Annotated in this window: 111 protein-coding genes and 1 other annotated feature (1 of these 112 running past the window's edge); of the genes, 87 read left to right on the forward strand and 24 right to left on the reverse strand. The window is 38.2% G+C overall.

Annotated elements, in window-relative coordinates:
- From F0527_RS03345 to F0527_RS03365, 5 genes are all read left to right on the forward strand, one after another.
- A protein-coding gene (locus tag F0527_RS03345; protein WP_147194412.1) for a hypothetical protein crosses the window boundary here: on the forward strand, positions 1 to 75 show its 3' end. The gene continues 171 nt to the left of window position 1, outside the view; the window shows 75 of its 246 coding nt (coding positions 172-246); its start codon lies off the left edge, out of view; its stop codon occupies positions 73 to 75.
- A gap of 133 nt (positions 76 to 208) precedes the next feature.
- The gene (gene cbpB, locus F0527_RS03350) at positions 209 to 652 is read left to right on the forward strand and encodes a cyclic-di-AMP-binding protein CbpB (protein ID WP_147194410.1); all 444 of its coding nucleotides are present in this window, start codon (positions 209 to 211) and stop codon (positions 650 to 652) included.
- Positions 653 to 738: 86 nt separating this feature from the next.
- Positions 739 to 1,632: a transcriptional regulator CcpC gene (locus F0527_RS03355; RefSeq protein WP_066791831.1), complete on the forward strand. Its 894-nt coding sequence runs from the start codon at positions 739 to 741 to the stop codon at positions 1,630 to 1,632.
- A 51-nt stretch (positions 1,633 to 1,683) separates the two neighbouring features.
- Complete coding sequence (gene dapD / locus F0527_RS03360) at positions 1,684 to 2,397, forward strand: 2,3,4,5-tetrahydropyridine-2,6-dicarboxylate N-acetyltransferase (RefSeq protein WP_150283819.1); 714 nt, start codon at positions 1,684 to 1,686, stop codon at positions 2,395 to 2,397.
- 14 nt (positions 2,398 to 2,411) lie between these two features.
- Entirely contained in the window at positions 2,412 to 3,539 is a 1,128-nt protein-coding gene (locus F0527_RS03365; RefSeq protein WP_150283820.1) for an N-acetyldiaminopimelate deacetylase, read from the forward strand.
- Between the two features lie 92 nt (positions 3,540 to 3,631).
- Here the strand turns inward: F0527_RS03365 and F0527_RS03370 are convergent, their stop codons facing one another.
- The 6 genes from F0527_RS03370 to F0527_RS03395 form a co-directional block, all read right to left on the reverse strand.
- A complete protein-coding gene (locus tag F0527_RS03370; RefSeq protein ID WP_066784979.1) occupies positions 3,632 to 4,804 on the reverse strand; it encodes an MFS transporter in 1,173 nt (390 codons plus the stop codon).
- Between the two features lie 445 nt (positions 4,805 to 5,249).
- Positions 5,250 to 6,323 carry an ABC transporter substrate-binding protein gene (locus F0527_RS03375; RefSeq protein WP_150283821.1) on the reverse strand — a complete coding sequence of 358 codons (1,074 nt, stop codon included), beginning with the start codon at positions 6,321 to 6,323 and terminating at the stop codon, positions 5,250 to 5,252.
- Positions 6,320 to 7,114 carry an ABC transporter permease gene (locus F0527_RS03380; RefSeq protein WP_066784988.1) on the reverse strand — a complete coding sequence of 265 codons (795 nt, stop codon included), beginning with the start codon at positions 7,112 to 7,114 and terminating at the stop codon, positions 6,320 to 6,322. Before F0527_RS03380 ends, F0527_RS03375 begins: the two co-directional genes overlap by 4 nt.
- Positions 7,098 to 7,919 (reverse strand): ABC transporter permease, encoded by an 822-nt coding sequence (locus F0527_RS03385; protein ID WP_066784991.1) that lies wholly within the window; start codon positions 7,917 to 7,919, stop codon positions 7,098 to 7,100. Before F0527_RS03385 ends, F0527_RS03380 begins: the two co-directional genes overlap by 17 nt.
- The gene (locus F0527_RS03390; protein ID WP_066784993.1) at positions 7,912 to 9,015 is read right to left on the reverse strand and encodes an ABC transporter ATP-binding protein; all 1,104 of its coding nucleotides are present in this window, start codon (positions 9,013 to 9,015) and stop codon (positions 7,912 to 7,914) included. The genes F0527_RS03385 and F0527_RS03390 overlap by 8 nt, the downstream gene beginning before the upstream one ends.
- A gap of 16 nt (positions 9,016 to 9,031) precedes the next feature.
- Positions 9,032 to 9,574: a helix-turn-helix domain-containing protein gene (locus tag F0527_RS03395; protein ID WP_066784997.1), complete on the reverse strand. Its 543-nt coding sequence runs from the start codon at positions 9,572 to 9,574 to the stop codon at positions 9,032 to 9,034.
- Positions 9,575 to 10,046: 472 nt separating this feature from the next.
- Here F0527_RS03395 and F0527_RS03400 point away from each other — a divergent pair, with 472 nt between their 5' ends.
- Positions 10,047 to 12,188 (forward strand): M28 family peptidase, encoded by a 2,142-nt coding sequence (locus F0527_RS03400; RefSeq protein ID WP_150283822.1) that lies wholly within the window; start codon positions 10,047 to 10,049, stop codon positions 12,186 to 12,188.
- 52 nt (positions 12,189 to 12,240) lie between these two features.
- Here the strand turns inward: F0527_RS03400 and F0527_RS03405 are convergent, their stop codons facing one another.
- Positions 12,241 to 12,912 (reverse strand): LytTR family DNA-binding domain-containing protein, encoded by a 672-nt coding sequence (locus F0527_RS03405; RefSeq protein WP_223823516.1) that lies wholly within the window; start codon positions 12,910 to 12,912, stop codon positions 12,241 to 12,243.
- Positions 12,913 to 13,078: 166 nt separating this feature from the next.
- Between F0527_RS03405 and aceA the strand changes: the two genes are divergently transcribed.
- From aceA to F0527_RS03430, 6 genes are all read left to right on the forward strand, one after another.
- Positions 13,079 to 14,368, forward strand: a complete 1,290-nt coding sequence (aceA, locus tag F0527_RS03410; protein ID WP_150283823.1) for an isocitrate lyase — start codon at positions 13,079 to 13,081, stop codon at positions 14,366 to 14,368.
- Positions 14,369 to 14,560: 192 nt separating this feature from the next.
- Positions 14,561 to 16,162 (forward strand): malate synthase A, encoded by a 1,602-nt coding sequence (aceB, locus tag F0527_RS03415; RefSeq protein ID WP_150283824.1) that lies wholly within the window; start codon positions 14,561 to 14,563, stop codon positions 16,160 to 16,162.
- Positions 16,163 to 16,196: 34 nt separating this feature from the next.
- Positions 16,197 to 16,319 carry a YhfH family protein gene (locus tag F0527_RS16950; RefSeq protein ID WP_190323377.1) on the forward strand — a complete coding sequence of 41 codons (123 nt, stop codon included), beginning with the start codon at positions 16,197 to 16,199 and terminating at the stop codon, positions 16,317 to 16,319.
- A 339-nt stretch (positions 16,320 to 16,658) separates the two neighbouring features.
- Positions 16,659 to 17,207, forward strand: coding sequence for a peroxiredoxin (locus tag F0527_RS03420; RefSeq protein ID WP_066785011.1), 549 nt, complete (start codon positions 16,659 to 16,661; stop codon positions 17,205 to 17,207).
- 79 nt (positions 17,208 to 17,286) lie between these two features.
- Entirely contained in the window at positions 17,287 to 17,742 is a 456-nt protein-coding gene (locus F0527_RS03425) for a TlpA disulfide reductase family protein (RefSeq protein WP_066785014.1), read from the forward strand.
- Positions 17,743 to 17,938: 196 nt separating this feature from the next.
- Complete coding sequence (locus F0527_RS03430) at positions 17,939 to 18,598, forward strand: potassium channel family protein (RefSeq protein WP_066785017.1); 660 nt, start codon at positions 17,939 to 17,941, stop codon at positions 18,596 to 18,598.
- A gap of 48 nt (positions 18,599 to 18,646) precedes the next feature.
- Here F0527_RS03430 and rnjA read toward each other — a convergent pair whose 3' ends face one another.
- Together rnjA and F0527_RS03440 are read right to left on the reverse strand one after the other, a co-directional pair.
- Positions 18,647 to 20,314, reverse strand: coding sequence for a ribonuclease J1 (gene rnjA / locus F0527_RS03435; RefSeq protein WP_066785020.1), 1,668 nt, complete (start codon positions 20,312 to 20,314; stop codon positions 18,647 to 18,649).
- 3 nt (positions 20,315 to 20,317) lie between these two features.
- Entirely contained in the window at positions 20,318 to 20,527 is a 210-nt protein-coding gene (locus tag F0527_RS03440) for a DNA-dependent RNA polymerase subunit epsilon (RefSeq protein WP_066785028.1), read from the reverse strand.
- Positions 20,528 to 20,796: 269 nt separating this feature from the next.
- Between F0527_RS03440 and F0527_RS03445 the strand changes: the two genes are divergently transcribed.
- A complete protein-coding gene (locus F0527_RS03445) occupies positions 20,797 to 21,570 on the forward strand; it encodes a Cof-type HAD-IIB family hydrolase (protein WP_150283825.1) in 774 nt (257 codons plus the stop codon).
- Positions 21,571 to 21,611: 41 nt separating this feature from the next.
- Here F0527_RS03445 and def read toward each other — a convergent pair whose 3' ends face one another.
- Positions 21,612 to 22,166 carry a peptide deformylase gene (def, locus tag F0527_RS03450; RefSeq protein WP_066785034.1) on the reverse strand — a complete coding sequence of 185 codons (555 nt, stop codon included), beginning with the start codon at positions 22,164 to 22,166 and terminating at the stop codon, positions 21,612 to 21,614.
- Positions 22,167 to 22,522: 356 nt separating this feature from the next.
- Here def and pdhA point away from each other — a divergent pair, with 356 nt between their 5' ends.
- The 9 genes from pdhA to qoxD all read left to right on the forward strand — a co-directional run bounded on the left by pdhA (position 22,523) and on the right by qoxD (position 32,698).
- A complete protein-coding gene (gene pdhA / locus F0527_RS03455) occupies positions 22,523 to 23,635 on the forward strand; it encodes a pyruvate dehydrogenase (acetyl-transferring) E1 component subunit alpha (RefSeq protein ID WP_147194368.1) in 1,113 nt (370 codons plus the stop codon).
- Between the two features lie 3 nt (positions 23,636 to 23,638).
- Positions 23,639 to 24,616 (forward strand): alpha-ketoacid dehydrogenase subunit beta, encoded by a 978-nt coding sequence (locus F0527_RS03460; RefSeq protein WP_066785040.1) that lies wholly within the window; start codon positions 23,639 to 23,641, stop codon positions 24,614 to 24,616.
- 19 nt (positions 24,617 to 24,635) lie between these two features.
- Complete coding sequence (locus tag F0527_RS03465; protein ID WP_150283826.1) at positions 24,636 to 25,988, forward strand: dihydrolipoamide acetyltransferase family protein; 1,353 nt, start codon at positions 24,636 to 24,638, stop codon at positions 25,986 to 25,988.
- A gap of 3 nt (positions 25,989 to 25,991) precedes the next feature.
- The gene (gene lpdA, locus F0527_RS03470) at positions 25,992 to 27,407 is read left to right on the forward strand and encodes a dihydrolipoyl dehydrogenase (RefSeq protein ID WP_066785047.1); all 1,416 of its coding nucleotides are present in this window, start codon (positions 25,992 to 25,994) and stop codon (positions 27,405 to 27,407) included.
- 254 nt (positions 27,408 to 27,661) lie between these two features.
- Positions 27,662 to 28,444, forward strand: coding sequence for an SDR family NAD(P)-dependent oxidoreductase (locus F0527_RS03475; RefSeq protein ID WP_150283827.1), 783 nt, complete (start codon positions 27,662 to 27,664; stop codon positions 28,442 to 28,444).
- A 491-nt stretch (positions 28,445 to 28,935) separates the two neighbouring features.
- Entirely contained in the window at positions 28,936 to 29,835 is a 900-nt protein-coding gene (gene qoxA / locus F0527_RS03480) for a cytochrome aa3 quinol oxidase subunit II (protein ID WP_147194359.1), read from the forward strand.
- A gap of 34 nt (positions 29,836 to 29,869) precedes the next feature.
- On the forward strand, positions 29,870 to 31,813 hold the full coding sequence (gene qoxB, locus F0527_RS03485; RefSeq protein ID WP_150283828.1) for a cytochrome aa3 quinol oxidase subunit I: 1,944 nt from the start codon (positions 29,870 to 29,872) through the stop codon (positions 31,811 to 31,813).
- Positions 31,813 to 32,412 carry a cytochrome aa3 quinol oxidase subunit III gene (qoxC, locus tag F0527_RS03490; protein ID WP_066785060.1) on the forward strand — a complete coding sequence of 200 codons (600 nt, stop codon included), beginning with the start codon at positions 31,813 to 31,815 and terminating at the stop codon, positions 32,410 to 32,412. Before qoxB ends, qoxC begins: the two co-directional genes overlap by 1 nt.
- Before the next feature lies 1 nt (position 32,413).
- Positions 32,414 to 32,698 (forward strand): cytochrome aa3 quinol oxidase subunit IV, encoded by a 285-nt coding sequence (gene qoxD, locus F0527_RS03495; protein WP_147194357.1) that lies wholly within the window; start codon positions 32,414 to 32,416, stop codon positions 32,696 to 32,698.
- Positions 32,699 to 32,728: 30 nt separating this feature from the next.
- Here qoxD and F0527_RS03500 read toward each other — a convergent pair whose 3' ends face one another.
- Positions 32,729 to 33,586 (reverse strand): TetR/AcrR family transcriptional regulator, encoded by an 858-nt coding sequence (locus tag F0527_RS03500; RefSeq protein ID WP_147194354.1) that lies wholly within the window; start codon positions 33,584 to 33,586, stop codon positions 32,729 to 32,731.
- A 107-nt stretch (positions 33,587 to 33,693) separates the two neighbouring features.
- Here F0527_RS03500 and F0527_RS03505 point away from each other — a divergent pair, with 107 nt between their 5' ends.
- Both F0527_RS03505 and F0527_RS03510 read left to right on the forward strand, forming a co-directional pair.
- The gene (locus F0527_RS03505) at positions 33,694 to 36,849 is read left to right on the forward strand and encodes an efflux RND transporter permease subunit (protein WP_150283829.1); all 3,156 of its coding nucleotides are present in this window, start codon (positions 33,694 to 33,696) and stop codon (positions 36,847 to 36,849) included.
- A 228-nt stretch (positions 36,850 to 37,077) separates the two neighbouring features.
- Positions 37,078 to 37,362 carry a UPF0223 family protein gene (locus F0527_RS03510; protein WP_150283830.1) on the forward strand — a complete coding sequence of 95 codons (285 nt, stop codon included), beginning with the start codon at positions 37,078 to 37,080 and terminating at the stop codon, positions 37,360 to 37,362.
- Between the two features lie 84 nt (positions 37,363 to 37,446).
- Here F0527_RS03510 and F0527_RS03515 read toward each other — a convergent pair whose 3' ends face one another.
- The gene (locus tag F0527_RS03515; RefSeq protein ID WP_150283831.1) at positions 37,447 to 38,082 is read right to left on the reverse strand and encodes a YktB family protein; all 636 of its coding nucleotides are present in this window, start codon (positions 38,080 to 38,082) and stop codon (positions 37,447 to 37,449) included.
- A 141-nt stretch (positions 38,083 to 38,223) separates the two neighbouring features.
- Between F0527_RS03515 and F0527_RS03520 the strand changes: the two genes are divergently transcribed.
- Both F0527_RS03520 and F0527_RS03525 read left to right on the forward strand, forming a co-directional pair.
- Positions 38,224 to 38,421 (forward strand): hypothetical protein, encoded by a 198-nt coding sequence (locus F0527_RS03520; protein WP_066785078.1) that lies wholly within the window; start codon positions 38,224 to 38,226, stop codon positions 38,419 to 38,421.
- A gap of 114 nt (positions 38,422 to 38,535) precedes the next feature.
- The gene (locus F0527_RS03525) at positions 38,536 to 39,327 is read left to right on the forward strand and encodes an inositol monophosphatase family protein (protein ID WP_150283832.1); all 792 of its coding nucleotides are present in this window, start codon (positions 38,536 to 38,538) and stop codon (positions 39,325 to 39,327) included.
- 148 nt (positions 39,328 to 39,475) lie between these two features.
- On the opposite strand, the gene F0527_RS03530 is transcribed toward F0527_RS03525, so the two are convergent.
- Complete coding sequence (locus tag F0527_RS03530) at positions 39,476 to 39,658, reverse strand: DUF5325 family protein (RefSeq protein WP_066785085.1); 183 nt, start codon at positions 39,656 to 39,658, stop codon at positions 39,476 to 39,478.
- Between the two features lie 167 nt (positions 39,659 to 39,825).
- Here F0527_RS03530 and typA point away from each other — a divergent pair, with 167 nt between their 5' ends.
- Both typA and F0527_RS03540 read left to right on the forward strand, forming a co-directional pair.
- Positions 39,826 to 41,667, forward strand: a complete 1,842-nt coding sequence (gene typA / locus F0527_RS03535) for a translational GTPase TypA (protein ID WP_066785087.1) — start codon at positions 39,826 to 39,828, stop codon at positions 41,665 to 41,667.
- Between the two features lie 23 nt (positions 41,668 to 41,690).
- A complete protein-coding gene (locus F0527_RS03540) occupies positions 41,691 to 42,095 on the forward strand; it encodes a YlaH-like family protein (protein ID WP_150283833.1) in 405 nt (134 codons plus the stop codon).
- A gap of 300 nt (positions 42,096 to 42,395) precedes the next feature.
- On the opposite strand, the gene F0527_RS03545 is transcribed toward F0527_RS03540, so the two are convergent.
- Entirely contained in the window at positions 42,396 to 42,599 is a 204-nt protein-coding gene (locus F0527_RS03545; RefSeq protein WP_066785092.1) for a YlaI family protein, read from the reverse strand.
- 11 nt (positions 42,600 to 42,610) lie between these two features.
- A complete protein-coding gene (locus tag F0527_RS03550; protein WP_150283834.1) occupies positions 42,611 to 43,111 on the reverse strand; it encodes a peptidyl-prolyl cis-trans isomerase in 501 nt (166 codons plus the stop codon).
- Between the two features lie 175 nt (positions 43,112 to 43,286).
- Between F0527_RS03550 and F0527_RS03555 the strand changes: the two genes are divergently transcribed.
- From F0527_RS03555 to pyc, 3 genes are all read left to right on the forward strand, one after another.
- Positions 43,287 to 43,568: an Fpa/YlaN family protein gene (locus F0527_RS03555; RefSeq protein ID WP_066785098.1), complete on the forward strand. Its 282-nt coding sequence runs from the start codon at positions 43,287 to 43,289 to the stop codon at positions 43,566 to 43,568.
- A 57-nt stretch (positions 43,569 to 43,625) separates the two neighbouring features.
- The gene (locus tag F0527_RS03560) at positions 43,626 to 44,807 is read left to right on the forward strand and encodes an FtsW/RodA/SpoVE family cell cycle protein (RefSeq protein WP_066785101.1); all 1,182 of its coding nucleotides are present in this window, start codon (positions 43,626 to 43,628) and stop codon (positions 44,805 to 44,807) included.
- A 219-nt stretch (positions 44,808 to 45,026) separates the two neighbouring features.
- A complete protein-coding gene (gene pyc, locus F0527_RS03565; protein WP_150283835.1) occupies positions 45,027 to 48,461 on the forward strand; it encodes a pyruvate carboxylase in 3,435 nt (1,144 codons plus the stop codon).
- A gap of 133 nt (positions 48,462 to 48,594) precedes the next feature.
- Here pyc and F0527_RS03570 read toward each other — a convergent pair whose 3' ends face one another.
- On the reverse strand, positions 48,595 to 49,512 hold the full coding sequence (locus F0527_RS03570) for a COX15/CtaA family protein (protein WP_147194319.1): 918 nt from the start codon (positions 49,510 to 49,512) through the stop codon (positions 48,595 to 48,597).
- 952 nt (positions 49,513 to 50,464) lie between these two features.
- On the opposite strand from F0527_RS03570, the gene coxB reads away from it, so the two are divergent.
- The 6 genes from coxB (at position 50,465) to F0527_RS03600 (ending at position 55,997) form a co-directional block, all read left to right on the forward strand.
- A complete protein-coding gene (coxB, locus tag F0527_RS03575; RefSeq protein ID WP_066785111.1) occupies positions 50,465 to 51,550 on the forward strand; it encodes a cytochrome c oxidase subunit II in 1,086 nt (361 codons plus the stop codon).
- A 48-nt stretch (positions 51,551 to 51,598) separates the two neighbouring features.
- Positions 51,599 to 53,470, forward strand: a complete 1,872-nt coding sequence (ctaD, locus tag F0527_RS03580; protein ID WP_150283836.1) for a cytochrome c oxidase subunit I — start codon at positions 51,599 to 51,601, stop codon at positions 53,468 to 53,470.
- Positions 53,470 to 54,096 (forward strand): cytochrome (ubi)quinol oxidase subunit III, encoded by a 627-nt coding sequence (locus F0527_RS03585; RefSeq protein ID WP_066785116.1) that lies wholly within the window; start codon positions 53,470 to 53,472, stop codon positions 54,094 to 54,096. Before ctaD ends, F0527_RS03585 begins: the two co-directional genes overlap by 1 nt.
- Positions 54,096 to 54,428 (forward strand): cytochrome C oxidase subunit IV family protein, encoded by a 333-nt coding sequence (locus F0527_RS03590; RefSeq protein WP_066785118.1) that lies wholly within the window; start codon positions 54,096 to 54,098, stop codon positions 54,426 to 54,428. Before F0527_RS03585 ends, F0527_RS03590 begins: the two co-directional genes overlap by 1 nt.
- A 154-nt stretch (positions 54,429 to 54,582) precedes the next feature.
- Positions 54,583 to 55,500: a cytochrome c oxidase assembly factor CtaG gene (gene ctaG / locus F0527_RS03595; protein ID WP_150283837.1), complete on the forward strand. Its 918-nt coding sequence runs from the start codon at positions 54,583 to 54,585 to the stop codon at positions 55,498 to 55,500.
- 32 nt (positions 55,501 to 55,532) lie between these two features.
- Positions 55,533 to 55,997, forward strand: coding sequence for a DUF420 domain-containing protein (locus F0527_RS03600; RefSeq protein WP_150283838.1), 465 nt, complete (start codon positions 55,533 to 55,535; stop codon positions 55,995 to 55,997).
- Between the two features lie 52 nt (positions 55,998 to 56,049).
- Here F0527_RS03600 and ytvI read toward each other — a convergent pair whose 3' ends face one another.
- Together ytvI and F0527_RS03610 are read right to left on the reverse strand one after the other, a co-directional pair.
- Complete coding sequence (gene ytvI, locus F0527_RS03605) at positions 56,050 to 57,132, reverse strand: sporulation integral membrane protein YtvI (protein WP_150283839.1); 1,083 nt, start codon at positions 57,130 to 57,132, stop codon at positions 56,050 to 56,052.
- Between the two features lie 122 nt (positions 57,133 to 57,254).
- On the reverse strand, positions 57,255 to 57,608 hold the full coding sequence (locus F0527_RS03610) for a YugN family protein (RefSeq protein ID WP_066785125.1): 354 nt from the start codon (positions 57,606 to 57,608) through the stop codon (positions 57,255 to 57,257).
- 142 nt (positions 57,609 to 57,750) lie between these two features.
- On the opposite strand from F0527_RS03610, the gene F0527_RS03615 reads away from it, so the two are divergent.
- Positions 57,751 to 58,806, forward strand: coding sequence for a CAP domain-containing protein (locus F0527_RS03615; RefSeq protein WP_150283840.1), 1,056 nt, complete (start codon positions 57,751 to 57,753; stop codon positions 58,804 to 58,806).
- Positions 58,807 to 58,824: 18 nt separating this feature from the next.
- Here F0527_RS03615 and F0527_RS03620 read toward each other — a convergent pair whose 3' ends face one another.
- Positions 58,825 to 59,562, reverse strand: coding sequence for an amino acid kinase family protein (locus F0527_RS03620; protein WP_150283841.1), 738 nt, complete (start codon positions 59,560 to 59,562; stop codon positions 58,825 to 58,827).
- Between the two features lie 116 nt (positions 59,563 to 59,678).
- Between F0527_RS03620 and F0527_RS03625 the strand changes: the two genes are divergently transcribed.
- Together F0527_RS03625 and F0527_RS03630 are read left to right on the forward strand one after the other, a co-directional pair.
- Positions 59,679 to 61,142: a UDP-N-acetylmuramoyl-L-alanyl-D-glutamate--2,6-diaminopimelate ligase gene (locus F0527_RS03625; RefSeq protein ID WP_150283842.1), complete on the forward strand. Its 1,464-nt coding sequence runs from the start codon at positions 59,679 to 59,681 to the stop codon at positions 61,140 to 61,142.
- A 150-nt stretch (positions 61,143 to 61,292) separates the two neighbouring features.
- A complete protein-coding gene (locus F0527_RS03630) occupies positions 61,293 to 61,739 on the forward strand; it encodes a YlbF/YmcA family competence regulator (RefSeq protein WP_066785135.1) in 447 nt (148 codons plus the stop codon).
- A 55-nt stretch (positions 61,740 to 61,794) separates the two neighbouring features.
- Here the strand turns inward: F0527_RS03630 and F0527_RS03635 are convergent, their stop codons facing one another.
- Positions 61,795 to 62,694, reverse strand: coding sequence for a glycerophosphodiester phosphodiesterase family protein (locus tag F0527_RS03635; protein ID WP_066785138.1), 900 nt, complete (start codon positions 62,692 to 62,694; stop codon positions 61,795 to 61,797).
- Positions 62,695 to 63,009: 315 nt separating this feature from the next.
- Between F0527_RS03635 and F0527_RS03640 the strand changes: the two genes are divergently transcribed.
- A complete protein-coding gene (locus tag F0527_RS03640; protein ID WP_066785141.1) occupies positions 63,010 to 63,282 on the forward strand; it encodes a YlbG family protein in 273 nt (90 codons plus the stop codon).
- A gap of 90 nt (positions 63,283 to 63,372) precedes the next feature.
- Here F0527_RS03640 and F0527_RS03645 read toward each other — a convergent pair whose 3' ends face one another.
- Positions 63,373 to 63,762, reverse strand: a complete 390-nt coding sequence (locus F0527_RS03645) for a DUF7147 family protein (RefSeq protein ID WP_066785143.1) — start codon at positions 63,760 to 63,762, stop codon at positions 63,373 to 63,375.
- A gap of 51 nt (positions 63,763 to 63,813) precedes the next feature.
- Here F0527_RS03645 and F0527_RS03650 point away from each other — a divergent pair, with 51 nt between their 5' ends.
- Genes F0527_RS03650 through coaD form a run of 3 tightly spaced genes read left to right on the forward strand, consistent with a single transcriptional unit; the run spans position 63,814 to position 66,305 of the window.
- A complete protein-coding gene (locus F0527_RS03650; protein WP_150283843.1) occupies positions 63,814 to 65,226 on the forward strand; it encodes a hypothetical protein in 1,413 nt (470 codons plus the stop codon).
- 25 nt (positions 65,227 to 65,251) lie between these two features.
- Entirely contained in the window at positions 65,252 to 65,827 is a 576-nt protein-coding gene (rsmD, locus tag F0527_RS03655; RefSeq protein WP_150283844.1) for a 16S rRNA (guanine(966)-N(2))-methyltransferase RsmD, read from the forward strand.
- Positions 65,817 to 66,305 carry a pantetheine-phosphate adenylyltransferase gene (gene coaD / locus F0527_RS03660; protein ID WP_147194288.1) on the forward strand — a complete coding sequence of 163 codons (489 nt, stop codon included), beginning with the start codon at positions 65,817 to 65,819 and terminating at the stop codon, positions 66,303 to 66,305. The genes rsmD and coaD overlap by 11 nt, the downstream gene beginning before the upstream one ends.
- Positions 66,306 to 66,351: 46 nt before the next feature.
- Here coaD and F0527_RS03665 read toward each other — a convergent pair whose 3' ends face one another.
- The gene (locus F0527_RS03665) at positions 66,352 to 67,092 is read right to left on the reverse strand and encodes a hypothetical protein (protein WP_150283845.1); all 741 of its coding nucleotides are present in this window, start codon (positions 67,090 to 67,092) and stop codon (positions 66,352 to 66,354) included.
- A gap of 253 nt (positions 67,093 to 67,345) precedes the next feature.
- Between F0527_RS03665 and F0527_RS03670 the strand changes: the two genes are divergently transcribed.
- Positions 67,346 to 68,395 carry a SepM family pheromone-processing serine protease gene (locus tag F0527_RS03670; RefSeq protein WP_223823518.1) on the forward strand — a complete coding sequence of 350 codons (1,050 nt, stop codon included), beginning with the start codon at positions 67,346 to 67,348 and terminating at the stop codon, positions 68,393 to 68,395.
- Here F0527_RS03670 and F0527_RS03675 read toward each other — a convergent pair whose 3' ends face one another.
- Positions 68,396 to 69,595 (reverse strand): nucleotidyltransferase, encoded by a 1,200-nt coding sequence (locus F0527_RS03675; protein WP_150283846.1) that lies wholly within the window; start codon positions 69,593 to 69,595, stop codon positions 68,396 to 68,398.
- A 125-nt stretch (positions 69,596 to 69,720) separates the two neighbouring features.
- Here F0527_RS03675 and F0527_RS03680 point away from each other — a divergent pair, with 125 nt between their 5' ends.
- The 41 genes from F0527_RS03680 to F0527_RS03880 all read left to right on the forward strand — a co-directional run bounded on the left by F0527_RS03680 (position 69,721) and on the right by F0527_RS03880 (position 112,290).
- A complete protein-coding gene (locus tag F0527_RS03680; protein ID WP_066785163.1) occupies positions 69,721 to 70,254 on the forward strand; it encodes a YceD family protein in 534 nt (177 codons plus the stop codon).
- A gap of 24 nt (positions 70,255 to 70,278) precedes the next feature.
- Positions 70,279 to 70,452, forward strand: a complete 174-nt coding sequence (gene rpmF / locus F0527_RS03685; RefSeq protein WP_066785166.1) for a 50S ribosomal protein L32 — start codon at positions 70,279 to 70,281, stop codon at positions 70,450 to 70,452.
- A gap of 180 nt (positions 70,453 to 70,632) precedes the next feature.
- Complete coding sequence (locus F0527_RS03690; RefSeq protein ID WP_150283847.1) at positions 70,633 to 71,394, forward strand: enoyl-CoA hydratase/isomerase family protein; 762 nt, start codon at positions 70,633 to 70,635, stop codon at positions 71,392 to 71,394.
- Positions 71,395 to 71,447: 53 nt separating this feature from the next.
- Positions 71,448 to 71,834 (forward strand): transcriptional regulator, encoded by a 387-nt coding sequence (locus F0527_RS03695; protein ID WP_066785173.1) that lies wholly within the window; start codon positions 71,448 to 71,450, stop codon positions 71,832 to 71,834.
- 82 nt (positions 71,835 to 71,916) lie between these two features.
- Positions 71,917 to 72,816 carry a ketopantoate reductase family protein gene (locus F0527_RS03700; RefSeq protein WP_150283848.1) on the forward strand — a complete coding sequence of 300 codons (900 nt, stop codon included), beginning with the start codon at positions 71,917 to 71,919 and terminating at the stop codon, positions 72,814 to 72,816.
- Positions 72,817 to 72,819: 3 nt separating this feature from the next.
- Positions 72,820 to 73,203, forward strand: coding sequence for a DUF3397 family protein (locus F0527_RS03705; RefSeq protein WP_150283849.1), 384 nt, complete (start codon positions 72,820 to 72,822; stop codon positions 73,201 to 73,203).
- Between the two features lie 268 nt (positions 73,204 to 73,471).
- Positions 73,472 to 75,088, forward strand: coding sequence for a bacillithiol biosynthesis cysteine-adding enzyme BshC (gene bshC / locus F0527_RS03710; RefSeq protein ID WP_150283850.1), 1,617 nt, complete (start codon positions 73,472 to 73,474; stop codon positions 75,086 to 75,088).
- A gap of 311 nt (positions 75,089 to 75,399) precedes the next feature.
- On the forward strand, positions 75,400 to 75,831 hold the full coding sequence (gene mraZ / locus F0527_RS03715) for a division/cell wall cluster transcriptional repressor MraZ (RefSeq protein ID WP_066785184.1): 432 nt from the start codon (positions 75,400 to 75,402) through the stop codon (positions 75,829 to 75,831).
- 21 nt (positions 75,832 to 75,852) lie between these two features.
- Complete coding sequence (rsmH, locus tag F0527_RS03720; RefSeq protein WP_150283851.1) at positions 75,853 to 76,791, forward strand: 16S rRNA (cytosine(1402)-N(4))-methyltransferase RsmH; 939 nt, start codon at positions 75,853 to 75,855, stop codon at positions 76,789 to 76,791.
- Positions 76,792 to 76,804: 13 nt separating this feature from the next.
- On the forward strand, positions 76,805 to 77,176 hold the full coding sequence (ftsL, locus tag F0527_RS03725; protein WP_066785194.1) for a cell division protein FtsL: 372 nt from the start codon (positions 76,805 to 76,807) through the stop codon (positions 77,174 to 77,176).
- 32 nt (positions 77,177 to 77,208) lie between these two features.
- Entirely contained in the window at positions 77,209 to 79,332 is a 2,124-nt protein-coding gene (locus tag F0527_RS03730) for a penicillin-binding transpeptidase domain-containing protein (protein WP_304621407.1), read from the forward strand.
- Between the two features lie 215 nt (positions 79,333 to 79,547).
- Positions 79,548 to 81,440: a stage V sporulation protein D gene (locus F0527_RS03735; RefSeq protein WP_190323450.1), complete on the forward strand. Its 1,893-nt coding sequence runs from the start codon at positions 79,548 to 79,550 to the stop codon at positions 81,438 to 81,440.
- Positions 81,441 to 81,516: 76 nt separating this feature from the next.
- Positions 81,517 to 82,488: a phospho-N-acetylmuramoyl-pentapeptide-transferase gene (gene mraY, locus F0527_RS03740; protein WP_066785199.1), complete on the forward strand. Its 972-nt coding sequence runs from the start codon at positions 81,517 to 81,519 to the stop codon at positions 82,486 to 82,488.
- A complete protein-coding gene (gene murD / locus F0527_RS03745; RefSeq protein ID WP_150283854.1) occupies positions 82,488 to 83,852 on the forward strand; it encodes a UDP-N-acetylmuramoyl-L-alanine--D-glutamate ligase in 1,365 nt (454 codons plus the stop codon). Before mraY ends, murD begins: the two co-directional genes overlap by 1 nt.
- 11 nt (positions 83,853 to 83,863) lie before the next feature.
- On the forward strand, positions 83,864 to 84,949 hold the full coding sequence (gene ftsW, locus F0527_RS03750; RefSeq protein WP_150283855.1) for a putative lipid II flippase FtsW: 1,086 nt from the start codon (positions 83,864 to 83,866) through the stop codon (positions 84,947 to 84,949).
- Positions 84,950 to 84,971: 22 nt separating this feature from the next.
- Positions 84,972 to 85,727, forward strand: a complete 756-nt coding sequence (locus F0527_RS03755; protein ID WP_066785207.1) for a cell division protein FtsQ/DivIB — start codon at positions 84,972 to 84,974, stop codon at positions 85,725 to 85,727.
- A 389-nt stretch (positions 85,728 to 86,116) separates the two neighbouring features.
- Complete coding sequence (gene ftsA, locus F0527_RS03760; RefSeq protein WP_066785209.1) at positions 86,117 to 87,400, forward strand: cell division protein FtsA; 1,284 nt, start codon at positions 86,117 to 86,119, stop codon at positions 87,398 to 87,400.
- 51 nt (positions 87,401 to 87,451) lie between these two features.
- The gene (gene ftsZ / locus F0527_RS03765) at positions 87,452 to 88,633 is read left to right on the forward strand and encodes a cell division protein FtsZ (RefSeq protein ID WP_066785212.1); all 1,182 of its coding nucleotides are present in this window, start codon (positions 87,452 to 87,454) and stop codon (positions 88,631 to 88,633) included.
- A 185-nt stretch (positions 88,634 to 88,818) separates the two neighbouring features.
- On the forward strand, positions 88,819 to 89,661 hold the full coding sequence (locus F0527_RS03770; protein ID WP_066785216.1) for a sigma-E processing peptidase SpoIIGA: 843 nt from the start codon (positions 88,819 to 88,821) through the stop codon (positions 89,659 to 89,661).
- 114 nt (positions 89,662 to 89,775) lie between these two features.
- A complete protein-coding gene (gene sigE / locus F0527_RS03775) occupies positions 89,776 to 90,483 on the forward strand; it encodes an RNA polymerase sporulation sigma factor SigE (RefSeq protein WP_066785219.1) in 708 nt (235 codons plus the stop codon).
- 93 nt (positions 90,484 to 90,576) lie between these two features.
- Positions 90,577 to 91,359 carry an RNA polymerase sporulation sigma factor SigG gene (gene sigG, locus F0527_RS03780; RefSeq protein WP_066785222.1) on the forward strand — a complete coding sequence of 261 codons (783 nt, stop codon included), beginning with the start codon at positions 90,577 to 90,579 and terminating at the stop codon, positions 91,357 to 91,359.
- Between the two features lie 301 nt (positions 91,360 to 91,660).
- Positions 91,661 to 91,897: a PRC-barrel domain-containing protein gene (locus F0527_RS03785; protein WP_147194253.1), complete on the forward strand. Its 237-nt coding sequence runs from the start codon at positions 91,661 to 91,663 to the stop codon at positions 91,895 to 91,897.
- Between the two features lie 227 nt (positions 91,898 to 92,124).
- Positions 92,125 to 92,829 carry a YggS family pyridoxal phosphate-dependent enzyme gene (locus tag F0527_RS03790; protein ID WP_150283856.1) on the forward strand — a complete coding sequence of 235 codons (705 nt, stop codon included), beginning with the start codon at positions 92,125 to 92,127 and terminating at the stop codon, positions 92,827 to 92,829.
- Complete coding sequence (locus F0527_RS03795; RefSeq protein ID WP_066785231.1) at positions 92,813 to 93,325, forward strand: cell division protein SepF; 513 nt, start codon at positions 92,813 to 92,815, stop codon at positions 93,323 to 93,325. Before F0527_RS03790 ends, F0527_RS03795 begins: the two co-directional genes overlap by 17 nt.
- A gap of 16 nt (positions 93,326 to 93,341) precedes the next feature.
- Entirely contained in the window at positions 93,342 to 93,605 is a 264-nt protein-coding gene (locus F0527_RS03800; RefSeq protein WP_066785234.1) for a YggT family protein, read from the forward strand.
- A gap of 95 nt (positions 93,606 to 93,700) precedes the next feature.
- Entirely contained in the window at positions 93,701 to 94,489 is a 789-nt protein-coding gene (locus F0527_RS03805) for a YlmH family RNA-binding protein (protein WP_150283857.1), read from the forward strand.
- A gap of 89 nt (positions 94,490 to 94,578) precedes the next feature.
- A complete protein-coding gene (locus F0527_RS03810; RefSeq protein ID WP_066785239.1) occupies positions 94,579 to 95,088 on the forward strand; it encodes a DivIVA domain-containing protein in 510 nt (169 codons plus the stop codon).
- A 43-nt stretch (positions 95,089 to 95,131) separates the two neighbouring features.
- Positions 95,132 to 95,349, forward strand: a binding site (T-box leader).
- Between the two features lie 59 nt (positions 95,350 to 95,408).
- Positions 95,409 to 98,180 carry an isoleucine--tRNA ligase gene (gene ileS, locus F0527_RS03815; RefSeq protein ID WP_150283858.1) on the forward strand — a complete coding sequence of 924 codons (2,772 nt, stop codon included), beginning with the start codon at positions 95,409 to 95,411 and terminating at the stop codon, positions 98,178 to 98,180.
- Positions 98,181 to 98,349: 169 nt separating this feature from the next.
- Positions 98,350 to 98,826: a signal peptidase II gene (gene lspA / locus F0527_RS03820; protein ID WP_066785246.1), complete on the forward strand. Its 477-nt coding sequence runs from the start codon at positions 98,350 to 98,352 to the stop codon at positions 98,824 to 98,826.
- Positions 98,826 to 99,737, forward strand: coding sequence for an RluA family pseudouridine synthase (locus F0527_RS03825; protein WP_150283859.1), 912 nt, complete (start codon positions 98,826 to 98,828; stop codon positions 99,735 to 99,737). Before lspA ends, F0527_RS03825 begins: the two co-directional genes overlap by 1 nt.
- A 211-nt stretch (positions 99,738 to 99,948) precedes the next feature.
- Complete coding sequence (pyrR, locus tag F0527_RS03830) at positions 99,949 to 100,488, forward strand: bifunctional pyr operon transcriptional regulator/uracil phosphoribosyltransferase PyrR (protein WP_066785252.1); 540 nt, start codon at positions 99,949 to 99,951, stop codon at positions 100,486 to 100,488.
- A gap of 33 nt (positions 100,489 to 100,521) precedes the next feature.
- Positions 100,522 to 101,862 (forward strand): uracil-xanthine permease family protein, encoded by a 1,341-nt coding sequence (locus F0527_RS03835; protein WP_150283860.1) that lies wholly within the window; start codon positions 100,522 to 100,524, stop codon positions 101,860 to 101,862.
- A gap of 163 nt (positions 101,863 to 102,025) precedes the next feature.
- Positions 102,026 to 102,946: an aspartate carbamoyltransferase catalytic subunit gene (locus F0527_RS03840; protein ID WP_066785255.1), complete on the forward strand. Its 921-nt coding sequence runs from the start codon at positions 102,026 to 102,028 to the stop codon at positions 102,944 to 102,946.
- On the forward strand, positions 102,909 to 104,189 hold the full coding sequence (locus F0527_RS03845; protein ID WP_150283861.1) for a dihydroorotase: 1,281 nt from the start codon (positions 102,909 to 102,911) through the stop codon (positions 104,187 to 104,189). The genes F0527_RS03840 and F0527_RS03845 overlap by 38 nt, the downstream gene beginning before the upstream one ends.
- Positions 104,183 to 105,286, forward strand: coding sequence for a carbamoyl phosphate synthase small subunit (locus tag F0527_RS03850; RefSeq protein WP_150283862.1), 1,104 nt, complete (start codon positions 104,183 to 104,185; stop codon positions 105,284 to 105,286). The genes F0527_RS03845 and F0527_RS03850 overlap by 7 nt, the downstream gene beginning before the upstream one ends.
- Positions 105,279 to 108,482 carry a carbamoyl-phosphate synthase large subunit gene (carB, locus tag F0527_RS03855; protein ID WP_150283863.1) on the forward strand — a complete coding sequence of 1,068 codons (3,204 nt, stop codon included), beginning with the start codon at positions 105,279 to 105,281 and terminating at the stop codon, positions 108,480 to 108,482. The genes F0527_RS03850 and carB overlap by 8 nt, the downstream gene beginning before the upstream one ends.
- On the forward strand, positions 108,479 to 109,255 hold the full coding sequence (locus tag F0527_RS03860) for a dihydroorotate dehydrogenase electron transfer subunit (RefSeq protein WP_150283864.1): 777 nt from the start codon (positions 108,479 to 108,481) through the stop codon (positions 109,253 to 109,255). Before carB ends, F0527_RS03860 begins: the two co-directional genes overlap by 4 nt.
- Positions 109,252 to 110,163: a dihydroorotate dehydrogenase gene (locus F0527_RS03865; protein WP_066785265.1), complete on the forward strand. Its 912-nt coding sequence runs from the start codon at positions 109,252 to 109,254 to the stop codon at positions 110,161 to 110,163. The genes F0527_RS03860 and F0527_RS03865 overlap by 4 nt, the downstream gene beginning before the upstream one ends.
- The gene (gene pyrF, locus F0527_RS03870; protein ID WP_150283865.1) at positions 110,164 to 110,871 is read left to right on the forward strand and encodes an orotidine-5'-phosphate decarboxylase; all 708 of its coding nucleotides are present in this window, start codon (positions 110,164 to 110,166) and stop codon (positions 110,869 to 110,871) included.
- Between the two features lie 7 nt (positions 110,872 to 110,878).
- Positions 110,879 to 111,508, forward strand: a complete 630-nt coding sequence (gene pyrE / locus F0527_RS03875; protein WP_066791833.1) for an orotate phosphoribosyltransferase — start codon at positions 110,879 to 110,881, stop codon at positions 111,506 to 111,508.
- 200 nt (positions 111,509 to 111,708) lie between these two features.
- Positions 111,709 to 112,290, forward strand: coding sequence for a DUF6944 family repetitive protein (locus F0527_RS03880; RefSeq protein WP_150283866.1), 582 nt, complete (start codon positions 111,709 to 111,711; stop codon positions 112,288 to 112,290).
- Positions 112,291 to 112,415: 125 nt separating this feature from the next.
- On the opposite strand, the gene F0527_RS03885 is transcribed toward F0527_RS03880, so the two are convergent.
- Complete coding sequence (locus F0527_RS03885; protein ID WP_150283867.1) at positions 112,416 to 114,110, reverse strand: Rqc2 family fibronectin-binding protein; 1,695 nt, start codon at positions 114,108 to 114,110, stop codon at positions 112,416 to 112,418.
- Between the two features lie 198 nt (positions 114,111 to 114,308).
- Here F0527_RS03885 and F0527_RS03890 point away from each other — a divergent pair, with 198 nt between their 5' ends.
- Positions 114,309 to 115,091, forward strand: coding sequence for a class I SAM-dependent methyltransferase (locus tag F0527_RS03890; RefSeq protein WP_150283868.1), 783 nt, complete (start codon positions 114,309 to 114,311; stop codon positions 115,089 to 115,091).
- Positions 115,092 to 115,343: the final 252 nt, after the last annotated feature.

Consider the following 115,343-nt stretch of genomic DNA (forward strand, 5'->3'; position numbering starts at 1 on the left):
ATTATTTGGTGCTATTTGATAGCGGGGATATTTATTACCTTTGTTGTCTTTTATAATATCTTGGCATATCGTTAAATTAGGGGCAGGGTAACTTTTGAAAAATGTATGCGCTTTTTCGGTCATTAATGGAAATCTTTGAATAATATATGGTAAGATGAAATTGTAGTTTTAATTGTTCACTTTATGAACAAGTAAGGAGTAGAATACTATGATTTCGACAAGTAGCAGAGAATTCCTTGAAGCGCCGATTGCAGATTTAATTATACCTTCTGATAAAGTTGCCCATGTCCAATTAGGCAATAGCGCAGAGCATGCTTTACTCGTGTTGACAAAGACAGGATATTCTTCTATCCCAGTACTGGATATGGATTATCGTTTACAGGGGTTGCTTAGTATGCGCATGATTACTGAATCTATTTTAGGTCTCGATCACATTGAATTTGAAAAATTAGATACAATAAAAGTAAATGACATCATGGATGCTGATGTTGCCATGTTAAATATTAATGATAAATTTCAAAAAGCATTAGATTTAGTCATTAACCATGCTTTTTTATGTGTTGTAGATGATGACTCAACATTTGTTGGTATTATGACAAGACGTGTTATTTTAAAACAATTAAAAAAACATATCTATCAACCGAATAGCTAGAGTAATAGAAAGGCTCATTTCATGGGCCTTTTTTTTATCCACAACTATTAAGACGAATTTTAAAAGGAGTAGTGGTATTTATGACTATGACCAATGATGCCCAAATTATTAAGGTATTAGCAGAGGAGCGCAACATGCGCAAAGCCGCAGAGCGATTATTCTTATCACAGCCAGCCCTTTCACAACGGCTGCAATCGATTGAGAAAGATTGGGGTACCCAGCTTTTTATTCGGTCACAAAAAGGACTGACAGCCACTGCATCAGGCGAGCTAGTTATTCAATATGCGGAAGAGATGATTACAAAGAGAGAAGAAATTTTTGAATCTATTCAAGCCTTAAATTCTAAAGTCCATGGCACATTAAAAATTGCTTGTGCCTCCATCGTTGGGCATACCTGGCTCCCAAAAGTATTAAAGGATTTTGTGACAGAATATCCTGACGCCAAGATTTCCTTAATGACTGGCTGGAGCTCGGAGATTGTTAAAGCACTGTATGATGGAGAGGCACATGTCGGCATTGTCAGAGGCCAAACAGACTGGAAAGGAGAGAAGCAGCATCTATTTCGAGACACTCTTTATTTAGTCGATACAGAAATCAAAACGCTTGATGATGTATTTAAGACCACTCGGCCATTCATACAATTTAAAAGTGATTCGAATTATTATCAAGAAATACAGCAATGGTGGCAGCGGCATTTTTCATCTAATCCAAAGCATGAGATTATTGTCGACCAAATCGAAACATGCAAGCAAATGGCATTAAACGGTATCGGATATGCCATACTTCCATCCATTACACTCACGGGACAAGAGGATGTTAACAGGATTCCTCTCACAAATCAGGAAGAAGCATTCAATATTACAAGAGATACTTGGCTGATCGGATATGATTCTGCTTTCGAATTGCGCCAAGTTGCCGCTTTTGTGGAGGTAGCGAAGAAACAAGCGGAATGTTTGTATGATTATTCAAAAAATAAATGAAATTATCCTATTTATCATGTACAATAGTAGAAATTGATAGGGGGGTTTCTAATGGAAAAGTTGAATGCAGAACAAATTATCTCTTATTTAGCCAATGCCAAAAAAGCTACACCTGTAAAAGTATATGTGAAGGGTAAAGATATCTCTTCCATTCCTTTCGGAGAAAACAGCAAAGTCTTTGGTGAAAAAGATGCTGCGGTTGTTTTCGGTGAATGGCAAGATATCAAAAAAGCCTTAGAAGAGAATAAAGAGATGATTGAAGATTATGTGGTAGAGCATGACAGAAGAAATTCAGCTGTACCAACACTAGAGTTGTTAGATATCCATGCACGAATCGAACCAGGAGCAATCATCAGAGATCAAGTGACAATTGGCCAAAATGTCGTTATTATGATGGGCAGTGTCATTAATATTGGTGCTGAAATCGGCGACCGTACGATGATTGATATGAATGCCGTATTAGGTGGTCGTGCGACTGTTGGAAAGGACTGCCACATAGGAGCTGGAGCGGTGCTTGCAGGGGTTATTGAACCGCCTAGCGCAGATCCGGTAGTTGTCGAAGACAATGTATTAATAGGTGCGAACGCTGTTGTTTTAGAGGGATGCCGAATCGGCGAAGGCGCTGTAGTAGCAGCAGGTGCTATCGTGACAAAAGACGTGCCGCCGTATACAGTAGTGGTTGGTGCACCGGCTCGCGTCATCAAAGAAATCGATGAAAAAACGAAATCAAAATCTGAAATCATGCAGGATCTTCGACAAATATAAGAGGTGCCATTTCGATGAAGTCTTTAGTGGAGATAAGAAGGGATTTACATAGAATTCCTGAAATTGGATTTCAAGAAGACAAAACGCAAAAATACTTATTAGCTATTATAGAAGACTTAAAAAAGAGTTATTTTCAAGTAGACCTATGGAAGACTGGTATTATTCTCACAATCCAGGGTTCAAAGCCTTCGTTCAAAATAGGTTGGCGAGCAGATATAGATGGTTTACCAATCGAAGAGAATACAGGCTTGCCATATGAATCAACACACCATGGTTATATGCATGCATGCGGTCATGATTTTCATATGGCCATTGCTATAGGGCTTGTAAAAGCTTTTTCAGAGCAACAGCCTATAAATACGACCATTATCTATTTCCAGCCTGCAGAGGAAGGACCGGGTGGCGCTAAACCGATGCTTGAATGGATGCAAAGGGAGCGTAAGGATTTATTACCTGACTATCTATTTGCGCTTCATATCGCACCTGAATATCCTGTAGGGACAATTGCGACAAGATCAGGCTTGTTATTTGCTAATACATCGGAACTGTTTATTGATTTGCATGGTGTAGGAGGGCATGCAGCTTTTCCACAGCATACAAAGGATATGACTGTTGCAGCAGCTAATTTAATCATGCAGCTGCAAACAATCGTAAGCCGAAATTTAAATCCATTAGATAGCGGTGTTATTACGATCGGTAAAATGGTTTCAGGATATGTCCAAAATAGTATCGCAGAAGATGCTCGATTAGAGGGAACAATTCGTACCATGTCTGCCGAATCGATGCTTTTGATGAAAGAGCGTATTGAAGCACTCTGCAAATCAATTGAAATAGCGTATGGTTGCGAAGTAAGCATAGATTATGGGTCGTCATACTATCAAGTATACAATGAGGATTATTGTGCAAAGATGTTGCTAGAGACAGCAGAAAAAGTTGCAGGCACCGCACCGTATGAATGTCCGCCTGCCATGACTGGAGAGGATTTCGGCTTCTTTTTAAAGGAGATTCCTGGAGCCATGTTTTGGACTGGCGCAAATTCACCATATGGTCTGCACCATGCCTCATTGCAGCCGGATGAAACGTTATTAGACATCAATGTACGTTTTGTAGAACAATTTTTAAGAGATTTTAAAAAGAGATAGATATTTTATAGGATGTAAACGAAATGCATGGAATAGATTCACAGCCTTTAAATTAGAAAACGGCACGTAGTGAGTGAACTGCGTGCCGTTTTTTACATCATAGTGGAGAACTTTTTACGATTCCATGTGAAGGTAATGATATAACAAATACTTAGAATAATTGCGCCTAAAATAAATGGCGTATTCAAATGGATGTCCAATAAAGTACCAGCGAGGGCTGGACCAATCATGTTTCCAAGACTCATATACGCATTGTTCATGCCTGCCGCATAGCCTTGTTCATTACCCGCTACCTTCGAAATCATTGTATTAACAGAAGGTCTGATTAAGGTTGTTGCGGTTTGGAAAAGTGTCGCTACGAGCAAGATAGAGAAATAGAAACTCACAAAGACCATTCCGAGCATAGCAAGAGCAGCTACAATTAAGCTCACTAATATGATCTTCATTTCGCCGAAGCGTTTAAATAGTTTGTTAATCAGAACGCCTTGAACAATTACTCCTACAAAACCACCGACAGTCATAATGATGGCGATATCATTAGGAGTGAAAGAAAATTTATATGTCAAAAACATCGATAATGTAGCTTGGAAATTAGCAATACCAAATGAGAAGACAAATACAACAAGCAATAATATGAAGTATGGCTTTTTAAAGGAATTTGCCATCTCTTTTAAAATATTATTTCCGCTTCGTTGTGTCTCAACAGCAGGTGTCGTTTTAGGTAATAAAATGATAGAAAGTATTCCTGCGATAAGAGCTGCGATACCAGCTATAAAGAATGGGAAGTGTAAGCTTACATTTGAAAGAGCGCCGCCAATCCCTGGTCCGACCATAAAGCCGAAAGATATAGCAGCTCCGATAAGACCCATTGCCTTTCCGCGTTCTTCCAGTGTAGTAATATCCGCAGCATAAGCCATGATAGGCGGTGTGATAAAGGCGGATCCAACACCGATTAGAAAACGCAAAACAAATAGTTCCCATAAGTGATTAGAAAGGCCAAATAAGATCTGGCATGTCCCATTTAATAATAGGCCGAAGATGATTAGCTTCTTCCTGCCAAGCCTGTCTGATAAACTGCCGGCAATAGGAGAGAAGATAAATTGTGCAAAAGCTATAGTAGAAATCAAAAAGCCGAGTACTGCTCCCTTTGCGCCGAACTCCTTCAAGTAGTTGGGCATTATAGGTATAATTAAACCAATTGCACTCATAGTGACAAACATATTAACCATTAAAAGAATTAAAGCTATTCTATTTTTTTTATTCATCTAGTTTCTCCTTAATTATTTCGTGATGCTAAATATAAAACAATACTAATCAAAATTATACCTTTTGTCTATAGGGTGTTCAAGAAAGCTGTTTTATAACAGAGTAATCTATAGAAAAAGTAGAGGGATGGAAAATTTTAGGAAGACTACTTTTTATCTGACTTAACCAATGCCATCTAAGAAACAATAAGAGGGAAAATTAATAACTCCTTATAAAGCCAATCTATTTCAGGGACATAAATTTAGAGCAGTAGTGAGTTGGATGGCGACTCCTGTGAATCTTAGTTGAACGTAGTGATGAGGAGATTAAAGGTAAGTCTGCAGCAAGGAACACATTACGAAATTTCACAAAAGAAGAACCGAACACACGTGAAATTAAATTTCACAGGTGTTCGGTCTTTTCATTAGCTAAAACTTTTTTGATTCAGCTTCTTTCTTCAATACATTAACGTATAGACATTTTGAAGCGTAGGAAAAGTTCATTATATTCGCCGATCTTTTCTTTTCCTAGGTTTTTATAAACTTCTAATTTTTCACGAACGTCTTTTGACACGTAATAGCGTGTATCATTGACGATTTCAGGATCCATCAATTTTAATGCGGCTTTATTAGGAGTTGTATAGCCTACATACTCAGAGTTTTGAGCAGCTACTTTTGGATCTAGCATAAAGTTGATGAATTTATGGGCACCCTCTATATTTTTCGATGTTTTAGGAATGACCATATTATCAAACCATAGATTGGAGCCTTCTTTTGGCACGCTGTATGTCAAATCATCATTTTCAGACATCATATCAGCCGCTTGACCAGACCATGTGAGGGCTACTTCCGCGTCCCCATTGATCATTAATTGAGTTACTTCATCACCGATGACCGCTTTCACGTTTGGCGCCATGCGAATAAGTTTATTTGTGGCTTTCTGCAAAACAGTAGAGTCTGTTGTATTCAGTGATTGACCGATACTATTTAGACCAACACCAATTACTTCTCTGGCGCTATCTACTAAAATAACCTTGCCTTTTAGTGATGGATCCCAAAGGTCATCCCAGCTATCAAATTTCTTGTCTTTTAAAAGTTTCTTATTATAAACAACCCCTACAGTACCCCAAAAATAGGGAATCGAATATTGATTCTTTTTATCAAAAGCCAGATGTAGAAAATCTGGTTCAATATATTTTAAATTAGGGATTTGCTTGTGATCAATTTTTTTAAGCAAGTGGCGTTCTCTCATTTGTTCAACCGTATATTCAGAAGGAACGGCTATATCATAATTAGTTCCGCCTTGTTCAATTTTCGTCATCATGGCTTCATTTGAATCAAACGTTTCATAAATGACATTGATGCCTGTTTGCTTTTCAAATTTTTTAATTAAAGCAGGGTCAATATATTCTCCCCAGTTGTAGATAGTTAAAATATCTTTCCCGGATTTTCCGGAAGTAGCATCCATTGCATGTGAAGTATACATTAATATTCCGCATACAAGTAAAATGCCAATCGATGCTCGTATCAAAGATTTCATTTATGAGCCCCCGATCTTGTTTGGCGTTTTGTAATAAAGTAATAACCTAATACAAGGAGCAATGTGACAAAGAATACTAAACCTGAGAGTGCGTTGACAGTTAACGAGACGCCTGCACGAGCCATTGAATAAATCTCAACAGAGAGTGTGCTGAAGCCATTTCCTGTAACAAAGAATGTGACAGCAAAATCATCTAAGGAATAGGTTAAAGCCATAAAGAATCCAGCAAAGATACCCGGCTTAACATAAGGCAATATAACACGGGTTAAAATATCACGACGGCTTGCACCTAAATCAAGCGCTGCATCAATTAAAGATGAACTCATTTCATGCAATTTTGGTAATACCATTAGCACAACAATCGGGATACTAAATGCTGCATGAGATAATAAAACGGACATAAAGCCAAGTTTAATCCCAGCCATTGTAAAGAGGATCAAGAATGAAGCACCAATAATAACATCAGGGCTCACGATCAGGATATTATTCAATGAAAGAACAGTATTGCGCATTTTTCTATTTTTAATAGAAACAATGCCAATAGAGCCGAGCGTTCCAATGATCGTAGCAATTAATGCAGATAACAAAGCAATAACTACTGTATTGATTAAAATAACGATTAACCTAGAATCTTGGAAAACTTCTTTGTAATGGGCAAAGGTGAATGATTTAAAGTTGGTCATTGAATCGCCGCTATTGAACGAATAGAAGACAAGAAAAAGGATAGGCGCATATAGAATGACAAAGACAAGCGCCAAATACAATTTTGATCGTTTATTTAGCTTTTCCATTGCGCGCCACTCCTTTCTTCCTTTCGCCTGTCAGCAACATAATAATAAACATAAAGAGTATCAAGAATACAGAGATGGTTGAACCCATACCCCAGTTTTGTGTTGTTAAGAATTGCTCTTCGATTGCTGTACCAAGCGTAATCACACGGTTACCAGCAATCAGTCTTGTAATCATGAACAATGAAAGTGCCGGTATAAAGACAGCCTGTACACCTGCTTTAACGCCGTTCATGGTCAACGGAATGATGACTCTTCTGAAAGTAGTGATTTTCGAAGCGCCTAAATCTCGTGATGCGTCAATTAATGCAGGATTTAACTTATCTAATGCATTAAAGATTGGCAGAATCATAAACGGTATAAAAATATACACAGATACAAAAACAAAGGCAAAATCAGTAAAAAGAATTTGCTGATTTGGAAGTCCGATTGCTTTAGCAAAAGCATTGATTGGACCTTTGTTGCCAAAGATGCCAATAAAGGCATAGGTTTTTAAAAGAAGATTAATCCAAGAAGGAATAATAATCAGGATAAGCCATAACTGCTTATATTTTAATTTTGTAATTAAATAAGCAGCTGGATAAGAAATAATTAAGGAGAAAAGCGTAATGAGAAACGCATACCAGAACGAACTCAAGGTCATTTTCAAATAAACGCTAGTTAAGAAATTTCGATAGTTATTAATGGTGAAATGTCCATGTAAATCAAGAAGCGAATAATAAACAATTAAAAGGATCGGTGCAATAACAAAAAATAGAATCCAAATATAGTAGGGGATTAGTGATAATAAATTCCCTTTTCTACGCATTATTTTCTTCTCCGTAAGATTCAAGTCTTTTATCGAAGTCTTCTTCTGATTCATTTAAACGCATAACGTGAATAGCTTCTGGGTCGAAATCTAAGCCGATTTTTGCACCAACATCAGCTTTTTTCAATGAATGTACAAGCCACTCATTCCCATCTTGGTCATAGGTAGAGAGCTCATAATGAACACCACGGAATAATTGGGTATCAACTGTTACAACAAGCTTTCCGCGCTCTACATCTGTGATCTCTAAATCTTCAGGACGAATGACAATATCTACATTTTCGTTGGCGTTCAAGCCTTGGTCTACACATTCAAAAGTCTTACCTGCAAACGTAACCTCAAAATCTCGAATCATAGTACCTGGCACAATGTTTGATTCGCCGACGAAATCAGCGACAAAACGATTGATTGGTTCATCGTAGATATCCACAGGTGATCCACTTTGCTCGATTTGGCCTTCATGTAAGACAAAGATTTCGTCTGACATGGCTAGTGCTTCTTCTTGGTCATGAGTGACAAATACAAAGGTCTTACCTAAACGCTGTTGTAATTCGCGCAACTCATATTGCATTTCTGTGCGTAGTTTTAAGTCTAGCGCAGATAAAGGCTCATCTAATAAAATGATTTCGGGATCATTGACAATGGCGCGTGCTATGGCAACACGTTGTCTTTGTCCGCCAGACATTTCGTAGATCTCACGCTGGCTATAGCCCGCTAAATTGACAAACCTTAGTGCTTCTTCTACTCTTCTAGTGATTTCTTCATTTTTTACTTTCTTAATACGCAAACCAAACGCCACATTTTCAAACACATTGAGGTGAGGGAATAGTGCGTAGTCTTGGAAAACGGTATTGACTTGGCGTTCATTGGCTGGCACATTATTAATCGTTTTGCCATTGAAATAGATTGAACCATTGGTAGGTTCCATAAAACCTGCGATGAGACGGAGAATTGTTGTTTTCCCACAGCCAGACGGCCCTAAGAGTGTATAGAACTTGCCTCGTTCCATTTCAAAGCTTATATCTTTTAGCACTACAGTGCCATCACTGAATGATTTTGAAACATTTTCAAAGCGGATAATTGCATTTTCCGACATCTGGGGTCCCCCTAAGCTATAAATAAGATTCTGTTGCAACGAGTAAAATTTCCGTTTTACCTGCAAAGTCGTTGAACAACTGATGATGGTTAGAAGCATCAAAGTAAATAGAGCTGCCTTGTGAAGCAACGAATTCTTGTTTGCCTAAAACCAGTTTTACCCGACCAGATAGTACATAGATAAATGTTTCAGACAAGGAGGGCTCAAACTTTTTGAATTCGCCATTCTCTTCAAAAACAATCATCACTGGCTCAATTTCTTTTTCATTTGAAGTGGGGATTAACCATTTTAAATAATACCCCTTCTTGTCATCTGTAAAAGTCGTATGCTCTTCGTCTGTATAGACAACATTTTGGTCTTCAATTTCATCATCAAAAAATTCTTTTGGGGTAGAACCCAATACTTCTAGTAAGTCAAATAGTGTTTCAATAGAGGGGGAGTTTAAATCCCTTTCTACCTGGGATATATAGCCCTTGCTCAAATCGGTTCTTTCGCCTAGTTCTTCTTGCGTCAAACCTTTTTTCAATCGCAGGCGTTTGATTTTTTTACCTATCTGCATCAAATGCATTCCTCCTCTATTTTTAGTGTTTTCTTTAGTAAGAGTTATATTTTCATTTATTGGAAGTTTACTTATGGTGAACTTTAAGTAACACAAGTTTACTAAGACAAAACTTTTAGTTTAGTGAAACGTATTCTATTATACAAAATAGGACATATTTTTCAACCTTTTTTTCTAAAATAATATTCTTTATCAATTTATTTAATTCAATGACACTATTCCTTTACCCTCAAGCATTTAACACTAACATTTTTTTACTGTATCAAATTTTGCATTTACATAAGAAATAAAAGGAAAGAATAAAAGTTTTTGATAAAAAAAGTAATTGCTATTTGTTGAAAGTTATCATTTAATAATTTTTGTGAAAAAAATTGATTTCGCTAGAATAGCAAAAGTATGATTGAATTTTCTCGCAATTAGGGAATAAAGATTCCTAGTAACAAAGTAATTTTAGTGGAAAGGAATGTGGTTGATGAAAAGATTTTTAGGTGGTGCATTGGCGATTTCGCTGATCGCAACTACATTGGTGGCATGTACGCCGGAGAAAAATAGTACAGAGGAAAAACAAAAGAAAGCAGTGGAAACAACAGATTCGAAGAGCTATCTAAAGCTAGCAGATGCAAATTATTCTTATGAGTTTGCGAAAAGTTTAGAGCAATTTAAAACAAATGAGAAGCTAGGCTATCGAACAGCTGGATCAACTGCTGAATTGCAAACAGGTAAGAAAATAGCAAATGAAATGAAAAAAATCGGGCTTACGGATGTTTCGAAAGATGAGATTACAGTCGATAGCTGGACCTTTAAAAAAGCAGATCTGAAGTTTACAGATGCCAAAGGAAAAACACATTTGGCTGTTCTTGGCGGATATCAAACGAACTTTGATACGAAAGGACCTAAAACTTTTGATGTTGTATATGCCAACAGAGGGACAGCGGCTGATTTAGAGAATCTTGATGTTAAAGGTAAGCTAGTTCTTATAGATATTAATCAGCGTGAGGATTGGTGGATTAATTATCCAACATATCAAGCACACTTAAAAGGAGCTGCTGCTGTCATTGCAGTACAGAGCAAGGGATATGCAGAAGTAGATGGAAATGCCTTAAATGCACAGGATATTTGTGGGCCTGATGATGCTCCTGCATTTTCTATGTCGCAAAATGACGCTGAATTATTAAAAGCAGCATTAAAAAAACAACATAATAAATTACAGGTTGATTTTGATGCCAAATCCACAGTGAAAAAAGATCAGAAAACATATAATTACTACGGGAAAATTGAAGGGAAAGACCCGGATTCATATGTAATTTTATCAGGACACTATGATTCCTATTTTGATGGATTCCAAGATGATAATGCGTCCATAGGATTATTGATGGGAATTGCAAAAGGATTAGTAGATAGTGGCTATAAACCCCAAAAAACTATCATTTTTAATGCATTAGCAGCGGAAGAATGGGGAGTAAGCAATACAAGATACGACTGGTCTACAGGTGCCTACAATCAAATCTTCCGTGTTCATCCTGAATGGGTAGGCAAGGCAATTGCCAATTTGAATTTTGAGTTACCTGCATATGAACATACGAAGACAAATGAAATCCGAGCAGTATATGAATACAAAGACTTCCTTACGAAATTTGCCAAAACTGTACCGACAGTCAAAGGTGTATATAAAAAAGGGATTTCTGTAGTAGCGCCACTCCGTACGTGGTCTGATGATTTTTCATTCTCGTTAGCTGGTGTTCCAGCATTGCGTAATGATTTTCAGGATAGTGAATTTATGCATACACATTACCACTCACAATTCGATAATGAAAAAACAAATAATATTAAAGCACTGCAATTTAATATGAATTTATATGGATTATTGGCTATGCAATATGATCAAACAGCAGTATCGCCGCTAAACTTCACAACACGTTTAGAAGAAATGAAGAAGACATTGAAGCAGGATGTATTAAAAGACTCGAATGTTTCAAGCGACACACTCATTAGTACGATTGATGAAGCTATTAGCACTGCAAAACAGGCAAATAAAAAGGTAAATGATATCAATAGTGCGTATGCAAAAGCACTACAAGCAGGCGAAGATAAAAAAGCTGCGAAATTATATAAAGAAAGCCGTGATGTAAACAGTAAGTTACTTCACACATTTAAATTGGCGCAAGATCAATTTGTTCGTCTAACATGGGAGGATGAACCTATTTTCCCTCACGAACATGCGCAAAATAATATTGAAAACTTATCCGCTGCTATTAAAGCACTAGAGAAGGGGAAAGCTCAAAAAGCCCTTGATGACTACTTGTTTGCCGTTGATAATAACTGGTATGCCTATGACTTTGATAAAGAAACATATCAGTACTTTACTGATTATGTAATGAACCAGCCTGCAGACCGTTTAATGTGGGGAGCAGGCAGAGTGATGGGTCATGAAGACTTATATGATGTCATTTCAGCACTTCAAGAAAAAAGCAAGAAGCCAAAAGCTAATTTAGATGCAGAAACAATAGAATTAGAAAAAGCATTAGAAAATGAAGTTTCATTGCTGAAAAAGACAGTAAAAGAAGAAAATAATGATGTACAGCAATTGAATGCTGAGTTGGAAAAAATCAAATAATGAACACAAGACCCCGCAAAAGCAGAAACTACTTTTGCGGGGTTTTTATGAGTTATATATCCAGTAAGCGTTTTACTTCATTTAAGTAGGTTTGGCTAACTGGAAGTCCAGTTCCATCTTCCATATGGATCATTAAATTGGAGGAAAAATCTCGGGTGATACGATCGATAGCGTGGATATTGATTATATAAGATCTGTGGATTCTAAGAAAATCTTTCGGCAGCTTTTTCTGAAGGTTCTTCAATGTTGTGTTTACTGTATACTGCTTATCATCTGTGTAACACCAATTCTTTTTATTTAAGCTTTCAAAATACGTAATTTTTTCAAGTGGAACTAATACCCATTCATCTTGTTGTTTGCCTGTTACAAAACGGATTGGATCATTTTTTATTTCTTGATAAAGGGGAGATAAAATTACCAATAACACAGCAGCTTCACCCATCAAAGTAATTGGGTAACCAATCCCATAAAAAGGTTTTTCTAAAAAAGCTTCGTTCATTAACTCCTCGATTTTTCTTCCTTCTTTAATGACGCGTTCTACTATACTTCCAGCCTCTACTTTTTTGCCATTAAATAATTGAAGTTTTTGGCAGCCATTAAAATAAACGTACGTATCGCCTACTGCTATTGCTACTGAAGATTCCTCAGGCAACCAATCACTCATCAGATTATAATACTGTTCCGCTAAATTCTTTGTCAAAAACATGATGTCATTATCTCTCACATTCAAAGCCCCCTTGTTTGTCATGCAAAAACAATGTTTCATCGATAAATAGTTGTATTTTATCCAAAAAATAATACAAAAAAGCATTACTGTTATATATTACATTATAACAACTTAATCTGTTGTGCAACAGTAGAATAATAAAAAGTCGGAAGGTGTGATTCAAATGACGACAAGGCTAAAACAAATTGAGGAACTTGAAAAGAGCTGGGCAAACGATGAAAGATGGGAAGGCATTAAACGTCCGTATAGTGCGGAAGAGGTAATTAAGCTTCGGGGTTCAGTAGACATTCAGCATACGTTAGCTGAAAAAGGCGCAAAACGTTTATGGGACACACTGCAGCATGAAGACTATATTAATGCGCTAGGAGCTCTGACCGGCAATCAAGCAGTACAACAAGTAAAAGCTGGTTTACAAGCTATCTATCTTAGTGGATGGCAAGTAGCAGCAGATGCCAATTTATCTGGGCAAATGTATCCTGATCAATCCTTGTATCCCGCCAATTCAGTGCCACAAGTGGTCAAACGTATCAATCAAGCATTGCAAAGAGCGGACCAAATTGATGTTGTTGAAGGACGAGAAGACAGCTTTGATTGGTTTGCTCCGATTATTGCCGACGCAGAAGCAGGATTTGGAGGGCCACTAAATGTTTTTGAGTTAATAAAAGGGATGATTGAAGCAGGGGCAGCAGGTGTGCATTTGGAGGACCAATTAGCATCAGAAAAGAAATGTGGCCATTTAGGCGGTAAAGTGTTGCTTCCAACACAAAATGCTATTCGTAATTTAGTCGCTGCACGATTAGCTGCGGATGTATGCGGAGTACCAACTATCCTGATTGCCCGGACAGATGCAGATGCTGCGGATATGGTCACGAGTGATATTGATCCGCGCGATGCGAAATTTTTAACAGGCGAGCGAACACCAGAGGGATTTTTCCGCACATACGCTGGACTCGATCAGGCGATTGAGCGAGGCCTAGCTTATGCTCCTTATGCCGATTTAATATGGTGTGAAACATCTAAGCCGGATTTAGAAGAAGCAAGACAATTTGCAGAGGCCGTCCATGCACAATATCCAGGCAAAATGCTTGCATACAATTGTTCACCTTCCTTTAATTGGAGAGCAAATTTAGATGAGGAGACGATTGCGAAGTATCAAAAAGAGTTGGCGAAAATGGGATATAAATTCCAATTTGTTACATTAGCAGGGTTCCATTCGTTGAATCACAGCATGTTTAAACTAGCGGTTGATTATAAAAACAACGGAATGGCTGCCTATTCAAAACTTCAACAAGAAGAATTTTCAAGCGAACGTGATGGATATACAGCAACTAAACATCAACGTGAAGTGGGTACGGGCTACTTTGATGAAGTATCTCAGGTCATTTCTGGAGGGACATCATCTACAACAGCAATGGAGGGTTCTACTGAAACAGCTCAATTTATCCCGCATTAACGGGCAGTAAGACCCCCACTTCAAAACGTAAGTATGTAACGGAGAAGTTTAAGTGGGGGTTAACTGCCCGTAAAAGCCCGATTGGTTCAACTAACACTCAGTAGGGGATAAAAACCCCCCACTGAATGAAGTTTCAATTTATCGCGCATTGATGGCAAGCATTTAAATGAAAATAAGAAGGGATTGTTGCCAATGAGTACCCCACAAACAGTCACGGGATCCATCAAGATTAAAGGAATAGAAAACGAATCAACAAAACAAATTCTGTCAGCAGAAGCACTTCGGTTTGTTTCGTCTTTGCATCGTCAGTTCAATCAACGCCGCTTAGAATTATTGCATTTTCGGCAAGAGCGGCAATGTCAATTAGATGCTGGAGGCACACTAGATTTTTTAGAGGAAACAAAATCAATTCGTGAAAGCACATGGGAAATCGCACCATTACCTGAGGATTTACAGGATCGCCGTGTGGAAATTACAGGCCCAGTATCACGGAAAATGGTCATTAATGCGCTAAATTCAGGAGCCAAATTATTTATGGCATGCTTTGAAGATGCTACTTCACCCACATGGGAAAATATGATTGACGGCCAAGTGAATCTGTTTGATGCCATACGAAAAACTATTTCTTATTCACAACCTTCAAACGGGAAAGTCTATCGATTAAATGACAAGGTGGCTACATTAATCGTAAGACCAAGAGGATTGCATATGGAAGAAAGGCATATAGAGATCGATGGTGAGCCTGTAGCAGGGAGCTTCTTTGATTTCGGATTATACTTCTTCCATAATGCAAAAGAGTTAATTGCTCAAGGCACAGGTCCATATTTCTATCTGCCGAAACTTGAAAGCCATTTGGAAGCAAGGTTATGGAATGATATCTTTACTTACTCAGAGGAGTACATGGAGCTAGCAAAAGGAACAATAAAAGCAACAGTCCTGATTGAAACCATTACAGCAGCTTTTGAAATGGATGAGATATTATATGAATTAAAAGAGCATTCTGCCGGCTTAAATTGCGGCAGATGGGATTATATTTTTAGTTATATTAAGCGATTACGTAACCATCATGAAGTCATTTTGCCAGATAGAAGCCAAGTAACCATGAATTCGCCATTTATGAGAGCTTATACGCAATTATGTATCCAGACATGTCATAAGCGCAATGCGCCAGCCATGGGCGGCATGGCTGCCCAAATCCCTATTAAAGACAATCCACAAGCGAATGAATTAGCGTTCGAAAAAGTACGAGAGGATAAGATGAGGGAAGCAAAGGATGGTCATGATGGAACATGGGTGGCGCATCCAGGCTTAGTGCAAGTTGCAATGGAGCAATTTGATTACTATATGAAGACACCTAATCAAATTCATCGTAAACGAAGAGATGTGCATGTAACAGCAACGGACTTATTAGAAGTGCCAACTGGTTCCATTACAGAAGAAGGAGTACGGCTCAACTGTAGTGTTGGCGTTCAGTATATTGCATCTTGGCTGAGAGGGAATGGTGCTGTGCCGATTTATAATATGATGGAAGATGCGGCTACTGCGGAAATTTCACGTACACAAATTTGGCAATGGATACGGCATAAAAAAGGAAATACAATTGATGGACAAAAAATAGACGCACGTTATGTACAAAAAATTTTAGAAGAAGAAGTTTCGATTTTAAAAAAACAACTTGGTGAAGAGAATTATATGCAAAGCCGATTAGACAAGGCTACAGACATTTTCAAGAGTTTAATTCTCCAAGATACATTTGAAGAATTTCTAACCATTCCAAGCTATCAGTCTATTTGATAAAGGGAGAAAAACATTTTAAGGAGGAGATCTAATGAAAAACGAAAACACTCAAAAGTATCCGAAGCTTTGCTTAGAATGTGGTTGTGAAATAGTGGAACAAGTAGAATCCACATTATATGAGTGTGAACGGTGTTTAGGAGCGAAAGAGGAATAAAAATAGAGAAATGCTTGAGACAAAGGAAGGATTATAAATTTTGGCATTCAATCGAATAACAATATTTCCGTGTCCTCATATAATGATGGGGACATTTTTTATGTCTCGCATAGGAGTGGCAGAGAAGCACTACAACTTATAAGAAGGGAATAGAAAAGATTGGTATATCCAGATGACTTTATGAAAACTTGTTTCAACTCGTAATATTAGAAAAGGAATAATCAAATATTCAAAATATACCATGAAACCTTTGCGTTTAATAGTATTATTTGCTATTGTAGAATGTGGATCGTAGCAATAAGCTACTTACATTTATATTAACTTTTGGAGGGATTTATCATGGCAGAACGTATGGTAGCAAAACAAGCACCAGTATTCGAAATGCAAGCAGTAATGCCTAATAAAGAATTTGGCACAGTAAGCTTAGAAGAAAACATGAAAAATGACAAATGGACAGTTCTTTTCTTCTATCCAATGGACTTTACATTCGTATGTCCTACTGAAATCACTTCAATGTCAGACCGTTACGACGAATTTGAAGATTTAGATGCTGAAGTAATCGGCGTTTCAACTGATACAGTTCATACACACTTAGCATGGATCAACACTGACCGTAGCCAAAACGGTATTGGCGAGTTGAAATTCCCATTAGCTGCAGACCACAACCAACGTGTATCACGTGACTATGGCGTGCTTATTGAAGATGAAGGCGTTGCATTGCGTGGCTTATACATTATTAACCCAGAAGGCGAACTACAATACCAAGTTGTAAACCACAACAACATTGGCCGTGATGTAGACGAAACATTGCGCGTGCTTCAAGCATTGCAAACTGGCGGTCTTTGCCCAGCAAACTGGCGTCCTGGCGATGCTACGTTGAAAGGCTAAGCATTGCAAAGCGAAGGGACTAACAACATGTTAGGTCCCTTTTTTAAACAGATGTTAACTAAATGAAGAGGTGAATAGCATGAAATTACGCGCAGATATGCCTGAATTACAAGGCGAAACAGCTTGGTTAAATGGCCAAGTGACAAAAAGTGAGCTAGTAGGCGATAAACCAACACTTATTCATTTCTGGTCTATTAGCTGCCATTTATGCAAGGAAGCTATGCCGGATGTAAACAACTTCCGTGATCAATATAAAGATGAGCTAAATGTTATTGCAGTTCATATGCCACGCTCTGAGAAAGACCTAGATTTAGGAGAAATCAAAGAGGTAGCTAACGAACATGGTATCACTCAACCTATTTTTGTAGACAGTGATATGAAATTAACAGATGCTTTTGAAAACCAATACGTTCCAGCTTACTATGTATTCGATAAAGACGGTAAGCTACGCCACTTCCAAGCTGGCGGTAGCGGCATGAAAATGCTTGAAAAACGTGTCAATCGTGTACTTGATGAAGTAAGAAATGCTGAATAAGCATTCGGAGGCAGTTGTTTGTACAGCTAATGTACAGACAGCTGTCTTTTTCTGTGAATGAGAACAAGGATTCAGCTCACAATGTAGAATAGATAGTATTCAAGATAATATAAATTTCCTGAGCATGTTTTTACGTTGTTTGTTAAAATGGATACAGAACCTTGTAGGAAGTGCTGGGAAATCGGAGGTATTTGGCATGAAGAAAGAATTTGTTGTGATTGGATTAGGCCGTTTTGGAGGCAGTATTGTTCAAGAACTTGTTCAACAAGATGCGGATGTAATGGCCATCGATAAGCAACAAGAGCGTGTGGATGAGTTTGCGTCAATTGCTACTCAAGCAGTTGTAGCAGATACAACAGACGAATCTGTACTTAAATCATTAGGTATACGTAATTTTGAACATGTTATTGTAGCCATTGGCGATGATATTCAATCGAGTATCCTAACGACATTAATTTTAAAAGAAATTGGTGTACAAAAAATTACAGTAAAAGCGCAGAATGACTACCATGAAAAAGTGCTACGGAAGATTGGTGCTGATCACGTGGTACACCCAGAACGTGATATGGGCATTCGGATTGCTAACAATATGATGTCTAATAATGTCTTGGATTACTTAGAGTTGTCAGATGAACACTCGATTATGGAGATAAAGGCAAATCATCTACTTGAAGGCCATACCATTATAGGATTAGATATTCGTGCACGGTACGGCATCAACATTGTGGCTATTAAAAGAGAAAAAGAAATTATTGTATCACCTCAAGCAGAGGATGTTATACATGAAGGTGATATATTAATTGTCATCGGAGAAGACGATGATATTAGCCGCTTTGAGAAGAAAATGCTGAATTAAGCGAAAACAAGGCCTCCAATTAATTATTGGAGGCCTTATTATAATCTATTATACTTCCATAATAATCGGCAAAATCATTGGGCGCCGTTTTGTTTTTTCAAATAGGTATGGCTCTAGAAGATCAGTAATTTCATTCTTTAATTCCGTCCATTGAGGGGTTTTTTCAATTAAGAGCTGTTGCAAGTGTTTGCTTAACATTTGCTGTGCTTCATTAATCATCGAACCAGACTCTCTCATATAAACGAAACCGCGTGAAATGATGTCAGGGCCTGCAACCATTTTTTGTAGCTGCATGTCTACGCTAACGACGACAATAACAAGACCTTCTTCTGATAAAATCCGTCTATCGCGCAAAACAATATTGCCGATATCTCCAATACCATTCCCATCAATATAAACAGCTCCTGATGGTATCCGGCCTGCAATATGAGCTTCATTAGCACTTAATGCCAATACCTCACCATTTTCCATGATAAAGATATTATCTGCTGGTACATCGCAGTCTTCTGCCAAGTCTCCATGCATACGCAACATGCGGTATTCACCGTGAATTGGCATAAAGAATTTTGGCTTAATTAAACGCAGCATTAACTTTTGTTCTTGCTGTGAGCCATGACCAGAAGTATGGATGTTATTCAATGATCCATGAATAACTTCAGCTCCAGCGCGGTACAATAAGTTGATAATCTTATTTACACTGGTTGTATTACCAGGAATCGGTGAAGAAGAGAACACAACAGTGTCTCCAGGCTGTATTTGAATTTGACGGTGTGTACCGTTAGCAATTCGTGATAATGCAGCCATTGGTTCACCTTGGCTTCCGGTACATAAAATCATCACTTCATTGGCAGGAAGGCGATTTAATGTTTGTGCATCTACAAAGGTTTCTTTAGGTGCAGTAATATAACCAAGCTCACGGCCAATGTTAATGGCATTGTCCATACTACGTCCAAATACAGCGACTTTGCGGCCATGTTTAGCAGCAGCATCTGTTACTTGCTTTAAACGGTGGATGTTAGAAGCAAATGTTGCGAAAATAATGCGAGATTCTACTTTGCGTAAAATTTCATCGATGCTTTCGCCAACTTTGCGTTCCGACATAGTAAATTCAGGACGTTCGGCATTAGTACTGTCGGACAGTAAACATAAAACGCCATCGCGCCCGATTTCAGCCATTTTTGTCAAGTTTGCTGGCTCGCCAACTGGTGTGAAATCGAATTTAAAGTCACCCGTATGCACGATATTGCCAGGTGGTGTCTTGACTACAATCCCGTATGCATCTGGGATACTATGTGTTGTTCTAAAGAAGCTTACTGAAGTTTTACGGAATTTGATGACATCATCTTCCTGGATTTCAATTAGCTTTGTTTGGCGAAGCAATCCATGCTCGTCCAACTTATTACGCAACAACCCAAGCGCCAATTTGCCTCCATATACAGGGACATTAATTTGGCGAAGTAAATATGGAACGCCGCCGATATGGTCTTCATGACCATGGGTAATAAATAAACCTTTAATTTTATCGACATTTCGAACAAGATAGGTATAATCGGGAATTACATAATCAATCCCTAGTAAATCGTCTTCTGGAAATTTAATGCCGGCATCAATCAAGATTATTTCGTCTTGAAATTGAACAGCATACGTATTTTTGCCGATTTCGCCCAGTCCGCCGAGTGCGAAAACTGCAGTTTGGTCATTTTTGACGAATTTCATTAATTAGATATTCTCCAATTTGAAATCTTCGCTTGCTTTTTCATATTCCAAGTAGTTTCCTTCAAGCGATTGGATGTACTCGATGTTATAACCGCGCCCTTGAAGCTTCTCGCGGACTTCGCGCACTTCATCAGCTTCAATATACAAGCTTTTAGTGTTTTCGCGAACAGGCACTTCAAGGATATTTTCTTGATAATATACTTTATAAATCATTGTTTGCTCTCCTTTAACACGTTCAAAATAAATTCATTTCCTTTATATTAGCACGTAGGTAAACTAAAATAAAGAAAAGCCCTTCAAAATATGAAGGGCAACATAACTTTAAGCGATCGTTTTTTTCTCGAGCAAGCCACGAAGCCTTTTCAACAATTGTTTTTTAAGACGTTTGAACATGGCAGATCACTCCTTGCCCCTATTATATTCATTTAAAAAGAAAATGTAAAGAAAATTCACTTAACAGACAGAAAGGTTGGGATTAACAAGTGGATAAGAAAATTTTATTTTTTGATATTGATGGTACGTTATACAATTCGGAGAAAAAATTGCCCCCTGCAACATATGAGGCAATCAAAAAAGCTGAGGAAAATGGACATGAAGCCGTCATAGCGACAGGTCGCTCTCCGTTCTTCCTAAAACCGGTACTAGAGGAGCTTGGCTTAAATTCATTTATTAGCTTTAACGGGCAGTATGTCGTTTATAAAGGAAAAGTGATATCTGAACGACCGATTCCCATGGAGATAGTGGAGAAACTGGTGGTCCAAGCAGAGGAAGAGAATAATCCTGTTGTATTTTTGGATGACGTGAGGATGACATCAGCAGCTAAGGATGATGTCAAAGTGCGTACGAGCATGGATTCCTTATTCTATCCTATGCCGGAAGTAGATGCCGAGTATTATAAACAATCCAATACCTATCAAATATTATTGTACGTAGACGAAAAAGGTGAGGAACGATATGCAAACCTATTTCCTGAATTAAAATTTATTCGTTGGCATGAGTTTTCAGTTGATGTAATCAATAGAGAAGTATCAAAAGCGTATGGCATTCAGCAATTTTTAAAACATACTGCATTTGAAATAGAAGATGCAATTGCATTTGGAGATGGATTAAATGACGTTGAAATGCTACAAGCTGCAGGGACAAGTGTAGCAATGGGGAATGGACATCCGAAAGCTAAAGAAGCAGCGACGTTTGTTACAGATCATGTGGATGACGATGGTTTATCTAAAGCCATGAAAAAATTGGGGTTGTGGTAATTAAAAAAAGGACTTGATGTTGGCTCATCAAGTCCTTTTTTTTAATCTTCCAGCGGATTGGCATTTGGTTTCTTTTCAAATGGATTATCTTTGTTAATGTGATCATAAAACATTACACCATTTAAGTGATCCAGCTCATGTTGGAAAGCAATAGCTGGCAATCCTTTTAACCGCATTTTCTTTTCTTCACCATCAAGTGTGAAAAATTTGACCGTAATGCGTGCTGGGCGAGGTACATAGCCGGGCACATCACGGTCTACTGAAAGGCATCCTTCACCAGAAGGAACGTATGCCTCTTCTACAGAATGGCTTACTATCTTGGGGTTGACGGCAATTAGGCTGATTTGCTTGCCCGCACTGTCTGGTAAATGCAAAGCGAACATTCTTTTTGATACATCTACTTGAGGTGCAGCAATTCCAATTCCTGACCGTAAACCATGTTTATCGGCTAATTCTACGTCTTGGCTATTTATCAAAAATTGAAGTAGGTCTTCACCTAATTTTTTTTCCTCTTCTGTAAGGGGGAAGGACAAGTTTTTCGCGACAGCACGCAAAGTTGGATTTCCTTCTCGTATAATATCGTGCATTAAAATCATTTTGCTCTTCCTTTCAAAAAAAGTTCTTTTCTATTATAACGCACACCCAAAATCCCACAATAGTAAAAGAACCTCAGAAGGATGAAAACATTGTTTTAATACATATTAAAAAGGTAATAAATAAATTGGGGTAAACTGTGCTAGTAAAGGTAGTAAAAAAATCACTGTAGTATAATACAGGTTATTCGCACTTTATAATACAGGTTCCTTGCAATAAACTATATGAGATTGAATTTTTAACTCTGCTACTTGCATTGACCGATAAATTATAAAACAGTATACTGGACTTAAATAATAGTTGTATTATAATTTTCATTAGATTTTGTAATACAGATATATAAAGGAGATGTGAGAACATGGCTTCAAAAAAAGGACAACAATTTGATCCTGTAGCAAATTTGCACGAAATTGAAGAAAAGTTTGAAATGTTCCAGATTTTGAATGAAGAAGGGGAAATCGTTAACGAAAGCGCTAATCCTAATCTTTCTGATGAAGAATTAGTTGAATTAATGAGCAGAATGGTCTTTACACGTATACTTGACCAACGTTCTATTTCATTAAATCGCCAAGGACGTTTAGGCTTCTACGCACCAACTGCTGGTCAAGAAGCTTCTCAAATTGCTTCCCACTATGCACTTGAAAAAGAAGACTATATCTTGCCTGGATATCGCGATGTACCGCAAATCGTTTGGCATGGCCTTCCTTTATGGAAAGCATTCTTATGGTCACGCGGACATTTCGTTGGCGGCCAAGTTCCTGAAGGGGTAAACATTTTAGCTCCACAAATCATCATTGGTGCTCAATACGTGCAAACTGCAGGTGTTGCACTTGGCATGCAAAAACGAGGTAAAAAAGCAGTAGCGGTTACTTACACAGGTGACGGCGGTTCTTCACAAGGTGATTTCTACGAAGGTATTAACTTTGCAGGAGCATTTAAATCACCTGCTATATTTATCGTACAAAACAACCAATATGCTATTTCTACACCACGTGAACTACAAACAGCTGCTTCTACAATTGCTCAAAAAGGGATTGCAGCAGGACTTCCAAGCATCCAAGTAGATGGTATGGATCCACTAGCTGTATACGTGGCGACTCGCGATGCGCGTAAACGTGCTGTAGCAGGAGAAGGTCCATCACTTATTGAAACAATTTGTTATCGATATGGCCCGCATACAATGGCAGGCGATGACCCTACTCGTTACCGTACATCAGATACAGATTCAAAATGGGAAAAGAAAGACCCAATCGTTCGTTTCCGTAAGTACTTGACTGAAAAAGGTTTATGGAGCGAAGAAAAAGAAGCTGAAGTAATCGAAAAAGCAAAAGAAGAGATCAAAGCAGCAATCAAAAAAGCGGATGAAGCACCAAAACAAAAAGTAACAGACTTAATCAATATTATGAATGAAGAAATGCCAGCAAATCTTAAAGAACAATATGAAATCTACGCGCAAAAGGAGTCGAAGTAACCGATGGCACAAATGACAATGATTCAAGCAATTACAGATGCACTTCGTTGTGAACTAAAAGATGACGAAAACGTGCTAGTATTCGGTGAAGACGTTGGTGTCAACGGAGGGGTTTTCCGTGCAACAGAAGGTCTTCAAAAAGAGTTTGGCGAGGATCGAGTTTTTGATACACCGCTAGCAGAATCAGGTATTGGCGGTCTTTCAATCGGTCTAGCTTTACAAGGATATCGCCCTGTTCCTGAAATTCAATTCTTCGGTTTCGTCTATGAAGTAATGGATTCAATCAGCGGTCAATTAGCACGTATGCGCTATCGTTCTGGTGGCAGCCTAAATGCACCTGTTACAATCCGTTCTCCATTTGGCGGCGGTGTTCATACACCAGAAATGCACTCAGACAGCTTAGAAGGATTAGTAGCTTCTCAACCAGGTCTTAAAGTGGTTGTTCCTTCTACTCCATATGATGCTAAAGGGCTTTTAATTTCGTCTATTCGCGACAATGATCCAGTTGTTTTCTTAGAACATTTAAAACTATACCGCTCATTCCGTGAAGAAGTACCAGAGGAGTCTTACACTATTCCTCTAGGTAAAGCAGATGTAAAACGCGAAGGTAAAGATCTTTCTATTTTTGCTTATGGCGCTATGGTTCATGAATCTTTAAAAGCAGCAGAAGCATTAGAAAAAGAAAACTACTCTGTTGAAGTAGTTGATTTAAGAACAATTCAACCATTGGATATCGAAACAATCATTGCATCTGTTGAAAAAACAGGTCGTGCAATCGTTGTCCAAGAGGCACAAAAACAAGCAGGTATTGCAGCGAATGTAGTAAGTGAAATTACGGAACGCGCTATTTTAAGTCTTGAAGCACCCGTACTTCGCGTTACAGCACCTGACACTGTATATCCGTTCCCACAAGCTGAAGCTGTGTGGTTGCCAAATTCAAAAGACATTATAGCTACAGCTAAAAAAGTTTTAGAATTCTAAAAAGGAGTGGTGACTTAAAATGGCATATAAATTCCGATTACCAGATATTGGTGAAGGTATCCATGAAGGAGAAATCGTCAAATGGTTTGTAAAACCAGGCGATAAGATCGAAGAAGATACAATATTGGCAGAAGTGCAAAACGACAAAGCTGTTGTTGAAATTCCATCTCCGGTAGAAGGAACAATTGAAAAAGTGCTAGTCGAAGAGGGTACATTGACAACTGTTGGTACTGTATTGCTTGAAATTGACGCACCAGGATATGAAGAGTTAGAACTTCATGGACATAAAGATGAAGACGCAGAAGAAGAAACAGAAGCGCAAGTCCAAGCAACTGCTGAATCAGGCAAAGAAGTCGAAAAAGAGCCAGCTGTTAAAGAAGAAGAGCCAAAAACTGCAACTCCTCCAGTAGGAGAAGAGCCAGAAGAAACAGTAGGCAATGCACGTGTTATCGCAATGCCATCTGTCCGTAAATTTGCACGTGAAAACGGTGTAGACATTAAACAAGTTTCTGGTTCTGGTAAAAATGGCCGTGTATTAAAAGAAGACATCGAAGCATTTAAAAACGGTAAAGCTGCACCAGCAACAGAAAAAGCTGAAGTTGTTGAAGCAACAGCAAGCCAAGAATCAGTACAAGAAACAAGCAAAACACCGGCAATTCCTGAAGGTGATTTCCCAGAAACACGTGAAAAAATGTCAGGTATACGTCGTGCAATTGCAAAAGCAATGGTGCATTCTAAACAAACAGCTCCACATGTAACGCTGATGGATGAAGTAGATGTGACTGAATTGGTGGCACATCGCAAGAAATTCAAAGAAGCTGCAGCTGAAAAAGGTATTAAATTAACATACCTACCTTATGTGGTAAAAGCTTTAGTCAGCACATTGCGTGAGTTCCCTGATTTCAACCGTTCATTAGATGATGCAACACAAGAAATTATCCAAAAACATTATTACAATATAGGAATTGCAGCCGATACAGAAAAAGGCTTGCTTGTTCCTGTTATCAAACATGCTGATCGCAAATCTGTATTTGCTGTGTCAAATGAAATTAACGAGTTAGCAACAAAAGCTCGTGAAGGAAAACTAGCGCCAAACGAAATGAAAGGCGCATCATGCTCTATTACAAATATCGGTTCAGCTGGCGGACAATGGTTCACTCCTGTGATTAATCACCCAGAAGTCGCAATTCTAGGAATTGGGCGAATTGCAGAAAAACCTGTAATAAAAAATGGTGAAATTGTAGCTGCACCTGTGTTAGCATTATCATTGAGCTTTGATCATCGTATGATTGATGGTGCGACTGCTCAACATGCGTTAAATCATATTAAACGCTTGTTAAGCGAACCAGAATTATTATTAATGGAGGCGTAAAAAATGGTAGTAGGAGATTTTCCAATCGAAACAGACACAATTGTCATTGGCGCAGGCCCTGGTGGATATGTTGCAGCAATCCGTGCAGCACAAACTGGACAAAAAGTGACAGTAATTGAACGTGAAAATGTTGGTGGTGTATGCTTAAACGTAGGTTGTATCCCATCTAAAGCATTAATCTCTGTAGGTCACCGCTTCGAAAAAGCTAAACATTCCGATGATATGGGAATTGTTGCTTCAGAAGTGAAATTAGACTTCAAAAAAGCGCAAGAATTTAAAGATTCTGTAGTTAAAAAATTAACTGGCGGCGTCTCTGGTTTGCTTAAAGGCAACAATATTGAAGTGGTAAAAGGCGAAGCATATTTACATGATGCTAACTCATTACGCGTTATCACAGAAAACTCAGCACAAACTTACAACTTTAAAAACGTTATTATCGCAACTGGCTCACGTCCAGTTGAGATTCCAACTTTTAAATTCTCAAAACGCGTCTTAAATTCAACAGGCGCGCTTAACCTAGAAGAAGTTCCTAGCAAACTAGTTGTTATTGGCGGCGGTTACATTGGTACAGAATTAGGTTCTGCTTATGCAAACCTAGGTGCTGAAGTAACAATTCTTGAAGGCGGTAAAGATATTCTTGCTGGCTTCGAAAAGCAAATGACTACTATTGTGAAAAAAGGTCTTAAGAAAAAAGGCGTTACAATCGAAACAAATGCTTTAGCACAAGGTGTTGAAGAAACTGAAACAGGCGTAACTGTTAAATATGAAGTAAATGGTGAAGCTAAATCAGTAGAAGCAGATTACGTACTTGTAACAGTTGGTCGTCGTCCGAATACGGATGAAATGGGCTTAGAAGAAGTGGGAATTGAATTTGGTGAACGCGGTTTAATCAAAGTTGACAAACAATGCCGCACAAACGTTCCAAATATCTATGCAATTGGTGATATCGTTGCTGGACCACAACTTGCTCATAAAGCATCTTATGAAGGTAAAGTGGCTGCTGAAGCAATCGCTGGCGAAAAATCTGTTGTCGATTATTTAGCAATTCCTGCTGTATGCTTTACAGATCCAGAAATGGCTACTGTTGGTTTATCTGAAGACCAAGCAAAAGAAGAAGGGTTTGAAGTTTCAACTGGCAAATTCCCATTCGCTGCGAATGGTCGTGCATTAGCATTAAATGAAACAGAAGGCTTTGTGAAATTAGTTGCGCGCAAAGAAGATGGCTTGCTATTAGGTGGCCAAATCGTTGGTTCTGGTGCTTCTGATATGATTGCTGAAATTGGTTTAGCGATTGAAGCAGGTATGACGCTTGAGGATGTTGCGATGACTATTCACGCACACCCAACATTAGGCGAAATTACTATGGAAACAGCTGAAGTTGCACTTGGTAACCCAATCCATATTATTGCAAAAAAATAATCTAACCTTATCTAAATCTCTTAATAGATTAATTAAGAGAATGGGCTGTAATCAAACTCAAACTTTTGAGTTTGCCTACAGCCCTTTTTATTTCTAATTGGACATAAATCGAATGTAGTTGCTTGTTAGTCTCCTACCCTATAATTCTTAATTATGTTTTAATAAATCCTAAATTCACTGCATAAAAATGTTTGAAAGACGAAGGAGAAGGTAAAGTTAAAGAGTGCATGAATTATAAAAAGGGAGTGCTGTTAATGGATTTGAAATTAAGAGATAAAGTAGCGATTGTAACGGGAGGCAGCAAAGGTATTGGACTCGCTACAGCAAAAAAATTAGTTGAAGAGGGAGCAGAAGTAGTAATATGTGCGCGTACTGCAACTTCTCTCGATGAAGCGATAAAAGAAATAAAAGAAACGACAGGAAAAGAAGCATTTGCTGTTGTCGCAGATGTGACGAATGAAAAAGATTGCCAAAACCTGATCGAGCAAACCATGCAGAAATACGGAAAAATTAATATTTTAGTTAATAATGCGGGCACTTCAGCTGCTCATTCATTTTTAGATGTAGATACAGACTTTTGGAAAAGCGATTTGAATTTAAAGTTATTTGGCGCAATTCATACGGCAAAGGCAGCGATTCAACATATGGAAGCGGCAGGCGGAGGATCAATTGTAAATGTTACTGCCGTTTTAGGGAAAACACCTCCAGCATCTTCATTGCCAACTACTGTAAGCCGTGCAGCTGGAATGGCACTTACAAATGCGATGAGCAAAGATGTAGGCTCATTAAACATAAGGGTTAATACTGTCTGCATTGGGTTAATCCGCAGTGCACAAATAGAAGAAAAGTGGAAACATGAATCGCCAGAGTTATCTTGGGAAGAATACTCTAAAGAAGTAGGGAAATCCATTCCGCTTGGCAGGATTGGGGACACTGTTGAAGCAGCAAATGTAATTACATTCTTAGCTTCAGATGCAGCGTCATATGTAAGCGGTACTGCAGTTAATATAGATGGTGGAGCTGCACCTGCTCTTTAAAAGTAAAAACTCATCAAAGATTCCATCCTTTGGTGGGTTTTATTTTTTTGTAAAATTTTAATTTTTGCATTCAATTTAAAGCAAAAAAGCATCAAAAACTTTCCTTTTTTAGAACTATATTTTAGTTTTTTTCTTCGTACACATTTTGTTCAAAGTTAATACACACAACGTTCAAAAATCCTTGAATGAATTGTGATAATGAGTGCTTTTTTCTTTTAATAAAAATCGGTTGGAGTATAATTCATATGAATCAAGAAAAGAATGATTGAATTTATAGGGAAGTAAGGTGAATTAAAATTGCTGTTGTTATTTTCTACTATATATAAAGTGGAAATGTAAAAAAGTCTCAACAAGTAGTTTTATACTTTTACTTTTATGTTTTTTCAATTATAAAAGGAAAGCTTGTAGAAATTAGTTTCTAGAAGGGACCAACAATTCATTAAAACACTTTATAATGTTTTTATTTGTTTTCTTGAGAAGGGAGTAAAATTATGAAGAAAAAAGTGTTAATCTTACCTTTTGTTATGGCATTCTTGACACTTGTTTTATCCGGATGTCAGCCTTTGATGATCTTTGATCCAAAAGGTCCTAATGCAAGAACGTTGTCAAACACAATCATAATGTCGATTATCGTAATGCTTGTCATTCTATTAGTCGTATATGTTCTTTTGATTAACATGCTTTCAAAATATCGTGCGTCAAAACAAGCGCCAGATTATGAGCCGCCGCACGAAGAGGGCAGCAAAGTACTGGAAGTTGTTTGGACAGTAATACCAATCCTTATTGTTACAGCACTTGCGATTGTAACAGTGTTTACAACATCAAAAGTTGAAAAGAAACCAGAGGGTTACGGTAATAAAGAACCGCTCGTTATATATGCATCTTCTTCAAACTGGAAATGGCACTTTAGCTATCCAGAACAAGGTGTTGAAACTGTAAATTATGTGAACATCCCGACAGACCGACCAATTGAATTTAGGTTATATTCATTCGGTCCGATTACAAGTTTTTGGATTCCGCAATTAGCAGGTCAAAAATATGCAATGAGTGATATGCTTACAAAAATTCACCTAGCTGCTGACCAAGAAGGTTCTTATATGGGCCGAAATTCAAACTTTAGCGGTGAAGGCTTTGCTCAAATGGAGTTTGAGGCTCAAGCAATGTCACAAAAAGACTTTGATGAATGGATAAAAGATGTAAAAGCGAAGGAACCTAAATTGACTGAAAAAGAGTTCGATAAGCTATTAAAAACTTCTTTTGTAGGACGTAAAAGTTATTCATCTACTCACCTAACCTTTAGACCAGCTCCAATGGAACATGGAAAACATGGGAAACACGATATGGAGAATATGAAGGATAAGGATATGGAAGGCATGGATATGTCTCATTAATTTATCATTCTAAAGAATGAAAGGAGTTACACACATGAGTTTTGATGAGTTATTCGCTCCGATGAAAGAGCCGATGATTTTAGCGGCTGGTATCAGTATCATCGTAGGAGCTATTGCTGTTGTTGCAGGTTTGACTTATTTCAAAAAGTGGGGCTGGTTATATAAAAACTGGCTAACTACTGTTGACCATAAAAAAATTGGCGTTATGTACGTCTTTGTAGCGCTTATCATGTTGTTTAGAGGCGGTATTGATGCTTTATTAATGCGTGCTCAAACAGCTATACCAGAAAACGGATTATTAAACTCCGAACACTATAATGAAATCTTTACTACACATGGTTTGATCATGATTTTATTCATGGCAATGCCATTCATCATTGGTTTGATGAATATTGTAGTACCACTACAAATTGGTGCGCGAGACGTTGCATTTCCACGTCTGAATGCTCTTAGCTTCTGGCTATTTGCAGCAGGTGCTGGTTTGTTGAATGTATCATTCGTTATCGGAGGTTCACCAAATGCCGGCTGGACAGCTTACTTCCCGTTGGCAGGTACTGAATTCAATCCAGGTGTAGGGAATAACTATTACGCTTGGGCTCTTCAAATTTCAGGTATCGGTACTTTAATGACAGGTATCAACTTTATTACAACTATATTTAAAATGCGTGCACCTGGCATGAAATTAATGAAAATGCCAATGTTTACTTGGTCCGCATTGATTACAAACGTGATTATTACATTTGCATTCCCTGTATTAACTGTAGCACTTGCATTAATGACTTTGGACCGCCAGTTCGGTACAAAATTCTTCGCAATGCAAGATGGCGGTATGGACATGATGTGGGCAAACCTATTCTGGGTATGGGGACATCCAGAAGTATATATTGTTATACTTCCTGCATTCGGTATTTACAGTGAAATTATCGCGACATTTGCACGGAAAAACCTTTACGGCTATAAATCAATGGTTATGAGTATGGTCATTATCTCGTTACTTTCCTTCATGGTATGGGCTCACCACTTCTATACTATGGGACACGGTGTAATGGTTAACGGCGTCTTCTCAACTACAACTATGTTGATTGCAGTGCCGACAGGTGTAAAAATCTTTAACTGGCTTCTGACGATGAGGCATGGGAAAATCCAATTTACGACTCCAATGCTTTATGCATTAGCGTTTATCCCAATCTTTACAATTGGTGGGGTAACAGGGGTTATGCTTGCTATGGCAAGTGCCGACTATCAATACCATAATACAATGTTCTTGGTAGCTCACTTCCACTATGTATTGATTCCAGGGGTAGTATTTGGTGTACTAGCAGGTTACCACTACTGGTGGCCAAAAATCTTTGGTTTCCGTTTGAATGAAAAATTAGGTAAATCTGCTTTCTGGTTTATCATTTTAGGATTTAACATTGCGTTCTTCCCACTATTCATTTTAGGTTTAGATGGTTATGCGCGTCGTATGTACACATATTCAGCTGACACAGGCTATGGTCCATTGAATATGGTATCGTTCCTAGGAGCTTTAATGATGGGTGTAGGCTTTATCTTACTATGCTACAACATCTACTACAGCTTCCGTCACAGTCCACGTGAAACAACTGGAGATCCTTGGGATGCACGTTCACTTGAATGGGCAACACACAGTCCAGTTCCAGAGTACAACTTTGCAGTAGTACCAAAAATCAACCAATTGGATGAATATTGGTTTGCGAAAAAAGAAGGTAGAGACATTACTGCTGGCGAGTATGAACGAATTCATATGCCGAATAATAGTAGTGCGCCAATGTGGATGGCCGGTGTTATGTTCTTGTTTGCTTTCTTCTTTGTATTTAGTGTATGGGCTGGAGTAATTGTCTTTGGTCTAGCAACTCTTGGATTCTTGGCATATCGTTCATTTGAAAAAGATGAAGGCCATTACATCGAAGTGGCTGAAATTGTTGAAACAGAAAGACGTTTGGGAGGTGAACAATAATGTCTAAAGAAAATACATCAGCCCCACTTGAATACCGCACACATGAGAACGAGATGAAAATCTTTGGTTTCTGGGTATTCTTAGGAGCAGAAATTGTTCTTTTCGCGACATTATTTAGTGTTTATTTTGCATTAGCAGATCGCACAGGTACTGGCCCAACAGGTAAAGAAATATTTGAAATGCCACCAGTATTAATAGAAACATTTGTATTGTTAACAAGTAGTTTCTTAATCGGTTTAGGCGTTCATGCAATGCGTATTGGTCGTAAGAAAGCGATGATGGTATTCTACATCATTACGTTACTTCTTGGCTTAGTATTCCTTGGCGTAGAAATTAACGAGTTCTTAACATATATTCATGATGGTGCAACAATTACAACAAGTGCGTTTATGTCAGCTTTAATGACTTTATTAGGCACGCATGGTGCCCACGTAACATTTGGTTTCCTATGGGGATCAGCCATCCTTATTCAAATTAAGAGACATGGCTTGAATGCGAAAACAGCTAATAAAGCATTTATCTTTTCACTGTATTGGCACTTCCTTGATGTTGTATGGATCTTCATCTTCAGTTTTGTGTACTTGAAAGGAGTGTTGTAATATGAAAGAACTTTTTCCTAAAGAGCACGTATTAGGGTTCGTAGGTTCTCTTCTTTTAACACTCGCTGCGTTAACTGTTATTATGTTCAAAGGTATGTCTAATGGATTGGCTATGACCATCTTGCTGATTACAGCTGCTGCTCAAGCGCTAGTCCAACTGATACTATTCATGCATATCGGTGAAACTGATGACAAAAAATCTCTCTACGTCACTATTATTTATGCAGTAGTTGTAGGTTTAATTACGGTGTTTGGTACGCTTCTTGCAATGGTATGGGGCTACTAATCGCAGACTAATAATAAAAAGCAGGACAATTTAATTTGTCCTGCTTTTTTCATACATATGATGGCTATATTGTTTGATTAATGTAGCAAGCCAACGAAGTTCATTGCTTGCAGTTAAATTTGAAGACATGCCGAGCAACAAGGCTTTACGTGGAGATTCCTTCTGCAATTCTTCCGTTAGCAAATCGAATGTGTCTTGTAATACTGCATCATCTAGAATATCCTTTTTGCACTTTTCAATTTCTGATAGTAACTCTTCTTTTTCCAAATGTCGGCTTTTTTTATGATTTAACTCAAACATTTCTTTTGTAATTAACGGCTCAATTGGAGCTGTGGCCAATACATCAATATGGTGTGCAAGTATCTTGCTCATCTCATAATAGTCGACTCGTTGCTTAGGATTCATAATGATCTCTGTATAGCTTTTTACTAACCCTTGAATACATACGACAAGGTCATATTTGTTTTGAGATATTTGATTACCATATACCTCATCTAAAAGAAACAAGGCGACATAATCAGCTCTCTTGAACTGTTGAATGATTTCTTCCAGGGCATTAGGGTCTATAATATTAATCAGCTCACGACCGTGTGCCATTAAAAAAGGATAATTCTTTTCGACAAATTGAAAAGAAATAACAAAATACTGTATTAGTTTCTCCCTAGGTTCTGCTTGTAAATTTAAGAGAACCTGATACTTTGCTGTGATATCTCTAATAATATATTCAAATATTGCAATTAAGAGTTCTTCCTTAGATTTAAAAGAAAGATAAAACGCGCCTTTAGATATCCCGCATGCTGCTGTAATATCTTGAATAGATGTAGATGAAATGGTACGCTCGGATAAGATTTCCATAGACTTTTCGATAATTAGGTCTCGTTTTGACATTGTTTCACTCTTTCTATGATACTTTCTTTCTATAATTTGACTTTTGACCAGCTAGTCATTTATTATATTGAATTGTGACCAGTAAGTCAAAAAAGGACGGTGTATGAATGAATTCGCTTATTAAATTTGTGCTGAAAAATAAACTAGCAGTTTGGCTATTGACCATAATTGTAGCAGCTGCAGGCCTTTATTCGGGGCTTAAGATGAAGCTAGAAACAATACCGGATATTTCAGTGCCTGTTGCTACTGTAACAACTGTATATCCAGGTGCCACTCCGCAACAAGTAGCTGATGACATATCTATTCCTTATGAAAAAGCAGTCAATCATTTAAAGGGAGTTTCTTCTGTTTACTCCAACTCTTATCAAAATGCTTCCAGTCTGCAAATTGAATTCAAGTATGGAACAGATATGAAAGAAGCTGTGGGTAATATCAAGGAAGCGATTGAGAAAGTAGAACTTCCAGAAACAGCTCAAAAACCTACTGTTGATCGCATTAATATTAATGCATTTCCCATCGTAGCGTTAAGTGTAGCTAATAAAGATCAGTCAATCGCAGACCTAACAAAAACCACCGAAAATTACTTTGTACCGAAACTAGAAGGAATTGACGGAGTATCCTCAGTATCAGTTTCCGGGCAACAAGTGGAAAAGGTCGAGCTTACATATGACCAAAAGAAATTAGCTCAATATGGCTTAACAGAAGATTCAATTAAGCAATATGTGAAAGCAATGGATACAAAAGTTCCGCTAGGTATGTTCCAATTTAAGGATGAAGAACAATCTGTAGTTGTTGATGGTAAAATGACAACTATTAAAGATTTGAAAAAATTAAGTATTCCTGTATCAATGGGGAATTCATCTCAAGCTCAACAACCAGCAGATGCTGCACAAGGTGATGCTTCACAAGCCAGTGCTGCACAAGGCGGCCAAGGCATGCAACAAGCACCTCCTGCGAAGCCATTCGTAAATTTAGGTGAATTAGCTAAAATTAAAGTGATCGGTGAAGTTGAGTCAGTATCACGTACAAATGGCCAAAATGCAATCGCTGTTCAGGTTGTTAAATCGCAAGAAGCGAATACAGTCAATGTAGTAAATGATGTAAAAAAAGCTTCTAACAAGTTTGAAAAAGAAAACAAAGGAATGGATATTGAGGTTACACTTGACCAAGGACAGCCAATTGAAGAATCAGTCCAAACAATGCTTGATAAAGCATTATTCGGGGCCATTTTCGCTGTCATTATCATTATGTTGTTCCTACGTAATATTCGTTCCACTATTATCTCAGTTATCTCTATCCCGATGTCATTATTGATTGCAGTAGGCGTCTTGAAACAGATGGATATTTCACTCAATATGATGACATTAGGCGCGATGACTGTTGCAATTGGGCGTGTTATTGATGACTCGATTGTTGTAATTGAAAATATTTATCGCAGAATTTATCTTGAAGGTGAAAAACTGCATGGCCGAGCATTGATTCGTGAAGCGACAATGGAAATGTTCAAACCAATCTTGTCTTCAACAATCGTAACAATTGCAGTATTCTTGCCGTTGGGTTTAGTGGGCGGCATGGTCGGAGAATTATTCTTGCCATTTGGATTAACTATGGCGTTTGCGTTAATCGCATCTCTTATTGTGGCCGTAACGATTGTACCTGTCATGGCACATTCATTGTTTAAAAAAGAGTTGTATGGTCAGAAAAAGACGAAAAAAGAAGAGCACGGCAAGTTGGCGAATGGATATAAGCGAATTCTAGAATGGGTATTAAACCATAAATGGATTACTTCTATTCTTTCAGTCGTGATTTTAGTTGCGAGCTTATTCTTAGCGCCTTTAGTAGGCTTTAGTTTCCTTCCAGATGATGAACAAAAAATGGTATACCTAACATACACACCGAAGCCTGGTGAAACACGTGACCAAGTTCTAGAGAAAGTGGAAGAGATTGAAAAAGTCGCTATGAAGAAGAAAAATGTAGACACAGTACAATCTTCTGTTGGCGGAGCAAATCCAATGAGTCCAGGTAACAGCAATGGTGCTCTTGTCTATGTTATTTATGACAAAGACACGCAAAACTTTGGTGATAAAAAAGAATCGTTAATTAAAGAAGTAGAAAATATCGGCCATGAAGGTAAATGGAAGAGCCAAGATTTTTCATCAACAGGTTCAAGCAATGAAATTTCTTACTCTGTTTACGGCAATACAGTGGAAGATATTAAACCAGTAGTAAATAAAATCAAGAACATTATGAAAAAACAAGATCATCTAAAAAATGCGAAGTCTTCGCTTGCTGAAAACTATGAAGAAAAAACATTGGTGATCGATCAAGATAAAGCGAAAGCATTGGGTCTGACAACTGGTCAAATCGCCATGGCGATCAACCCAAATACGCAAACTGAAGTATTGACTACAGTTACAAGAGAAGGTAAAGAACTTGATGTGAATGTTCATAAGGAAGCAGCATCTCCTGATGAGTTCAAGGATGTCTTAAATGAGACTGTTGATTCACCATTAGGGAAAAAAGTGAAAATTTCAGATGTAGCTGATGTGAAAGAAGGCACGACTTCTAATCAAATAAACCGCAGTAAAGGTAAAGTCTATGCGGATGTAACGGCAACAGTGACATCCAAAGATGTTACAAAAGCATCTTCAGCGGTAGAAAAAGAAATTAAGAAACTTGATTTGCCGAATAGTGTAGAAGTAGATACTGGTGGGGTAGCAGAGGATATGAATGAAGCCTTCGGACAATTAGGCTTAGCTATTGTTGCAGCAATTGCTATCGTTTACTTTACATTAGTGGTAACGTTCGGAGAAGGTTTAGCGCCATTCGCTATCCTATTCTCATTACCATTTACAGTGATCGGTGCATTAGTCGCTCTATACATTTCTGGTGAAACCATTAGTGTATCTTCTCTTATTGGTTTATTAATGCTGATTGGTATAGTGGTGACGAATGCCATAGTGCTTGTCGATAGGATCATTCATATGGAACATGCGGGCAAAAGCATGCGTGAAGCCATACTTGAAGCAGGAGCAACCCGTTTGCGACCAATCCTCATGACAGCTATTGCAACAATTGGTGCTTTAATACCTCTTGCTATCGGAGCAGAAGGCGGCGGCCTGATTTCAAAAGGCGTTGGGGTAACGGTGATCGGTGGATTAATCAGTTCGACTATTTTAACACTATTAATTGTTCCATTAGTATACGAATTACTCTCTAGAATCCTGAAAAAAGACCGGGCACATGAGAATAAAGTAGACTAACATGAATGGATTGCCCAGGAAATCAAAGTATATGATTTCCTGAGGCAATCTTTTTTTATGTTGTTTTAATAAATGTCTTGATAAGAATTCAGGGTACACATCGACACAATAAGCATGAATAATTTCATTTCCCGGGGAATATGCTAATAAACAACAACGGTTGCAGTTTTCTTTATTCAGCGTTTACAATGAACAAAACACACTATATAAAGTTAGGCAGGTAATAGCATGGAATATTCATACCCATTTTCAATTGAATGGTCAACAAACGAAATTGTAGACGTCATTTCCTTTTTTCAAACAGTAGAGAAAGCTTATGAAAAAGGTGTACAAAGAGAAGAGGTTTTATCTAAATACCGTAGATTTAAAGAAATAGTCCCATCAATGGCAGAAGAAAAAACTATTTTCCGCGAGTTTGAAGAAGAAAGCGGATATGTTAGCTATGATATTGTGAAGCAGACAAAAACAAAAGAAAATGGCACAATCATCAAAGGTGAGAAAAAAAGTCGCTAGACACAAATATAAATACGCACTTAAGCACAAAAAAGCAATCGAAAACTTCTGCAATTTGCAGTGTATCGATTGCTTCTTTAATACCTAGGATAAATCTGCGGATGCCATTAACCTATAAATTGGCATAAGCTCTTCTAATGTTTCTTCTGTTTTCTCTTCAAATTCTTCTCCTGAAAGTTGAATTGCTTCTTCTCTTGGTATTTGCAAACCAATCAAAAACTCGCCTTTTTTAACATCTTTTAAACGAATAAGCAGTTTTTCTAGCGTTCCATCTTCAATCGCCTCGTTAAGAGAGGTTCCTTTAGGATCAAAATGATCTCCGGTTACAAAAAATGAATGGGGCAGTGCCTTAACAGTTTCAAGATTGTTTAATAAGTTATCTGCAATCGCCTTTTTAGTAGGCGCTTCATAGATAGCACAAAGAATAATAAAAACATGCGATTCAAAAAGCCCAATCTCAAAGTGGGGCAACGCTTTATAACCTCGTTTATTTGGCGCAAATGCAACCCAGCTATCAATTGGAGGATTCACTTTCCTTCTAGCGTGTCTTGCGATATGCGGATAAAATTCAATACCTGTCTTAGATGTAAAGTATGTAGTGTACGTTTTTGCGAGCTCTTCAAATTTAGGACGCACATGCTCAGTAAGAGCTTCCATACGCTGCTCTAGGCCGGGTATAGTAAAAACATCAAAATCTTCGGTTGTCCATTTTACAGCCACTTATTTCCTCTCCTTTTGTAAAGATTTATGTTTATTTTATTCGAAATATGGGAAAAAATCTTGTAGAAGCACTTACCAATCTTGCTATAGTCATTAGCATAAAAAGAGTGAATTGATAAAAAGTACAAAGGAGCTGATATCATGAAACAGGTCGTGCATATTATACGTAAAGTGGATTTTGAGAAGCAATACATTAAAGGTCTTCAATTAGAAGTTGATTATGAATTGGCTACATTATATGACGCCATCCAAAAAAATGACGCAAAACAAATGTCAGAAAGTAAGGCGAGATTAGCGGAAATTCATATGGAACTGGAGGCTTTCCATGCATTCGCCTAAAGAAATAACCGCTTTCACTTCATAGTGACACTTGCTAATCAATATGAGAAGCAGGTGTTTTTTTTGTTATAATAAAAAAATCAAAAGGTTTCTAAAAAGTAGGGTGGGGGATTTATGGAATTATCAAAGATAGATGTGTATGCGAAATCAATTATTCTTCAAGCCGGAGATCGAATCAGACAATCCTTTTCTGAAAAGTGGACAATCGAGACAAAAGCCGATGCAAATGATTTAGTCACAAATATAGACCGTGAAATTGAATTGTTTTTCATCGAAAAAATTCGCGCCTTTAATACTTCTCATAAAATTATTGGGGAAGAAGGGATGGGCGAGAAAATTCAATCACTCGATGGAGTTGTATGGATTATCGATCCTATTGATGGAACAATGAATTTCGTACGTCAGCATCGGAATTTTGCCATTTCGGTTGGTATTTATGTTGATGGAATTGGAAAGCTAGGCTACATATATGATGTCATGAGAGATCACCTATATCATGCGATTGAGGGACAAGGTGCATACATGAATGATCAGCCATTAAAAGCATTAGAGGAAATTTCTTTGGACAAAGCGATTATTGGTTTGAATGCTGTATGGGCGACGCCTAATAAACGCATCAAGCATGAACCCATGATTGAGCTTGTACATAAGGTAAGAGGGACAAGATCATATGGTTCAGCAGCTTTAGAAATCGTCTCTGTTGCGAGTGGAAGAATGGATGCTTATCTTTCAATGCGCTTATCGCCATGGGATATAGCAGGTGGTGTTATGATCGCAAATGAAGTAGGAGCTATTGCAAGTAATTTAGAAAACCAGCCGATAAATTTACTGGAGCGGGATACATTTATTATAGCCAATCCCTTCATCCACAAAGAGATTGTGGAAAACTATATAGAATTAAAATAAGAAAAGGATTGTCTAATGAAGTTGGGTTTTAAACAACTTTATCAGACAATCCTTCTTTTCTTTTACTATAGAAAAAGGGATGGTACTCTGCAGTCTCTTCTTCCCACACATTGCTGGGTAAGAAGACCTTCTAGGGAAAGTTTAAGTATTATAACAGCCCTTGATCACGAAATTGGCGTTTAGTTTTGAACGCTAAGCCAAATACTACGACTACAGCTACAATTCCACCGATTGCACCGAAAGTGCTTCCAGCAGCAATCGCATACCCAATAGAGCACATCGCTAAAATGCCCGCTAGAGCAAAGATAGCCATCACAATTTTTGCTTTCATGTTTAAACCTCCAAGAAAAACTTGATATGTCTATTGTCGAACGAAATACAGAGTTAAGCAAGCCTTTCACACAAAAAAATAAAAAGGAAAAGCTAATAAGACAAAATGAATTTTTTGTGCTATAATAGCACAGTTATGGACTCGAAAAAAGAATGTGGAGTGGAATAATGACAAAATTAAGAGAAGATCTCAGAAATATAGCAATTATTGCCCACGTCGACCATGGTAAAACTACATTAGTCGACCAATTATTAAAACAATCAGGTACATTCCGTTCAAATGAGCATGTGGAAGAACGTGCAATGGACTCTAATGATATCGAACGCGAACGCGGGATTACAATTTTAGCGAAAAATACAGCAGTAAACTACGAGAATACTAAAATTAACATCCTTGATACACCAGGACACGCTGACTTCGGTGGAGAAGTTGAACGTATCCTTAAAATGGTTGATGGAGTATTACTAGTAGTTGATGCATATGAAGGCTGTATGCCTCAAACACGTTTTGTATTGAAAAAAGCGTTAGAACAAAAATTAACGCCAATCGTTGTAGTCAACAAAGTGGATAAAGATTCTGCACGCCCTGAAGAAGTTGTGGACGAAGTAATTGATCTTTTGATCGAATTAGGAGCAGATGAAGATCAGCTTGAATTCCCAGTAGTATTTGCTTCTGGTGTTAACGGTACTGCATCACTTGATCCAGATCCAAGCAAACAAGAAGAAAACATGAAATGCTTATTTGAAGAAATCATTCGCCATATTCCAGCACCAAAGGATACTCGCGATGAACCATTGCAATTCCAAGTAGCATTGCTTGATTATAATGACTTCGTTGGACGTATCGGTATTGGCCGTGTATTCCGTGGTACTATCCATGTTGGTCAACAAGTATCACTTGCAAAACTGGACGGCACAGTTAAAAACTTCCGTGTAACAAAAATGTTTGGTTTCTTCGGTTTAAAACGTGAAGAAATCCAAGAAGCTTATTCTGGTGATTTGATTGCTGTATCCGGTATGGAAGAAATCAATGTAGGTGAAACAGTGTGTCCTCAAGACCACTTAGAACCGCTTCCTCCAATGCGTATTGATGAACCAACATTGCAAATGACGTTCTTAGTTAACAATTCACCATTTGCTGGACGTGAAGGTAAATGGATCACATCTCGTAAAATTGAAGAACGCTTAAATTCTCAATTGCAAACTGACGTTTCTTTACGTGTTGAACCAACAGATTCACCTGATGCATGGACTGTTTCAGGACGTGGTGAACTTCACTTATCTATTCTTGTAGAAAACATGCGTCGTGAAGGTTATGAACTGCAAGTATCTAAGCCAAAGGTTATTATTCGTGAAATTGATGGTGTTAAATGTGAACCAGTAGAACGTGTTCAAATTGACGTGCCTGAAGACTCAGTAGGTGCTATAATTGAATCATTAGGCGATCGTAAAGGTGAAATGCAAGATATGGTCAATGAAGGCAACGGACAAGTTCGTCTGATCTTCATGGTACCAGCACGTGGTTTGATTGGTTATACAACTGAATTTATGTCATTAACAAAAGGTTTTGGTATTATCAACCATACTTTTGATTCATACCAACCAGTAGCTTCAGGTCGTGTTGGTGGCCGCCGTAATGGTGCGCTTGTATCAATGGAAACAGGTAAAGCAACTACTTATGGTATGATGCAAGTAGAAGACCGTGGTATTTTATTCGTTGAACCAGGTACTGAAATCTATGAAGGCATGGTCGTTGGCCAAAATACACGTGATAGTGACATCACAGTAAATATTACAAAAATGAAACAAAAAACAAACGTGCGGTCTGCAACAAAAGACCAAACAAATGTAATCAAAACTCCTCGAATCTTAACGCTTGAAGAAGCATTAGAATTCTTGGATGACGATGAATATCTAGAAATTACACCAGAATCTATTCGTCTTCGTAAACAGATTTTAAATAAAAATGAACGTGAAAAAGCAGCGAAAAAGCTACGCAATGCTGAGTAAGCTATTATTCGCCAGTTAGGAGGATGTTGGACTTGTTTAAGTCAGCTTTATTATTAAAACTGAATTTTATACAGGCTGCTACATCTACAACTGCAACGTCAGATGGACACGATTTTGTATTTGAGCGCCTGTCCGGCGTTGCTCGCTATATTTACGAGGGTGCCCCTAATTTCACTATAGCTGGTTATATATTATTTGCTGTTATCTTTGTGCTAACAGCGATTGTATACCATCTTGGCTTTGCCAGAGAAGGGCTAAAGCCTTGGCAAACAGGTGTAATTTACGTATTTTTATTTGTTGGATGTATCATCCTTACATTCCTAGCTTTCTTCCTACCAATGGTAGAAGGATTGATTGTTGCGGCTCTCGTTCTTATTGTCTATAGAATGCGATTGCGCCGGGATAAAAAGAAAGAAGCTACATCATAAAAAACGATGCCTTTATGGCATCGTTTTTTTATGTACGGATTGTTCTTTTGAAGAGAAGATTAATACAATAGGGGAAGGAAAAAGGTATATAGTAAGGGAACTATTTAATATAAGTAAAAGTAATAGTAAAGGAGAATAGTCTATGATTTAGTCATAACTTCAAGTACATTGGTAGGGTTACATTTATATAAATTACTTTAATAACGGGCGAAATAAGAAAGGAACGTCCACAAATTAGACGTTCCCATTAGTTGTTGCCTGAGATGCAACAACACTATTAAAAAAGCTTTTATTATGAAGTTAGAAATTATCTTGCTGCAAGCTGGTATGCCGAATAAAGCGGAACTTGCCTGTCTTTAAACGTTCATGCGTTTTTTCAGATATGCGATCGTGGCATGTCTCACACATAAACGTATGAATTGGCCGATTTCGCAATTTCTTTGCAAGGGGTGAAAAATCAGGGATTTCGCTAAATTCATCGCAAATCACACATTTAACTCTCATTGTGTTCCCCCCTATTTCACCTCTAATGATGTGATTCCTTTAATAGGATTTTCAAGATTTGATCCATCATTAAATAATAAATAAACAGGGCCATCCTGTGATAACATTTTTCCTTCTTGGCTAAATTGGAAAATGAAAGTTTTGGCTTCTTCGATAGGGAAGCTATGCTGTTCACCGCTCTGTGTACCAAAAATAATAGACGTTGCACCTGTTTTAGGTTCAGCATTTTGAATAAATGGTTCGATTTTGATGCCAAATGTACCTGACATCATTTTTTGTCGGTCGAATTTCCGTTCTGTTTTTAAAGTTGGCGGGAAAGTAGCGCCTTCCATAATTTCGCGAGACCAAAACTTTCCGGCTTTTTCGATATACTCTTCATCAGCATCTATTTCAACGTGTTTTTCAGTGAAATATTGGTCTAAATCAAGTTTGCGGTCATCAAAAATCCATACAGTTGGATCTAATGTGATCTGAAAATTAACTTCACCTTTTACTTGGATGATGGATTCCATAAATCTTCCTCCTCTAATCAAAACTCTTTTTTAGTATAACGCTTTTAAGAACAAGATAGAAAGAAATTATATGGGGATTCTTAATTTACTATATAGATACTTGCAATTTCCTTTTATAAAAGATAAACTTTATTAAGATAGAATTGAAGAAATATCAGGTAATGGGGGCGTCCTCATGGATACAAAATCTCAAAATTCGTATCAGGAGAAAGCATTGGAACTCCTAATTGCCGATGCGGATAAAATAGCAAAATTAATAAGAGTACAAATGGAGCATTTGACAATGCCTCAATGTCCGTTGTATGAAGAAGTTTTAGACACGCAAATGTTTGGTTTATCGCGTGAAATTGACTTTGCAGTTAAACTTGGATTGCTTGAACGTGATAAAGGCAGAGAGATTCTCGATTCACTAGAGAAAGAATTATCTGCTTTGCACGATGCATTCACAGAGAAATAAAAGAAAACTCAAACACAACGTTGTTTGGGTTTTTTTGCTAAACGAAGAGGTAATAACATGAAAACATATTTCAAAAAATATGCGAAGTATTTTGACTATCCTTTATTCTTTACTTTTGTACTACTATGTTTGTTCGGTTTGGTCATGATTTATAGTTCCAGTATGTTTTGGGCTGTCAATACATTAGGACAAGCACCGGATTATTTCTATAAAAGACAATTAGTCAATCTTATACTAGCAATGGTTACATTTTTAATAGGGTTTATTATTCCATACAAGCGCTATAAAGACCGCAGTATGATGCTATTTATTATCGGCGCCATGTTATTTTTATTAATCGCAGTCTTTTTTGTAGGGTACAGCCCTGGTAATTCTGGCGCAAAGAGTTGGCTGAATCTTGGTCTCTTTAACTTACAGCCCTCCGAATTGGCTAAGCTAGGTATGATCCTTTACTTTGCAGCCTTTTTCACTAAAAAGCGCGAGACAGGTAAAATAGATATAATTAATGAATCAATCGTTCCGCCTATTGGTGTATTTATGGTTGTATTATTCTTTATTGCTCTGGAACCTGATATGGGGGCAATCGGCTTGTTAACGATTATTGTCCTTTCCGTAATGGCGGCAAGCGGCATGAAATTTAAGACATTCGGAAAAATTATCGGCACGCTAATAGGTGGTATGCTCGCTGTATTTTTACTTTTGTTTATTTTCAAAGATTCATTTTTTACAGAACGTAGAATGGGTCGTTTAAAAGCATATCTAGATCCTTTTAAGGACGCAGATGCCTTTGGGTATCAAATGGTAAATGGATATTATGCTATTGGCTCAGGCGGAGTGAAGGGGCTTGGTTTAGGCCAGTCTGTTCAAAAAATGGGCTACCTCCCAGAGCCGCAGACTGACTTTATCCTAGCGATTATTTCAGAGGAGCTGGGGACTTTCGGGATCGCAGTTGTCCTGTTTGGCTTAGGTTTTATTGTCTATCGATCCATGCGTATTGCCATCAAAGCAAAAGATCCATTAGCTCGAATGATCGCTGCTGGAGTCGGTAGTTGGATTGGCATTCAAACATTTGTCAATGTTGGTGGACTGAGTGGTATCATTCCACTAACAGGTGTACCGCTTCCATTTATAAGTTATGGCGGTACCTCAGTAATTTTGTTATCTTTAGCTATGGGGATATTAGCCAATGTTTCTATGATGGTTAAAAGAGAACAATATAACAATGAAAGATTAGAATAAAAGTTTCTTCTCAATTTTGGGATATTAATTTGATGTGTAAAGAATATGTAGCTATGAATCTCTCGAGTGATGATAAGCCTCAATTTATTTATTAGGAGGTTTGTCAGGTCACTACAAATGAGAAATTCTTGTATTTTATTCCTGAAAACACATCAAATTTTTATTATATATTTCTGTTTTTATTTTTGACTAGCTATTATACTTTAAGGAGGATTTACTATGCCAATTAGTAAAATTTTAGTTGCTAATCGTGGTGAAATTGCCATTCGAGTTTTTAGAGCTTGCACAGAAATGAACATTAAAACAGTTGCTATTTATTCAAGAGAAGACAGCGGGTCATTCCATCGTTATAAGGCTGACGAAGCTTATCTTGTAGGAAGCGGCAAGAAACCGATCGATGCATATTTAGATATCGAGGGGATTTTAACGATTGCCAAGGAGTCGGGAGCAGATGCTATTCACCCAGGCTACGGTTTTTTATCTGAAAATTTAGACTTTGCAAAACGTTGTGAAGAAGAAGGCATTCTCTTTATTGGCCCTAAGTCCAAGCACTTAGATATGTTTGGAGATAAGGTCAAAGCACGTGAACAGGCGATTACTGCAGGAATACCAGTCATTCCTGGTTCTAACGGTCCGGTCGAAACCATTGAAGAGGTCAGGGCATTTGCAGATGAATATGGCTATCCTATTATGATTAAAGCGGCTCTTGGCGGCGGTGGACGAGGCATGCGCGTTGTACATAAAGCAGAAGAAGCACAAGAAGCTTATAATCGGGCGAAATCAGAAGCAAAGGCAGCTTTTGGTTCTGATGAAGTGTACGTTGAAAAATGTATACTACGACCAAAACATATTGAAGTTCAAATATTAGGTGATGAACAGGGGAATATTGTTCACTTATACGAACGCGACTGTTCAATCCAACGACGCCATCAAAAAGTAGTAGAAATTGCTCCGTCTAATTCGATCTCACAAAGCTTACGAGAAAGAATTTGTGAAGCGGCAGTCAAACTAATGAAAAATGTAGATTATGTTAATGCGGGTACGGTGGAATTTTTAGTCGCAGAAGATGCGTTTTATTTCATTGAAGTCAATCCACGTATTCAAGTTGAGCATACAATTACGGAAATGGTGACAGGAATTGATATTGTCCATGCACAAATTAACATTGCCAATGGCTATGATTTGCATGGTAGCGAGATTAATATACCAAATCAATCTAAAATACCGCTCTTTGGCTTTGCGATACAATCAAGGGTAACAACAGAGGATCCACAAAACAACTTTATGCCTGACACAGGAAAGTTAATGGTATATCGTTCAAGCGGTGGGTTCGGTGTAAGACTAGATGCAGGGAATGGCTTCCAAGGAGCTGTCATATCACCACACTATGACTCTTTATTAGTAAAAGTATCCACTTGGGGAAATACATTTAAAGAAGCTGCAGCTAAAATGGATCGAAATCTACAAGAGTTTCGTATTCGTGGTATCAAAACAAATATCCCGTTTTTAGAAAATGTCGTTAAGCATCCTAATTTTATTAATGGAGCATTTGATACGAGCTTTATTGATACGACGCCGGAATTATTTTTATTCAAGCTTGCAAGAGACCGCGGTACTAAATTACTTAGCTACATTGGCAATGTGACGGTAAATGGGTTCCCAGGCATTGAGAAAAAATCAAAGCCTCTTTTTACAAAAGCACACAAGCCGCCAATTGACCGCAAAATTGTTATACCAGGCGGTACTAAGCAAATCTTAGATGAGAGAGGCGCTGACGGATTAGTAAAGTGGATTCGCGAGCAAGATGATCTGTTATTGACAGATACAACGATGAGAGACGCCCACCAATCGCTTCTTGCTACACGTGTGCGTTCATATGATATGTATGAAATTGCAGAGGAGACCTCCAGAATCATGGACAATTTCTTCTCACTGGAAATGTGGGGAGGGGCAACCTTCGATGTAGCATACCGATTCTTAAAAGAAGATCCATGGGAGCGATTAATCACACTACGTGAAAAAATACCAAACGTATTATTCCAAATGCTAATGCGAGGAGCTAATGCAGTAGGTTACAAAAACTATCCAGACAATTTAATTAAAGAATTTATCCAAAAGTCTGCTCAAGCAGGTATCGACGTATTCCGTATTTTTGATAGCCTTAACTGGATTAAGGGAATGGAAGTGGCCATTGATGCAGCTAGAGATGCGGGAAAAGTCGCCGAAGCGGCCATTTGTTATACAGGAGACATTTTAGATGACTCTAGAGCGAAGTATACAGTACAGTACTATAAAGATATGGCGAAGGAATTGGAGGCGGCTGGTGCTCATATATTAGCGATAAAGGATATGGCTGGTCTTTTAAAACCAGAGGCAGCCTATCGACTAATTTCTGAATTGAAAGAATCAACCGAGTTGCCTATACATTTGCATACACATGATACAAGCGGGAATGGCATTTATTTATATGCCAAAGCAGCTGAAGCAGGTGTAGACATTATAGATACAGCTTTAGGGGCTATGGCTGGCTTAACATCACAACCAAGTGCAAACAGCTTGTATTATGCAATGAAAGGCAATAAACGGCATGTACGGGCTAATATCGAAGGATTAGAAAGACTCTCAACCTATTGGGAGGATGTTAGAAAGTATTATAAGGATTTTGAGAGTGGCATGATTAGTCCTCATTCTGAAATTTATGTGCATGAAATGCCAGGGGGCCAGTACAGCAATCTCCAGCAACAAGCGAAGGGAGTAGGCCTTGGCGACCGTTTTGAAGAAGTGAAAAAGATGTATGCACGCGTGAACTTATTGTTTGGGGATATCGTTAAAGTTACCCCATCTTCTAAAGTGGTAGGAGATATGGCATTATTCATGGTGCAAAACGGCTTAGATGAAAAATCAGTCATTGAAAGAGGCCATGCTATCGATTTCCCGGATTCAGTCATTGAATTCTTTGAGGGCTATATTGGCCAACCTTATGGTGGTTTTCCGAAAGAGCTGCAAAAAGCTGTGTTAAAGGATCGAGTGCCTATTACTGATAGACCTGGAAAGTTGCTTGCTCCAATTGATTTCACACAAATACGAGATGATCTCTTTAACAAATACAATCGCCCTATAAACAGTCATGAAGTATTAGCTTCCGCGTTGTATCCGAAAGTATTTGAAGAATATATGGAAACTGTTTCGAAGTTTGGCAATGTATCTGTATTAGATACATTAACATTCTTATACGGCATGAAATTAGGCGAAGAAATAGAAGTGGAAATAGAAAAGGGAAAAACCCTTATTGTTAGGTTAGTCTCAATTGGGGAGCCCCAGCATGACGGAACGCGTGTGCTTTATTTTGAGTTAAATGGACAATCCCGTGAAATTGTGATTCAAGATATGACAGTCGAAGTAGCTGGAGAGCGAAAGCCAAAAGCCAATCCATCTAACGCTAACCAAATTGGCGCAACTATGCCTGGCACTGTCTTGAAGGTAGTTGTTTCGCCAGGAAGTCAAGTAAAACGGGGCGAGCATATTTTAATTACTGAGGCGATGAAAATGGAGACTACTGTTCAAGCGCCAAAAGATGGCGTGATTAAAGAAGTACACGTTAAAGAAGGCGACGCCATTTCAACCGGAGACTTGCTTATTGAAATTGAGTCTTAAGCAGAAATGTTATCTTATTAATCAATTGCTTTAAGGTCAAACTGAGAAGAAAAAAGAAGAGGCTATCCTGTTAAGTTTAACAGAACGCCTCTTCTTTTCATTTTGTGTTTAATGCTTTTGCAATAACGAAATTTTATTTTTTAGCCTGGTGGCTGCTTCTGGATATCAGCATTATCATGTAGCATAGTAAGCCGAATAATAAAGAAATAAATAACGTATGTAAAAGCGCAACAACGATATTTAGCCTAGTTAATACAACGCCCATGCCGGCAATGACTTGGCAACAGACAATTATAAGTGCGATAATCCAACTCCAGTAAAGCACCGGCTGTTTTTTATAATGCTTGATAACATGTATAGCAATAATAAGAACCCAAATAAAAATTAAGCCTGCTGCTAAACGGTGGCCCATTTGCACCCATTCATAAAAGTTACCTGGTAGAACCATTTGGTCATTACGACATAATGGCCAATCAGGACAGATTAAACTAGAATTTGTATGGCGAACAAGGGCTCCAGTATATACAACAAGATAGGAATATATAGTAACGCCGATCGTGTTCCATTTTAATACGCCGCCAATGTGAACGTTGTTTGCATTAAATTTCTGGTCTACTTCAAAAATAATTAATGTGAGTAAGAAAACAGCTGCAAAAGAAATGAGAGAAATACCAAAATGCAGAGCTAAAATAAAATCTCCTTGTCCCCATAGCACTTGGGCTGCACCAATTAATGCTTGCGCGATCAAAAAGAAGAGCGCAAGAAAAGAAAGGAATTTAACTTCCCTTACATGTCCAAGTTTTCGCCAAGACCAAAAAGATAATATAAAGATTAAGATAGATACCGAACCTGTCACAACACGATGAGAAAATTCAATTAAAATTTCTGGAGTAATATGTGTTGGTATTAAGGAACCGTTGCAATCAGGCCAGTTTCTGCCGCAACCCATTCCACTGTCAGTTTTGGTGACCAAAGCTCCGCCCAGTAATATGAGCGCCATTCCAATTGTTGCAGCAACAGCAAACCACTTCATGTATTTACTTTGTTGCATATTTTGACACCTACTTTATCTATAGTAATCACGTAACGTGTGATACTTTCAATCTCGATAATATCGAAAATATTACCAAAAAACAACTTGTAAAAAAAATTGGTAATCTATCGGTCTATTTATTTCACAAAATGTTCATAAATTCGTTTCACATCCTTCACATTATTAGTGGTTAAAATGATTTACTATAGATATGTTGTGTTATGGTTACCAATTATTCCAGCGCGTCGACACGAAATTTTGCTTTTCGTCTAGAAATAATCGCATTTTTTGGTTATAGTATGTTTAACGGAATGTGCTTATCAAATTGAATGGAAGGGTAAAATGTCTATTAGGCGAACTATGTCTAAACAGGCATTTAAACTTATTTTCTTTTTGGAGCGAAGTTTTGTTATTTAGGCATAGAATGCTGCCGGCGTGTGGAGACTAGCAGGATTATAACTGTCGTTTTATATTCAATGTGGTCTAAAGCGAAGGCGTGGGAGCAAATTACAGCTGATATTTCAAGGACGTACTGAAATTTTGGCTGGACTGCCGTTGGATGATTATGAAGTAGTAGATATTTTTTGTAGATGTATATTTGCATCCTTTTAGCTTGGTGACCTCTTTCTTTTCTTTGTAATTGCAAAGATGATTGATTGATTTTACCAGTGTAGGCATAGCTCTTATATCCGTTTCCGTTTTACCGTCCAAACTAGTTTGATTTTATTTAATACTACGATCAAGTTAGTTTGTACTTGCATTGAAGTTTTTTAGGCTGAGAAACGATTTCTCTTGGGCGAATAAAGAGTTTATTTACTCATTAGACTATATGGCAGTGGCAAAAGTTCCATTGAATATATTCAAAGCCTTTATAACTACGGAGTTCTTTCTTTTTAAAGAATTCATATAAAACAACCACAGTCCTGGTTACACATGAAATACAACAAAGAAAGAGGGGTTTAATTAAGCTATGATGAAAGGGCTTAAAAAGTGGCGTCTATTTGCATTGCTAACAGCACTTATTGTTTTCCTTTCGGGTTGTGGCAAAAACTATTTATCAACTTTAACACCCGCTGGTGAAGTTGGTAGAGAACAACACAACTTACTGCTTTTAGCAACGGCTATCATGACGCTTGTTATTTTGGTAGTAGTAGTAATCTATGTACTTGCAATCGTCAAATTCCGACGCAAAAAAGTTGGAGAAAATGTTATTCCTAAGCAAGTAGAAGGTAGTACTACTTTAGAAGTGCTTTGGACAGTAATTCCAATCATTTTACTTCTAATCTTAGCTGTTCCAACAGTTGCACTTACTTACAAATTTGCTGATACGAAAGCTATGGATGCAAAAGACGCTGATGGTAAAGCAAAAGCTGTAACTGTAAATGTTACTGCAAAATTATATTGGTGGCAATTTGAGTATCCAAACGAAGGAATCGTTACTTCACAAGAATTAGTTGTTCCTACAGGTGAAAAAGTTTACTTTAACCTTAAATCAGGAGACGTAAAACATTCATTCTGGATCCCGACTATCGGTGGTAAAATGGATACAAACGTTGAAAACATCAACAAATTTTACTTAGAATTTGACAAAGAATCAAAAGATCTTGAAACAGGCGTCTTCTACGGTAAATGTGCTGAGCTTTGCGGTCCTTCCCATGCATTAATGGACTTTAAAGTAAAAACATTGAGCAAAGCAGACTTTAATAACTGGGTTTCTGAAATGAAAGCATCTAAAAACCATGTAGCTTCAGGCGACTTGGAAAAACAAGGTGAAGATATCTTTAAAACAAGCTGTATTACTTGCCATGCTGTATCTGGCGATGGTAAAGGTACAGGAATTGCACCTAACTTAGCAACATTTGGTGACCGTAACCGCGTTGCAGGTGTGCTTGACCATAATAAAAAAGAAATTAAAAAGTGGATTAACGATCCACAATCTGTAAAACCGGGCAATACAATGCCTCAACCTGAAAAAATTAATAATGGCAAGAAATTCTCAGATCAAGAGCTAGATGCATTGGCTGCATATTTAATGGGCTTATCTGTAGAAAAATAATACTTAATGTAAAAATTTAATTGAATTATTTTGAAGGAGGTTAAGGTTGTGAGCTCAACTGCAAAGAAAAAGGGCTTTGGCGCAACTATATGGGACTATTTAACAACAGTTGACCATAAAAAAATCGCCATTCTTTACCTACTTGCCGGTACACTTTTCTTCGTCATCGGCGGTATCGAAGCAATGCTCATTCGTATCCAACTTGCAAAACCAGATAATGATTTTGTAAGTGCGGGTCTCTTTAATGAAATTATAACAATGCACGGGACAACAATGATTTTCCTTGCTGCCATGCCGTTGTTATTTGCATTCATGAACGCTGTTGTACCACTACAAATTGGTGCACGTGACGTAGCGTTTCCATTCCTAAACTCACTAGGCTTCTGGTTATTTTTCTGGGGTGGTATTTTCTTAAATCTTTCTTGGTTCTTAGGCGGAGCTCCTGATGCTGGTTGGACTTCATACGCATCATTATCATTAGCATCTGCTGGTCATGGTATTGACTTCTATGCAGTCGGTTTGCAAATCGCCGGTGCTGGTACGTTAATATCAGGGATCAACTTTATCGTAACAATTGTAAATATGCGCGCACCAGGTATGACATTTATGCGTATGCCTTTAATGACATGGACAACATTCATTGCCAGCGCATTAATCTTATTCGCATTCCCACCATTAACAATTGGTCTATTCTTCTTGATCTTCGACCGTATGTTTGGTTCGAACTTCTTTGACCATACAATGGGTGGTAATACAATTATTTGGGAACATTTATTCTGGATCTTTGGACACCCAGAAGTATATATCTTAGTACTTCCTGCGTTTGGTATTTATTCAGAGATTATTCCTGTATTCGCACGTAAACGCCTATTCGGTTATTCATCAATGGTATTTGCAACAATTTTAATCGGTTTCCTAGGCTTCATGGTTTGGGCTCACCACATGTTCACTGTAGGTCTTGGTGCTACTGCTAATGCTATCTTTGCTATTGCAACTATGGCTATCGCAGTACCGACTGGTATGAAAGTGTTCAACTGGCTATGTACAATGTGGGGCGGTTCAATCAGAGTAACCACTCCTATGCTTTATGCACTTGGTTTCATTCCATCGTTTGTTGCTGGTGGTGTGACTGGGGTAATGCAAGCTGCAGCTCCTGTCGATTACCAATTGCATGATTCTTACTTTATCGTAGCTCACTTCCACTATGTAATCGTTGGTGGGATTGTCCTAGCATTATTGGCTGCTACTCATTTCTACTGGCCGATTATGTTTAATAGAATGTTAAATGAAACATTAGGAAAGATTACGTTTGTGTTCTTCTTTATTGGTTTCCATCTAACATTCTTCATCCAACATTTCTTAGGTTTAATGGGTATGCCTCGTCGTGTATTCACATACCTTCCAAATCAAGGATTAGATACATTTAACTTAATTTCAACTGTCGGTGCATTCTTCATGGCAATTGGGGTTATCCTATTAGTTATAAATGTAATTATTACATCAATTAAAGGGCAACCTTGTGGACGCGACCCTTGGGGCGACGGACGTACGCTTGAATGGGCTATCCCACAACCAATACCTTTTTATAACTTTAAACAAACACCACTTGTACGTGGGCTAGATACTTTCTGGATTGAAAAAATGGAAGGAAACAAAGAAGGTATGTCATATGCTGAACCAATTTCAGATATCCATATGCCAAACAATTCTTTCATTCCATTCGTAATGGTAATCGGTCTATTCGTAGCTGGTTTCGGTGCTCTTTATAATCAAGATGCAGATAAACCTTGGTCACTTGTAGCGTTGATTGTTGGATTAGCTATCACATTAGGTGCGATGATTGTACGTTCTCTTAAAGATGATCTTGGATATCATATTCACAAAGAAGATTTATTGAATGACAAAGGGGGTAATGAATAATGAATTTAAAATCTAAATTCACCCCACAATCTTGGCCTGAACATCCAGAACTTTCTACTGCAGAAGGTAAAAATAAGGTAGTGGGCTTCTGGATCTTCCTTGGTGGAGAAACAGTGTTATTTGCTACTTTGTTTGCAACATTCTTGGCACTTAAAAACAAAGGGCCAAGTGGAATGGAATTCACTACTCAAAATTTATTTGAATTACCTCTTGCATTTATCATGACGATGTTGCTTTTAACATCTTCATTAACAAGTGTTTATGCAATGTATCATATGAAGAACTACAATTTTAAAGGTATGCAAGCTTGGTTGGCGATCACTGTATTGCTTGGCCTTGGCTTCTTAGGCCTAGAAATTTACGAGTTCACTCACTATGTGCATGAAGGATTTACTTTCTCACAAAGTGCATTTGGATCTTCTTTCTATACATTAGTTGGAACTCATGGATTGCACGTTGTGATTGGTTTAGCTTGGATTGTTTTGTTAATGGTTCGTAATGCAGGACGTGGTTTAAACCTTTACAATGCACCTAAGTATTTTATTGCTTCATTGTATTGGCACTTTATTGATGTTGTTTGGGTATTCATCTTCACAGTAGTTTACTTGATGGGAGTGATTAAATAATGTCACATGATGTCCATGTAGAAGCACGAAGCGAGGAAGAGTATAAATACAATCGCCGCAAAGCTAGCCAAGCGATGCGTAACCAAGTAACTGTTTTTGCGATTATGATATTCTTGACATTTGTCGCTTTCGCCACTGTTCAAGCTGGATTCTCAGCATTCCTAGTAGTCCCTTTGATCTTATTGTTTGCAGGAGTTCAAGTTGCACTTCAACTGTATTACTTTATGCACTTAAGCGAAAAGGGAACAGGCATTATGCAGTTCTTTATGTATTCTGGCATGATCGTTGCATTTACAATGATTCTAGCTTTTGTAACAATAATTTGGTGGTAATTAAGAAAGAACCAAGCTCTTTAGCTTGGTTCTTTTTTTGCACTAAAGTAAAATAAGATACAGTACTCTTAGTGGAAATGTCATGAATCGTTCATTGTAGTTTCATCTGAACGACTATATAATGTAGGTAGTGAATAAAAAGGAGCGAAGATTAATGCCTCTAAGTATTTTCGGTTTCCGAGCAATGTGGAGTCCGGGCCTAATAATTGTATTAGTATTCCTAACCATTCTTTACTTTTTGATAACAGTGAAGTGGAGAAAGGATTTTAAAAATAGTCTACCTTTAAAAAAGGGTGAAGCTATATCATTCCTTATTGCCATGTTATTAGTCTATACCGTCATTGGCTCTCCAATAGATTTAATGTCGCACATTATGTTTACTATGCATATGGTGCAAATGGCTTTATTGCTGCTTTTAATCCCTATATTTATTATCATGGGTATTCCAAATTGGTTATGGAAAACGGTAATCAATTTACCTTATATTAAACCAATATTTCACTTCATGACTAAACCAATTTTTGCTATTATCTTTTTTGTATTAATGTTTTCCGTGTATCATTTACCGATTCTCTTCGACTATATTAAGCTACATGAAACATTACATTCGCTTTATACATTTATTCTTTTCCTCTCTGCTTTGTTTATGTATTGGCCTTTGCTTAATACAGTAGAGGATGAGCCTAAAATGAAGAATTTGAATAAGTTGTTTTATATTATTGCAAATGCCGTTTTAATAACACCAGCATGCGCATTGATTATTTTTTCTAACACGCCTTTCTATGCAACATATACAGATGGTGCTATGTGGATGAAAGCGATGGCGCTTTGTGTCCCGGCCTCTACTTTACAAGGTCTAACATTGTCCGGTCCTGAATTGTTTACAAGCATATCATCCCTAGAAGATCAACAATTAGGCGGGGTACTTATGAAAATAATTCAAGAAATTATTTTTGCAGTGGTGTTAGGTCGCGTATTTATTACTTGGTATAGAGATGAGCAAGAAAATGCGGATCAAATTACTCAAGATGCATTAAAAGAAAGACAACGACTTTATGGAAATCAATTTTAAACTAAATAATATTATTTGTGAGGAGAAGAAGTATGAGTTTGCCTCTGTTACCGACAATTAGTACCTCTTTTATTGTATTAAGTGCAATACTTATTGCGATCGGTTGGGTTTTAATTAAACAAAGAAAAATTGAAGCGCACAAAAAAACTATGATTGCTGCCGCCATTTCTGCTCTATTGTTCTTCCTGATATATGTATCAAGAACAGTGTTTATTGGAAATACAGCTTTTGGTGGACCGGAGCATTTAAAAATTTATTATACAATATTCCTTGTTTTCCACATTACATTAGCAACTGTGGGAGCAGTGTTCGGGATTGTTACGCTAATTGCTGGGTTTACGAATAAATTAGAGCGTCATCGAAAAATCGCTCCAATAACTAGTATTATTTGGTTTTTCGTAGCAATTACTGGTGTCGCTGTATACCTACTGCTCTATGTTTTCTTTAGTGGGGGTCCTACAACTTCTGTTATTAAAGCGATATTAAATAATCACTAAACCTATGGACAAACTATAAGCATGAACAAAAAGGCTACTTTCTGCGAAGAAGTTAGCCTTTTTGTTTTTCATTAATAAATATCCAGCTTTGCCTGAATTGTTTCACTACAACAATTAGAATTGCAAAAATGGGTCCGATAAAGAAACCGATAACACCGAAAATCTCAAAACCAACATACATACAAATCAGCGTTGTAAGCGGAGGTAGCCCAAGATGACTGCTTGTTACTTTTGTTTCGAGTATCTGTCTTAACGCAATGACGACAATCGCTAATATAAGTAGAATAGTGCCAGTCAAGGTATCACCGTTTAACAGATTAAAAACAGCCCATGGCAGAAGTACCATCATACCACCTAAAAGAGGCAACAAATCGACAAACCATACTAGGAGTGCCATGAACAATGCGTACTTAGGTATAATGAATAGTAAAACACAGAGAGTAACAAAGAAAATGGCTGAACTTACAATCAGTTGAGCTTTCACAAAATCAAAAGCCCCTTTTTTAAAATGTTGGTAGAAAAGGGCAATAAAGGTGCTATGTTCAAGACGAGTCCACTTTCGAAATGAAGCGATGATTTTGGGATATTCAAGCATTAGATAGTAAAGAGCTAAAAAATAAATAAATAGCTTGAAGATTTGAGAGGGGATATGCTGAAATAGGTTGAGCATACGATCAGCCTCAACATAGTTAGTTGCTAATTCTTGCAAGCTAATTAACATGTCTCCAATCCAAGACTGAATGGATAAGATAATAGGGCGTGGTAGATCATGAGTCATTGTTGAGATTTTGGATTGCAACATAATCCAGTTCTCATTTAGCGTAGCTATTAAATGGGGCACCCATATGGAGAGTTCATTGATTTTTATGAGAATAACCGTGTAGAGCAAATAACAGCAAATAAGGATACATATACTGAAAATAATAAAAAAGATGAATACGATAAAGCGTCTGCTTTTCCTCCAATATTTTTCAACTTTCATTACAAGGGGATTTAATAATAGTGCAGTTAAAAAAGCTAAGAGGATGGGGCGTGCATATAAAAAGGAGAAAACTGCGACTATAACAATGAGGATCAAAGGCCAGTACTTTATAAAAAATTGTTGAATCGGTTGTATCATCTTATCATCACCCATAACTATTTGACATAGTGTGTGAAGTTTTCTCCAAATTATGCAATTAAGAATCTACAGCCGCTCGATAGGACAAATAAAATAGACATATCAATTAGTGATATGTCTATAAAAGTATGAAAATATTAAAATTGCTCTAACTCATTTGCTAATGCTGCTAATTCTTGTTGACAAGTTTTTACCACTTGTGCAGGGTAAATCTCATTGTCTCCATATTCTACGCCATGTGGGAAATAGTGCTTGCCTAGAACTGGTTTAGAAAGTGTGATAATAGAATCGTTAGATCCATTGTCACCTTCTTTTGAAATACCAAACACTCGTAGATAATAAGTGCCTTCAGTGACTACGAATTTACGATCCCAAGTGATACGTTCATAGTCCCAGCCTGTAGCACGGATTAATCCGTGTTTCTCCATTAAATCATCAAGTAAAGTAATATGTGCGCTTTTGTTTTCAAGTCCCGTATTTTCAAAATACATTGCAAAATCCTCCTTCGACTCTTTCGTACAATATAGGTTCCATTTTATAATAGAGCAAAATAACGTTTGTTGCAATGGCAACATTGTTAATCAGTCGAAGGTATAGGTATAATAAGTATAACAACAAATTGGAGAGGTTAACTTGAAAGTATTATGGAGAGTTTTAATTATATTAGCAGTACTACTAATTGTATTTTTTTACTTAAATCAACCAGTCAAAGAAAATGAGCCTTTAAAAGCACCAAATTCGAATGGAAAGGTAATTCCGCAAAATAAAGCGCCCAGCAATCTTAATCAAAATACGGTTGAACGGCCAACCAGTGGTTTATCCACATTAGTCGGCCAATCAACCAAAGAGTTACAGAAGACACTAGGAGAACCAACACGCAAGAGTCCTTCTGGTTACGATTTTGATTGGTGGGTGTATCCGCTATCTGATGCGAATTATGTTTTAGCTGGCGTAGAGCATGGAAAAGTGAAGCAACTATATATTGCCGGTAAGGAAGCTGAGGCCCTGCCTTTTAAAATAGGCCAGGGAATTGATGAACTTTATCGCAATACAATCACAGATTCAGAAGTGACGGTAAAGATTAATGATAATATCTACACATTTGTATTAAACGAAGAGGATTTACAAACGCGCATTTTAGTCATGTATGAAGGTTTATATGTCCAATTATACTTCGACAAAATAGATAAATCGTTAGAGGCTGTTCGTTTTATTGATGGAGAAACATTAGTTAAACAACACCCATACGACATGACTTATATGGGAGATATGATAACACCTTCTGTTCCTTCCTCGTTTAAACAACAGGAAATAGATCGAGAAAATCAACTACAATTGTTTGAGTTGACGAATGTATATAGAAATCAAAAAGGTTTAGAGACATTATCATCGAAAGATGATTTGAACCAACTTGCAATGGAGCATAGCGAAAAGCTTGCTAAAAATAAAATTTCGCAAGAAGAACAAAAAAATGATGCATTTAAAGATCGTTTGAAAAATGCCGACATTCAGTTTGAGTCTGCGGGCGAGAATGTGACAGAGGATTATTTAGATGCACCGGAAGCCGTCAATGGATTGCTAAATTCCGAAAAGCATCGTGATACATTATTAAATGAACAATTTAATGAGATAGGCACGGGTGTCTTTGATAAACATTTTACACAGGTATTTATTGAAAGGGTTCAGTAAACTAACTTACTGCATCTTTCAAACATTTGGATAAACTATTGTTCCACGTTCATTTGAAAATACGTTTCGAATATGCAGCGTGAGTTGGTGTTTTCTAGCCAATTCCGCTGCTTTTATTTGGACGATGGGATGCGTATTATTTAATAGTTTTAAGAATTCACTATAAGAAAGAGACTCAATCAGTTTTACATCTTTCTCTATGTGTGGATCTCCAGTCATAACCCCGGGTACATCCTTATAATATTCAACGATTGAGCTTGGCAAATGTGCTCCCAGAACAGCAGCCGTTAGATCACTACCTCCTCTGCCAAGTGTCGCAATTTCCCCTTGAAGGGTAGTTCCTTGAAAGCCGGGAACTACAATACAATCAAAATCTTTTAAGTCATATAAAAGATTTTCGCAGTTTATATCTATAATTTCAGCATCTCCAAAGTGCTCTGTTGTAGTAATGCCAAGTTTCGGCCCGTAAACTAGTAAATTGTCAATTCCGAATTCCTTTAATTCTGAGGAAAGGACGGCAGCAGCCATTAACTCCCCGCACGCCGCAACTAGATCCCTTGCCTTTGCAGTTTCTTGCAATGCCTCGGTAATATTCAGCAGCGTATCGGTAGCGTAAGGGTCTCCTTTTCTGCCAATTGCCGATACAATTACTACTGTTTTTCCATGTTCTTGTATCGCCCTATTAATATGGTGGAGGCAATGCACACGCGATTCTTTCGATTGCATAGCAATTCCGCCAAATTTTTGAATAATCATTTTGTAACTCCTATCTCCTCGTGACATATTCAACATGTTTTTCATACGATAAAAGTAGTAGTGGGTGGTTATAGTAATGTATTCATTTCTTACTAAAAGGTGCAGGGGGAACATAGTTGATCTTGGCAGAGCTATTAAAAGAATGGCCTTGTGAATTGGAATGTGGATCCATTCGGACAGAGGTAAAAGGCATTACAGATCGAGCAAGTGATGTATTGCCAGGTGATGTGTTCGTGGCTCGTAAAGGGAAGAAGTATGATGGATGGGATTATATAGACCTTGCGATACAAAATGGGGCAGCAGCTATTGTTCATAACAGATATGAGAGCAGTGTGGAATTTCCTTTACCTGTTATATGGGTCCCTAACTGTTCCACGTTTTTGTCCTATGCTAGCAAGAAGCTATACGGCCCATATGATGAAGAGCTGACAATTATTGCAGTTACCGGTACAAACGGAAAAACCACAGTGACCCATTTTATTGGTCAACTGCTACAATCACTTGGCAATAAAGTGGCTGTCGTTGGAACTGTCGGCCTATTTATAAATGGTAAAAAGCAAACTGTTAGCCTTGAACCTTTAACTACTCCATTGGCGACAGAACTATATAGAATATTTGCTTATTGTGTAAGTCAAGGAGTGACCCATTTAGTTATGGAAGCTTCTTCGTTAGCTTTGTCGGAGCATAGATTAGACGACTGTAAAATTGATATCGGTGTGTATCTCAACGTAAGTCGTGACCATTATGAAGAACATGGTGGCGAAAAGTATTATTTAGCAGCTAAAAAGAGACTGTGCTTATTCTCGGAGCAAATTGTGGTGAATATAGATGATGATTTTTGCAATCAATTGCGAATGGAGCATCCTGTTGTTAAAAGTTTTGGCAAGGGAATTTTAGCTGACTGTAGCATCATACATGAAGAAACCACCAGTCATGGAATGCGGTTATTAATACAGGACTACGATATCCCCGTAGATATTAACTTGCCGTTTAAAGGAGAATATTTACAATATAATGTTCTAGCAACTGTTGCAACCATTTCGGAGTTGGGTTTTTCCTTACAAGAAATTGCGCCGCATACCGAACGGCTGACATTGCCAAAAGGCAGGATGCAAGAATTAAATAATGACTTGGGGTATAGGATTTTTATTGATTACGCCCATACACCTAGCGCACTGAATGCTTTATTAGGTGCACTGCGAACACAGACTTCTCAAAGGTTAATTGTTGTATTTGGCTGCGGTGGTGACAGAGATAAAGGGAAAAGAGCAGAAATGGGAGCTGTTGCTGATCAATATGCTGATTTTATCATTCTAACTGATGACAATCCTCGTACTGAATCGTCTAGCATTATATTAAACAGTATTGCGCAGGGGATTGAGACAACAGACTATAGCATTCAACCAAATCGAAAGAAAGCTATACAACAAGCGCTAGCCATGTCAGGAAAGGGAGATCTAGTGATTATTGCAGGGAAGGGACATGAGGAAGGCCAAATAATAGGAACTGATATACTACCTTTCTCTGATGAGCATGTAGTTAATGAATACCTGGGAAGGACTAAAAGTGCCAATGAATAACCTCCCGTTTACATGCTAGGGAAGCTCTCCCTATACACTAAATAGTAGCCCAGATGAACCACCTATACTAAACTCTACTGGATAGATTTGCAATCATATTAAACAAGACGGGGAAAATCTGTTATCATAGGTGTATGGGGGGAAAAAACAATGATGATAACTTCCGATTGGGTAATGATTCTTGAAGAAGTAGAAGAATTGAATAAAATGATCCGTTCCTCCGAACAATTTGAAAATCTAAAAATGGCCCACCAAGCTGTCTATACAGACGCCGAGCTTGTTCGCCAAGTAGATGATTTCAACAGGATGAAGGATCAGTATGAGGATGTCCAACGATTTGGAAAATACCATCCGGATTACAAAATAATTATGAAGTCGATTCGCGTGAAAAAACGTGAACTTGACATAAACGATAAAATCTCTGCACTCCGCATAGCAGAAAATGAATACCAGGATCTGCTGGATGAGATTAGCTTACTAGTTGGAAAAACGGTATCAGAAGCAGTAAAAGTATCTGTCAGCAATCCGTTTTTCGAAAAGTCATCTTGTTCAAGTGGAGGTTGTGGCTCTGGCGGAAGCTGCTCTTGTTCAGCATAGTAAGGAGCCTGGTTATTTAAAAAGGATTCTACATCTTGTAGAATCCTTTTTTGTGTTATTTATTTATTGTTTTTAAAGCGATGTCGGGACGATCTGTTACTATTCCTCGAGCACCGCTAGCGATTAACTCCTGCATAGCAGCAGCATTGTTAATTGTCCAATAATGGACAGGTATATTCAATTCATCTAAAAAATGAATAAAGTGTGCTGAATCAAGATTAATGATGCCATGTTTTACAGGAATTTGGAATACATCTACCTTTGGATGATAGAGATGGCCAAATTGGCTAGTGAATGAAGTAAAGGCTCTCCGTACTTCAGTTTGGCCAGCTCCTAATGCTACTTTGTTTTGTGCATACAGATTGAAGCGGTCGATTTGCTCGTCATGGAAGCTAGTAACCACAACGCGGTCGGTGGCGTCTAGTTCTTCAAGCAAGCGCCATAGTTTTGAAGGCATTAGACCGCCTTCATATGTATCCGGCGCATCTTTCATATCAATATTGATATACATATGTGGAAACTCTGTCAATAGCTCACGCAATGTGACAATCGGTTCAAAGTCTTCACGGTAAGACAAATAGCCGTCTAAATTTACGAAATGATACCCAAAATTAAATTTGCGCAATTCTTCTAATGTGAAAGAGGCGACTCGTCCAGATCCATTGCTGGTACGGTCAATCGTTTCATCATGTGTCACAACAATTTCTTCGTCTTTTGTAAGACGAATATCAATCTCAAAGCCGTCTACGCCTAAATTGTTAGCATTGCGAAATGCAGCCATTGTATGTTCAGGAGCTAAATGTGATCCTCCACGATGTGCTAAGATAACAGGGCGATTATACTCCAATGCGTGTTTACTAGCTCGTTTTCCTGGTTTGGATAAAGCCTTAGAGCCTGCCCATGCTGCAGCACTTGCAGCAGCAATTGCAACCGCCACTTTTGTTTTCTTTCCCATTATAATCCTCCTATCTGAATTGCCGGTTAAGTAATTTACTTTACCCCTATTGCTTGCAAGTAATAGCCCGATTGGCCATTTCAGTTAATTATGCCTTTTTCTAGTTGTGATAGTCGGGTTCATACTGTTTATAGCCAAGGTAATAAGTCTTAATTATAGACAGTAGGAAGGGTTTAACACTCAGAGCGCTAAATAAAATATTCTGAGTGAAGTTTTCTTTTATTATAACGGATGCCTTCTAATCTGTCAGTATCCTTGGTTGCTTCCATTTTCAAAGATATGGTATTCTTTAAGGTAAGAAATGAGGGAATGCGTATGAAAGACCGACAAGGCTTAATCGTCTATGTACATCATTTAAAACAAGCGAAAACAATGCGTCGATACGGCCATGTTCATTATATTTCTAGAAGGCTTAAATATGTTGTTTTGTATTGCGACCAAGACGAAGTCGATAGCCTTATAATGAAACTAAAACGGCTCCCTTATGTGAAGGAAGTCCTGCCTTCTTATCGTCCTTTTGTTTCGACAGAATATGAAAATGCGAAACCAGATAAAGCAAAAGAATACGATTATAAAATAGGCCTTTGATTGCTAGAATAAGTACAATTAGTGAAAAAAACTGTTTCTAAATAAACCTTTGTGTTCCTCTGACGATATAAAGAAAAGAAAGTAGAATGACTAGTGTAATGATGGGATATAGTGATAAAGACGCAATATACCAATTAAGTATTGGTAGTAAAGATCTTTCTCAGCATAGATAGAAGAATGTTTTACATCTAATGTAATAAGTAGCTGATCTAAGCTATTTACTGTCTCCTTGAAGATTTCTAGACGCTTTGAAGGTTTTTCTGCTGAATATGGGATTCCTTCCCGGCAGATATATATCGGAGTAAATTTGCTTTCTCCGACAGGGTTAAATACGGCCGCAATAGAAGCTACCTTTTTTTCTCCTTCTGTTGCAGTGAATATAATAGTACGGCTGATGCGATGTTTATTTGTTTTCATTAATTCGCATAGCTCGTATACATCGCCGTAACCTTCTCCTAGCTCTATAAATTGTTGAATCATACTATACACTTCCTTTCTATCACATAGTATCACGATTTGGGGGATTCGCATATGAAATTAGCAGCTGGTTTATTTTCCATACTGCTATTTATAAATGGAATAATGTTGACTTTTCAATACCATGTTTATTCCAATCAATTAACGGAAGAAGATAAGACGTTTTATTACGATCAGGATATTGAAGTTGTCTATCATAAAAATAAATTTACTATTCGTCATCATTTAAATTCCTTACCGGAAAGCCAGGTGAGATTGAACTGGCCTGCTAAAAGCGTTAAAAAAGAGTGTGGGAATAAACAGACGGAGAAGTGCAACCGTTTAAATAAGACAAAGACCAGCCTAAATAAAGGTAAAACGAAGGAACAAACCTTTGTATATACGATCCCTGCACCAAGCGAGGGAAAATTGACTGGTAGAGTGATCAAAAACATTTTCTTGTCATTAAATTTAGGAAAACCAGTACATACAACGATCCATATTACAGATAAAAAGCATTCTGGCGGACAGTGGATTACTGGATTGCCTGAAGTGAAGAGTAAAAATTTAAAGCTTATTCAATATAGTATGTTTAGTGGGAATGGACCTGTTACATCGCTATATTGGCAAAAGGCTAAAATGAAAGAGTTATTTACAAATGATCAAGTAACACTTTATGGCAATGGACATGCCTCTGACAACCTGGCACAAGCCCTTAAGGGGTTGGATATAGAGGGGTTCGAGCATGTGGCAATCATAGAAAGCAAGAAGTATAAAAAATCAGGGGATCGAATCCTCTTTACTTCTGAATTAAATAAAAAAACGCTGACGGAAAAATATATCTTATCGCAAATGAATCAAAAATATAACTTTGATATGCTTCCTAATTGGGGGCCGGCAGTTGTAGCTTCTTTCCTGACTGAACGTCGGGTAGGTTCTCCAAAAGCTTCTAAAATGGTCGCTACATTAAAAGATTATATGAATGAACAGCAGCTCAAAGACTGGAAGACAAGCTTAGAGGATCTACAGGGGAAAAAGATAACGGCTGGATTGCTTGATGATAAGCTGTCCTCATCACTAGAATTGAAAACATCCTTTTTCAAAATGAATGCACAAAATGGAAATAAGGTAGCGCCGCTCTTATTTGAAGACAAACGGCCAATCTATTTAAATGGTTTGCAACAAAAAAATATGCAAGTTATATTAAAAGATGGACGTATCCTTTATTCGGTAAAACCACTATTAAATAAACTGGGCTATTCGACTAAAATAGGTGTACATGGTTTTTACGCACAGAGTAAGGAGCGCAATTTTAGGTTCCCTATGGATGAGCCGTTCTATGTATATAATGAACATCGCTATGATCTACTTTCACAGCCGATTGTAAAGTACGGCAGTGACTATTATATTGAAGAAGCTTGGCTTGTAAGGCTATTTATAGTGGATATTGAAAAATCGGAGAAACAAATAAATATTAAACGCCAATAAACGGTGGTAAAAGGTTTGGTGCAAAGTGAGAATAATTTCAGGTGAGCGAAAAGGGATGGCTCTTAAAGCTGTTAATGGCATGACAACCCGTCCGACAACAGACAAAGTAAAAGAATCGTTATTTAACATTATTGGCCCTTATTTTAATGGTGGTACTGTTTTGGATCTGTTTGCAGGAAGCGGAGGTCTAGGTCTTGAAGCTTTAAGCCGGGGAATGGAACACGGAATCTTTATTGAAAAGGACAGTCGCGCATTCCAAAATTTGAAAGAGAATATTTCTAAGTGCCGTTATGAAAATTGTACAGAAGTTTACCGGAATGACGCTTTGCGGGCAATAAAATTGCTCATTAAAAATAAAGTGCAGGCAGATTTGATTTTTTTAGATCCTCCTTACAAAAAGCAGCAGTATTACAATATGGTTGAAGACATCGTTGCAAATCAAATGATACACGAGGATGGAACCATCGTGTGCGAACACGATAGGGAAGTGGATTTGCCGGCGGTATTTTTAGACTTTCACAAAGTACGAGAAGAGGAATATGGCAGTACTATCATTTCAATTTATCGTTTCGTAGAGGAAGAAGGGGATTATATTGGGTAAAATTGCTGTAGTACCAGGAAGCTTTGATCCAATCACAAATGGACATTTAGACATTGTTAAGCGTGCTGCGGATATTTTTGATATTGTGTATGTAGCGGTGATGAATAATTCAAGCAAAAATCCATTATTTAATGTTTACGAAAGAATGGATTTGATTAGGGAAGTCACAAAAGATATTCCCAATGTTCGAATTGATTCGTCCTCAGGCTTATTAATAGATTATGCGAAATCAGTCAAAGCAGATGCAATTGTACGTGGGCTTCGCGCCATTTCAGATTTTGAATATGAAATGCAAATTACTTCAATGAACCGTTTTTTGGATGAACATATTGAAACATTCTTTATCATGACCCAAAACAAATATTCCTTCTTAAGCTCAAGCATTGTAAAGGAAGTCAGCAAATATGGAGGCAATATCCATGAACTTGTCCCACCGATTGTTGAAGAAGCTTTAAAGGGAAAGTTTGAAGAAAGATAAAAGACAAGGCTACTACCATTATGAATGGTGGAGGCCTTGTCTTTTCTTACATAAAAATAATCCAATATAAGAGCGGTACAACCAATGTTTGAAGTACACGTGCGGAAATATAAGGTTTCAACGATATTTTGGCTTCTCTTGCTAAAACAGCAACTTGCATATGGATGCTAAGTCCTTGCATTGATAGTATTGTTATGACGATTAATGGAAGCCAGCTTGAATGGCCATAGAAATTTTCCGATGCTGCTAAACCAGATGTCATTTCAAGAATACTATAAAGTGATAACATGACACCCTTTGGCAAAGAATCAACAAAGTTTTCTAAAGTTTGTGTGAAAACATAGCTGAGGGTCGTGAAAAATATAACGGTCGCAGCAACGAGTAGAACCGTAGGCAAACTACTCTTAATACTCTCAATTAAAGGGTTGCCAGCATCTTTTGGTTTTGGTGGAAGGTTCGTAAGTGGAACCGTTTTTCGGAAAACAAGAATAAAAATGACTAGCATGATTATATTAACAAAATGGAACAGTCCAAGCATTTGCCATCCGCTTATGGGGTTTCTTAATATTTCCATTCCGACAAAACCAACGACAAAAAGAGGGCTTGGTGCATGGCAAATGGCTAATAGATAACGAGCTTCTTTTTGTGTCAGCTGTTGTTGCTGGTATAAAAAGCCAGTCGTCGCCGCGCCTGTTGGGAAACCGCCTAAAGCACCCAAACAATATAATTGTACGTAAAAACGCCATTTAGATCCCTGTGGTATACTAGAAATATTCGTTAAACGCAAAAGCCATTGCGTCAAAATCAAATAAGGGAGTAGATAAGGGAATAAGTTATCTACAAAAATTTTAATCCCTAAATCAGCACCTTCATGGGCTAGTTCGGGTTGCAAGAGCAATAAAAAAATAAAAAGCCAGCATATTGCGATATTGCAGTAGTGTAGTAAGATTTACATCATCCAATCATGTAATATATTTTTATAAAACTGCACAGAAGTTCTCGTCCTTTTATCAATTGGACATTATCTAGGAGGTTCCTCAATGAGTGTGAAAAAATTTTTGATTGTCATTGCATTAGCAGCAATCATTATAGTGGGATTTGTATATCCGCTGCCTTATTATATTATGCAGCCGGGAGGAGCATATGATTTAGATCAGTATGTAAAAGTAGACAATGCAGATCAAAAAGGCAAAGGGAAATTAAATATGATGACAGTATCTATGGCTGTTGCTACGCCTTTCACATATGCTGCTGCTTATGCAGACGATGAAAAGGATATTTTAAAAGAAGATGAGGTCAGAAGTCCAAACGAGAGCGATAAGGATTATAATAATCGTCAAATTAAACTTATGACAGATTCTCAGTTTAATGCAAAGTATATTGCGTTTAAAAAGACAGGTTTAGATTATAAAATTGTCTATAATGGCGTCTATGTCTATTATGTTGTGAAGAACGGAGCGGCCGATGGGATATTGGAGACAGCGGACGAAGTAACCGGCATTGACCGTTTGAAAATTCATAAACATCAGCAGCTGGTTGACTACTTAACAACAAAGAAATCAGGAGATACTGTAACTATTAAGATCAAGCGTGATGGAAAGAACATGAAGAAAAAGGTGGTATTGAAGGCTATTCCAGGTACGAAAGGAAAAGTAGGTCTTGGTATCACATTTGCAGATAATACTTCTATCAAGACAGACCCTGAAGTAAAAATTCAAGCAGAGGATATTGGCGGGCCATCAGCTGGTTTAATGTTTACCCTCGAAATCATCGATCAATTGACAAAAGGCGATTTAACAAAGGGCTATAATATTGCAGGAACAGGTGAAATGCTAGCGACAGGCGAAGTTGGTCGGATTGGCGGGATTGAGAAGAAGGTGATTGCTGCAGATGATGCAGGCGTTGAAATTTTCTTTGCGCCAAATGACACATTGCCTGAGGTTGTGAAGAAGAAATATCCCGATATTTTGCCAAATTATCAGGAAGCACTAAAAGAAGCCAAAAAAATAGGTACGAAAATGAAAATCGTACCTGTCAAGAATGTGAATGATGCTCTTGATTACTTGGAAAAATTGCCGGAGAAAAAATGATTAAATACGAATGGGCGGGATGCGATAATCCAAGCCCATTTTATTTTTGCCAAGTCCAAGCATATATAGATCTGTTGCCTTTATATCTTGAAGTAGCATTGGTTCTTTGGAACTTGCGGCTCTACTGATTAAAGGTAACGACATGCTTTTTTTTCGTTCGGATAAATATTTCTGGCCGTTTTGGTTCATACCAAGGATACGGATATAACGAGGTGTGTCCATGCTTTTCAACTGCGACCATGTAAAATTCGTAAAAATATGTGTGAGCATTCGTTGAATTCTGGTCCATGTATAGCGTTTCGATTTAACTTTTTTCATAAAGCTTGTAAAATCCGTACATTCTTTTGCAGCTTCTAGCAGCAAAAATTCAATTCCTTCTGTCACTTCCGCGTATTCTTTTAGTTCCCCAGGTGTTAAACGTAATAATGTGAAGCGCAAATATGGCCAAAAGTACGTCCAGCTTGCAAATGGCTGGTTTCCCTGACTCCATTCATTCAAAAGATCAAATGAAGCAGAAGGCAAGAAACCAGATACATGCTCAATAGCCTGTTGTTCATGAATCGCTTGTCGAATTCCCGTCGCACTTGCAATGGTGGTACCTTCTTGGACGGGATCATGGTAGCCTGCCTGCTTGCGAAGAATAGTAGTTGGTTTTAAAGCTGTTTGAAATTTTCGTGCAGCTTCTATGTAATGGTAGCCAAGTATGTTATTTGGTTGAGACAAATCCACAAACTGTGCATTACTATCAGGGATAAGTGCTTGATAGGCTTTATTTAGCGCAGAAGGATAGCTTAAGCCGCTTTTAACAAATTCCTGTATAAATTGTTGGAAAGACGCGTTCTGCTCTTCTAAAAGCGTATACGTGTTTAAAAAAGGATCTATGCTACCTTGTTCGCTACCAAAACATAAGTAATCACATTGCAGAGCATCGAGAAGCAGTACGCCACCCTTTGCAAAGTCACTTGCTTGAGCGGTGGCAAATGCATAAGGCAGTTCAATTACGAGATCAGCCCCATTTGCAATCGCCATCCTCGTTCTTGTCCATTTATCGACAAAAGCCGGTTCTCCGCGCTGTAAAAAATGGCCACTCATTACAGCAATGATAATATCTGCGTCTGTAAGTTCTCGCGATTGTTTGATATGATAGAGATGTCCGTTATGAAATGGGTTATATTCAACAATTACGCCAGTTGCAATCAAGTCTTCACCCCGTTTATACTTAGTACTATGATTATACGAGTAGTTTAGCCTAGTGACAAGAAAATATCTTGACATCTATAAATGAGCATTATATAATCAACTTTGTTGTTTAGAGGTGATAATGTATGAAATGGGCAATCCCACAACTATCTAAATATCGCCAAAGCGGGATGCCAATTGACGAAACTGTACAATTGGAAGGCATTATGCGTCGCAATACGGATATACGCCATATAACTCCTGTCCACGTAGAAGGCTTTTGCACTTTTGGTGCAAGCCAAATGAACTGTCATTTTCATTTGACAGGCACGCTTACACTTCCTTGTTCACGCACATGGGAAGATGTCGAATTTCCTTTTGACATTGAATCAGATGAAGTCTTTAGCTGGTCTGATTATGCCGCTACAGATGAGCATGATAATGTTCATCCTGTAAAAGGGGAATTAATCGATGTTGATCCAGTATTAGAAGAACTAATTTTATTAGAGATTCCTATACAAGTGTTCAAAGAAGATGCCGAAAACCCAAAATCCAAAAATAATGACGCTTGGTCTTATTTAACAGAGGATGAGTTTTTAAGTCAAAAAGAAAAAGACGCCCAAAAAACGGATCCAAGACTGGCTGCATTAGCTAAGTATTTTGATCAAACAGACGAATAACCGATCTGTAAGGAGGTGCCATCAATGGCTGTACCATTTAGAAGAACTTCTAAAACTGCGAAACGTCAACGTCGCACACACTTTAAACTAGCTGTACCAGGTATGGTTGCTTGCCCAAGCTGCGGTGAACTTAAATTGTCTCACCATGTATGTAAAGCATGCGGAACATACAAAGGTAAAGAAGTAGTAAGCAAATAATTCAGTATTTGCTTTAAAGGAGACTTTCTAGAGAGACCATGGCTCTTTAGTCAGACTTAAATGCAGTTTTAACACAACGGAAAACCCTTATTTAAGGGTTTTCTTTTTTTTATATTTTTTTTGTCTCTTATTCTAGTTATGGTAAGATGATAACAATTCTGAATAAAGGGGATATGAAGGATGGACTTTATCATTACAGAGCAAGAGGGAATAATGACATTTACGATTAATCGGCCAGAGAGGCGAAATGCGATAAACTATGCGGTAATGGAAGGTTTGAAAGAAGCAATAGAGTACATACATAATCATGAAACAGTTCGAGCATTTGTTATTACGGGGACTGGTGATCAAGCTTTCTGTTCAGGCGGGGATTTAGCAGAATTTCATCACTTGATTACAGAAGAAGAGGCTTATAGCATGCTCAGTAAGATGGCGGAAATACTATATGATTTAGCTACATTACCTATACCAACGATTGCATTAATCAATGGAGTTGCGGTTGGGGGAGGATGCGAGATAGCGGCTGCATGCGACTTCCGCTTAGTTAAGAAAGGAGCACGCTGCGGTTTTATTCAAGGTACATTAGGGATTACCACGGGATGGGGTGGTGGTACATATTTATTGGAGAGAGGCATACAGCAGGAGAAAGCATTAAAAATGCTATATGAGGCTAGGTTATATTATGCAGAGCAACTGTTTGCAATGGGCTTTGCGCAATATATCTTCGAAGGTGAAAAGAATGAGGCTATTAAAGATTTCATAGCAGATATGGAAAAGATTCATCCGAGTGTTCAGAAAGCATATAAAGAAATCTTGATTCGCAAATGGAATAGTCAGCATCTCAAGGAAAGAGTTATGGTAGAAGTAAGAACATGTGCGAAGCTATGGGAAAGCGAAGCGCATCATCAAGCTGTTAAACAATTTCTATCAAAAACGAAATAACTTCTAAACTTCAAAAACTCGCATATAGTAATAAAAAATGCGAGGTGATTCGTATGGAAGTGAAAAAAAGAAAAGATCAATGGTTACAGCAAGATGATGATAGGTTAGCGAACATTATATTACAGGCTGTGAGTGAAGGAAGATCACAGTTAGCTGGATTTCAAGAAGCGGCAGAAGCATTAGGACGCACAAAACAAGCCTGCGGGTTTAGATGGAATAAAACACTACGCAAGGTTTACGAAAAAGAACTAGAAAATGCAAAATCTCAGCCAAAACAAATGATGAGAACACATTTGAAGCAAGCTTTAACTAGTTTTGATCAATTATCAGAAGCTTACTATGAATTAAAAGAAAAGCATGAGCAATTGCAGCATGATCATGTAGAAGTGCTCCAGTGGCTCGAAACAGGGTCTAAATTCTTAAAAAAAGGAAACATCTAGGCGATGTTTCCTTTTTTGCTTTGTAACAGTATAATAGCAATGGTATAGTAACCGATCTAGAGCAGAATGAAGAGGTGTCGAAATGGATTTCGTAATAGTGGGAGGAGGAGCCATAGGACTAGTCTTAGCAAGTAAGCTTTTTGAACATGGGCACAATGTAGACGTGCTGGTACATTCTAAAGAGCAGTGTAAGGCAATCCAATCTGGCGGCGGTTTAACATTTATTAACGATGTTGGCGAAGAAAAGACGCTTCCAATAGGCGTTACCACTAACCCGCAGAACTTAAATAAGAAAGCAATCTGGATTCTGGCTGTTAAATATCATCATTTACGAGACATGCAGCTGCTTTTTGATGAGCTACCAAAAGAAACAATCCTATTATTTATCCAAAATGGAATTAAACATATAGAATTTGCTCGTAATTTAAAACAAAAAAATATATTAATGGGGACCATTGAATTCGGAGCAGAGAAAGTAAATAGCAACAAAGTGATTCATCGTGGCATTGGTATCTTTAATATTGCCAATTTTAAAGGTGAAGCATGGAATAACGAAAAGTGTCAGCGTCTAACAGCAAGCGACTTACCTATTTCTTTTTCTGAAAATTATTTAGAAATGTTGTTGCGCAAAACAATTGTTAATTGCCTAATTAATACACTAACAACACTTTTACAAGTTCCCAATGGTGATCTGATTCGCCTACCATCTCATCATAGAATATTAAAAGAGCTGTATTTTGAAATAGTCTCAGCATTTCCAGAACAAAAGAACATGTTGCCATTTAGTAATATAGAACAAATCTGCAAAAATACCTCTCAGAATACTTCATCTATGCTTGCAGATTATCACCATGGCAGAAAAATGGAGATAGACACAATTGTTGGAGGAGTTATGGAGTTGGCAAAAGAAAGAGGGCATGATTTGCCTATGCTTAAAACACTCTATCTCTTGTTGCTAGCTCTGGAAGGAAAGGAGGAATAAGATGTGATAGCACTTTTATCTTTGATTGCGTATCCATTCATTCTTTTTCCTTTTTTCCTATTCTTGTTTGTCTACTTCGTTTTTAAGAAACTTTTCAAAAAGTCAAATGCTTTTAGTAAGGCAGCAGACGCAACAACTTTACTATTGTTCTTCTCCATTCCTGCCCTTACTAAATTAATATGGCATTTTGACTTGGGCTTTATCGTCATTATACTCGGGATTTTTATTGCGATGATCCTAACTATAGTAGAATGGATAAAAAGCAAAGAAATTGATTTAATAAAGCTATTTCGTAAAATCTGGCGGTTAATGTTTTTGATTTTAACCTCTGCATACATAGGTATATGTTTAGCCGCTATTATTCAAAAGGTTATTGAGCTGTATTAACTCAAGCGCAAGCACGTTTTAACAATTTTAAAATGCGAAGAATAGACTTTGTTTAGCACGAATAAGCTGTATATAATTAAAACAAACGATGAAAAGCACCTTATGGTTAACTGAACATAAAGTGCTTCTTTTTTACTTTTAAAGCCTAATCAATTACAAAAAATTGTTATTTAGTTCTTACGTTTGTGAATGAGCGTATTTTTTTGTTAACAGGTGTTTAAATGATATACTTCAATATAGCTAACCATTATAGAGGAGTTTACAAAATATGAAATTGGAACAAGTTGAGATTCCTATAACGAATCCTTTACTAAAAGATTATACAGAAGAAAAGTCATCCATTCTTCCCTTTTTTCATTATGCAAATAGAGATGATTCCTTTTCGAAACGACTAGAGGATATACAAAACCACCCTGTAAGAAGACAACAATTGGCTGCAATTGTTCGTGACTATATGAAACCGTTTGGCGTTTCAGAGAAGGCAGAAGAACATTTAAAAGAATTAGAAGACCAAGCAGTAGTGGTGATTGGTGGCCAGCAGGCTGGCTTACTCACAGGGCCCATGTATTCTGTACATAAAGCATTATCGGTTATTCTGCTTGCAAAAGAACAGAGAAGAAAGCTTGGATTGCCTGTTGTACCTGTGTTTTGGATTGCTGGCGAAGACCATGACATTGACGAAATTAATCATACCTTTACAGCGATTAATGGCAGACTAGAAAAGCATATCTATAGAAGCAATTCAAAAAAGAAATTAATGGCTTCTACAACAGTATTAGATAAGGAAGAAGTACGTTCATTTATCCAAGAGACATTCAAGCAATATGGCGAGACAGCGTATACTGAAAAGCTTTTGAAGCAAATCGACCAATTTCTAGTAGAAAGCAACACGTATACGGATTTCTTTACAGCTCTTATGAACTGGCTGTTTAAAGAACAAGGGCTCTTGTTTGTTGATGCTGCGGATCCTAAATTGCGTGCTTATGAGTCTCCTTATTTTGAAAAATTGATTAAGCATACAAAGCAAATTGCAGATGTCGTCACTCGGCGGGAAGCGGATTTTGCCGAGCTTGGCTATGGGACTCCCATTGGTGCAGCAAAGGATGCAGCCAATTTATTTTATGTGCGAGATGGCGAGCGATTCTTATTAGAACATCATAATGGCAAATTTATAAATCATATAGCAAATGTCCAATTTAGTGAAAATGATATGCTAGAAATCGCTAATAAGCACCCTGAACAATTGAGCAATAATGTAGTGACTAGACCATTAATGCAGGATATGGTATTTCCTGTACTTGCATTTATTGGCGGGCCTGGTGAGTTGGCCTACTGGGCTACCTTAAAGGATGCTTTCGCATTGTTAGACATGAAAGTGCCTGTTTTTGTGCCTCGTTTAAACGTTTCAATTATAGATAGACAGGTACAACATGTATTAGGAGAGTTAGGTTTGTCTGTTGCGGATGCCTTGGCAGGTAAAGCAACTTTGCTAAAAGGAGCCTATGAAGCGGATGTATATGATGTAAGCGCTAAAGAGATGATTGACCAAACAATGGACTTATTACGCGAACAATATGATGGACTGCTAGAACATATGCGCAATAATGATATACAGTTAGAAAAATTAGCAGAGAAAAACCTGTCTATACATCAACAACAATTAGACTTTTTAAATAAGAAGATTGAACGAGAAATCCTTCTTCAGCATGATGTGGAATTAAGAAGATATCGATTAGTAGAAGATCGCCTATTGCCAGGAGGCGGCCTACAGGAGAGAACATTTAATCCCTTCTTATTTATGAATGAATATGGTGAAAGCTTTATCCAAGATCTAATGAAATTACCATTTTCATTTAACAGCAAACACAAGGCTGTATTTTTATAGAACAATATGCTCAGGAAGATTCGACAAAAGGCATGGGGAGATACGTCTCAATGCCTTTTGTCTTTTTAATTTGTAAGAAATATAAAGCTTTTGGTTTAAATATGGACCAAGATGTCTATTTAAGAAGGGGCAACAACCATAAAATCCCGATAACGCGCATACATTAGCTCATTTACGTTTAAAATGTTGAGGCATACATAATAGCAAGGACAATTTTCATATTTTTTATGTTTGCCATTAATTTGTCTATGAATTAGTGGTGGAAAGTGGGGGAATGTGGTACTCTATTTTCATATAGTGGGGTGAGTATCATGTTCATGGGAGAATACCAACATAACATTGATCCAAAAGGCCGCTTAATTATCCCAGCAAAGTTTCGAGAGTATTTTAAAGACGGTTTTGTCATCACTCGAGGCTTAGACCAATGTTTATTTGGTTATCCAATGGATGAATGGGAAAAGCTAGAGGATAAATTAAAGAAATTGCCGCTAACGAAAAAAGATGCTCGAGCGTTTACGCGCTTCTTCTTTTCTGGAGCGACAGAAGTGGATATTGATAAACAAGGCCGTATCAACATACCCATGAACTTGCTATCGCATGCCCGCATTGAAAAAGAATGTGTTATTCTTGGCGTGTCCAATCGCATTGAGATTTGGGCGCAACAGGCATGGCAAGATTACTTTGCCGAGTCTGAAGATTCCTTTAATGAAATTGCTGAGAATATGATTGATTTTGATTTATAACAACCAAGAGGAGGATTTCAGTTGTTCAATCATACGACCGTATTACTGAAAGAAACCGTTGATGGATTGAACATCCGTCCGGACGGGATTTATGTGGATTGCACCTTAGGAGGAGCAGGACACAGTGAGTACCTTGTTAGCCAATTATCTGGTAAAGGACGCCTCATCTGTTTTGACCAAGATTTAGCTGCAATTGAAAATGCAAAGATTCGTCTAGCACCATACTTAGACAGAGTGACATTCGTACATGCAAATTTTCGTTATTTGCAAGAGGAGTTAGCTAATTTAGGGATCTTTAAAGTCGATGGGATTCTATATGATTTAGGTGTTTCATCACCTCAGCTTGATCAAGCTGAACGTGGTTTCAGCTATCATCAAGATGCACCACTTGACATGCGGATGGATACAACAGCATCTCTTTCTGCATATGAAGTGGTGAATGAATGGGATTATAGTGATTTAGTTAGGATTTTTTACCGTTATGGAGAAGAAAAGTTTTCTAAGCAAATTGCTCGCAAAATAGAAGAGGCACGAAAAAATGAGCCAATCAAAACAACTGGTGAATTGGTTGATCTCATTAAAGAGGGGATACCGGCAGCTGCAAGACGTAAAGGTGGACATCCTGCGAAGAGAATTTTCCAGGCCATTCGCATTGCAGTGAATGATGAGCTTGGTGCAGCGGAAGATTCCCTGCAACAGGCGATTGAAACCATTACTGTCGGTGGAAGAGTCAGCGTGATTACATTCCACTCACTCGAAGACAGGCTATGCAAAACCATATTTAAAGAGGTGTCTTCTTTGCCAGATTTACCTCCAGGTTTGCCAGTTGTTCCCGCCCATATGGAGCCAGCCATCAAGCTTGTTACTAAAAAGCCGATTGTCCCTTCAACGGAAGAGCTAGAAGCAAACAATCGCGCACGTTCAGCCAAACTGCGGATAATTGAAAGAGTAAAAGACTAAAGGAGTTGATTATATGGGATTGCCACAACAAAGAGAACATCATACGTATATAAAACAACCAGTAGCACCCGAACAGCATATTCCAAAGACTGTCACTAAACCGCGTAAATCAAGAATCACCAAGCTAGAAAAAATTCTAATGCTTGTAATGACTGCTACAATTGCTTTTATTGCTGTAGGGAATTTGAATGTCCAGTCTTCTATCAACAGCACAACAGTCGATATTCAAAAAACAGAAGCTGATATAGTAGAAGTGAAAAAGCAAAACTCAGAATTGTCTATGGAAATAAGTGAACTTTCAACATATGATCGTATTTGGAAAAAAGCAAACGCTTTAGGCCTAAAATTGAACGAAAAAAACATGAAAGTAGCGTCAGGACAATGAAAAAGAACAAATTTCAATGGGGAGCCTCCACGATGCTTATCATCTACGGGCTTCTATTTTTTTTAATGTTTTTTAGAATATTCTATATCCAAGTCACTGGGCAAGTAGAAGGGCAGCAATTAGCCGCTAAAGCAGCTGCCAGATATGAAAAGAAAAAAACAATTACAGCAGACAGAGGAAACATATTAGACCGGAATGGTAAAATTATTGCAGAGGATGCGGTGACGTATCGCCTTGCAGCTACCGTTAACCCGGATGCATCAAAAGGTTCAAAAAAGCCTATCCATGTGGTGGATCCAAGAAGAACAGCTGCAGTATTAGCAAAATATATACAGATGGATGAAGAAGAAATTTACGAAAGACTGCTCAAAAAGTATAATGCAAAGCACAAACCTTTATGGCAAGTTGAGTTTGGAAATGCAGGTAGTAATATTAACCACGCTACCATGCAAAAAATTCAAAAAGAACATTTACCGGGTATTATTTTGATGGAAGACAAAAAACGCTTCTATCCAAATGGTGTATTCGCATCGAATTTAGTAGGGTTTGCGCGAAAAGAAGATAACGAAAAAGCTCCTGTTGGAAAAATGGGATTAGAGTCCATTTATAATAAAGAGCTTTCTGGTGTTGATGGAAATGTACAATATAAGAGTGACTTATTTGGCTATTTACTGCCGAATAGTAAAAAAATGATCCAACCAGCTAAAGATGGTGAGAATGTTTATTTAACCATTGATCGGACAATCCAAAACTTTCTAGAAGCTTCAATGACGAAGGTTTATGAAAAATATAAACCTGAATCTATGATGGCTGTAGTTGCCAATCCTAAAACTGGAGAAATTCTGGCTGTATCACAGCGGCCTACCTTTAATCCTCAGACAGGGGCAGGTCTAAATAATAGTTGGATTAACTCATTAACTGAAACAACCTTGGAACCAGGCTCAACGATGAAGACGTTTACTCTTGCTACTGCTATAGAAGAAGGAAAATGGAATCCAAATGATAAATTCCAATCAGGCCAATACAAGGTATATGATCGTACAATTCGAGATGCCAACCAAGTTGGATGGGGAACAATTACATATCTAGAGGGTATTCAGCGTTCTTCCAACGTCGGAATGGCAAACTTGCTCAAAAAGATTGGAGATAAGACCTTTATCAACTATCTAGGGAAATTTGGATTCGGGCAAAAAACAGGAATAGATTTGCCAAATGAAGCAACAGGTAAAATTTTGGATGAATACCCGATTAACCGAGTAACAACAACCTATGGACAAGGTTCTACCGTGACACCAATTCAGCTCATCCAAGGACTTACCGCTATTGCGAATAATGGTAAAATGATGCAACCTTATGTGATTAACAAAATCGTCGATCCAAACACGGGGAAAGTAATCCAACAGCATGAGCCAGTAGTGAAGGGTAAGCCGATTTCAGCTGCCACCGCTAAAAAAGTAAGAGATACATTAGGAACGACTGTTACGTCCAAAAAAGGTACTGCCCAGAATTTTGCAAGCAAAGAATATGAGGTTTCAGGAAAAACAGGGACAGCTCAGATTCCAAGACCTACTGGTGGCTATTACTGGGGAAAGAATAGTTTCCTTTATTCTTTCTTAGGTATGGCGCCAAAGAAAAATCCTCAATTAATTATGTATATTGCTATCAAAAAACCGCAATTAGGTATGACAGAAGTTGGTTCTGAGCCAACTTCAGAAGTATTCAATACAGTCATGGGCAGTAGCTTAAAATATTTAAATATAAAACCTTCCAAAATGAAGACTGAAAAACCTATAATCGTTGGCCAATATGTAGGGGGTAGCAGCAAAACAGCATCCAAAGAGTTAAAATCTCAAGGTATGGAGCCTGTTCAAATTGGCGGAGACGGTGAAGTATTGGAACAATATCCTCAGGAAGGAAGCAGTTTACTAGGTAAAAACCATGTATTCCTTAAAACGGATGGCAACAACATTAAAATTCCAAACTTCAAAGGTTGGTCATTGCGAGATATATTGGCATATCAATCAATATCCGGAATTAAAATTCATACAAGTGGAGATGGATTTGGTGCAAAACAAAGCATCAAGCCAGGAACTATTTATGAGGGAAATGCGAAATTAACTGTAACATTGAAAAAACCAGAAGATGAATATAATTAAGTCGTAGAAAGCCCATTTAATAAGGGAGAAATGGTTCGCCAGCTTTCGTTTATTGCTAAAGAGTCGAGGTTTACACACTTCAATACTTTCACAACAGTTTCTTTATGGAACAATGTGAAATGAACAAAGATAAGCATAGTCACCTTTTTGCAATCATATCTTACATGTAAAAAGGTGTGATTTGTCGAACTATGTGGGTTACTAAACAAGCAAGCATGAGATTGAAAATTGTCGTATTGATTTTTTTCTGCTTAGGTGCAATGTTGATCGGAAAATTGATTGTGGTTCAGTTTATCCAGCATGATTTTTTAACCAAAAAAGCAGAAGAAAATTGGGACAGGGAAGTGCCGATGAAAAGTCTGCGGGGCAATATCACTGACCGCAACGGTAAGCTGTTGGTCGGGAACAAGCTGGCGCCTACATTATACTTTATGCCTGCACAAAATAAAGAACCTGATAAAGTAGCAGAACAATTAGCTCCAATTCTAGGTACGAGTAAAGAAGCTTTAGAGAAAAAGCTGAATAAGAAAGACTTTATTGTTAAACTGGCGCCAGAAGGAAAGAACATTTCCAACGAGGTAGCGGAAGCTATTCAAAAATTGCAAATCCCTGGCGTATATACGGGCCTTGATTATATGCGCGACTATCCATATGGTGTTTTGCTGTCAAGGTTATTAGGATTTACTGGCAGCGATATGCAGGGGCTGGCAGGACTTGAATATCAGTATAATGACTTGTTGTTAGGGAAAGAGTCAGCCATTCGGTTATTTACTGATGCAAAGGGAGCAAACCTACCGCATGTAGAGGATGGATGGAAAAAGGGACAGGACGGTGCCACATTAGAATTAACGGTTGATGTTGGTGTCCAAAAAGTGGTTGAAAGAGAACTAGCGCAGGCGATGAAGAAATATAATGCAGATCAAGCAATTGGTGTTGCAATGAATCCAAATACAGGCGAAATTTTGGGATTAGCTTCATTCCCAACGTATAACCCAGCAGAATATTTGAAAGTGGATCAAAGTATCTACAATCGTAATTTGCCTGTCTGGATGACATATGAACCGGGTTCAACATTCAAAATCATTACATTAAGTGCAGCACTGAATGAAAATGCAGTCAACTTAGAAAATGAAAGCTTCTTTGATCCAGGCTACGCCAATGTAGAAGGGGCACGCCTTCGCTGTTGGAAACGTTCCGGCCATGGAAGTGAAACATTCCTACAGGTAGTGGAAAATTCCTGTAACCCCGGATTTATTGAATTGGGAAGACGAGTAGGACCAACTAAATTGCAACAATATATACGTAACTTTGGTTTTGGCCAAGTTACAGGCTCTAACATGGCTGGTGAATCGACAGGCATTTTATTCTCACCGAAAAATTATGGCCCTGTAGAGCATGCTACCACCTCATTTGGCCAAGGGATTTCGGTAACGCCAATTCAACAAGTGCAAGCAGTCGCAGCAGCTGTAAACGGCGGGAAATTAATGACCCCATATATCGTAAAAAGAATTGTGAATGGGGATAATGGAGAAGTACTGAAAACATATGAACCAATTGAGAAGAATCAGGTGATCCGGAAAGAAACAAGCGCAAAGGTTAGAGCTGCATTAGAATCTGTTGTTGCAAACGGTTCAGGCAGAGGGGCTTACCGAGATCAGCTACGAATCGGCGGGAAAACAGGAACTGCACAGAAAGCTGAAAATGGACGCTATAAAGATGGAGAGTATATTGTATCATTTATTGGGTTTGCACCAGCAGATGATCCAGAGGTAGTTGTCTATGTAGCGATTGATAATCCTAAGCAAGGGCCGCAGTTCGGGGGCGTCATTGCAGCTCCGATCGTAGGTCAAATTATTGAAGATATTCATCCGATTGTTGGCATTAAAAATCGTAAAAAACAAATTGAAAAGCCATATCGTTGGGGAGATGTGGAAAAGGTTCGCGTTCCAGACTTAGTGGGCCAAAGTAAAAAAGAAATTACAGGTATGCTTTATCCATTCCGTATAGAATGGCATGGGGAGGGAGAGAAGATTGTTTCTCAACTACCTGAAGCAGATGCACAAATCGTAAAAGATGGGACTATTCACGTTTATTTAGAAAAAGAATAATCTTAGTCTTTAAAAATGAAACTGAAACTACTATGATAGTACATGTACTAAAGAAGTTTAGAAGGAGAATTTTTTCATGTCAATCGCAACAATGCTAATTATTTTAGCAATTTCTTTTGTTATCTCGGTCATATTAGGCCCTATTATTATTCCTATGTTAAGACGATTTAAATTTGGCCAAAGCATCCGTGAAGAAGGCCCGAAATCACATATGAAAAAGGCGGGTACGCCGACGATGGGAGGCGTCATCTTCCTATTATCTATTATTGCGACTACCCTTATCATTAGCCTTATAAAAGGCGAGTTCACCTCACAATCCATTATATTAATTATTGTTTTAATAGGTTTTGGGGTGATTGGATTTTTAGATGATGGCTTAAAAATCATCTTTAAACGTAATTTGGGGTTAACCTCTTTACAAAAGTTGATTGGCCAAATCGTTATTTCTGTAGCAGCTTATTTCTTGATGAGATTAGGTACCTTCCATAATACAATTCAAATACCGTTTACTGACTATGCAATCCATTTAGGGGCAATCTATGTATTATTCCTGATTTTCTGGCTTGTTGGTTTCTCAAACGCAGTGAACCTGACAGACGGATTGGATGGTTTAGTATCTGGCACAGCATCTATTGCTTTTGCCGCTTACGGAGTATTGGCGCTCTTGAATGACCAATTAGATATTGCTATTTTCGCGTTTGCTGTAGTAGGAGCTCTATTAGGTTTCTTACTTTTCAACGCAAATCCGGCAAAAGTGTTTATGGGAGATACAGGCTCGCTGGCACTGGGTGGAGCATTAGCTATGCTCTCCATCCTTGTTGGCCAAGAGCTTCTTCTATTGATCATCGGGATTATTTTTGTCTTAGAAACATTGTCTGTTATCTTACAGGTAGCAAGCTTTAAATTAACAGGTAAACGAATTTTTAAAATGAGTCCACTACATCACCATTTTGAGCTATCAGGCTGGTCGGAATGGCGTATTGTCCTAACGTTTTGGTTAACAGCATTAGTGGCGGCATTGCTCGCAGTGGTTCCGGAGGTATTGTAATGAAACAACTATCTATGATGGAACATAAGAAAGTTCTAGTATTAGGTTTGGCTAAAAGTGGGGTGGCTGCTGCAGAATTGCTTCATAAGTTGGGCGCTTTTGTAACAGTCAACGATGCCAAACCATTCGAAGAAAATGTAGAAGCTCAAAAGCTCCTTCAACAAGGAATTACTGTTATTTGCGGTCATCACCCGGGAAATTTATTGGACGAAGGCTTTGAATTTTTGATTAAAAATCCAGGTATTCCGTATAACAATATTATTGTAGAGGATGCTATAAAACGTGGTATTCCAGTTTGGACAGAGGTTGAGCTTGCTTATTTAATCAGCGAAGCACCCTTTATTGGTATTACCGGTTCAAACGGGAAAACGACTACAACCACCTTGCTATATGAAATTTTACAACAGGGCGGTTTAAAGCCATTAATTGCTGGCAATATAGGTACAGTGGCTTGTACAGTAGCTGAAAGTGCAGAGGCTGATCAAGTAATAGTAACGGAACTTTCATCATTTCAGTTAATGGGTATTGAAACATTTAAACCCAAAATTGCGATTTGGACTAATTTATACGAAGCACATATTGACTACCATGGCACCATGAAAGAATATGGTGAAGCGAAATTCAACATTACGCGAAATCAGGATAGTAGCGATTATTTGATTTATAATGCCGACCAAGAAGTTGTAGCTTCCTATGCAGAAAAATCTAATGCAAAATTGATTCCTTTTACAACAAAAGCAGTAAGCAAAGAGGGTATTAGCGCTGATGAAGATATGATTTATTGGAAGGGCGCACCAATTTTAAAACGCGACACAATTGCATTACCCGGTGCGCATAATTTAGAAAATGTCCTCGCAGCAGTAGCAGCAGCTATTTTGATGGATTGTCCAAAAGAGAAAATGGCATCGGTCCTATCTTCATTTGCCGGTGTAAGACATCGTACACAGTTTGTACGCGAATGGAGAAAGAGAAAAGTTTATAATGATTCTAAGGCGACGAATACCTTAGCTACGCGAAGTGCTCTTGCTGCGTTCAACCAACCGATTGTTCTACTTGCGGGCGGATTAGACCGTGGTCACTCCTTTGAAGAACTTCGACCTGTCATGGCAAATGTTCATGCTACAGTAGTATTCGGTCAAACCGCAGAGCGTTTTGCAGATTTTGCGAAAAGTTGCGGCGTTGAAAGCATTGTATATGCAACAGATATCCAGGAGGCCGTCCCTAAGGCAGCTCAGTTGTCAAATGAAGGGGATGTGATTCTTCTATCACCTGCTTGTGCAAGTTGGGACCAGTATCCAAACTTTGAAACTAGAGGAGATTTATTTATCCAATCTGTCATGGAATTAGACGAATATAAAGACTAACAATAGGAAGGATGCCTTGCCTGTTACAGCGTGAACGTTTATGGTTAATCATTGCCGCATTATTTCTAACTGCTTCTGGCATTGTTTTTGTATATTCGGCAGGTTCGTACTGGGGTAAAATCCATTATGGCCAAACAGCGCCGTTCTTAGTAAAGCAACTCATCTATTTAGCGATCGCTTTAACCGTTTTCTATGCTTGCGGTCGTTATAAAGGACTTCAGCTAGAAAAAACATGGACACTATTTTATTGGTTATCATTACTGTTACTAGTAGCAGTTTTAATTCCAGGGATTGGTGTTGTCCGGAATGGATCACAGAGCTGGATTGCTCTTGGACCACTGAGTCTTCAACCTTCGGAATTAACGAAGATTGCTACAATCATTAAGTTGAGTTTTATTCTGTCTAAACAAAAGGCAACTGCATCTAAAATTCATTGGAAACATTTTCTTTATCTGTTTTTGCCAGTAGCACTTATAATGGTACAGCCAGATTTTGGATCTGCATTTATTTTAATTGTATCTGTCTTTTTGTTATTCTTTATTGCAGGATATCCATTCCGGTTTTATGTTTTTTTAATTATTGCAGGCGTCGCAGGGCTAGTTGGATTGATCCTGTCAGCACCATATAGGTTAAAAAGAATTGAGGCTTTTTTGGATCCGTGGTCAGATCCTTTAGGTAGCGGATTTCAAGCGATACAGTCATTAATGGCTATAGGACCGGCAGGATTATATGGCTTTGGTTTTGGCAATAGCCGCCAAAAGTATTTATACTTACCTGAACCCCAAAATGATTTTATATTCTCCATTATTACAGAAGAAATGGGTTTTCTGGGGGCAGCGACAATTATTTGTGCTTTTGGTTTGCTGATTTACGCAGGCTTAAGATTAGCTTACAAGTCAAGCCTCAAAGTTTCGCTGTATAGTATTGCTACATTAATAGGAATGATTGGATTTCAAGCATTCCTGAACATTGGTGTAGTATCAGGTTTATTGCCTGTTACAGGTGTCACATTGCCATTTATCAGTTATGGAGGAACATCTCTTGTGGTAACATGGATTGCGATTGGCATCATATGGAACTTTTCGAGGGAAGGCTAATTTATAGAAGGGAGTGGTCAGTATGGATAAAGTAATTGATATTGAAGAACGAATTCCAACATTAAGAGAACGCCGAAAAAAAAGAACAAACCGACGATTTATCATACTTATAGTTATATTCTTAATTACCTTACTGACTCTTCTATATTTTCAATCGCCATATAGCCATATTGGAAGAATAAAAGTAGAAGGTAACCATCTACAAAGTAAAGACTATTACATAAAGCATAGTGGTTTAAAAAAAGGTAATTCTTTATGGGATTTTAAAAGTAGCAAAATTGAAGGGCTTATAAAAAGTAAGCAAATTGTAAAAAGTGTTGAGGTCAAAAGAAGTTGGCTCAACACTGTTACACTTTCCATTAAGGAGCATAAAGATGTAGCTTTCTTAAAAGAAAATGATCAATACAGTTTAGTGCTTGACAATGGACAAACCCTTCGTTTAAGTAAACTACCAAAAAAGTTGGATATGCCAATACTTGTTGGTTTTGAAAATAAAAAAACCCGGGTCAAGATGATTCATCAGTTAAAACAGTTGAGTAGTGAATTAACTGCATTGATATCACAAGTAAATCTAATACCAAACGACTCAAATCCCTATGCTATTCAAATGTTTATGAATGATGGTTTTGAAGTGAGGGGATCTATTTCATCTCTTGCTTCCAAGCTAAAATTTTATCCATCCATCATTTCTCAAATTAAACATAAAGATAAAGGTGTCATTGATTTAGAAGTAGGTACATTCTATCGATCTTATCGTGATGAATACAGCAAAAAATAGTAAAACAGTACAAGCATTTGGTTAATTCAGTGCTTTTATCTAAAAATTACATTATTTCTATTATTATCAGTTTTAAATAGCTTACAAATGTAGTAATCTTAGCTTAAGCATTAATTGATTGAAAAAAGTTTTATTTTTTTCTTCCCTATATTTTATTGCAATAGTAGATTTAAATAAAATGGGCAATTCCCCAAAACCTCTTTTTATAGGTGAAGAGTTTCCTATTATGTGAATGGGGAATTAAAGTGTATGGTGTATGAATCCGTTTTATATAGTAAAAAAAACAGGTGAATAGAAGGATTTTCGTATGTCAATCATGAATTTATTTAGACAAGTTTAACATTTTACAATAGAATAATCATAAGAGTTATTGAAGGAGGTGCCACAGTTTGAGTCATTCAGAATTATATGTTTCACTAGATATTGGTTCTTCTTCTGTAAAAGTGCTAATTGGAGAAGTTAATGATGAGACTGTGCATGTAATAGGTGTAGGTAATGTCAAATCGGTAGGTATCCGAAGAGGAAGCATTGTAGATATAGATGCTACAGTCCAATCTATTAAAAAAGCAGTAGATCAAGCTGAAAGAATGGTAGGAATGACTATCAATAAAGTCATCTTAGGTATTCCAGCAAACCAAGTACAATTACATGCTGTTAAAGGCGTTGTGGCAGTAAATAGCGAAAACCGAGAAATCACAGATTTAGATTTGGATCGTGTGATGGAATCAGCACAACTGATGTCTATCCCGCCAGATCGAGAATTAATCAACATTGTACCAACTCAGTACATTGTTGATGGCTTAGACGGAATTAAGGATCCAAGAGGTATGATCGGAATCCGTTTAGAAATGGACGGAACGATGATTACCACATCTAAAACAGTCTTGCACAATGTACTGCGTTGCGTTGAAAAGGCTGGTCTAGAGATTCAACAAATTTATTTGCAGCCATTAGCATCTGGTGAATTTGCACTTACTGAGGATGAGCGCAACAGAGGTACCGCTTTTGTTGATATCGGCGGCGGTTCTACAACTATTGCTGTATTTGAAGAAGGACATTTTACTGGAACAGCCATGATCCCTGTTGGCGGCGATCATCTGACGAAGGATTTATCAATCGTTTTGAAAACACCAACAGAACAAGCAGAAAAGATTAAGCGTGAATATGGTCATGCTTATTATGATGATGCTTCTGATGATGAATTGTTTGAAGTACCAGTTATAGGAGCAGATACAAAAGAACAGTATAGTCAAAGATACATATCCGAAATTATAGGTGTAAGACTAGAAGAACTTTTCGATTTAATTATAGATGAATTGTATCGGATGGGGATTCAAGACTTGCCGGGTGGTGTTGTTTTGACTGGCGGTGTTGCGAAATTAGAAGGCCTTCCTCAATTAGCACGCCATGTATTGCAGACAAGTGTAAAGATTTATACACCTGATTATATAGGAGTAAGAGAACCTGAATATACGTCCGCTGTAAATTTAATTCGCTATGCGTATAAGGAATCGCAATTCAACCATGAGGTAAGCGATAATAATCCGCTAGGCAATGTGCCATATGACACTCATGTAGAACAGCCCAAAAAACAAGCATCCTATGAAACGGAAGAACATAGAGATGGTGTACTTACAAAAGTAAAAGGGTTCTTTAATAAATTCTTAGAATAATATATAGGCGATTTTCCCTACACACTAATAGCTGAACTAGGAGGAATTAGGATGTTAGAATTTGAAACAAATGACGATTCACTAGCTGTAATTAAAGTGATCGGTGTTGGCGGCGGCGGTAACAATGCAGTCAACCGAATGATTGAACATGGAGTGCAAGGGGTAGAATTTATCGCCGTGAATACAGATGCACAGGCATTAAAACTATCAAATGCAGAAGTTAAATTGCAAATTGGTGCAAAATCTACTCGCGGACTTGGCGCAGGTGCTAACCCAGAAGTAGGAAAAAAAGCAGCAGAGGAAAGCAAAGAACAAATTGAAGAAGCACTTAGCGGTGCGGATATGGTATTTGTTACTGCCGGCATGGGCGGCGGTACAGGTACAGGCGCAGCTCCTGTTATTGCCCAAATCGCTCGTGATATTGGCGCATTAACAGTTGGCGTTGTTACACGTCCATTCTCTTTTGAAGGGAAAAAACGTCAAAAACAAGCTGTTTCCGGTACATCCTCGATGAAAGAAGCAGTTGATACGTTAATTGTTATTCCAAATGATCGCTTGTTAGAAATTGTTGATAAAAATACACCAATGCTTGAAGCTTTCCGTGAAGCGGATAACGTACTTCGTCAAGGTGTCCAAGGGATTTCAGATTTAATCGCTGTCCCTGGTTTAATCAACTTAGACTTTGCCGATGTCAAAACAATCATGTCCAATAAAGGCTCTGCTTTAATGGGTATTGGTATCGCATCAGGTGAAACACGCGCTGTAGAAGCTGCGAAAAAAGCAATTTCAAGTCCATTGCTTGAAACATCTATTCATGGGGCGAAGGGTGTCCTGATGAATATGACAGGCGGATCTAATTTAAGCTTATACGAAGTACAAGAAGCGGCAGATATCGTTTCATCTGCTTCTGATGAAGATGTAAACATTATCTTCGGTGCTGTCATTAATGATAACTTAAAAGACGAAATTGTTGTTACAGTCATTGCAACAGAATTTACAGAAGATGAAGTACAACAATTTGAAGGCCGTAATACAAACCGAGGCGGTATGAGTGCACCACGTCAGCAACAACCAATGCAGCAAATGCCGAATCGTGAAGTGCGTACTGAAGAAATGGCGAACACAATGAAAGAGGCGCCAAGACAACAACAAAACACTTCTTACCAATCAAATAATCAAGAAGAAGGTCTAGATATCCCAACGTTCTTGCGTAATCGCAATAGACGCCGTTAAATAGCATAAAAAACTGTAGGCAAACATGAAATCCCTCGTGTTTGCCTACAGTTTTTTTATGCTGAAATTAAAAAAATGCCCCTTTATGTCGGAAATTTCACCTGTTTACCTTTCACCTTTTGACAATTTTTGAAATCTGTCTATGGTATGTTGTTAATAGGCGGTAATAGGCGGGAGGTGGTGAATTGTATGGTGAGGTATTAATATTAATAAATGCCATTTTTAATTACGTTATTCTTTCTTTTACCAACTCAATCTGTTATATGGGAAAAAAGAAAATACGATTAATGGGTAGCGCATTATTTGCTGGTGCATGGATTGTCATATTTGGCCACCAGTTTCTCATGATGGTCGTCGCATTTTTACTGATGATGATTCTTGCCTTTGGATTTCATATTCGCCAACTTTGGAAAACTGCTCTGATGTGTTTCATTGCTGCATTATTTGCAGGAGGTCTTTTTACAGCCCTTGAGCCATTATTAATTGGACGTTCAGTTATTATACTGATGCTAATAGCAGGAGTTGTTGCCTCATTTAGTTTATTTATTTTAAAAAGCCGGTTATTTGCCTTTACGGGAGATCGCCTTCAACAGCAACTTGTCCAATGGTGTAAAGTTCAATTAGGTGAGATAGATGTTTCTTTAAAATGTTTTATTGACACTGGCAATACGACTGTTGAACCATTATCAGGGCGTCCTGTTCATTTTGTGCGTTATCAAGCTATCGAACAATCAATGCCTGAACACTTAAAAATTGCATTGCATAATTGGGATGTTAACGATCCATATAATTTAGATATGTTTCCAAATGAATATAAAAAGAAAGTTGCAGTCATTCCGATTACAACTGTTCAAGAGAAGAAAACATATAGTCTTGCGCTTAAATACGACCAGTGGCAAATAATAAAAGGCAAGCATCACTCCATCGCTCCGGGCTTTTTAATCATAACTCTGCAAAATACTCATTTTCCACAAGAGACAGATGCAATCTTACACTTCACCGCCTTATCGAGGGTTGGCAGTATTTAATGCAAACTACAACTCTTCAGCATAGCTATAGCAGATTTCAATGTACTAAAAAAAGAAGAAGCTTGAATAAAGTTTCACCATATACTTCAATCTTACGAACGGGAGGGCATTTAAATGTTTTTACGATTATGGCGTTGGCTAACAGAAGTAATTGCTAGGTTTAGAGCGACGGGGACATTTTATATTGGCAGTCATGAATCATTGCCGACACCCTTAAAGAAAGAAGAAGAACAAGAAATGATTTTGGCCTTTAAAAATGGCGATATGCATGCAAGAGATGTGCTAATTGAGCATAATTTAAGACTTGTTGTATATATTGCAAGAAGATTCGATAATGCGAAAACACCTATTGAGGATTTAATTAGCATTGGTTCAATCGGCCTTATTAAAGCAATTGAAACATTTAATGCTGATAAAAAAATTAAATTAGCTACATATGCCTCAAGGTGTATAGAAAATGAAATCTTGATGCATTTGCGAAAAACAAGCCGTATGAAAGGTGAAGTGTCTTTAGATGAACCGCTAAATTCTGATGGAGATGGAAATGAATTATTGTTATCCGATATTTTAGGCACAGAAGAAAACCTAATTACAGATGACGTGGAAAAGAAAATCGAACGTCAATATATGTTTCACGCCATTCAAAAATTAGAGGAAAGAGAACGATATATTATGGAATGTCGTTTTGGCTTAGCGGGAAAAGAAGAGATGACGCAAAAGGAAGTAGCGGATCATTTAGGCATTTCTCAATCCTACATTTCTCGTTTAGAGAAAAAAATCATTCATGAATTGCGTACGCATTTAAATCAATTAACGTCTTAACGGTTGAAATTGGTAAGAAAAATCACGCATATAATTATCCCGGACGGACACACTTAATTTACTAACAGTGATTAAGCATCCGGGAGGCAGATTATGCGAACAAAAGTTGAAATTTGTGGTGTTGATACATCCACTTTACCTGTATTGAAGCATGAAGAAATGCGGGAGTTATTTGTCGCATTGCAAAGTGGTCAGGAAGAAGTAAGAGAACAACTTGTGATGGGGAATTTACGGTTAGTGTTAAGCATTGTCGGCCGATTTGCATATCGAGGGGAACAGGCTGATGATTTGTTTCAAGTAGGCTGTATTGGGCTATTAAAGTCAATCGACCACTTTGACCTCTCGCATAATGTACGATTTTCAACATATGCAGTACCTATGATTATCGGTGAAATTAGAAGACACTTAAGAGACCACCATCCGGTACGCGTATCTAGATCTTTACGAGATATTGCTTATAAAGCAATGCAAGCAAAGGAACAGTTCCTCACAGAAGAATTGCGGGAGCCTACACTAACTGATTTGGCTCGTATGACAGGATTACCCCAAGAAGACATATTGTTTGCACTTGATGCTATCCAAGAACCCATGTCTCTTCATGAGCCAATTTATTCTGATGGTGGAGATCCAGTTTATATGATGGATCAATTAAAGGATCAAAGTGTATCGGAAGATCGCTGGCTAACTTATGTTTCAATTAAAGAAGAAGTTCAGAAATTGGATAAAAGACAACAAAATATTCTCTCAAAACGATATTATTATGGTCATACTCAAACAGAAATAGCCAAAGATCTAGGCATCTCTCAAGCCCAAATCTCAAGGCTAGAAAAAAGCGCGCTAAAAACCATTCAAGAGCATGCAAGCGAAAAGAATTGATTGCTAAGATGCAATGCTTCCATCAGTGAATTAGAAAGAATTCCTTGCTGATGGATAGCGTTCCTATTGGTCATGTATAGAGATTCATCTTGGATCTAGGCGGACTGTTGCCACTACATTTTTTGTGTTGAGGAATATAGGCGCCCATACAAGATAAAATTATAAGAAGCATCCATATCAAGAATGGTGCTTCTTTTTCATATATATATACATATAGGAGTTAATCTTTTCATGCAGATTCAACAAATATTACTGAATAGTATGCATGAACCCGCTCTTAATATAAAAAGGGGGAAACTGAATGCGTTTTTCGGATATTCAACGAAAAGAGATTATTGCGGCAAATAGTGGACGGTTTTTAGGATATGTGGAAGATGCAGTTGTCCAAAAAGACACAGGGTATGTTGAAGCGTTTGTCGTGGCAGAACCTAAAAAATTCATTTCTTTCAATTCAGGCCATAAAGAAGCTTTAAAAATACCAATAAAGGATATAGTAGTGGTAGGGAAGGATGTCATCCTAGTTAAAGGATTAGATTGAAGAATTCGGCTATTCATTGATAATTACCAAAAGGCTTGATACAATAGGGTAAAGTTAAATTTCAAGCGGTAGTTACTTTAAAACTCCAACTGCTTGGAAGTGTAAGTATATTGGGATTTGAGACCGATATTTCTATCCTAATTTACTCTTTATTTATATTAAAATTTTGATGTGATAATAAAAACCCTTAAGTGGGATACAAGATTTTTTGAAAAGTCGAGGCTAACATGAATTCAATAATAAATAATTTACATGATATCCAAAAAAGAATGGAAGATGCTTGCAAAAAGGCTGGCAGAAAACTTAGCGATATTACGATAATTGCTGTTACAAAGCAAGTTTCAACAGCTCGGACCAAAGAGGCAATAGAGGTAGGGCTGACCCATTTAGGAGAAAATCGTCCTGAGGGTTTATTAGATAAGCAGGTTGAGATTAAAAATAATGCAACATGGCATTATATTGGTTCTTTGCAAACTAGAAAAGTCCGTAAAGTAATCAATCAGATTGATTACTTACATTCCCTCGACCGCATTAGCCTAGCTGAGGAAATAGATAAACGTGCAGATTCTAATGTCGATTGTTTTGTGCAGGTGAATGTATCTGGTGAGGATTCCAAACATGGTTTAACGCCAGAGGAAGTTCTGCCTTTTATAGAGCAACTATCAATATTCCCTCATATTCGCATCGTCGGTTTAATGACAATGGCACCTAATACTGAAAATGAAGCAATTATTCGCAGTGTATTCAAATCATTAAAAAATTTACAGTTAGAGATTGCTAGTAAAGGATATAGCTATGCACCATGCACCGAACTTTCAATGGGAATGTCGAATGATTATGAGATTGCCATTGAAGAGGGAGCGACATTTGTCCGTATTGGCACAGCTCTAGTTGGTACGAAAGAAGGGACTTTTAATGAAGGTGAAGGATAAAATCAAAAACTTTTTCTATTTAGAAGAGGAAGAAGAATACGTAGAAGAACAGGCCGTACGCAAAGAACCGATACGCCAGCAAGCTGTGCCGCAACAACAAGCAAGACAGCAACAAGTACAGCCACCAATCGTTAATAGACCTGCAGCTGTTAAGAAGCAGTCTATGAAGGAACGTCAAAAACAAGTTGATTATCCGTCAAATGTCCCGAACCTCGTTAGTATTACACAAAAGACTTCAAAGCTCGTGTTATCAGAGCCGAGAGTCTATTCAGAGGCGCAAGATATTGCTGACAATCTAAAAAATAAGCGGGCAGTGGTTGTAAACCTGCAAAGGATTGAACGCGATCAGGGTATGAGAATTATCGATTTTATCAGCGGAACGATTTTTGCCCTTGGTGGAGATATTAAAAAGATCGGCAAAGATATATTCTTATGTACGCCTGATAACATGGAAGTGGACGGAAATATATCAGAATACTTATATGACGATCAATAGAGGAGAATAATTGTTCATGCTACCATTTACAATAGTGAAGGTTTTTTTTGAGTTCTATTCCATTGCATTAATTATCTACATTTTGATGTCTTGGATTCCTTCAGCGTATGAGTCAGCTGTAGGAAGATTTTTAGCTAAAATATGTGATCCTTATCTGGATTTCTTTAGAAAGTTCATACCACCAATTGGCATGATTGATGTATCACCGATTGTGGCGCTAATTGCATTAAATTTAATTCAAACAGGAATATTTTATGTACTTAGCTATATAGTGTTTTAAAAAAGGGCCCCTTAAAAGGGCTCTCTTTTACAAGTTGCCACCACCCGAGTGTGGGGCTTTTTTGTTAGATAAGAAATTAAAAGGGAGACACTACAATGGAAGATGTATTTCAACATTTCAGGCCATCGGAGAGAGCCTTTATCGAACAAGTAATCGGGTGGAAAAAAGAAGTGGAGGATCAGTATGCGCCAAGGCTAACCGATTTTTTAGATCCACGCATGAGTCAGATTGTCCACAATATTATTGGGAAGAATGGCGATATACAAGTTTCTATGAGTGGTTTATTTGATGGAGCGGAGCGACAAAGAGCTCTCATTTATCCAGATTACTTTTTACCGTCAGAAGAAGATTTCAACCTAGTTATTTGTCAACTTAGCTATCCTTCGAAATTTGTTCATTTAAAACATCCAGATGTACTGGGCGCCTTATTATCCATTGGACTTGAGCGCTCTAAGTTTGGCGACATACGTGTGGGCCCAGAAACTGTTCAATTTGTTGTGGCCAAAGAAGTGTTTGAATATGTGAGGCTCAATCTGATTAGCGTTGGTCAAGCTAAGGTAGAGGTGGGGCAATTGCCTACGTCTGATACTTTATTGCCTCCTGATGCCGATTGGAAAGAGCAGTCAACAACAACAAGTTCTTTACGTTTAGATACTGTCATAGCTTCTGTTTATCCAATCTCGCGCCAGAAAGCAGCTGCGTTCATCAATGGAGGAAAAGTAAAAGTGAATTTTGCCCTATGTGAACAAGTTTCTTTCGAATTGCAAGAATCTGATTTGATATCCATAAGAGGACTCGGCCGCTTTATCATTCAATCAATCGAAGGTAAGACAAAAAAAGATAAATACCGCATGAAAGTAGGGAAAATGGACCGAAAATCGTAAATTTCTTATAAAAATGCAGAATTTGAGTGAACTTCCAAATAGAGAAATGTATAATAATGAGTAAATGTAGTTAAGGAGAGGTGCAAATCATGCCATTATCGCCACTTGATATACATAATAAAGAATTTAGTCGCGGCTTTAGAGGATATAATGAAGATGAAGTAAATGAGTTTCTAGAACAAGTTATTAAAGATTATGAAATAGTGCTAAAAGAAAAAAAGGAGCTTGAGAATAAACTTCTTTCAAGCAACGAACAGATTGGGCACTATAACTCAATTGAAGAAACGTTGCAAAAGTCAATTGTCATTGCACAAGAAGCAGCAGAAGAAGTCCGTCGAAACTCTCAAAAAGAAGCAAAGCTAATTGTCAAAGAAGCTGAAAAAAACGCGGATCGTATAGTCAATGAAGCCCTTTCCAAAGCTCGCCGCATCGCAATGGAAATCGAAGAATTGAAAAAGCAATCAAAAGTCTTCCGCAATCGTTTCAAAATGATTGTCGAAGCTCAATTGGATTTAATTCAATCAGATGATTGGGATCATTTAATGGAATATGAAGTGGATACCGCAGAATTAGAGCATTTGGACCTGCCGCAGGATTAGTACTTGACTGGAAGCGTCCATTTTAACTATAATGTCATCATATATAAAAGTAATGATGGAGAGAGTACGTTATAAGTGCCGTCTAGCGATTTAGGGATAGTGGGAGCCTAAACGAAACGCTTATAAAAGAAAATCACTCCTGAACTAGATTGTTGAAAGGGAAGTAGGCAATCTCGTCAACACCGCGTTAAGGTGTCTTAAGCGGCGCTTTTACAGCGCAACTAGGGTGGTACCGCGAGAAATATCCTCCTCGTCCCTTTTTGGGATGAGGAGTTTTTTTATTTTAAAAATGAGTTTCAAGTAATCAAGGAGGAATAAAAATGGATTATAAAAATACCCTGTTAATGCCAAAAACAGATTTCCCTATGCGCGGAAATCTACCAAACAACGAGCCGAAAATTCAAGATAAGTGGAAGGATATGGACATCTATACAAAAGTTCTAGAACGTACGAAAGATCGCCCAGCTTTCATCTTGCATGACGGCCCTCCTTATGCAAATGGTGATATCCATATGGGTCATGCGCTCAATAAAGTATTAAAAGACATGGTAAACCGCCATCGTTCTATGACTGGGCACTATTCACCATATGTACCGGGCTGGGATACTCACGGTCTTCCAATCGAGCAAGCTTTAACAAATAAAGGCGTTGACCGCAAGAAAATGACCGTAGCGGAATTCCGTGAATTATGTAAAGAGTATGCATACGAACAAGTAGAACGCCAACGTGAGCAATTTAAACGCATTGGAGTTCGCGGTGATTGGGAAAACCCATATATCACTTTGAAACCGGAATTCGAAGCGCGCCAAATTGGCGTGTTTGGCGATATGGCTAAAAAAGGCTATATCTATAAAGGATTAAAACCAGTGTATTGGTCTCCTTCAAGCGAATCTGCTTTAGCAGAAGCAGAGATCGAATATAAAGATATTAAATCTCCTTCTATTTATGTTGCTTTTGATGTTTTAGATGGAAAAGGTGTAGTAAATGCAAGGGAAAAATTCATTATTTGGACGACAACACCTTGGACGATTCCTGCGAACCTAGGTATTTCTGTAAATCCTGAATATACGTATGTAGTTGTAAAAGAGAATGATCAAAAATACATTATTGCCAAAGGATTGCTTGAAGCGGTAGCTGAGAAGCTAGGCTGGGAAAATCCTGAAATCGATCGAGAAATCAAAGGGACGGACCTTGAAAATGTAACGGCGAAACATCCTCTATTTGATCGTGAATCACTTGTTATGCTAGGCGACCATGTAACGCTAGATGCAGGTACTGGTTGTGTTCATACAGCACCTGGCCATGGTGAAGATGACTATCAAGTCGGTAAGCGTTATGGACTAGAAACTTTATCAGTTGTAGATCATAAAGGCTGCTTAACAGAAGATGCAGGCGAGTTTGCTGGTATGTTCTACGATAAAGCGAATAAACCGATCTGCGAAAAATTGGATGAAGCTGGCGCGTTATTAAATCTTACATTCTTTGAACACTCATATCCGCACGATTGGCGTACAAAAAAACCTGTTATTTTCCGTGCTACACCACAATGGTTTGCATCTATTGATAAATTCCGTCCAGAGTTGCTTCAAGCTATCCGTGACACGAATTTTACGCCAGTATGGGGTGAAACTCGCCTGTATAACATGATTCGCGACCGCGGAGACTGGTGTATTTCACGTCAGCGTGCATGGGGCGTGCCAATTCCAGTCTTCTATGCGGAGAACGGGGAAGGAATTATCACTGAAGAAACCATCTCACACGTACAAAAATTATTCCGTGAGCATGGCTCAAATATTTGGTTCCAAAAAACAGCGAAAGAATTGCTTCCAGAAGGATTCACGCATGAGGGATCGCCAAATGGAGAATTCACGAAAGAGACAGACATTATGGATGTATGGTTCGACTCTGGTTCATCTCACCAAGGTGTATTAGTTGAACGACCTGAACTACGTTACCCTGCAGACTTGTATTTAGAAGGCTCTGACCAATATCGCGGTTGGTTTAACTCTTCACTTATCACTTCTGTAGCTATCAACGGCCATGCGCCGTACAAAGGTTTGCTTTCACACGGCTTTGTACTTGATGGAGATGGAAGAAAAATGAGTAAATCGCTTGGCAATATCATTGCGCCAAGTAAAGTGATGAACCAATACGGAGCAGATATTTTACGTCTATGGGTAGCTTCTGTTGACTATACAGCAGACGTGCGTATTTCAATGGATATGCTGAAACAAGTGTCAGAAGTGTATCGTAAGATCCGTAATACATTAAAGTTCTTACATGGTAATTTACATGACTTTAACCCAGAACAAGACTATGTATCATATGAAAATTTACGTGAAGTCGACCAATATATGTACATGGAGCTACAAAAGCTGATTCAAACAGTACGTGATGCATACGATCGTTATGAATTTGCGACTGTTTATAAAGCAATCAACAACTTTGTAGCAGCAGAGCTAAGTTCATTCTATTTGGATATTGCAAAAGATGTTGTATATATCGAAGGTGCAGATGCTCAGCCGCGCCGTGCAATGCAATCTGTGATGTATGATACATTAAACGCGTTATTGAAATTATTAACGCCAATCATTCCACATACAACAGATGAAATATGGTCTTATCTAAGCTATGCTGATGCTGAAAGCGTCCAATTGACAGATATGCCTGATGCTGTTCAAAAAGAAAATTTCGAACAACTATCAGAAAAATGGACTTCTGTTATGGCGATTCGAAACACAGTATTAAAAGCTTTAGAAGAAGCTCGTAATGCGAAAACAATCGGGAAATCATTAGAAGCAAAAGTAACAGTCTTCGGTGATGAACAAAAGGTTACTCTTTTACAAGATCCACAAATTAATTTTGCACAGTTGAACATTGTATCAGAATTTGTTGTAGGCGGTGTTGTTGATAACGCACCTGCAGATGCAGTGAAAGTTGAAAATGTTGCTGTTGTAGTCGAAAAAGCAGAAGGCGAAAAATGCGAACGCTGCTGGACGATTTCAAAGACAGTTGGCGAAAATCCTGCTCACCCAACACTTTGCGCACATTGTGCAGATGTAGTGGAGAATTACTATAGCGAAGCTGAATAATGGCAGTAAGCAAAAAGCCGTTCACGAAATGTGAGCGGCTTTTTGCATTTAATCGTTGTCATGAATCAAGCAATATAAGGATTTTTAACTTGAATGTATGGTGTGTTTTTCTCTTGCGTCTATTATATGATAGAATAGGTTAGATTCGCCAGTAAACGGAGGGTTTGCCATGTACAAATATTATGGTATAGCGATTTTGGTCATTATACTTGATCAGTTGTCAAAATGGAGCATTGTGGAGAATATGAAATATGGAGAGAGCATCTCACTAATCGATCCTTATTTTGGGCTATATTCCCATCGTAATCGCGGAGCAGCATGGGGAATGCTGCAAGGACAATTTTGGTTATTTGCATTAGTCACCATTATTGTGATTTTGGGCATCATTTATTATTATCACAAAGAAGGAAAGGGAAAACCACTGTTCCAAGTGAGTTTGATGTTGCTGCTGGGCGGAGCAATTGGCAATTTTATTGACCGAGTATTCCGAGGAGAAGTAGTCGATTTCGTACATGTGATTATCCCAGTGATTAATTATGATTTCCCTATATTTAATATTGCAGATGCAGCGTTAACATTCGGTGTTATTATGCTCATACTATATATAATCTTCGAAGGAAAAATAGAAAAGAAAAAGGTGAAGTAATGTCAGTCACATATACGATAACAAATGAAATGCAAGGTGAACGTATTGATAAAGCCCTTGCATCTATTCAACAAGATTGGTCACGTACTCAAATTCAAGGTTTTGTACAAGAGGGCCTGGTAGTTGTAAACGGAAGTCCAATCAAAGCCAAATATAAAGTCCAGGAGGGTGACGAAATCACAGTAACACCGCCTGAACCTGAACCTTTAGAAATTATCGCAGAAGATCTTAATTTAGACATTGTTTATGAAGATAGTGATGTGCTAGTAGTTAACAAACCAAAAGGTATGGTCGTCCACCCTGCACCAGGACATACGACAGGGACTTTGGTGAATGGTCTGATGTACCATTGCAAAGATCTTTCAGGTATTAATGGTGTGATGCGCCCAGGAATCGTGCATCGAATTGATAAAGATACGTCTGGCTTATTGATGGTGGCCAAAAATGATAAGGCGCATGAATCACTTGTTCAACAGTTGGTTGATAAAACAGTAACGCGCCGATATACTGCGCTTGTACATGGACATATTCCTCATGATAAAGGTACGATTGACGCACCAATTGGACGAGATCAAAAAGACCGCCAAAAGATGGCAGTTGTCGATCAAGGAAAACACGCAGTTACACACTTCCAAGTAGCTGATCGATTTGGCGTAGACTATACGTTAATCCAATGCCGACTTGAAACTGGAAGAACACATCAAATTCGCGTGCATTTGAATTATATTGGTTACCCGTTAGTAGGCGATCCAAAATACGGACCAAAGAAAACGATTGATTTCGGCGGACAAGCACTGCATGCAGGCGTTTTAGGGTTTATTCATCCTACAACAAAAGAGTATATGGAATTCCAAGCACCGCTGCCTGAGGATTATCAAGAACTCTTGAAAGAATTAAAAAGCAACTATTGACAACGTCAATGTAAGGGCATATACTAATTGCAGTGAAAAGTTAATATTCACCTTTAAGAACAGTCCAGAGAGGCTGAAAAGGGATGCGATGAATGTGAAGTCCGTATGCAGTAACTGCTTACTTGACAATCTATCAGTATACCTATAACCTCTTGGGCCAATCGCTCAAGAGTTTTTTTATGCAAAGAATTTCAACGAAAGGAGAACCATAATGAAGAAAAAAGCAGAACTATTAGATCAAGCTGCAATGAATAGGGCGATTACCCGTATTGCACATGAAATTATTGAACGCAATGAAGGGATCGATGAATGTATCCTTGTTGGAATTAAAACGAGAGGCGCATTTTTGGCCAAACGATTAGCTGAAAAAATTAACTTAATTGAGAAAAAAGAAATTCGTTCTGGTGAATTAGACATTTCCTTATATCGCGATGATCTAACAGTTAAAACAGACAATGGCGAAGCCTTAGTGAAAGACGTTGACATAACGTATGATGTATCAAATCAAAAAGTCATCTTAGTAGATGATGTTCTATATACAGGACGTACAGTACGAGCAGCAATGGATGCCGTGATGGATATTGGCAGACCATCACAAATCCAATTGGCGGTTTTAGTAGACCGCGGCCATAGAGAATTGCCGATACGAGCAGACTTCGTAGGTAAAAATATTCCTACGGCTAGCAATGAAAGAATTGAAGTTAACATGGTAGAAGCTGATCAAACAGACGTAGTAGCTATTTACGAATAACAGTAGTTTTCTTAGAATGTGAGGAATATTGAGATGTCAAATGCAGTATTGGATATTAACGACAAACCTTCGGGAGGACAGTTAGTCACACTTAGTTTGCAGCATATGTTTGCAATGTTTGGTTCAACTATCCTTGTCCCAACATTAACAGGCTTGTCACCAGCCATCGCTTTATTAACAAGTGGGATTGCAACAATTATATTCTTGCTTGTGACACGCTTTAAAGTACCGGCTTACCTTGGATCATCATTTGCCTTTATAGCGCCTATTCAAGTAGCATCAGCTACCGGAGACGGCCCGGGTAGCGCGATGATCGGTGCAATGGCGGTAGGCCTTGTATATGGGATTGTATCCTTATTAATTTGGAAAACAGGATACAAGTGGATTATGAAATTATTGCCGCCTATCGTAGTGGCGCCCGTAATAATGGTCATTGGTTTAGGGCTTGCAGGAACTGCTGTCCATATGACGATGTACGAAACAGTGGGAGACAACAAAGAAGTATATAGCGCAGCCTACTTTGTTATCGGTTTAATCACGCTAGCTATTTCAATCCTATGCAATAACTTCTTTAAAGGTGTTATTAGCACCATGCCGATACTAATCGGATTGATTGGCGGTTATCTTGCTTCACTGATTTCGGATGCGGTGTTTCATACCCATCTCATTAACTTTAGTAAGGTAGTAGAAGCAAAATGGTTTAAAACGCCAGACTTCCTGATACCTGGGGTTGATTATGAATTCCATGTCACATCTACATTGCTGCTGGCAATGGTGCCGATTGTCATTGTGACAATCTCCGAACATATAGGTCATCAGCTTGTTTTAGGAAAAGTAGTTCACCGCAATTTCATTAAAGACCCTGGTTTAAACCGGTCCTTGCTTGGTGATGGACTAGGCACACTCATCAGTTCATTGATTGGTGGTCCGCCTAAAACGACTTATGGTGAAAATATCGGTGTCCTAGTATTAACACGTATCTTTAGCGTATGGGTAATTGGTGGTGCGGCAGTGTTCGCCATCCTCCTTTCATTCTCAGGTAAACTAATGGCACTTGTTGGTACGATTCCTACACCAGTGCTTGGTGGTGTATCAATCCTGCTCTTCGGGATCATTGCTTCAAGCGGTTTGCGCATGCTTGTAGAAAATAAGATTGATTTTGATGATAAGCGTAACCTTGTGATTGCATCAGTCATCTTAATCTTAGGGATTGGCGGAGCAAAGCTAGCATTTACCCAAACGTTTTCCATTGAAGGCATGGCTCTTGCGGCAATCATTGGTGTTCTTCTAAACTTTATACTACCAGGTAAAGCTCAGCCAGATCTTGAGATGGAAAGAGAAGAGATGGAAATGAAAGAAAGTTCAATTGAATAATTTGTAGCAATACCTTTTAAGAGTTGTCCAGAGAGGCACAGAAGGGTGATTCGATACGATAAGCATGCATATAGTATACAAGCTTATTTTGTCATATCCTTCAAAAGCCTCCTTGAAATTACAAGGAGGCTTTTAGTTTAATACAAAACTAGGAGGCAAAATGATGAAAAACTTATTATCGATGGAGCAAGTATCAATACAACAAATTGAGGAAATTTTAACACGAGCAGCTGAGCTTGAGGCTGGAGCCAAACCACAGCTTGCACAGAATGCAATGGTTGCCAACCTCTTCTTTGAACCAAGTACAAGAACAAAGGTAAGTTTTGAAATAGCTGAGCGCAAACTAGGCGCCACAGTGATACCTTTTGAATCAGGTTTCTCAAGCACACTGAAAGGTGAAACGCTTTACGATACGGTGAAAACATTAGAATCTATGGGAATCGACGCAGTTGTCATTCGCCATAACCAAGATGCTTACTATGAAGACCTCTTGCCGGGAATTAATATACCAATCATCAATGGTGGAGACGGAACCGGACAACATCCATCACAATCTCTACTCGATCTCTATACTATCTTTAAAGAGTTTGGCCGATTCAAGGGCTTAAATATCACAATAGTAGGAGACATCTCACATAGCCGCGTAGCAAAATCCAATATGATTTCACTTAAAAGATTAGGTGCAAACGTACAATTAGTTTGCCCAGAACAATGGCAAGGAGAATTCCCAGAAGCGAATAATGAATGGGGCGATCTGCATAAAACAAGTGATGTGATTATGTTGCTACGGGTCCAAAACGAACGAAATGTTACATATGAAGGATACAGCACGGAAAACTATCATCAACAATACGGCTTGACAGTGGAAAGAGAAAGTATGATGAAAAACAATGCGATTATTATGCACCCTGCTCCTTTCAACCGCGGAGTAGAAATTGATTCCGACCTAGTAGAGTGTGAACGTTCACGGATTTTCGAAGCGGTAAATAACGGAGTTTATATTCGAATGGCAATCTTAGAAACTATCTTAAAGGAGAGAAAATACAATGACAGTGTTACTTCAAAATTTGCAGTTAGTAGATAAGAACGGAAATCTTTATGCAGGGGAAATATTCATTGAAGATGGAAAGATTGCAGCAGTAGGTGAGAAATTAAATGTGCAGGCAGATGAAATAATAGATGGGAAAGGATATATGGCATCACCTGGTTTTGTGGATGTCCACGTACATTTGAGAGAACCAGGCTTCGAACATAAAGAAACCATTGAAACAGGTTCTCTCTCAGCTGCAAAGGGCGGCTTTACGACCATTTGTGCGATGCCAAATACCAAGCCAGTTCCGGACTCAATTGAGAATTTAGCGATGATTAATGGATTAATTGAGCAGAGCGCGATCGTGCGTGTTCTGCCTTATGGTTCATTAACTGTTGATCAATCGGGTGATGTTCGCACAGATTTAAAAGCGCTGAAGGCACATGGGGCTGTAGCATTTTCAGACGATGGAGTAGGCATCCAAGAAGCTAGAACGATGTATGAACAAATGAAGGATGCAGCTGCTCTCAATATGACTGTAGTTGCACATTGTGAAGACAACTCATTGATTTATGATGGAGTAATGCATGAAGGTAAACGCAATTTAGAATTAGGATTGCCTGGTATTCCTTCTATTTGCGAGTCTGTTCAAATTGCACGAGATGTATTGCTTGCTGAGGCTGCAGGCGCGCATTACCACGTATGCCATGTATCCACAAAAGAATCTGTACGCGTAGTGCGGGATGCCAAAGCAGCAGGAATCCACGTAACAGCGGAAGTTTGCCCACATCACCTACTTTTAGAAGAGATGGATATTCCAAGCGATGATGCTAACTGGAAGATGAATCCGCCACTTCGTGCTAACGAGGATTGGCTGGCTCTACATGAAGGACTATTAGACGGCACTATCGATTGTATAGCAACGGACCATGCGCCTCATACAAAAGAGGAAAAATGTTGCGGTATGGTAGGAGCACCATTTGGAATTGTTGGCTTCGAAACAGCATTTCCTCTTTTATACACACAATTTGTGAAAACAGGAAAATGGACATTGCGCCAGTTGATTGACTGGATGACCGTAAAACCAGCTCAACTATTCAACTTGCCATATGGCACACTTGGAATCGGTGAATCAGCGGATCTAGTCTTAATTGATATCGAAAACGAGAAAACAATCGATGCAGAAGAGTTTCTGTCTAAAGGAAGAAACACCCCGTTTAACGGCTGGAAAGCAACAGGATGGCCAATGCTTACAATGTGTGAAGGCAAAATTGTTTGGGAGGATGGCTCATGCTAAAAAGAAAACTGATCTTAGAATCGGGCGAAGTTTTTGAAGGCATTGCTTTCGGCAGTGAAACAGAATCAGCTGGTGAAGTCGTGTTTACAACAGGAATGACCGGCTACCAAGAAACGATTTCAGATCCATCTTTTTGCGGACAGATTGTGACCATGACTTACCCTTTAATTGGCAACTACGGGATTAATCGAGATGACTTTGAAGCCATCTCGCCTGCAATCAAAGGTTTTGTTATCCACGAATTGGCAACAGTACCTTCAAACTTTCGCAATGAAGGAACATTGGATGAATACCTAAAAATGAAAGGCATTCCAGGTATTCAAGGGATTGATACAAGAAAACTGACACGCCTGATTCGTAAGGAAGGTGCTGTCAAAGGCTATCTTTCAAAAGCTGGAGAAGAAATCAATCTTGAGGAAATAATAGAATGGCTTAACGCTGTAAAGTTTCCAACGAATCAAGTTGCACAAGTTTCAACACAAAAGGCGTATCCATCTCCAGGTCGTGGTAAACGTGTCGTGTTAATCGATTTTGGAATGAAGCACGGGATACTGCGCGAGCTAAATAAGCGAGATTGTGATGTGATAGTTGTACCTTATAACACAAGTGCAGAAGAAATAATGGCCTATCAGCCAGATGGAATCATGCTATCTAATGGTCCTGGAGATCCAATGGATGTTCCTGAAGCTATCGAAACGATAAAAGTACTAATCGGTAAAGTACCAATGTTCGGTATTTGCTTGGGCCATCAGCTTTTCGGACTTGCATCTGGAGCTAAGTCATTTAAGTTGAAATTTGGCCATCGAGGTGCAAATCATCCTGTCAAAGATTTAAGAACGGGACGGACAGAGCTTACATCGCAAAACCATGGATTCGCGATTGATATGGATTCACTTCAAGACACAGACTTAGAAGTAACGCATATTGCATTAAATGACGGCACATGCGAAGGAATGCGCCACAAAAAATATCCAGTATTCACAGTGCAATTTCATCCTGAAGCTTCACCTGGTCCAGAAGATCCCAACCACCTGTTTGACGAATTTATCGAGCTAATGAACAACAGTACGAGAGAGGAGCAATTGCAACATGCCTAAACGCCATGACATTCAATCCATCCTAGTAATCGGTTCAGGTCCCATTATTATCGGTCAAGCTGCAGAATTTGACTATGCAGGTACACAAGCTTGCTTGGCATTAAAAGAAGAGGGGTATAAAGTAATCCTCATCAACTCCAACCCGGCAACAATTATGACGGATACAGAGATTGCTGACACTGTTTACATCGAGCCTATTTCGTTAGAGTTCGTATCACGCATCCTACGTAAAGAACGTCCAGATGCAATTCTACCGACGCTTGGTGGCCAGACTGGTTTGAATATGGCAATTGAACTGCATAAGTCAGGCATATTAGATGAACTTAGCATAGAAATTTTGGGGACAAAGTTAGAAGCAATCAACCAAGCGGAAGACCGCGATCTATTTCGCAGTCTTATGCAAGAACTTGGTGTTCCAACGCCCGAATCAGAAATCGTACATACATTAGAAGAAGCTTACACATTTGCCAGCCGTATAGGTTATCCCATTATTGTTCGCCCTGCCTTTACATTAGGTGGTACAGGCGGCGGCATCTGCCATGATGATCAGGAATTGAAAGAAACTGTAGCGTCAGGCCTAAAATATTCACCTGTTACACAGTGCCTGCTTGAAAAATCGATTGCAGGATACAAAGAAATTGAATATGAAGTGATGCGTGATTCAAAGGACAATGCCATCGTTGTTTGCAACATGGAAAATGTGGACCCTGTCGGTATACATACAGGAGATTCAATCGTTGTAGCACCTTCTCAAACATTATCGGACCGTGAGTACCATATGCTGCGAAATGTATCGCTGAAAATTATCCGTGCACTCGGTATTGAAGGAGGCTGCAATGTTCAGTTAGCACTGGATCCATACAGTTTCAATTACTACATTATCGAGGTTAATCCTCGAGTTTCTAGATCATCAGCTCTTGCTTCTAAAGCAACAGGATATCCTATTGCAAAACTGGCGGCAAAAATTGCAGTTGGATTAACTCTCGATGAGATGATTAATCCTGTGACAGGTAGAACATATGCGTGCTTCGAGCCAGCACTAGATTATATCGTGGCAAAAATTCCGCGCTTTCCTTTCGACAAATTTGAAACAGCTAAGCGAAACTTAGGGACTCAAATGAAAGCAACTGGAGAAGTTATGGCAATTGGTCGCACCTTTGAAGAAGCCATTTTAAAAGCTGTGCGCTCATTGGAGACAGGCCAGAAACATATAGAATTAAAAAATGCAGATGATTTAACGGATGAACTGATCGAAAAACGGATAACAAAAGCAGGAGACGAGCGGTTATTCTTTATAGGTGAAGCTTTAAGACGTGGCATAACAATCGAGCAAATTCATGATTGGAGCAAGATCGATCTTTTCTTCCTTCATAAATTGAAGAATATCATTGACTATGAAAAAGTGATAAAAGAAAACCCACAAAATGAAGAGGTACTCAAAAAAGCTAAAACAATGGGTTTTGCAGATGAAATAATCGCAAGGCTCTGGGGCATGACAGAGAGAGAAGTATATGATTACCGCAAAGAAAACCGTATCCTACCGGTCTATAAGATGGTAGATACATGCGCGGCGGAATTCGAATCAGAAACACCCTACTTCTATGGGACATACGGTTCTGAGAATGAATCAATACGGTCAAAACGTGAATCTGTCATCGTACTCGGTTCAGGACCCATCCGCATTGGACAGGGTGTGGAATTCGATTATGCAACTGTGCACTCGGTGTGGGCTATACAAGAAGCAGGATATGAAGCAATCATTATAAATTCAAACCCGGAAACCGTATCAACAGACTTTTCGGTCTCAGATAAACTATACTTTGAGCCGCTAACGATTGAGGATGTCATGCACATTATTGATCTAGAACAGCCACTAGGGGTGGTAGTCCAATTTGGGGGCCAAACGGCAATTAATCTGGCAGAGCAATTAGAAGAGAGAGACGTTAAGATACTAGGTACCACACTCGATTCGATTGACAGAGCAGAATCACGAGACCGTTTTGAGGAAGCACTGCATGAATTAGGAATTCCTCAACCGAAAGGGAAAACAGCAACCAATTCGCATGAGGCTGTAGCCATTGCAGAGGAAATAGAGTACCCAGTCCTTGTGCGTCCATCTTATGTGCTTGGTGGTCGAGCGATGGAAATCGTGTACAACAGCAAAGAACTAAAGCATTATATGGAAAATGCTGTTGAAGCTTCACCAGAACATCCTGTATTGATAGATAGATATCTGACTGGAAGCGAGATTGAAGTAGACGCCATTTGTGATGGAGAAAACGTGCTCATTCCAGGCATCATGGAACATATTGAACGTGCTGGAGTGCATTCAGGAGATTCGATTGCCGTTTATCCGCCGCAAAACTTAGCCCAAAAGCATATTGATACATTAGTAGATTACACGACACGTTTAGCAAAAGGTTTGGGGATCAAAGGCTTAATGAATATTCAATATGTCATTTCTAAAGATGTGGTCTATGTAATTGAAGTTAACCCACGTGCATCAAGAACAGTTCCTTTCTTGAGCAAGATTACAAATATCCCTATGGCCAATGTTGCGACAAAAGCAATCCTAGGAGAGTCGATTATTGAGCAAGGTTATAAAGAAGGGCTTGCACCTTCTAAAAATGGTGTGTTTGTAAAAGTGCCGGTGTTTAGCTTTGCAAAACTTCGTCGTGTCGATACCACATTAGGACCTGAAATGAAATCTACAGGCGAGGTAATGGGGAAAGACAGCACATTAGAAAAAGCGTTATATAAAGGCTTTGTAGCAGCAGGAATGAAAATAGCCGATCATGGTTCCGTCTTGATGACTGTGGCAGATAAAGATAAAGCAGAGGCGGTAGAACTGGCTGAACGATTTGTGAAAGTAGGTTACTCAATCCTTGCCACACCAGGGACAGCAAAGACGCTGGAAAGTGCAGGGATTCAATCAACCGTTGTGGATAAAATCGGATCAAGCGAGAAAACGCTACTTCACGTCATCCAAAATGGAGAGGCTCAGTTAGTCATTAATACACTGACAAAAGGAAAACAGCCTGAGCGAGACGGTTTTAGAATTCGCCGTGAAGCAGTAGAAAATGGTATACCTAGCTTCACATCACTAGATACAGCAACAGCTATTCTCCAAGTCATAGAATCTATGACTTTTACAGCAACAGCAATGCCAAAAGCAGAGTTAGAGGTGTCCTTATGATTCAACAAGAAAAAATGAAAGTCATTCATCATCGATCTATAGCAACAAATATTTATGAGCTGGTCTTGCATGGCCAGCTTGTAAATGAAATGAGAAACCCTGGCCAATTTGTGCATATTCGAGTGTCAGATAGTTATGAACCTCTGCTCAGAAGACCAATTAGCATTTGTTCAATAGACCAAGAAAACTTAGAATGTACATTGCTATATCGTGCAGGAGGAAGAGGAACACAGCTGCTCTCTTTAAAGCAGACAGGGGATATGGTGGACGTACTAGGACCATTAGGAAATGGATTTCCACTAGATGCTTGCAACTCTGGTGAAACGGCATTGCTGATCGGGGGAGGTATTGGTGTGCCACCGCTCTATGAATTGGCATCTAGATTACAGCAAAAAGGTGTACGCACGATCCATGTCCTTGGTTTCCAGTCAATCGGTGATGTTTTTTATGAAGAACAATTTAAGGCTCTTGGTGAAACACATATTGTTACAGCGGATGGAAGCTACGGCTCAAAAGGGTTTGTAACAGATTTATTAATGCAAGAGAAACCTGAATTTAACGTTTTCTACAGTTGCGGCCCTACGCCAATGCTAAAAGCGATTGAACAAACGTATCCTGATAAATTAGGATTTCTATCTTTCGAAGAGCGCATGGGATGTGGAATTGGTGCTTGCTATGCCTGCGTGTGCGAAACGACCGACGGTGTGTCGCAAGATTATTTGAAAGTATGCAGCGATGGGCCCGTATTTAAGAGAGGAGTTGTAGCACTATGAACCGCCTTCAAGTAGAACTTCCGGGTTTATCATTGAAAAACCCGATCATTCCAGCTTCCGGGTGCTTCGGCTTTGGCCAAGAGTTTGCAAATTTATACGATTTATCAACATTAGGTGCAATCATGATTAAAGCAACAACACTGGAGACTAGAAGAGGAAATCCTACGCCGCGTGTGGCTGAAACGTCATCAGGTATGCTGAATGCTATTGGTCTGCAAAATCCAGGCTTGGAGCATGTGATGGAGCATGAACTTCCATGGCTTGAACAATTTGATGTGCCCATTATTGCGAATGTTGCTGGCACAGAAATGACCGATTATGTAGCGGTTGCAGAAAGAATATCAACCGCCAAAAATGTGAAAGCGCTTGAACTAAATATCTCTTGCCCCAATGTAAAATGTGGAGGTATTCAATTCGGCACCGATGCCAAAACAGCAGGTGAGTTGACTGCAGCAGTAAAGGCTGTTTCTGAAGTTCCTGTTTATGTTAAGCTTTCACCTAATGTCACGAATATAGTTGAGATTGCCAAAGAAGTAGAGGCAAGTGGGGCAGATGGAATCACAATGATTAATACACTAATTGGCATGCGCCTGCATCCTTCAACTGGCAAGCCTATTATTGCCAATGGTACAGGTGGACTCTCGGGCCCTGCAGTGAAGCCTGTGGCGATTCGAATGGTTTATGAAGTCAGTAAAGAAATTTCGATTCCGATTATTGGCATGGGTGGCGTAACAAACGCTGAGGATGCTATTGATTTTCTATCAGCCGGAGCGAGTGCTGTCGGAGTAGGAACAGCAAACTTTGTGGACCCATTTGTTTGTCCGAAAATAATCGAAGAACTTCCTCAAAAACTAGATGAGATAGGGTACAGCAAATTAACAGATTTGATTGGAAGGAGCCATCGTTAAATGACAGATAAGCCTATTATTGCCTTAGACTTCCCAGGGGAAGAAGACGTTTTTACCTTTTTAGAACAATATAATGAACCTCTTTATGTGAAAATAGGTCTAGAACTTTTTTTACAAGAAGGTAGTTCAATAATAAAAAATATAAAAGATTTAGGACATGAAATTTTCCTGGATTTAAAATTGCACGATATACCAAACACAGTCAAATCAGCTATGCGCGGGTTAGCAAGATTAGGCGTTGATATGGTAAATGTACATGCTGCGGGCGGTAGTGAGATGATGAAAGCAGCACTTGAGGGGTTGCAAGAAGGAACTCCAGTTGGAAAAAAGAGACCTCTACTAATCGCTGTTACACAACTCACTTCTACAACGGAAGAAGAAATGCAAAAAGAGCAAAAAATCATGACAACGCTTGAGGAATCAGTGTTGAATTATGCACTTCTAACAAAAGATGCAGGCCTTGATGGTGTTGTTTGCTCTGTTTTGGAAGCAAAGGCAATCGAAGAAGCTTGCGGCAAAGAATTCTTAAAAGTCACACCTGGTATTCGTTTAGAAGGCGGCGAAGCGCATGACCAAAAACGTATTGCCACACCAGCAGTTGCAAGAGAAAAAGGATCGACACATATTGTCGTAGGCAGAGCGATCACGCAAAGTGTGAATACAGTAGAAAGCTATCATACGGTTTTAGAGCAATGGGGAGGACAATAATATGACAATGACAATTCAAAAAGAAGTAGCGCAAGGTATGTTGAAGGCAGGGGCTGTTTCCATCAATCCAACCAACCTTTTTACATGGGCATCTGGCATTAAATCACCAATCTATTGTGATACGCGTCTAACCATCTCTTATCCAAACGTACGAAAGACTATTGCTAGGGGACTGGCACAGTTAATTCAGGAGAACTTCCCAGTGGCAGAAGTAGTTGCGGGGACCGCCACAGCAGGCATTCCACATGCTGCATGGGTAAGTGATCTTCTAGATTTGCCGATGGTCTATGTTCGTTCTAAGCCAAAAGGGCACGGACAAGGCAACCAAACCGAAGGGAAACTACATAGAGGACAAAAAGTTGTTGTTGTAGAAGATATTATTTCTACTGGTGGTTCAAGCATTAATGCAGTAGAAGCACTTAGACGTGAGGGGGCAGAAGTCATAGGGGTTGTCTCTGTGTATTCATACATGTTGAACCGAGCAGATGAGAATTTCAAAGAAGCAGGCGTACCGTACAAAAGTCTGACTAACTTTGAAACATTAGTTGAAACAGCGAAAGAGAACCAGGAAATCCAATCATCTGATATTCCAGGACTGCTTCAATGGCATGCTGATTTAAAGGAAGGAAAGCTTTAATAGAACTAGCTATAGAAATATTGTAGTAGGCTTATGCAGACTGTAGACAAATCTAAATTTTGTTTGCAGTCTTTTTGTATTACTTTTACGTGATTATTGTATCCAATCAAAAAATCTTAACACTGTAAAGGCCATGACCCTGCTGTAATTCATCTGTTCTGCATTATATACAAGTAAGATGCTTTAGAAGGAGGGGAGAATTGGACAATCAAATACAAGCGTTATTCGGATCTTTAATAAATACAATAGGGACAACAATCGCAGCAATTGGAAACACGCCATTAATTATAAAAAGTGAAGAGGCATCAACCTCACTTGAGTTAGTCGGAGGAACTTTACAAGCTACGGGAGGAGCTTTAGTAGCAGATAGTATCAAACAATATTCGTTAGGTAAATTGGGTATACAGCTAAAAGTAATTGGTAATCTAATCACAATAATAGCCATTGTTGCAACGGCAAACGAAGAAGATAGGATAAAGTTGGAGATTCAAGAATCTCTTACTGAGGCAACTGGTGGGGGTCTTTCCTTTGTGGCGGCACTAGAAGAGGAACCAACTCCCCTGTCTTTATATGAAATATATGGTAGCTTTTTAGAAACAGTTGGATACTCCATGGTTGCTCTTGCGGGAATAAAAACACTTAGAGGAGAAGATAGCGAAACAATCAATACAATCGGTTGGTGGATTGAGGTGATTGGCTCAGTTATTGGCTTTATAGGAGTAGCAAAAGGTATTAGCAATGAATCTGGGCAACCTGAAGCAAGTTGGTTGGAGACAGACTAGTGATTGTGTAGGAATTAATTATTATATTATGAATGATACTGTTATTGCATTGTCATAATTAATAAGAAGGAATTAGGTAGAGAAAAAAGAACCGCCAGCTGAGGAGCCAGACGGTTCTTTACTAATTAGTCTTTTTTCAATTTCATAACAAGCTCTTCATCTGGTGTAACAAAAATAGTTTTTTGTTCAAAGTAGATGACAAAACCAGGTTTTGAACCATTTGGCTTTTTAACATGGCGAGCTTCCGTATAATCAACAGGAACGGATGAAGATTCGCGAGCTTTACTAAAATAAGCTGATAATGTTGCCGCTTCTCTTATTGTTTCTTCATCTGGGTCGGCATCATGTATAACAACGTGAGAGCCTGGGATGTCTTTTGTATGCATCCATATTTCAAATTTTTTGGCGACTTTAAAGGTCAGGTAGTCATTTTGTTTATTATTTTTGCCGACTGAAATGCGTATACCAGTGGAAGAAATAAAATCTTCCGGCATTGGTTTCGTTGGTTTTTTTCTTCGTTTGTTCGCACGCATTTTCATAAATCCTTGCTCTGCTAACTCTTCGCGGATTTCTTCAATGTCATGAGGAGATGCTTGCTGCACTTGTTGAGACAGCATTTCAAAATACGTAATGTCATCATTTGTCTTGTCAATTTGTTCTTGAATCATAATAAGCGCATTTTTTGCTTTGTTATATCTTGTATAGTAGTTTTGCGCATTTTCAATAGGCGTTTTTCGTTCGTTTAAAGGTATAGTGACAGCTGCTTGATTTTCATCATAATAATTTTCAACGGTGATTTCTTTTGCGCCTTTATCAAAATTATAGATGTTCGCCATTAGCAACTCGCCATATAGTTGATACTGGTCCAGCCGTGTTGCCTGCTGCAAATCTTTTTGCAGTTTTTTTAGTTTTAACTTTAACTTGTTCACTTCGTTTTGCAGCCAACGTTCTAAATCGCCTGCCTGTTGTTTGACGCGATCTCGTTCAGCCCTTGCAAAGAAAACACGATCTAACAATGAGCTTAATGTATCAAATGATGTAGACCTGCCATCTAGATGTGTTAAGGCCGTTGGCGAAAAATGAATTTTACCATTAGCCTCTACGTATGTAGGCTGGTCGCCACCATGCTGGAACGATTCAATATAGGAGTTAAAGTAATCGGCGGCAACGTCATGATTTTTCTCTATACGATATAAGAACTCTTTCGCATGAAGTGGAGAAAAGCCTGTGAAATGCTGAACGATGTCTTGTGCTGTTTTCTCCGTCTCAAAGAATGAATGTAATGCTACTGCATCCGTCTCTGTTGGATTTACTTTATCTTGCGGCGGTGGTGCAATATAGGCTTGACCAGGAAGCACTGTACGGTAACTATTCAGGGAAGGTGGCAAGTGTTTTAAACTATCCACAATTTTGTGCGACTCTTTTTCTATTAAAATAAGATTACTATGCCTTCCCATGATTTCTGCAATTAATTCTCTTGTGATACGATCGCCAATTTCATTTTTACTTGTAATTGTAAAGACGATGATTCGGTCGCCGTCAATTTGGCGAATAGATTCGATAATTCCGCCTTCAATATGTTTGCGTAAGAGCATGCAAAACATTGGCGGTTCAGATGGATTTTCTACTGATTGGTCCGTTAAATGGACACGGGCGTATGATGAATGGATTGAAAATAATAGTTTATGGTTTTTTCCATTTGCCCGGATTGTTAGAATTACTTCTTGTGCATTCGGTTGATGCACTTTTGCGATGCGACCTGTCGTCAGCTTTTGTAATTCTTTGGTCATCGCTAATGTAAATAAACCGTCATATGCCATATGGTATTCCTCTTTCAACACGTTTTGTTCTATCTTAACATTTTTTAAAGGCAATATGAATTTATGGAGCCTATTTATATGCTCAATAGGCCATAAAAGAAAATACAAAAAAGGGATAGCTGAAGCTTTTCTAGAATATAAAACTGAGGGTGCTTTTCTGAAATCAGAGATGAGTGAGAATGAAGGGGGTATTTTTTTATGGCAATAGATTTTAATAAACCGGCTAATCGCTTTACATATTCTACTAGAGAAGCGGATCATACGTGGATAGATAAAGTGAATGAAATATGTGAAGTGAAAGGTAAAAAGGTTTTAGATATTGGGTGTGGCGGAGGAATTTATACAAAAGCATTGGCCAAGATGGGGGCTGCAGAAGTTACGGGTTTAGATTTTTCAGAACAGCTATTACATACGGCAAAAGAAAACTGCAGGGACTATGATAATATAAATTTCAAATTAGGAAATGCTTTAGATACAAAATTGGCTGATGAGCAATATGATATTATCTTAGAAAGAGCAGTCATACATCATATTGATGATTTAAATGCGTGTTTTCAAGAGGGATATCGATTGCTAAAACCAGGTGGTGTCTTCCTTATTCAAGACAGAACGCCAGAGGATTGTCTTCTGAAAGGCAGCGCCACTAATATAAGAGGATACTTTTTTGAGAAGTATCCAAGTTTGATTGATAAAGAAATTTCTAGAAGATACCCGAGTCATGATGTGATGCAATTCCTTAAAGAAAATGGTTTCCATCCTATCGAAGAATATAGTTTATGGGAAACTAGAAAAGTTTATCAATACCTCGATGATTTAATGAAAGATATTAAGAATCGAACAGGTCGTTCCATTCTCTATGAACTGAACGACGAACAAGTAGATGAGCTTGCGGTATACATTAAAGACCAAATCAATAGTACAACTAATAATTCTATTACTGAAAAGGATAGATGGACTATTTGGAAAGGCATTAAGACGTAATGTAGAAAACAATTTAGGAAATCTATTGAATAAAGATTAAGGAGAAACAAGAGTAGGTAGGTCCTACCAAGCAATTTATTTGAGCTTCAATAGAATAATGATAAAAAGAAGAGCCGGACAAATGTGAGATTTTACTTTACAGAGTGTTCGGTTTTTCTATGAGTTAAAACAATTAGTTTCAGCCATTAGAGGTTTTTAGAATGATATATTATTTAAAACTTCTCTACTAGTCAATGTACGCAAGATTTATTT

It is taken from the genome of Rummeliibacillus sp. TYF-LIM-RU47 (assembly GCF_008638315.1).
Lineage (GTDB): Bacteria > Bacillota > Bacilli > Bacillales_A > Planococcaceae > Rummeliibacillus > Rummeliibacillus stabekisii.

Coding starts and splice junctions, on each gene's coding strand:
- cbpB (WP_147194410.1), top strand. CDS start 209: ATGATTTCGACAAGTAGCAGAGAATTCCTTGAAGCGCCGATTGCAGAT.
- F0527_RS03355 (WP_066791831.1), top strand. CDS start 739: ATGACCAATGATGCCCAAATTATTAAGGTATTAGCAGAGGAGCGCAAC.
- dapD (WP_150283819.1), top strand. CDS start 1,684: ATGGAAAAGTTGAATGCAGAACAAATTATCTCTTATTTAGCCAATGCC.
- F0527_RS03365 (WP_150283820.1), top strand. CDS start 2,412: ATGAAGTCTTTAGTGGAGATAAGAAGGGATTTACATAGAATTCCTGAA.
- F0527_RS03370 (WP_066784979.1), bottom strand. CDS start 4,804: ATGAATAAAAAAAATAGAATAGCTTTAATTCTTTTAATGGTTAATATG.
- F0527_RS03375 (WP_150283821.1), bottom strand. CDS start 6,323: ATGAAATCTTTGATACGAGCATCGATTGGCATTTTACTTGTATGCGGA.
- F0527_RS03380 (WP_066784988.1), bottom strand. CDS start 7,114: ATGGAAAAGCTAAATAAACGATCAAAATTGTATTTGGCGCTTGTCTTT.
- F0527_RS03385 (WP_066784991.1), bottom strand. CDS start 7,919: ATGCGTAGAAAAGGGAATTTATTATCACTAATCCCCTACTATATTTGG.
- F0527_RS03390 (WP_066784993.1), bottom strand. CDS start 9,015: ATGTCGGAAAATGCAATTATCCGCTTTGAAAATGTTTCAAAATCATTC.
- F0527_RS03395 (WP_066784997.1), bottom strand. CDS start 9,574: ATGCAGATAGGTAAAAAAATCAAACGCCTGCGATTGAAAAAAGGTTTG.
- F0527_RS03400 (WP_150283822.1), top strand. CDS start 10,047: ATGAAAAGATTTTTAGGTGGTGCATTGGCGATTTCGCTGATCGCAACT.
- aceA (WP_150283823.1), top strand. CDS start 13,079: ATGACGACAAGGCTAAAACAAATTGAGGAACTTGAAAAGAGCTGGGCA.
- aceB (WP_150283824.1), top strand. CDS start 14,561: ATGAGTACCCCACAAACAGTCACGGGATCCATCAAGATTAAAGGAATA.
- F0527_RS16950 (WP_190323377.1), top strand. CDS start 16,197: ATGAAAAACGAAAACACTCAAAAGTATCCGAAGCTTTGCTTAGAATGT.
- F0527_RS03420 (WP_066785011.1), top strand. CDS start 16,659: ATGGCAGAACGTATGGTAGCAAAACAAGCACCAGTATTCGAAATGCAA.
- F0527_RS03425 (WP_066785014.1), top strand. CDS start 17,287: ATGAAATTACGCGCAGATATGCCTGAATTACAAGGCGAAACAGCTTGG.
- F0527_RS03430 (WP_066785017.1), top strand. CDS start 17,939: ATGAAGAAAGAATTTGTTGTGATTGGATTAGGCCGTTTTGGAGGCAGT.
- rnjA (WP_066785020.1), bottom strand. CDS start 20,314: ATGAAATTCGTCAAAAATGACCAAACTGCAGTTTTCGCACTCGGCGGA.
- F0527_RS03440 (WP_066785028.1), bottom strand. CDS start 20,527: ATGATTTATAAAGTATATTATCAAGAAAATATCCTTGAAGTGCCTGTT.
- def (WP_066785034.1), bottom strand. CDS start 22,166: ATGATTTTAATGCACGATATTATACGAGAAGGAAATCCAACTTTGCGT.
- pdhA (WP_147194368.1), top strand. CDS start 22,523: ATGGCTTCAAAAAAAGGACAACAATTTGATCCTGTAGCAAATTTGCAC.
- F0527_RS03460 (WP_066785040.1), top strand. CDS start 23,639: ATGGCACAAATGACAATGATTCAAGCAATTACAGATGCACTTCGTTGT.
- F0527_RS03465 (WP_150283826.1), top strand. CDS start 24,636: ATGGCATATAAATTCCGATTACCAGATATTGGTGAAGGTATCCATGAA.
- lpdA (WP_066785047.1), top strand. CDS start 25,992: ATGGTAGTAGGAGATTTTCCAATCGAAACAGACACAATTGTCATTGGC.
- F0527_RS03475 (WP_150283827.1), top strand. CDS start 27,662: ATGGATTTGAAATTAAGAGATAAAGTAGCGATTGTAACGGGAGGCAGC.
- qoxA (WP_147194359.1), top strand. CDS start 28,936: ATGAAGAAAAAAGTGTTAATCTTACCTTTTGTTATGGCATTCTTGACA.
- qoxB (WP_150283828.1), top strand. CDS start 29,870: ATGAGTTTTGATGAGTTATTCGCTCCGATGAAAGAGCCGATGATTTTA.
- qoxC (WP_066785060.1), top strand. CDS start 31,813: ATGTCTAAAGAAAATACATCAGCCCCACTTGAATACCGCACACATGAG.
- qoxD (WP_147194357.1), top strand. CDS start 32,414: ATGAAAGAACTTTTTCCTAAAGAGCACGTATTAGGGTTCGTAGGTTCT.
- F0527_RS03500 (WP_147194354.1), bottom strand. CDS start 33,586: ATGTCAAAACGAGACCTAATTATCGAAAAGTCTATGGAAATCTTATCC.
- F0527_RS03505 (WP_150283829.1), top strand. CDS start 33,694: ATGAATTCGCTTATTAAATTTGTGCTGAAAAATAAACTAGCAGTTTGG.
- F0527_RS03510 (WP_150283830.1), top strand. CDS start 37,078: ATGGAATATTCATACCCATTTTCAATTGAATGGTCAACAAACGAAATT.
- F0527_RS03520 (WP_066785078.1), top strand. CDS start 38,224: ATGAAACAGGTCGTGCATATTATACGTAAAGTGGATTTTGAGAAGCAA.
- F0527_RS03525 (WP_150283832.1), top strand. CDS start 38,536: ATGGAATTATCAAAGATAGATGTGTATGCGAAATCAATTATTCTTCAA.
- F0527_RS03530 (WP_066785085.1), bottom strand. CDS start 39,658: ATGAAAGCAAAAATTGTGATGGCTATCTTTGCTCTAGCGGGCATTTTA.
- typA (WP_066785087.1), top strand. CDS start 39,826: ATGACAAAATTAAGAGAAGATCTCAGAAATATAGCAATTATTGCCCAC.
- F0527_RS03540 (WP_150283833.1), top strand. CDS start 41,691: ATGTTGGACTTGTTTAAGTCAGCTTTATTATTAAAACTGAATTTTATA.
- F0527_RS03545 (WP_066785092.1), bottom strand. CDS start 42,599: ATGAGAGTTAAATGTGTGATTTGCGATGAATTTAGCGAAATCCCTGAT.
- F0527_RS03550 (WP_150283834.1), bottom strand. CDS start 43,111: ATGGAATCCATCATCCAAGTAAAAGGTGAAGTTAATTTTCAGATCACA.
- F0527_RS03555 (WP_066785098.1), top strand. CDS start 43,287: ATGGATACAAAATCTCAAAATTCGTATCAGGAGAAAGCATTGGAACTC.
- F0527_RS03560 (WP_066785101.1), top strand. CDS start 43,626: ATGAAAACATATTTCAAAAAATATGCGAAGTATTTTGACTATCCTTTA.
- pyc (WP_150283835.1), top strand. CDS start 45,027: ATGCCAATTAGTAAAATTTTAGTTGCTAATCGTGGTGAAATTGCCATT.
- F0527_RS03570 (WP_147194319.1), bottom strand. CDS start 49,512: ATGCAACAAAGTAAATACATGAAGTGGTTTGCTGTTGCTGCAACAATT.
- coxB (WP_066785111.1), top strand. CDS start 50,465: ATGATGAAAGGGCTTAAAAAGTGGCGTCTATTTGCATTGCTAACAGCA.
- F0527_RS03585 (WP_066785116.1), top strand. CDS start 53,470: ATGAATTTAAAATCTAAATTCACCCCACAATCTTGGCCTGAACATCCA.
- F0527_RS03590 (WP_066785118.1), top strand. CDS start 54,096: ATGTCACATGATGTCCATGTAGAAGCACGAAGCGAGGAAGAGTATAAA.
- ctaG (WP_150283837.1), top strand. CDS start 54,583: ATGCCTCTAAGTATTTTCGGTTTCCGAGCAATGTGGAGTCCGGGCCTA.
- F0527_RS03600 (WP_150283838.1), top strand. CDS start 55,533: ATGAGTTTGCCTCTGTTACCGACAATTAGTACCTCTTTTATTGTATTA.
- ytvI (WP_150283839.1), bottom strand. CDS start 57,132: ATGGGTGATGATAAGATGATACAACCGATTCAACAATTTTTTATAAAG.
- F0527_RS03610 (WP_066785125.1), bottom strand. CDS start 57,608: ATGTATTTTGAAAATACGGGACTTGAAAACAAAAGCGCACATATTACT.
- F0527_RS03620 (WP_150283841.1), bottom strand. CDS start 59,562: ATGATTATTCAAAAATTTGGCGGAATTGCTATGCAATCGAAAGAATCG.
- F0527_RS03630 (WP_066785135.1), top strand. CDS start 61,293: ATGATGATAACTTCCGATTGGGTAATGATTCTTGAAGAAGTAGAAGAA.
- F0527_RS03635 (WP_066785138.1), bottom strand. CDS start 62,694: ATGGGAAAGAAAACAAAAGTGGCGGTTGCAATTGCTGCTGCAAGTGCT.
- F0527_RS03640 (WP_066785141.1), top strand. CDS start 63,010: ATGAAAGACCGACAAGGCTTAATCGTCTATGTACATCATTTAAAACAA.
- F0527_RS03645 (WP_066785143.1), bottom strand. CDS start 63,762: ATGATTCAACAATTTATAGAGCTAGGAGAAGGTTACGGCGATGTATAC.
- F0527_RS03650 (WP_150283843.1), top strand. CDS start 63,814: ATGAAATTAGCAGCTGGTTTATTTTCCATACTGCTATTTATAAATGGA.
- F0527_RS03670 (WP_223823518.1), top strand. CDS start 67,346: ATGAGTGTGAAAAAATTTTTGATTGTCATTGCATTAGCAGCAATCATT.
- F0527_RS03680 (WP_066785163.1), top strand. CDS start 69,721: ATGAAATGGGCAATCCCACAACTATCTAAATATCGCCAAAGCGGGATG.
- rpmF (WP_066785166.1), top strand. CDS start 70,279: ATGGCTGTACCATTTAGAAGAACTTCTAAAACTGCGAAACGTCAACGT.
- F0527_RS03690 (WP_150283847.1), top strand. CDS start 70,633: ATGGACTTTATCATTACAGAGCAAGAGGGAATAATGACATTTACGATT.
- F0527_RS03695 (WP_066785173.1), top strand. CDS start 71,448: ATGGAAGTGAAAAAAAGAAAAGATCAATGGTTACAGCAAGATGATGAT.
- F0527_RS03700 (WP_150283848.1), top strand. CDS start 71,917: ATGGATTTCGTAATAGTGGGAGGAGGAGCCATAGGACTAGTCTTAGCA.
- bshC (WP_150283850.1), top strand. CDS start 73,472: ATGAAATTGGAACAAGTTGAGATTCCTATAACGAATCCTTTACTAAAA.
- mraZ (WP_066785184.1), top strand. CDS start 75,400: ATGTTCATGGGAGAATACCAACATAACATTGATCCAAAAGGCCGCTTA.
- ftsL (WP_066785194.1), top strand. CDS start 76,805: ATGGGATTGCCACAACAAAGAGAACATCATACGTATATAAAACAACCA.
- F0527_RS03730 (WP_304621407.1), top strand. CDS start 77,209: ATGCTTATCATCTACGGGCTTCTATTTTTTTTAATGTTTTTTAGAATA.
- F0527_RS03735 (WP_190323450.1), top strand. CDS start 79,548: ATGAGATTGAAAATTGTCGTATTGATTTTTTTCTGCTTAGGTGCAATG.
- mraY (WP_066785199.1), top strand. CDS start 81,517: ATGTCAATCGCAACAATGCTAATTATTTTAGCAATTTCTTTTGTTATC.
- murD (WP_150283854.1), top strand. CDS start 82,488: ATGAAACAACTATCTATGATGGAACATAAGAAAGTTCTAGTATTAGGT.
- ftsW (WP_150283855.1), top strand. CDS start 83,864: ATGCCTTGCCTGTTACAGCGTGAACGTTTATGGTTAATCATTGCCGCA.
- F0527_RS03755 (WP_066785207.1), top strand. CDS start 84,972: ATGGATAAAGTAATTGATATTGAAGAACGAATTCCAACATTAAGAGAA.
- ftsZ (WP_066785212.1), top strand. CDS start 87,452: ATGTTAGAATTTGAAACAAATGACGATTCACTAGCTGTAATTAAAGTG.
- sigE (WP_066785219.1), top strand. CDS start 89,776: ATGTTTTTACGATTATGGCGTTGGCTAACAGAAGTAATTGCTAGGTTT.
- sigG (WP_066785222.1), top strand. CDS start 90,577: ATGCGAACAAAAGTTGAAATTTGTGGTGTTGATACATCCACTTTACCT.
- F0527_RS03785 (WP_147194253.1), top strand. CDS start 91,661: ATGCGTTTTTCGGATATTCAACGAAAAGAGATTATTGCGGCAAATAGT.
- F0527_RS03790 (WP_150283856.1), top strand. CDS start 92,125: ATGAATTCAATAATAAATAATTTACATGATATCCAAAAAAGAATGGAA.
- F0527_RS03795 (WP_066785231.1), top strand. CDS start 92,813: ATGAAGGTGAAGGATAAAATCAAAAACTTTTTCTATTTAGAAGAGGAA.
- F0527_RS03800 (WP_066785234.1), top strand. CDS start 93,342: ATGCTACCATTTACAATAGTGAAGGTTTTTTTTGAGTTCTATTCCATT.
- F0527_RS03805 (WP_150283857.1), top strand. CDS start 93,701: ATGGAAGATGTATTTCAACATTTCAGGCCATCGGAGAGAGCCTTTATC.
- F0527_RS03810 (WP_066785239.1), top strand. CDS start 94,579: ATGCCATTATCGCCACTTGATATACATAATAAAGAATTTAGTCGCGGC.
- ileS (WP_150283858.1), top strand. CDS start 95,409: ATGGATTATAAAAATACCCTGTTAATGCCAAAAACAGATTTCCCTATG.
- lspA (WP_066785246.1), top strand. CDS start 98,350: ATGTACAAATATTATGGTATAGCGATTTTGGTCATTATACTTGATCAG.
- F0527_RS03825 (WP_150283859.1), top strand. CDS start 98,826: ATGTCAGTCACATATACGATAACAAATGAAATGCAAGGTGAACGTATT.
- pyrR (WP_066785252.1), top strand. CDS start 99,949: ATGAAGAAAAAAGCAGAACTATTAGATCAAGCTGCAATGAATAGGGCG.
- F0527_RS03835 (WP_150283860.1), top strand. CDS start 100,522: ATGTCAAATGCAGTATTGGATATTAACGACAAACCTTCGGGAGGACAG.
- F0527_RS03840 (WP_066785255.1), top strand. CDS start 102,026: ATGAAAAACTTATTATCGATGGAGCAAGTATCAATACAACAAATTGAG.
- F0527_RS03845 (WP_150283861.1), top strand. CDS start 102,909: ATGACAGTGTTACTTCAAAATTTGCAGTTAGTAGATAAGAACGGAAAT.
- F0527_RS03850 (WP_150283862.1), top strand. CDS start 104,183: ATGCTAAAAAGAAAACTGATCTTAGAATCGGGCGAAGTTTTTGAAGGC.
- carB (WP_150283863.1), top strand. CDS start 105,279: ATGCCTAAACGCCATGACATTCAATCCATCCTAGTAATCGGTTCAGGT.
- F0527_RS03860 (WP_150283864.1), top strand. CDS start 108,479: ATGATTCAACAAGAAAAAATGAAAGTCATTCATCATCGATCTATAGCA.
- F0527_RS03865 (WP_066785265.1), top strand. CDS start 109,252: ATGAACCGCCTTCAAGTAGAACTTCCGGGTTTATCATTGAAAAACCCG.
- pyrF (WP_150283865.1), top strand. CDS start 110,164: ATGACAGATAAGCCTATTATTGCCTTAGACTTCCCAGGGGAAGAAGAC.
- pyrE (WP_066791833.1), top strand. CDS start 110,879: ATGACAATTCAAAAAGAAGTAGCGCAAGGTATGTTGAAGGCAGGGGCT.
- F0527_RS03885 (WP_150283867.1), bottom strand. CDS start 114,110: ATGGCATATGACGGTTTATTTACATTAGCGATGACCAAAGAATTACAA.
- F0527_RS03890 (WP_150283868.1), top strand. CDS start 114,309: ATGGCAATAGATTTTAATAAACCGGCTAATCGCTTTACATATTCTACT.